At 75.3% G+C, this 115343-nt stretch carries 104 protein-coding genes (1 of these 104 running past the window's edge); 27 read left to right on the top strand and 77 right to left on the bottom strand.

The features are described from left to right. Nucleotides 1-372 precede the first annotated feature (372 nt). From tyrS to infC, 17 genes are all read right to left on the bottom strand, one after another. Nucleotides 373-1641, bottom strand: a complete 1269-nt coding sequence (gene tyrS / locus AB2L28_RS00005) for a tyrosine--tRNA ligase (RefSeq protein WP_370716677.1) — start codon at nucleotides 1639-1641, stop codon at nucleotides 373-375. 14 nt (nucleotides 1642-1655) lie between these two features. Beyond that, nucleotides 1656-2288, bottom strand: coding sequence for a DNA-3-methyladenine glycosylase (locus tag AB2L28_RS00010; protein ID WP_370716678.1), 633 nt, complete (start codon nucleotides 2286-2288; stop codon nucleotides 1656-1658). Continuing rightward, the gene (gene argH / locus AB2L28_RS00015; RefSeq protein ID WP_370716679.1) at nucleotides 2273-3718 is read right to left on the bottom strand and encodes an argininosuccinate lyase; all 1446 of its coding nucleotides are present in this window, start codon (nucleotides 3716-3718) and stop codon (nucleotides 2273-2275) included. Before argH ends, AB2L28_RS00010 begins: the two co-directional genes overlap by 16 nt. Next, a complete protein-coding gene (locus tag AB2L28_RS00020; protein WP_370716680.1) occupies nucleotides 3715-4290 on the bottom strand; it encodes an arginine repressor in 576 nt (191 codons plus the stop codon). The genes argH and AB2L28_RS00020 overlap by 4 nt, the downstream gene beginning before the upstream one ends. Continuing rightward, nucleotides 4287-5207: an ornithine carbamoyltransferase gene (gene argF / locus AB2L28_RS00025; RefSeq protein ID WP_370716681.1), complete on the bottom strand. Its 921-nt coding sequence runs from the start codon at nucleotides 5205-5207 to the stop codon at nucleotides 4287-4289. Before argF ends, AB2L28_RS00020 begins: the two co-directional genes overlap by 4 nt. Further along, nucleotides 5204-6463: an acetylornithine transaminase gene (locus AB2L28_RS00030; RefSeq protein ID WP_370716682.1), complete on the bottom strand. Its 1260-nt coding sequence runs from the start codon at nucleotides 6461-6463 to the stop codon at nucleotides 5204-5206. The genes argF and AB2L28_RS00030 overlap by 4 nt, the downstream gene beginning before the upstream one ends. Nucleotides 6464-6480: 17 nt before the next feature. Next, nucleotides 6481-7386 carry an acetylglutamate kinase gene (gene argB / locus AB2L28_RS00035; RefSeq protein ID WP_370716683.1) on the bottom strand — a complete coding sequence of 302 codons (906 nt, stop codon included), beginning with the start codon at nucleotides 7384-7386 and terminating at the stop codon, nucleotides 6481-6483. Beyond that, nucleotides 7383-8534 carry a bifunctional glutamate N-acetyltransferase/amino-acid acetyltransferase ArgJ gene (gene argJ / locus AB2L28_RS00040; RefSeq protein WP_370716684.1) on the bottom strand — a complete coding sequence of 384 codons (1152 nt, stop codon included), beginning with the start codon at nucleotides 8532-8534 and terminating at the stop codon, nucleotides 7383-7385. The genes argB and argJ overlap by 4 nt, the downstream gene beginning before the upstream one ends. Further along, the gene (gene argC, locus AB2L28_RS00045; protein ID WP_370716685.1) at nucleotides 8531-9589 is read right to left on the bottom strand and encodes an N-acetyl-gamma-glutamyl-phosphate reductase; all 1059 of its coding nucleotides are present in this window, start codon (nucleotides 9587-9589) and stop codon (nucleotides 8531-8533) included. Before argC ends, argJ begins: the two co-directional genes overlap by 4 nt. 56 nt (nucleotides 9590-9645) lie before the next feature. Further along, nucleotides 9646-10464 (bottom strand): SDR family NAD(P)-dependent oxidoreductase, encoded by an 819-nt coding sequence (locus AB2L28_RS00050; protein WP_370716686.1) that lies wholly within the window; start codon nucleotides 10462-10464, stop codon nucleotides 9646-9648. Beyond that, nucleotides 10457-13021 carry a phenylalanine--tRNA ligase subunit beta gene (pheT, locus tag AB2L28_RS00055; protein ID WP_370716687.1) on the bottom strand — a complete coding sequence of 855 codons (2565 nt, stop codon included), beginning with the start codon at nucleotides 13019-13021 and terminating at the stop codon, nucleotides 10457-10459. Before pheT ends, AB2L28_RS00050 begins: the two co-directional genes overlap by 8 nt. After that, nucleotides 13021-14154 (bottom strand): phenylalanine--tRNA ligase subunit alpha, encoded by a 1134-nt coding sequence (gene pheS / locus AB2L28_RS00060; RefSeq protein WP_370716688.1) that lies wholly within the window; start codon nucleotides 14152-14154, stop codon nucleotides 13021-13023. The genes pheT and pheS overlap by 1 nt, the downstream gene beginning before the upstream one ends. Nucleotides 14155-14225: 71 nt before the next feature. Beyond that, nucleotides 14226-15347: a PAS domain-containing sensor histidine kinase gene (locus tag AB2L28_RS00065; protein ID WP_370716689.1), complete on the bottom strand. Its 1122-nt coding sequence runs from the start codon at nucleotides 15345-15347 to the stop codon at nucleotides 14226-14228. Between the two features lie 60 nt (nucleotides 15348-15407). Continuing rightward, nucleotides 15408-16268: a TrmH family RNA methyltransferase gene (locus AB2L28_RS00070; protein ID WP_370716690.1), complete on the bottom strand. Its 861-nt coding sequence runs from the start codon at nucleotides 16266-16268 to the stop codon at nucleotides 15408-15410. Between the two features lie 36 nt (nucleotides 16269-16304). Next, nucleotides 16305-16691, bottom strand: a complete 387-nt coding sequence (gene rplT, locus AB2L28_RS00075) for a 50S ribosomal protein L20 (RefSeq protein WP_370716691.1) — start codon at nucleotides 16689-16691, stop codon at nucleotides 16305-16307. Nucleotides 16692-16794: 103 nt separating this feature from the next. Continuing rightward, complete coding sequence (gene rpmI / locus AB2L28_RS00080; protein WP_370716692.1) at nucleotides 16795-16989, bottom strand: 50S ribosomal protein L35; 195 nt, start codon at nucleotides 16987-16989, stop codon at nucleotides 16795-16797. Nucleotides 16990-17095: 106 nt separating this feature from the next. Further along, nucleotides 17096-17725, bottom strand: a complete 630-nt coding sequence (gene infC, locus AB2L28_RS00085; protein WP_370717237.1) for a translation initiation factor IF-3 — start codon at nucleotides 17723-17725, stop codon at nucleotides 17096-17098. A gap of 304 nt (nucleotides 17726-18029) precedes the next feature. On the opposite strand from infC, the gene AB2L28_RS00090 reads away from it, so the two are divergent. Both AB2L28_RS00090 and AB2L28_RS00095 read left to right on the top strand, forming a co-directional pair. After that, complete coding sequence (locus tag AB2L28_RS00090; protein ID WP_370716693.1) at nucleotides 18030-18410, top strand: DUF1844 domain-containing protein; 381 nt, start codon at nucleotides 18030-18032, stop codon at nucleotides 18408-18410. Between the two features lie 146 nt (nucleotides 18411-18556). Next, entirely contained in the window at nucleotides 18557-19114 is a 558-nt protein-coding gene (locus AB2L28_RS00095; RefSeq protein ID WP_370716694.1) for a DoxX family protein, read from the top strand. A 52-nt stretch (nucleotides 19115-19166) separates the two neighbouring features. Here the strand turns inward: AB2L28_RS00095 and AB2L28_RS00100 are convergent, their stop codons facing one another. The 7 genes from AB2L28_RS00100 to AB2L28_RS00130 all read right to left on the bottom strand — a co-directional run bounded on the left by AB2L28_RS00100 (nucleotide 19167) and on the right by AB2L28_RS00130 (nucleotide 25263). Beyond that, nucleotides 19167-19934 carry an SseB family protein gene (locus AB2L28_RS00100; RefSeq protein WP_370717238.1) on the bottom strand — a complete coding sequence of 256 codons (768 nt, stop codon included), beginning with the start codon at nucleotides 19932-19934 and terminating at the stop codon, nucleotides 19167-19169. Further along, nucleotides 19931-20686 (bottom strand): bifunctional 1-(5-phosphoribosyl)-5-((5-phosphoribosylamino)methylideneamino)imidazole-4-carboxamide isomerase/phosphoribosylanthranilate isomerase PriA, encoded by a 756-nt coding sequence (gene priA / locus AB2L28_RS00105; RefSeq protein WP_370716695.1) that lies wholly within the window; start codon nucleotides 20684-20686, stop codon nucleotides 19931-19933. Before priA ends, AB2L28_RS00100 begins: the two co-directional genes overlap by 4 nt. Nucleotides 20687-20813: 127 nt before the next feature. Further along, nucleotides 20814-21452 (bottom strand): imidazole glycerol phosphate synthase subunit HisH, encoded by a 639-nt coding sequence (gene hisH, locus AB2L28_RS00110; protein ID WP_370716696.1) that lies wholly within the window; start codon nucleotides 21450-21452, stop codon nucleotides 20814-20816. Beyond that, nucleotides 21449-22048: an imidazoleglycerol-phosphate dehydratase HisB gene (hisB, locus tag AB2L28_RS00115; protein ID WP_370716697.1), complete on the bottom strand. Its 600-nt coding sequence runs from the start codon at nucleotides 22046-22048 to the stop codon at nucleotides 21449-21451. Before hisB ends, hisH begins: the two co-directional genes overlap by 4 nt. Continuing rightward, nucleotides 22045-23157, bottom strand: a complete 1113-nt coding sequence (locus tag AB2L28_RS00120; protein WP_370716698.1) for a histidinol-phosphate transaminase — start codon at nucleotides 23155-23157, stop codon at nucleotides 22045-22047. The genes hisB and AB2L28_RS00120 overlap by 4 nt, the downstream gene beginning before the upstream one ends. Before the next feature lie 76 nt (nucleotides 23158-23233). Further along, on the bottom strand, nucleotides 23234-24259 hold the full coding sequence (locus AB2L28_RS00125; protein WP_370717239.1) for a Gfo/Idh/MocA family protein: 1026 nt from the start codon (nucleotides 24257-24259) through the stop codon (nucleotides 23234-23236). An 8-nt stretch (nucleotides 24260-24267) separates the two neighbouring features. Further along, on the bottom strand, nucleotides 24268-25263 hold the full coding sequence (locus AB2L28_RS00130; protein ID WP_370716699.1) for a Gfo/Idh/MocA family protein: 996 nt from the start codon (nucleotides 25261-25263) through the stop codon (nucleotides 24268-24270). Nucleotides 25264-25464: 201 nt separating this feature from the next. On the opposite strand from AB2L28_RS00130, the gene sthA reads away from it, so the two are divergent. After that, complete coding sequence (sthA, locus tag AB2L28_RS00135; protein ID WP_370716700.1) at nucleotides 25465-26871, top strand: Si-specific NAD(P)(+) transhydrogenase; 1407 nt, start codon at nucleotides 25465-25467, stop codon at nucleotides 26869-26871. 48 nt (nucleotides 26872-26919) lie between these two features. Here the strand turns inward: sthA and AB2L28_RS00140 are convergent, their stop codons facing one another. Both AB2L28_RS00140 and hisD read right to left on the bottom strand, forming a co-directional pair. After that, nucleotides 26920-27405 carry a hypothetical protein gene (locus tag AB2L28_RS00140; protein ID WP_370716701.1) on the bottom strand — a complete coding sequence of 162 codons (486 nt, stop codon included), beginning with the start codon at nucleotides 27403-27405 and terminating at the stop codon, nucleotides 26920-26922. Further along, on the bottom strand, nucleotides 27402-28694 hold the full coding sequence (gene hisD, locus AB2L28_RS00145) for a histidinol dehydrogenase (protein ID WP_370717240.1): 1293 nt from the start codon (nucleotides 28692-28694) through the stop codon (nucleotides 27402-27404). Before hisD ends, AB2L28_RS00140 begins: the two co-directional genes overlap by 4 nt. 101 nt (nucleotides 28695-28795) lie before the next feature. Between hisD and AB2L28_RS00150 the strand changes: the two genes are divergently transcribed. Together AB2L28_RS00150 and AB2L28_RS00155 are read left to right on the top strand one after the other, a co-directional pair. Next, entirely contained in the window at nucleotides 28796-29500 is a 705-nt protein-coding gene (locus tag AB2L28_RS00150) for an LON peptidase substrate-binding domain-containing protein (protein WP_370716702.1), read from the top strand. A 22-nt stretch (nucleotides 29501-29522) separates the two neighbouring features. Next, entirely contained in the window at nucleotides 29523-30044 is a 522-nt protein-coding gene (locus AB2L28_RS00155; RefSeq protein WP_370716703.1) for an aminoacyl-tRNA deacylase, read from the top strand. Here the strand turns inward: AB2L28_RS00155 and AB2L28_RS20755 are convergent. Together AB2L28_RS20755 and AB2L28_RS00160 are read right to left on the bottom strand one after the other, a co-directional pair. Beyond that, the gene (locus AB2L28_RS20755; RefSeq protein ID WP_432526098.1) at nucleotides 30034-30141 is read right to left on the bottom strand and encodes an MFS transporter small subunit; all 108 of its coding nucleotides are present in this window, start codon (nucleotides 30139-30141) and stop codon (nucleotides 30034-30036) included. The genes AB2L28_RS00155 and AB2L28_RS20755 overlap by 11 nt on opposite strands. After that, nucleotides 30138-31550 (bottom strand): OFA family MFS transporter, encoded by a 1413-nt coding sequence (locus AB2L28_RS00160; protein WP_370716704.1) that lies wholly within the window; start codon nucleotides 31548-31550, stop codon nucleotides 30138-30140. Before AB2L28_RS00160 ends, AB2L28_RS20755 begins: the two co-directional genes overlap by 4 nt. Before the next feature lie 208 nt (nucleotides 31551-31758). Between AB2L28_RS00160 and AB2L28_RS00165 the strand changes: the two genes are divergently transcribed. Continuing rightward, nucleotides 31759-32610: a glycoside hydrolase family 16 protein gene (locus AB2L28_RS00165; RefSeq protein WP_370716705.1), complete on the top strand. Its 852-nt coding sequence runs from the start codon at nucleotides 31759-31761 to the stop codon at nucleotides 32608-32610. 17 nt (nucleotides 32611-32627) lie between these two features. On the opposite strand, the gene AB2L28_RS00170 is transcribed toward AB2L28_RS00165, so the two are convergent. The 3 genes from AB2L28_RS00170 to AB2L28_RS00180 form a co-directional block, all read right to left on the bottom strand. After that, nucleotides 32628-33119, bottom strand: coding sequence for a hypothetical protein (locus AB2L28_RS00170; protein ID WP_370716706.1), 492 nt, complete (start codon nucleotides 33117-33119; stop codon nucleotides 32628-32630). A gap of 299 nt (nucleotides 33120-33418) precedes the next feature. Continuing rightward, complete coding sequence (locus AB2L28_RS00175) at nucleotides 33419-34027, bottom strand: hypothetical protein (RefSeq protein WP_370716707.1); 609 nt, start codon at nucleotides 34025-34027, stop codon at nucleotides 33419-33421. Nucleotides 34028-34116: 89 nt separating this feature from the next. Further along, entirely contained in the window at nucleotides 34117-35001 is an 885-nt protein-coding gene (locus AB2L28_RS00180) for a glycosyltransferase family 2 protein (protein ID WP_370716708.1), read from the bottom strand. A gap of 501 nt (nucleotides 35002-35502) precedes the next feature. On the opposite strand from AB2L28_RS00180, the gene AB2L28_RS00185 reads away from it, so the two are divergent. Genes AB2L28_RS00185 through AB2L28_RS00195 form a run of 3 tightly spaced genes read left to right on the top strand, consistent with a single transcriptional unit; the run spans nucleotide 35503 to nucleotide 39147 of the window. Continuing rightward, nucleotides 35503-36891 carry a glycosyltransferase gene (locus tag AB2L28_RS00185; RefSeq protein ID WP_370716709.1) on the top strand — a complete coding sequence of 463 codons (1389 nt, stop codon included), beginning with the start codon at nucleotides 35503-35505 and terminating at the stop codon, nucleotides 36889-36891. Then, complete coding sequence (locus tag AB2L28_RS00190; protein WP_370716710.1) at nucleotides 36888-37910, top strand: glycosyltransferase family 2 protein; 1023 nt, start codon at nucleotides 36888-36890, stop codon at nucleotides 37908-37910. The genes AB2L28_RS00185 and AB2L28_RS00190 overlap by 4 nt, the downstream gene beginning before the upstream one ends. Continuing rightward, nucleotides 37903-39147, top strand: a complete 1245-nt coding sequence (locus tag AB2L28_RS00195) for a glycosyltransferase family 2 protein (protein ID WP_370716711.1) — start codon at nucleotides 37903-37905, stop codon at nucleotides 39145-39147. Before AB2L28_RS00190 ends, AB2L28_RS00195 begins: the two co-directional genes overlap by 8 nt. 21 nt (nucleotides 39148-39168) lie before the next feature. Here AB2L28_RS00195 and AB2L28_RS00200 read toward each other — a convergent pair whose 3' ends face one another. The 7 genes from AB2L28_RS00200 to AB2L28_RS00230 form a co-directional block, all read right to left on the bottom strand. Next, nucleotides 39169-40149, bottom strand: a complete 981-nt coding sequence (locus tag AB2L28_RS00200) for a core-2/I-branching beta-1,6-N-acetylglucosaminyltransferase family protein (RefSeq protein WP_370716712.1) — start codon at nucleotides 40147-40149, stop codon at nucleotides 39169-39171. Next, nucleotides 40146-40430: a hypothetical protein gene (locus tag AB2L28_RS00205; RefSeq protein ID WP_370716713.1), complete on the bottom strand. Its 285-nt coding sequence runs from the start codon at nucleotides 40428-40430 to the stop codon at nucleotides 40146-40148. Before AB2L28_RS00205 ends, AB2L28_RS00200 begins: the two co-directional genes overlap by 4 nt. A 70-nt stretch (nucleotides 40431-40500) precedes the next feature. Beyond that, nucleotides 40501-42855 (bottom strand): serine/threonine protein kinase, encoded by a 2355-nt coding sequence (locus tag AB2L28_RS00210; protein WP_370716714.1) that lies wholly within the window; start codon nucleotides 42853-42855, stop codon nucleotides 40501-40503. Between the two features lie 217 nt (nucleotides 42856-43072). Beyond that, nucleotides 43073-44518: an oligosaccharide flippase family protein gene (locus AB2L28_RS00215; protein ID WP_370716715.1), complete on the bottom strand. Its 1446-nt coding sequence runs from the start codon at nucleotides 44516-44518 to the stop codon at nucleotides 43073-43075. Nucleotides 44519-44639: 121 nt separating this feature from the next. After that, nucleotides 44640-45422, bottom strand: coding sequence for a glycoside hydrolase family 16 protein (locus tag AB2L28_RS00220; protein WP_370716716.1), 783 nt, complete (start codon nucleotides 45420-45422; stop codon nucleotides 44640-44642). Between the two features lie 142 nt (nucleotides 45423-45564). Further along, nucleotides 45565-46914: a family 16 glycosylhydrolase gene (locus tag AB2L28_RS00225; protein WP_370716717.1), complete on the bottom strand. Its 1350-nt coding sequence runs from the start codon at nucleotides 46912-46914 to the stop codon at nucleotides 45565-45567. Next, on the bottom strand, nucleotides 46911-48359 hold the full coding sequence (locus AB2L28_RS00230) for a DUF7402 domain-containing protein (protein WP_370716718.1): 1449 nt from the start codon (nucleotides 48357-48359) through the stop codon (nucleotides 46911-46913). Before AB2L28_RS00230 ends, AB2L28_RS00225 begins: the two co-directional genes overlap by 4 nt. 263 nt (nucleotides 48360-48622) lie before the next feature. Here AB2L28_RS00230 and AB2L28_RS00235 point away from each other — a divergent pair, with 263 nt between their 5' ends. Continuing rightward, nucleotides 48623-49801 (top strand): glycosyltransferase family 4 protein, encoded by a 1179-nt coding sequence (locus AB2L28_RS00235; RefSeq protein ID WP_370716719.1) that lies wholly within the window; start codon nucleotides 48623-48625, stop codon nucleotides 49799-49801. 25 nt (nucleotides 49802-49826) lie between these two features. Here the strand turns inward: AB2L28_RS00235 and rfbB are convergent, their stop codons facing one another. After that, on the bottom strand, nucleotides 49827-50801 hold the full coding sequence (gene rfbB / locus AB2L28_RS00240) for a dTDP-glucose 4,6-dehydratase (RefSeq protein WP_370717241.1): 975 nt from the start codon (nucleotides 50799-50801) through the stop codon (nucleotides 49827-49829). Between the two features lie 43 nt (nucleotides 50802-50844). On the opposite strand from rfbB, the gene rfbA reads away from it, so the two are divergent. Next, the gene (rfbA, locus tag AB2L28_RS00245) at nucleotides 50845-51723 is read left to right on the top strand and encodes a glucose-1-phosphate thymidylyltransferase RfbA (protein WP_370716720.1); all 879 of its coding nucleotides are present in this window, start codon (nucleotides 50845-50847) and stop codon (nucleotides 51721-51723) included. Here rfbA and rfbD read toward each other — a convergent pair. Beyond that, nucleotides 51716-52618, bottom strand: coding sequence for a dTDP-4-dehydrorhamnose reductase (rfbD, locus tag AB2L28_RS00250; protein ID WP_370716721.1), 903 nt, complete (start codon nucleotides 52616-52618; stop codon nucleotides 51716-51718). The genes rfbA and rfbD overlap by 8 nt on opposite strands. Before the next feature lie 116 nt (nucleotides 52619-52734). Between rfbD and AB2L28_RS00255 the strand changes: the two genes are divergently transcribed. Next, the gene (locus AB2L28_RS00255) at nucleotides 52735-53340 is read left to right on the top strand and encodes a dTDP-4-dehydrorhamnose 3,5-epimerase family protein (protein ID WP_370716722.1); all 606 of its coding nucleotides are present in this window, start codon (nucleotides 52735-52737) and stop codon (nucleotides 53338-53340) included. Here AB2L28_RS00255 and AB2L28_RS00260 read toward each other — a convergent pair. Continuing rightward, nucleotides 53288-54319 (bottom strand): glycosyltransferase family 2 protein, encoded by a 1032-nt coding sequence (locus AB2L28_RS00260; protein WP_370716723.1) that lies wholly within the window; start codon nucleotides 54317-54319, stop codon nucleotides 53288-53290. The genes AB2L28_RS00255 and AB2L28_RS00260 overlap by 53 nt on opposite strands. A gap of 235 nt (nucleotides 54320-54554) precedes the next feature. Here AB2L28_RS00260 and AB2L28_RS00265 point away from each other — a divergent pair, with 235 nt between their 5' ends. The 4 genes from AB2L28_RS00265 to AB2L28_RS00280 are packed head-to-tail and all read left to right on the top strand — an operon-like array spanning nucleotide 54555 to nucleotide 58496. Then, a complete protein-coding gene (locus tag AB2L28_RS00265) occupies nucleotides 54555-55358 on the top strand; it encodes a CDP-alcohol phosphatidyltransferase family protein (RefSeq protein ID WP_370716724.1) in 804 nt (267 codons plus the stop codon). Nucleotides 55359-55387: 29 nt separating this feature from the next. Next, nucleotides 55388-55843: an FAD synthase family protein gene (locus AB2L28_RS00270; RefSeq protein WP_370717242.1), complete on the top strand. Its 456-nt coding sequence runs from the start codon at nucleotides 55388-55390 to the stop codon at nucleotides 55841-55843. 41 nt (nucleotides 55844-55884) lie between these two features. Further along, nucleotides 55885-56931: a glycosyltransferase family protein gene (locus AB2L28_RS00275; protein WP_370716725.1), complete on the top strand. Its 1047-nt coding sequence runs from the start codon at nucleotides 55885-55887 to the stop codon at nucleotides 56929-56931. Continuing rightward, nucleotides 56928-58496, top strand: coding sequence for a glycosyltransferase family 39 protein (locus AB2L28_RS00280; RefSeq protein ID WP_370716726.1), 1569 nt, complete (start codon nucleotides 56928-56930; stop codon nucleotides 58494-58496). The genes AB2L28_RS00275 and AB2L28_RS00280 overlap by 4 nt, the downstream gene beginning before the upstream one ends. On the opposite strand, the gene AB2L28_RS00285 is transcribed toward AB2L28_RS00280, so the two are convergent. Then, nucleotides 58483-59853 carry a lipopolysaccharide biosynthesis protein gene (locus tag AB2L28_RS00285; RefSeq protein WP_370716727.1) on the bottom strand — a complete coding sequence of 457 codons (1371 nt, stop codon included), beginning with the start codon at nucleotides 59851-59853 and terminating at the stop codon, nucleotides 58483-58485. The two genes, AB2L28_RS00280 and AB2L28_RS00285, sit on opposite strands and share 14 nt — an antisense overlap. 81 nt (nucleotides 59854-59934) lie before the next feature. Between AB2L28_RS00285 and AB2L28_RS00290 the strand changes: the two genes are divergently transcribed. Beyond that, nucleotides 59935-61389 carry a tyrosine-protein kinase domain-containing protein gene (locus AB2L28_RS00290; RefSeq protein WP_370716728.1) on the top strand — a complete coding sequence of 485 codons (1455 nt, stop codon included), beginning with the start codon at nucleotides 59935-59937 and terminating at the stop codon, nucleotides 61387-61389. Beyond that, nucleotides 61386-62864, top strand: a complete 1479-nt coding sequence (locus AB2L28_RS00295; RefSeq protein ID WP_370716729.1) for a hypothetical protein — start codon at nucleotides 61386-61388, stop codon at nucleotides 62862-62864. Before AB2L28_RS00290 ends, AB2L28_RS00295 begins: the two co-directional genes overlap by 4 nt. Here AB2L28_RS00295 and AB2L28_RS00300 read toward each other — a convergent pair. From AB2L28_RS00300 to mraZ, 29 genes are all read right to left on the bottom strand, one after another. Beyond that, on the bottom strand, nucleotides 62788-63726 hold the full coding sequence (locus AB2L28_RS00300; RefSeq protein WP_370716730.1) for a glycosyltransferase: 939 nt from the start codon (nucleotides 63724-63726) through the stop codon (nucleotides 62788-62790). The genes AB2L28_RS00295 and AB2L28_RS00300 overlap by 77 nt on opposite strands. After that, on the bottom strand, nucleotides 63723-64877 hold the full coding sequence (locus AB2L28_RS00305; RefSeq protein WP_370716731.1) for a glycosyltransferase: 1155 nt from the start codon (nucleotides 64875-64877) through the stop codon (nucleotides 63723-63725). Before AB2L28_RS00305 ends, AB2L28_RS00300 begins: the two co-directional genes overlap by 4 nt. After that, on the bottom strand, nucleotides 64874-67168 hold the full coding sequence (locus AB2L28_RS00310) for a hypothetical protein (RefSeq protein WP_370716732.1): 2295 nt from the start codon (nucleotides 67166-67168) through the stop codon (nucleotides 64874-64876). Before AB2L28_RS00310 ends, AB2L28_RS00305 begins: the two co-directional genes overlap by 4 nt. A 49-nt stretch (nucleotides 67169-67217) precedes the next feature. Further along, nucleotides 67218-67913 (bottom strand): hypothetical protein, encoded by a 696-nt coding sequence (locus AB2L28_RS00315; protein ID WP_370716733.1) that lies wholly within the window; start codon nucleotides 67911-67913, stop codon nucleotides 67218-67220. Further along, nucleotides 67910-69262 (bottom strand): DUF1972 domain-containing protein, encoded by a 1353-nt coding sequence (locus AB2L28_RS00320; protein WP_370716734.1) that lies wholly within the window; start codon nucleotides 69260-69262, stop codon nucleotides 67910-67912. The genes AB2L28_RS00315 and AB2L28_RS00320 overlap by 4 nt, the downstream gene beginning before the upstream one ends. Before the next feature lie 197 nt (nucleotides 69263-69459). Further along, the gene (locus tag AB2L28_RS00325; protein ID WP_370716735.1) at nucleotides 69460-71478 is read right to left on the bottom strand and encodes an alginate lyase family protein; all 2019 of its coding nucleotides are present in this window, start codon (nucleotides 71476-71478) and stop codon (nucleotides 69460-69462) included. A 280-nt stretch (nucleotides 71479-71758) separates the two neighbouring features. Further along, nucleotides 71759-72244, bottom strand: a complete 486-nt coding sequence (locus AB2L28_RS00330; RefSeq protein WP_370716736.1) for a hypothetical protein — start codon at nucleotides 72242-72244, stop codon at nucleotides 71759-71761. Then, nucleotides 72241-75795, bottom strand: coding sequence for a DNA polymerase III subunit alpha (gene dnaE, locus AB2L28_RS00335; RefSeq protein ID WP_370716737.1), 3555 nt, complete (start codon nucleotides 75793-75795; stop codon nucleotides 72241-72243). The genes AB2L28_RS00330 and dnaE overlap by 4 nt, the downstream gene beginning before the upstream one ends. Before the next feature lie 102 nt (nucleotides 75796-75897). Further along, on the bottom strand, nucleotides 75898-76821 hold the full coding sequence (locus AB2L28_RS00340) for an RluA family pseudouridine synthase (RefSeq protein ID WP_370716738.1): 924 nt from the start codon (nucleotides 76819-76821) through the stop codon (nucleotides 75898-75900). Then, entirely contained in the window at nucleotides 76814-77398 is a 585-nt protein-coding gene (lspA, locus tag AB2L28_RS00345) for a signal peptidase II (RefSeq protein WP_370716739.1), read from the bottom strand. The genes AB2L28_RS00340 and lspA overlap by 8 nt, the downstream gene beginning before the upstream one ends. 99 nt (nucleotides 77399-77497) lie before the next feature. Then, nucleotides 77498-77974 carry a TraR/DksA family transcriptional regulator gene (locus tag AB2L28_RS00350; RefSeq protein ID WP_370716740.1) on the bottom strand — a complete coding sequence of 159 codons (477 nt, stop codon included), beginning with the start codon at nucleotides 77972-77974 and terminating at the stop codon, nucleotides 77498-77500. A gap of 207 nt (nucleotides 77975-78181) precedes the next feature. Continuing rightward, the gene (locus AB2L28_RS00355) at nucleotides 78182-78826 is read right to left on the bottom strand and encodes a DivIVA domain-containing protein (RefSeq protein ID WP_370716741.1); all 645 of its coding nucleotides are present in this window, start codon (nucleotides 78824-78826) and stop codon (nucleotides 78182-78184) included. Between the two features lie 121 nt (nucleotides 78827-78947). Beyond that, a complete protein-coding gene (locus tag AB2L28_RS00360) occupies nucleotides 78948-79262 on the bottom strand; it encodes a YggT family protein (protein ID WP_370716742.1) in 315 nt (104 codons plus the stop codon). Between the two features lie 49 nt (nucleotides 79263-79311). Continuing rightward, on the bottom strand, nucleotides 79312-79890 hold the full coding sequence (locus AB2L28_RS00365; protein WP_370716743.1) for a cell division protein SepF: 579 nt from the start codon (nucleotides 79888-79890) through the stop codon (nucleotides 79312-79314). Nucleotides 79891-79993: 103 nt separating this feature from the next. Then, entirely contained in the window at nucleotides 79994-80710 is a 717-nt protein-coding gene (locus AB2L28_RS00370) for a YggS family pyridoxal phosphate-dependent enzyme (RefSeq protein ID WP_370716744.1), read from the bottom strand. Then, nucleotides 80707-81444: a peptidoglycan editing factor PgeF gene (gene pgeF / locus AB2L28_RS00375; RefSeq protein WP_370716745.1), complete on the bottom strand. Its 738-nt coding sequence runs from the start codon at nucleotides 81442-81444 to the stop codon at nucleotides 80707-80709. The genes AB2L28_RS00370 and pgeF overlap by 4 nt, the downstream gene beginning before the upstream one ends. An 18-nt stretch (nucleotides 81445-81462) precedes the next feature. Then, nucleotides 81463-82854: a cell division protein FtsZ gene (gene ftsZ, locus AB2L28_RS00380; protein ID WP_370716746.1), complete on the bottom strand. Its 1392-nt coding sequence runs from the start codon at nucleotides 82852-82854 to the stop codon at nucleotides 81463-81465. 301 nt (nucleotides 82855-83155) lie between these two features. Then, nucleotides 83156-84046 carry a cell division protein FtsQ/DivIB gene (locus AB2L28_RS00385; RefSeq protein WP_370716747.1) on the bottom strand — a complete coding sequence of 297 codons (891 nt, stop codon included), beginning with the start codon at nucleotides 84044-84046 and terminating at the stop codon, nucleotides 83156-83158. A 59-nt stretch (nucleotides 84047-84105) separates the two neighbouring features. Further along, the gene (murC, locus tag AB2L28_RS00390; protein ID WP_370716748.1) at nucleotides 84106-85506 is read right to left on the bottom strand and encodes a UDP-N-acetylmuramate--L-alanine ligase; all 1401 of its coding nucleotides are present in this window, start codon (nucleotides 85504-85506) and stop codon (nucleotides 84106-84108) included. Next, entirely contained in the window at nucleotides 85503-86603 is a 1101-nt protein-coding gene (gene murG / locus AB2L28_RS00395) for an undecaprenyldiphospho-muramoylpentapeptide beta-N-acetylglucosaminyltransferase (RefSeq protein ID WP_370716749.1), read from the bottom strand. The genes murC and murG overlap by 4 nt, the downstream gene beginning before the upstream one ends. Beyond that, on the bottom strand, nucleotides 86600-87928 hold the full coding sequence (ftsW, locus tag AB2L28_RS00400; protein WP_370716750.1) for a putative lipid II flippase FtsW: 1329 nt from the start codon (nucleotides 87926-87928) through the stop codon (nucleotides 86600-86602). Before ftsW ends, murG begins: the two co-directional genes overlap by 4 nt. A gap of 2 nt (nucleotides 87929-87930) precedes the next feature. Beyond that, nucleotides 87931-89514, bottom strand: a complete 1584-nt coding sequence (murD, locus tag AB2L28_RS00405; protein ID WP_370716751.1) for a UDP-N-acetylmuramoyl-L-alanine--D-glutamate ligase — start codon at nucleotides 89512-89514, stop codon at nucleotides 87931-87933. Next, nucleotides 89507-90598: a phospho-N-acetylmuramoyl-pentapeptide-transferase gene (gene mraY, locus AB2L28_RS00410; RefSeq protein ID WP_370716752.1), complete on the bottom strand. Its 1092-nt coding sequence runs from the start codon at nucleotides 90596-90598 to the stop codon at nucleotides 89507-89509. The genes murD and mraY overlap by 8 nt, the downstream gene beginning before the upstream one ends. Then, on the bottom strand, nucleotides 90595-92082 hold the full coding sequence (locus AB2L28_RS00415; RefSeq protein WP_370716753.1) for a UDP-N-acetylmuramoyl-tripeptide--D-alanyl-D-alanine ligase: 1488 nt from the start codon (nucleotides 92080-92082) through the stop codon (nucleotides 90595-90597). The genes mraY and AB2L28_RS00415 overlap by 4 nt, the downstream gene beginning before the upstream one ends. Beyond that, nucleotides 92079-93644 carry a UDP-N-acetylmuramoyl-L-alanyl-D-glutamate--2,6-diaminopimelate ligase gene (locus tag AB2L28_RS00420; RefSeq protein ID WP_370717243.1) on the bottom strand — a complete coding sequence of 522 codons (1566 nt, stop codon included), beginning with the start codon at nucleotides 93642-93644 and terminating at the stop codon, nucleotides 92079-92081. Before AB2L28_RS00420 ends, AB2L28_RS00415 begins: the two co-directional genes overlap by 4 nt. A 100-nt stretch (nucleotides 93645-93744) precedes the next feature. Further along, on the bottom strand, nucleotides 93745-95649 hold the full coding sequence (locus AB2L28_RS00425) for a peptidoglycan D,D-transpeptidase FtsI family protein (RefSeq protein ID WP_370716754.1): 1905 nt from the start codon (nucleotides 95647-95649) through the stop codon (nucleotides 93745-93747). 37 nt (nucleotides 95650-95686) lie between these two features. After that, nucleotides 95687-96133: a cell division protein FtsL gene (gene ftsL, locus AB2L28_RS00430; protein ID WP_370716755.1), complete on the bottom strand. Its 447-nt coding sequence runs from the start codon at nucleotides 96131-96133 to the stop codon at nucleotides 95687-95689. Beyond that, nucleotides 96133-97236: a 16S rRNA (cytosine(1402)-N(4))-methyltransferase RsmH gene (gene rsmH / locus AB2L28_RS00435; protein WP_370717244.1), complete on the bottom strand. Its 1104-nt coding sequence runs from the start codon at nucleotides 97234-97236 to the stop codon at nucleotides 96133-96135. The genes ftsL and rsmH overlap by 1 nt, the downstream gene beginning before the upstream one ends. Before the next feature lie 277 nt (nucleotides 97237-97513). Next, entirely contained in the window at nucleotides 97514-97945 is a 432-nt protein-coding gene (gene mraZ / locus AB2L28_RS00440; RefSeq protein ID WP_370716756.1) for a division/cell wall cluster transcriptional repressor MraZ, read from the bottom strand. A 485-nt stretch (nucleotides 97946-98430) separates the two neighbouring features. On the opposite strand from mraZ, the gene AB2L28_RS00445 reads away from it, so the two are divergent. From AB2L28_RS00445 to AB2L28_RS00455, 3 genes are read left to right on the top strand one after another with little or no spacing between them, the layout of a single operon-like run. Continuing rightward, on the top strand, nucleotides 98431-99450 hold the full coding sequence (locus AB2L28_RS00445; RefSeq protein WP_370716757.1) for an AAA family ATPase: 1020 nt from the start codon (nucleotides 98431-98433) through the stop codon (nucleotides 99448-99450). Between the two features lie 10 nt (nucleotides 99451-99460). After that, nucleotides 99461-100771 (top strand): DUF58 domain-containing protein, encoded by a 1311-nt coding sequence (locus AB2L28_RS00450; protein WP_370716758.1) that lies wholly within the window; start codon nucleotides 99461-99463, stop codon nucleotides 100769-100771. Continuing rightward, the gene (locus AB2L28_RS00455; protein ID WP_370716759.1) at nucleotides 100768-103065 is read left to right on the top strand and encodes a transglutaminase TgpA family protein; all 2298 of its coding nucleotides are present in this window, start codon (nucleotides 100768-100770) and stop codon (nucleotides 103063-103065) included. Before AB2L28_RS00450 ends, AB2L28_RS00455 begins: the two co-directional genes overlap by 4 nt. Before the next feature lie 163 nt (nucleotides 103066-103228). Here AB2L28_RS00455 and AB2L28_RS00460 read toward each other — a convergent pair whose 3' ends face one another. The 6 genes from AB2L28_RS00460 to AB2L28_RS00485 form a co-directional block, all read right to left on the bottom strand. Then, nucleotides 103229-103627, bottom strand: coding sequence for an SCO2097 family morphological protein (locus AB2L28_RS00460; protein ID WP_370716760.1), 399 nt, complete (start codon nucleotides 103625-103627; stop codon nucleotides 103229-103231). 212 nt (nucleotides 103628-103839) lie between these two features. Then, complete coding sequence (gene dinB, locus AB2L28_RS00465; RefSeq protein ID WP_370716761.1) at nucleotides 103840-105066, bottom strand: DNA polymerase IV; 1227 nt, start codon at nucleotides 105064-105066, stop codon at nucleotides 103840-103842. Between the two features lie 63 nt (nucleotides 105067-105129). After that, complete coding sequence (locus AB2L28_RS00470) at nucleotides 105130-105873, bottom strand: methyltransferase domain-containing protein (RefSeq protein ID WP_370716762.1); 744 nt, start codon at nucleotides 105871-105873, stop codon at nucleotides 105130-105132. A gap of 142 nt (nucleotides 105874-106015) precedes the next feature. After that, complete coding sequence (locus AB2L28_RS00475) at nucleotides 106016-110008, bottom strand: DNA polymerase III subunit alpha (RefSeq protein ID WP_370716763.1); 3993 nt, start codon at nucleotides 110006-110008, stop codon at nucleotides 106016-106018. A 111-nt stretch (nucleotides 110009-110119) separates the two neighbouring features. Further along, complete coding sequence (locus tag AB2L28_RS00480) at nucleotides 110120-110557, bottom strand: SAV_6107 family HEPN domain-containing protein (RefSeq protein ID WP_370716764.1); 438 nt, start codon at nucleotides 110555-110557, stop codon at nucleotides 110120-110122. 51 nt (nucleotides 110558-110608) lie between these two features. Further along, on the bottom strand, nucleotides 110609-111028 hold the full coding sequence (locus AB2L28_RS00485) for a DUF6504 family protein (protein WP_370716765.1): 420 nt from the start codon (nucleotides 111026-111028) through the stop codon (nucleotides 110609-110611). Nucleotides 111029-111375: 347 nt separating this feature from the next. Between AB2L28_RS00485 and AB2L28_RS00490 the strand changes: the two genes are divergently transcribed. The 6 genes from AB2L28_RS00490 to AB2L28_RS00515 form a co-directional block, all read left to right on the top strand. Further along, nucleotides 111376-112005 (top strand): DUF6318 family protein, encoded by a 630-nt coding sequence (locus tag AB2L28_RS00490; RefSeq protein ID WP_370716766.1) that lies wholly within the window; start codon nucleotides 111376-111378, stop codon nucleotides 112003-112005. 409 nt (nucleotides 112006-112414) lie between these two features. Next, entirely contained in the window at nucleotides 112415-112864 is a 450-nt protein-coding gene (locus tag AB2L28_RS00495; RefSeq protein WP_370716767.1) for a PKD domain-containing protein, read from the top strand. A 115-nt stretch (nucleotides 112865-112979) separates the two neighbouring features. Further along, on the top strand, nucleotides 112980-113531 hold the full coding sequence (locus tag AB2L28_RS00500) for an aminoacyl-tRNA deacylase (RefSeq protein WP_370716768.1): 552 nt from the start codon (nucleotides 112980-112982) through the stop codon (nucleotides 113529-113531). Beyond that, on the top strand, nucleotides 113528-114343 hold the full coding sequence (locus AB2L28_RS00505) for an alpha/beta fold hydrolase (RefSeq protein WP_370716769.1): 816 nt from the start codon (nucleotides 113528-113530) through the stop codon (nucleotides 114341-114343). The genes AB2L28_RS00500 and AB2L28_RS00505 overlap by 4 nt, the downstream gene beginning before the upstream one ends. A gap of 9 nt (nucleotides 114344-114352) precedes the next feature. After that, entirely contained in the window at nucleotides 114353-115045 is a 693-nt protein-coding gene (locus AB2L28_RS00510; protein ID WP_370716770.1) for a monooxygenase, read from the top strand. Between the two features lie 99 nt (nucleotides 115046-115144). Then, a protein-coding gene (locus tag AB2L28_RS00515; RefSeq protein ID WP_370716771.1) for a carotenoid biosynthesis protein crosses the window boundary here: on the top strand, nucleotides 115145-115343 show its start. 593 nt of this gene lie beyond the right edge of the window; only the first 199 of its 792 coding nucleotides appear in the window; it begins with the start codon at nucleotides 115145-115147; the stop codon falls past the right edge of the window.

Below are 115343 nucleotides of genomic sequence, written 5' to 3' on the forward strand. Positions count from 1 at the left end.
CAGACCAGGGGTAGATCCCAAAGGAACCCCAACCACCAGACACTCAGGCCCGGCGGTCATTGGGGGTTAATGCATTGGCATCAACATATTTCTAGCGCACTGTTGAGTTCTCAAGAACCGGACGCACCCACCCCGACACAACCCCTGAAACAAGGGCCAGCGGAAGAGGGGCAACTTTCCCACCCTAACCGGCAACCAGGCCAAACCTCAACCCAGCCCCAGCACAGGCAGCTTCCGGCGCCACCCACTCCAGGCGCGGATCACCCTCAGCCAGAAGCTTCCGGGTTTTCCGCCCCGCTCGGGGCGACATGAAGAACAGTACGCGGCGACCGGACCGGGAGGCAAATCCACCCGGCACCGGTCGCCGATCCACTACTGCGACAACGGAAGAGCAACGGCAGCGAGCGACTTCTTGCCGCGCCGCAGCACGGCGTACCGGCCGTGCAGGAGCGTGACGTCGGCGAGGGTCGCCTCCGGGTCCGTCACCTTGACGTTGTTGACGTACGCCCCACCCTCGCCGATGGTCCGGCGGGCGCCGCTGAGACTGGGTGCGAGACCGGTGTCGGCGAAGAGCTGGGCCAGGCGGACCGCCGGCTCCTCCGGCGTCGCGGTCGGCAGCTCCTCGAGCGCCCCGCGCAGAGTCTTCTCGTCGATCCCGTCGAGCTCCCCCCCGCCGAACAGCGCGGACGACGCCTCCTCCACGGCCCGGGCTGCCGCCTCGCCGTGCACGATCGCCGTGACCTCGTGCGCCAGCGCGCGCTGGGCCGCCCGAGCTCGCGGGTTGTCCACGACCTGCCGACCGAGCTCCTCGATCTCCTCGGGGCTGCGGAAGCTGAAGGCCTTGAGGTAGTCGACGACCTTGGCGTCCTCGGCGTTGAGCCAGAACTGGTAGAAGGCGTACGGCGACGTCAGCTCCGGGTCGAGCCACACGGCACCGGACTCCGTCTTGCCGAACTTCGTCCCGTCCGCCTTGGTCAGCAGCGGCGTCGCCAGGGCGTGGACCGTCCGCTGGTCCACGCGGCGCACCAGCTCGCAGCCGGCGGTGATGTTGCCCCACTGGTCCGACCCGCCGAGCTGGAGCGAGCAGTCGTACCGCCGGTGCAGCTGGAGGTAGTCGTTGCTCTGCAGCAGCACGTAGCTGAACTCGGTGAACGAGATGCCCGTCGTCGCGAGCCGCTTGCTGACCGCCTCCCGGTCCAGCATCCGGTTGACGCTGAAGTGCTTGCCGACGTCGCGCAGGAACTCGATCGTCGACATCGACCGCGTCCAGTCGAGGTTGTCGACCATCGTGGCGGCGGCCGGGCCCTCGAAGTCGACGAACGGCGCGATCTGCGCCTGCAGGCCCGTCACCCAGCCCGCCACCACGGACGGGTCGTTCATCGTCCGCTCGGCCGACGGTCGCGGGTCCCCCACCAGGCCCGTCGCCCCGCCCACCAGGATGAGCGGCCGGTGCCCGGCCTGCTGCAACCGCCGGGCGGTGAGCACCTGGACGAGGTGCCCGACGTGCAGGCTCGCGGCGGTGGGGTCGAAGCCGACGTAGTAGGTGAGCGGACCCGTCGCCAGAGCCTCCCGCAGCGCGGCCTCGTCGGTGGAGTGCGCCACCAGGCCCCGCCACTGCAGTTCGTCCCAGACGTCGTTCACGACTCGTCGGCTCCTCAGGTCTTCCGCGTGGGCGACCGTCGCCCGCCGACACGGTACGCGGAGACGGTGGGCTCGTTCACGAGGGAAACGCGCCAGGGCGTGGGAGCCCCCGCGCCCGAGACGCCCACGCGGGGCCCCCACGTGACGTCACCGTCCCCGACCGGGTGCCCGGGCAGCACCCCGAGGGGGCCCCCGGAACAGACGTCGGCCCCGTCCTGAGCGCGGTCCACACCCAGCGCCTGCGCCAGCCGAGCCGGTCCACGGGCCAGGTCGACGTCGCGGCGGGCCGCGGGCCGCCGCGAGCGGGCCAGGTCCACCCCCTCCACGACCTGCCCGGCACGCAGGAGGACGGCCGACGCCGTGCCCTCGGGAGCGCACACGAGGTTCACGCACCAGTGCATGCCGTAGGAGAAGTAGACGTAGGCGAACCCGGGCGGCCCGAACATCACCCGCGTCCGCGGTGTCGGCCCGCGGAACGCGTGCGAACCCGGGTCGGACTCCCCCGCGTAGGCCTCCACCTCCGTCAACCGCACGGCGACGACCCCCTCCGGCGTCTCGTGGCGCACGACCCCGCCCAGCAGGTCGCGCGCCACGGCGAGGACGTCGCGGTCGAAGAAGGAGCGGTCGAGCGTCAGGGCCGCGCCCACGCCAGGTGACCCGCCAGAGCGTCCTGGGCCGCTTCCAGCTGCTCGGCCACGCGGACGGGAGCGGTTCCGCCGACGCCGTCGCGCGAGCTCAGCGAACCCTCCGTCGACAGCACGTCCCTGACCTCGGGGGTGAGGTGCGGTGAGATGGCCGCGAGGTCCTCCACGGTCAGGTCCCACAGCTCCACGCTGCGGTCCTCCTGCGCGGACCGTTCCTCGCAGCGGCGCACGCAGGCACCGGAGATCTGGTGCGCCTCGCGGAAGGGGACGCCCTGGCGCACCAGCCACTCCGCGACGTCGGTGGCCAGGGCGAAGCCCTGCGGCGCCAGCGAGGCCATCCGGTCGGTGTGGAAGTGCAGCGTGGCCACCATGCCCGCGACGGCGGGCAGCAGGAGCTCGAGCGTGTCGACCGCGTCGAACACGGGCTCCTTGTCCTCCTGCAGGTCCCGGTTGTAGGCCAGCGGCAGCCCCTTGAGCGTCACCAGCAGGCCCGTGAGGTCGCCGATGAGACGGCCGGCCTTCCCGCGGGCGAGCTCGGCCACGTCGGGGTTCTTCTTCTGCGGCATGATGCTCGACCCCGTCGACCAGGCGTCGTCGAGGGTGACGAAGGAGAACTCCTTGGTGGCCCAGACGATGACCTCCTCGGAGATGCGGGACAGGTCCACCCCGATCATCGCCGCGACGAAGGCGAACTCGGCGGCGAGGTCGCGCGAAGCGGTGCCGTCGATGGAGTTCTCGACGCTGCGGGTGAACCCCAGCTCGTGCGCGACGGCCACCGGGTCCAGGCCGAGCGAGGACCCCGCCAACGCACCCGACCCGTACGGGGACACCGCGGCGCGGGCGTCCCAGTCGCGCAGGCGCTCGACGTCGCGCAGCAGCGGCCACGCGTGGGCCATGAGGTGGTGACCGAGCAGGACCGGCTGGGCGTGCTGCAGGTGCGTGCGCCCCGGCATCGCCGCCGTCGGGTGCGCCGCGGCCTGCGTCAGCAGCGCCTCGACGACGTCCAGGACGAGCCCGGCGACGACGCGGGCGTGGTCGCGCAGGAACATCCGCAGCAGCGTCGCGATCTGGTCGTTGCGGGAACGGCCGGCCCGCAGCCGGCCGCCAACGTCACCCCCCACGCGGTCCACGAGCGCGCGTTCCAGGGCCGAGTGGACGTCCTCGTCGTCGGGGGCCGGCACGAACGCCCCGGAGACCACGTCCGCCTCCAGCGCGTCGAGACCGTCCAGGAGCGCCTGCACGGTGGCCGCGTCGAGCAGGCCGGCGCCGTGCAGGACGCGCGCGTGCGCGCGGGAGCCGGCGAGGTCGTACCGGGCGAGGCGGAAGTCGAAGTGCGTCGACTTCGACAGCGCGGCCATCGCCTCGGCGGGGCCGGTGGCGAACCGGGCGCCCCACAGGCCCTTCTCGCCCTGCTGCGGGGGGTTCTGCGTCATGGCACGTCCACTTCGTCGGGTTGGTCGGCTGGTTGGTCAACGGCTGCGGTCCGGCGCGCCAGCGCCAGGAACCGGGCGGCGACGGCGTCGCCCCCCAGGGGGTCGCGGGTGATGACCAGCACGGTGTCGTCCCCGGCGATGGTGCCGAGCAGCGACGGGATCACCGAGTGGTCGACCGCGCTGGCCAGGAACTGCGCCGCCCCCGGCGGGGTGCGCAGGACGACGAGGTTGGCCGACGCCTCGGCGCTGACGAGGAGTTCCTCGCACCAGCGGGCGAGCCGGGCGTCGAGAACCTCCTGCCCGACGCCGCGGCGGGGGGTGCGGTCACCGCCCTCGGCGGGCAGCGCGTAGACGAGCCCGAGGTCGCCGTCGCGGACCTTGACCGCTCCCAGCTCGACGAGGTCGCGCGACAGCGTCGCCTGCGTCACCGCGACACCCTCCTCGGCCAGGTGGCTGGCCAGCTCGGTCTGCGAGCGGACCGGGTAGCGGGCCAGGACCGCGGCGATCCGGTCGTGCCGGAACGCCTTCGTGCCCGCCCCCGGGCCGGCGGGCGGGGTCGGGACCGAGGTCACCGGGACTTCTCGAGCAACCAGACCAGCAGCGCCTTCTGCGCGTGCAGCCGGTTCTCCGCCTCGTCCCACACGACCGACTGCGGCCCGTCGATCACGTCGGCGTCGATCTCCTTGCCCCGGTAGGCGGGCAGGCAGTGCAGGACGACGGCACCGGGGGCGGCCCGCGCGAGCAGCGCGCTCGTGAGGGAGAACGGGCGGAACCGCTCGTCCTCCTGCCCCTCCTGGCCCATGGAGACCCAGGTGTCGGTGGCGACCACGTCGGCCCCCGCGACGGCCTCGGCGGCGTTCGACGTCACCGTCACGGAACCGCCTGTGGTGGCCGCGACGGCCCGGGCGCGGGCCACCACACCCGGGTCGGGCAGGTCGGAGGCGGGGGTGCCGATGCGGACGTGCATCCCCGCCGTGGCCCCACCGAGGGCGTAGGAGTGGGCCATGTTGTTCGCCCCGTCCCCCACGTAGGCGAGCGTCAGCCCGGCGAGGGTCCCCTTGTGCTCGGCGACCGTCTGCAGGTCGGCGAGGATCTGGCACGGGTGGTACAGGTCCGTCAGGGAGTTCACGACGGGCACGCGGGAGTTCGCCGCCATCTCGGCGAGGGAGTCCTGCGAGAACGTCCGCCAGACGATCGCAGCGACCTGGCGCTCCAGGACGCGCGCGGTGTCGGCGACGGGTTCCCCGCGACCGAGCTGCGAGCCGGCCGCGTCGACGACGAGGGGCACCCCGCCGAGGTCGGCGACACCGACGCTGAAGGAGACGCGCGTCCGGGTCGAGGGCTTGTCGAACAGCAGCGCGACGGTCCGGGGCCCGGCGAGGGGCTTCTCGGCGAACCGGTCCTGCTTGAGGCGTGCGGCGAGCGCGAGGACCTCGGCCTGCTCGGCGGGACTGAGGTCGTCGTCGGCGAGGAAGTGCCGGACGGTCACGGGGTCGCTCCCTTCAGCGCGGTGTCGAGGATCTCGGGCAGTGCGGTCACGAACGTGTCGGCCTGGGCGGCGGTGAGGACGAGCGGCGGGGCGAGGCGGACGGTGTCCGGACGTGCCGCGTTGACGATGAACCCGCGGGACAGCGCCGCCTGGACGACCTGCGCCCCGACGGGCTGCGTGAGCGCGATCCCCAGGAGCAACCCCTCCCCGCGCACCCCCTCGACGAGCGGGTGGCCCAGGGCCTCGACCGCCGCGCGCAGGTGCCGGCCGACCGTGGTCGCGTTGTCCAGCAGACCGTCACGCGCGACGGCGTGCAGGACGGCCAGACCGGCTGCGGACGCGACCGGGTTCCCGCCGAACGTCGACCCGTGCTGACCGGCGCCCAGGAGCGTGGCGTTGCGCGGGCCGAAGGCGACGACGGCACCGACGGGGACGCCGCCGCCGAGCCCCTTGGCGACCGTGACGACGTCCGGGACGACGCCCTCGTGACGGGGGTTCTGGAAGGCGAACCACTCCCCGGTCCGCCCGATGCCGGTCTGCACCTCGTCGAGGACGAGGAGCGCGCCGTGCTCGGCGGTGATCCGCCGGGCCGCGGCGAGGTAGCCGTCGGGGGCCGGGACGACACCGTTCTCGCCCTGGACGGGTTCGAGGAACACGGCCGCCGTGGCGCCGTCGACCGCCCGGCCGAGCGCCCCGACGTCGCCGTAGGGGACGAACTCCACCCCGCCCGGGAGCGGCTCGAAGGGGGCGCGGTAGGCCTCCTTCGCCGTGAGGGCGAGGGCTCCCATCGTCCGGCCGTGGAACGCCCCGTGGGTCGAGACGACCTTCGGGCGACCGGTCCGGCGGGCCATCTTGAACGCGGCCTCGTTCGCCTCGGTGCCGGAGTTCGCGAAGAACACCGCGGACCCCTCCGGGGCGCCGGCCACCTCGAGCAACCGCTCGGCGAACGCGACCTGCGGGGCGGAGGCGAAGAAGTTCGAGACGTGCCCGAGCGTCGTCAGCTGGGTCGTCACCGCGGCCACGAGCAGCGGGTGCGCGTGCCCGAGGGAGTTCGTGGCGATGCCCCCGAGCAGGTCGAGGTAGCGGTTGCCGTCGGCGTCCCAGACGTGGCAGCCCTCACCGCGGACGAGCACGCGCTGCGGGGTGCCGAACGTCTGCATGACCGAGCGGGTGTAGCGCTCGATCCAGGCCTGCCCGGTCCCGTCGGTGACCGGGAGGGCCTCGGCGCCGCCCCCGTGTTCCGTGGTGAGTTCCATCGGTTCTCCCTGCCGCCTCACGGCACGACCATCGTGCCGTTGCCGGAGGTCGTGAAGACCTCCAGCAGCACTGAGTGCGCCTGCCGGCCGTCGATGACCGTCGCCCGCGGCACCCCGCCGCGGACGGCGCGCAGGCACGCCTCCATCTTCGGGACCATCCCCGACTCCAGCGACGGCAGGAGGTCGGCGAGGTCGTCGGCCGCGATCTCCCGCACGAGGGAGTCGGTGTTCGGCCAGTCGCGGTACAGGCCCGCGACGTCGGTCATGACGACGAACTTCTGCGCGCCCAGCGCCACGGCGATCGCCGAGGCCGCGGTGTCGGCGTTCACGTTGAGGACCTGGCCGTGCACGGGGTTCCCGTCGTCGTCGACCTCGGGCGCGACGGTCGAGATGACGGGGATGCGTCCGGCGTCGAGGAGGTCCACCACGGCGCGCGGGTCGACGCCCACGACGTCGCCGACGAGACCGACGTCGACGAGTTCACCGTCCACGACCGCACCGCGGCGGGTGGCGCGCAGCAACCCGGCGTCCTCCCCGGACAGGCCGACGGCCAGCGGGCCGTGCGCGTTGAGCAGGCCGACGAGTTCCCGGCCGACTTGCCCCGTGAGGACCATCCGGACGACGTCCATCGTCTCGGGGGTCGTGACGCGCAGACCGCCGCGGAACTCGCTGCGGATGTCGAGCCTGCGCAGCATCGTCGAGATCTGCGGACCCCCGCCGTGCACGACGACGGGCCGCAACCCCGCGGTGCGCAGGAACACGACGTCCTGCGCGAACGCGCGCTTGAGCCCGTCGTCGACCATGGCGTTGCCGCCGTACTTGAGGACGACGAGGGCACCGTGCCACTTCTGCAGCCACGGCAGGGCCTCGACGAGGACGTTCGCCTTGTCCTGGGCGGACAGGTCGGTCAGTTCAGGGCTCATGTGGAGTAGGCGCTGTTCTCGTGGACGTAGGCGTGGGTGAGGTCGTTGGTCCAGATCGTCGCCGTCGCCGGGCCGGCCTTGAGGTCGATGCGGACCCGCACCTCGCGGGGGGCCAGGTCGACCAGGGCCGGGTCGGCGTGCGGGGCGCCGTCGACGCAGACCGCGACGCCGTTGAGGCTCACGTCGAGCGTCTGCGGGTCGAACCGCGCCGAGGTCGTCCCGACCGCCGCCATGACCCGGCCCCAGTTCGGGTCCCTGCCGAACACCGCGGCCTTGAACAGGTTGTTCCGCGCCACGGAGCGGCCCACCTCGACGGCCTCGTCCTCGGAGGCGGCCCCGACGACCTCGATCGCGATGTCGTGGTCCGCGCCCTCGGCGTCCGCCACGAGCATCCGCGCGAGGTCGGCACAGACACGCCGGACGACCTCGCCGAACGCCTCCGGGCCGGGCGTGGTGCCGCTGGCGCCGGAGGCGAGCAGGACGACGGTGTCGTTGGTCGACATGCAGCCGTCGGAGTCGACGCGGTCGAACGTCGTCCGGGTGGCGGCCCGCAGCGCGCGGTCGAGGTCGGCGGCCTCCACGACGGCGTCGGTGGTCAGGACGACGAGCATCGTCGCCAGGCCCGGCGCGAGCATCCCGGCCCCCTTGGCCATGCCCCCGACGACGAACCCCTCGCCACTGGCGATGGCCTGCTTGGAGACGGTGTCCGTCGTCATGATGGCCGTGGCCGCCGCCGTCCCGCCCTCGGTCGACAGGACCGCGGCCGCGGCGCGCACCCCCTCGAGCAGCTTCTCCCGCGAGAACTCCACCCCGATGAGCCCGGTCGAGCAGACGACGACGTCGGCCGCACCGGCGCCGGTGAGTTCCCCGACCAGCTCGGCCGTGGCGTGCGTCGTCTGGAAACCCTGCGGGCCGGTGAAGCAGTTCGCGCCGCCGGAGTTCAGGACGACGGCCTTCAGGTGACCGTCGGCGCTGGCGCGTTCGCTCCACAGCACGGGGTGCGCCTTGCAGCGGTTCGACGTGTAGACCGCGGCGCCGGCCTCGAGCGGACCGTCGTTGACGACGAGGGCGAGGTCGGGGCGGCCGGAGGCCTTGAGCCCGGCGGTGACACCGGCGGCGCGGAAACCCTTCGCGGCGGTGACGCTCACGGGGCGACCCCCACGGCGGCCAGACCGGCGTCCTCGGGAAGACCCAGGGCGATGTTCACGGACTGCACGGCTCCTCCGGCGGTTCCCTTGACGAGGTTGTCGATGGCGGACACGACGAGCACGCGCCCGGCGTGCTCGTCGACGGCGAGCTGCAGCGCGCACGCGTTGCCGCCGGACACCTGCGCCGTGGAGGGCCACTGCCCCTCGGGCAGGAGGTGGACGAAGGGCTCGTCGGCGTAGGCGTCCTCCCACGCCGCCCGGACCTGCGCCGCGCTCGCCCCGTCCGCGAGGCGCGCCGTGCACGTGGCGAGGATGCCGCGGGACATCGGCGCCAGCGTCGGGGTGAAGGACACGGTCACGGGTGCACCGGCGGCGAGGCCGAGGTTCTGCTCGATCTCGGGGGTGTGGCGGTGGCCGCCACCCACGCCGTAGGGGCTCATCGAGCCCATGACCTCCGAGCCCAGCAGGTGGGGCTTGAGCGCCTTGCCCGCCCCGGACGTGCCGGAGGCCGCCACGACGACGACGTCGTCGGGGGCGAGCAGCCCGGCGGTGAGGCCGGGGGCGAGCGCGAGGCTGACGGAGGTCGGGTAGCAGCCCGGGACGGCGATGCGCCGGGTGCCGGCGAGGTGTGCGCGCTGGCGTCCCCCGCCGGCCAGCGGCAGTTCGGGCAGGCCGTAGGGCCAGGTGCCGGCGTGGGCGCTGCCGTAGAAGCGCTCCCACGCGGCGGCGTCCGCGAGGCGGTGGTCGGCGCCGAGGTCCACGACGAGGACGTCCTCACCGAGCTCGGCCGCCACGGCCGCCGACGCACCGTGCGGCAGGGCGAGGAAGACGACGTCGTGACCGGCGAGGACCTCCGTCGTCGTCGGCTGCAGGACGCGGTCGGCCAGCGGCAGCAGGTGCGGCTGGAGCTGCCCGAGGCGCGTGCCGGCGTTGGAGGCGCCGGTGAGGGCACCGATCTCGACGTGCGGGTGGTTCAGCAGCACCCGCAGGACCTCGCCACCGGCGTAGCCGCTGGCCCCTGCGACGGCGGCCGACAGCCGCTTCCCGGGTTCCATGTGCATGACCATACACCTACCTGGCTAGGCATTCATGACCGGGTGGCCGTCGGTCGTCAGGCGATCGGGTCGTCGGGTCCGTAGGGGGTGACGACGAGCTTGCGCGTGGCGGGACCCAGGCGGGGTTCGGCGGCGCGCAGCGACGCGGGGGTGTCGGCGCCGACGCGCAGGAACCGCCCGGACCACGCGTCCAGCTGCCCCGAGGCGATGGCGCGCACCATCTCCACGACGGCCTCCGGGTCCGTCCACTCGGTGCGTTCGGCGTGCTGGCTCATGCTCGTCGACATCGCCGTGCGCACGACGCCCGGCGAGAGCTCGAAGGCCAGCACCCCGTGCGGGGCGCCCGCCGCGGCGATCGCGCCGCCGAGGCGGAACAGCGCCGCCTTGCTCGCGGCGTAGGCGGCGTGGGTCCCGCTGTCCTTGGACGCCGCACCGGAGCTGAGGTCGACGACCCGGCCCGAACCGCGCGCCACCATCCCCGGCACGACGGCGCGCGCGACGTGGAACGGGCCGAGGACGTTGGCCTCCAGGACCGCCCGGACGTGCGCCGGGTCGGCCTCCCACGGCGGCACCTCCTGCGGCTCGATCCGGCCGGCGGCCTGGACGAGCAGGTCGAACCCGCCCAGCTCGAGCTCCAGGGCGTGCACACCCGCCGCGACGGCGGAGGCGTCGGTCACGTCGAAGGCCGTCGCCACCGCCCGGCCGCCGTCCCTCGAGATCTCCTCGACCAGCTCGTCGAGGGCGCGCGCGCTGCGGGCGACGACGGCGACGGTGAACCCCGCCTGCGCCAGGCCGAGCGCGACCGCCCGGCCGATGCCCTGGCTGGCGCCGGTGACGAGCGCACGCACCGGCTGGACCGCGGGGACCTCAGACACGCTGCACCGCCCCCGTCCGCTCCGCGGCCAGGGCGACGGCGGCGGCGCGGGCCGCGCTGGCCTCCTCCGCGGTCAGCGTCCGGTCCGGCGCCCGGAAGCGCAGGGCGAAGGCCAGCGACTTGCGGCCCTCCCCCACCTGCGCGCCCGTGTAGACGTCGAAGAGGTGCACCTCCTCCAGGAGCGGACCGGCACCCTCGCGCAGCGCGTCCTGCACGCTCGCCGCGGGGGTCGCCGCGTCCACGACGAGGGCGACGTCCTGCGTCGCGGCCGGCAGACCCGACAGCGGCTCGACCTGCGGGGCCGCGCCGACGAGGGCGAGCAGCACGTCCAGGTCGAGCTCGAAGGCGGCCGCGCGCGCGGGCAGCCCGAGCGCCGCGACCGCGGACGGGTGCAGCTCCCCGGCGTACCCGACCACGTGCCCCTGCGGCGTCGTGATCCGCGCGCACCGTCCCGGGTGCCACGGGGGGTGCTCGGCCGCCGCGACGACGACCTCGACCCCGACGGACGTCGCGACCGTCCGGGCGGCCTCGACCGCGTCGGCCCAGCCGGCGGGTTCGGCCGTGCGGGCGAACCCGTCCGCGAGCGCCCCGGGGCGGCGCCGGGCGCCGGTGAGCACCCCGGCCACGTGCAGCGGCTGGGCCGGCACGGCCGCCCGCAGGCGGGCCAGCTCCTCCTGCGACGGGCGGCGGTCCACCCCGGGCACCTCGGCGCGCCCGGCGCCGGCGCGGGGGTGGGTGACCGAGCCCAGCTCGACGAGGGCGAGGTCTCGCGACCCGCGGGAGACGTTGCGCCGCACCACCTCCACCAGGGAGTCGAGCAGGCTCGTGCGCATCAGCGGCTGCTGCTCGGACAACGGGTTGGCCAGTCGCAGCGCGGTGCGGCGCGGGTCGTCGGCGGGCAGTCGCTGCGCGTCGTGGACGGACGCCGCGACGAACGGGTAGCTCAGCACCTCGACGAAGCCGTCGTCGGCGAGCGCCCGGGCGACCGAGCGGCGGGCCCGCTGCCCCGGCGTCAGGCCGGTGCCGGCCGGGGCCGGCGGCAGGACGGACGGGATCGCGTCGTACCCGGCGAGGCGGGCGACCTCCTCGACGAGGTGGACGCGGCCGGTGAGGTCCGGTCGCCACGGCGGCGGCGTCACCGTGAGGGAACTCCCGTCGACGCCGACGGTGCAGCCGATCTCGGTCAGCGCGCCCACGACGACGTCGGCGGCGTAGCGGACGCCGACCACCCGTTCGGGGAACCCGGCGTCCATCGCGATCGGCTGCGGAGCCGGGGCTCCACCGACGTCGGTCGCCGTCGTCTCGGCCGTCCCGCCACCGTGCTCGACGAGGAGCCGGACGGCGAGTTCGGCCGCGGCGGCGCAGATCGTCGGGTCGGTGCCCCGCTCGAACCGCTTGGCGGCCTCCGACGGCAGCCGGTGCCTGCGCGCCGTGCGGGCCACCGTGACCTGCGCGAAGTGCGCGGCCTCGACCAGCACGTCGCGGGTCGCGGCCGAGACCTCGCTGGCGGCCCCGCCCATGACACCGGCCAGGCTCAGCACCCGGGAGGTCGAGGGGTCCCCGGGGACCTCGTCGGTGATGAGCAGGTCCTCGGGGTCCAGGGTGCGTTCGACGTCGTCGAGCGTGGTGAGGCGTTCGCCGGCGCGGGCCCGGCGGACGACGACCTCGCCCTGCAGCTGCTCGAGGTCGTAGGCGTGCAGGGGCTGCCCGGTGGCGAGCATCACGTAGTTGGTCACGTCGACGGCCAGCGAGATCGGCCGCATCCCGGCCTGCCGCAAGCGGTCGGCGATGAACGCCGGGGTCGGGCGCGCCGGGTCCACGCCCCGGACGACGCGGGCCACGAAGCGGTCGCAGCCGACGGCCCCGCGCACGGGGGCGTCGTCGGTGAGCCGGACGACGTACCCCGGGCCGGAGGGCAGGGGCACCTCGACGTCGACCGGGTCGCGCAGCACCCCGGCGACGGGACGGCGCGTGCCGTGGGCGTACTCGCGGGCGATCCCGCGGATGCTGAAGCAGTAGCCCCGGTCGGGCGTGACGTTGACCTCGACGGTCTCCTCGGCCAGGCCCAGCAGGGCCAGCGCGTCCTGCCCCGGCGCCACCTCGACGCCCGGGAGGTGCTGCGAGAGCACGATGATGCCGTCGTGGTCCTCGCCCAGGCCCAGTTCGCGGGCCGAGCAGATCATGCCGTCCGAGACGTGCCCGTACGTCGTGCGCGCGGAGATGCCGAAGCCGCCGGGCAGCTCGGCGCCGGGCAGCGCGACGACGACGAGGTCGCCCTCGACGAAGTTGTGCGCGCCGCAGACGATCCCGCGCGAGCCGGCGGGGTCGTTGTGCTCCGGCCCGACGTCGACGTGGGTCCAGTTGATCGTCTTGCCGTTCTTCTGCGGCTCCCCGGCCAGGTCCAGGACGCGGCCCACGACGACGGGCCCGGTGATCCCGGCCGTGTGGATGCCCTCCTCCTCGAGGCCGACGCGGACGAGGGACGCCGCGACGTCCACGCCGGTCGCACCGGGTTCGAGGTCGACGTGCTCGGCGAGCCAGCTCAGGGGGATGCGCATCAGAGGTCCCCCTCCCCCGCGGCCACGGCCGGGGCGACGACGTTCGCGACCCCGGAGGCGGACAGGTCCTCCACGCCGAACGCCCGGCTGAACCGCACGTCACCCTCCACCACGTCGCGCATGTCCGTCACCCCGTTGCGGAACATCAAGGTCCGCTCGATCCCCATGCCGAACGCGAAACCCTGGTAGCGGTCGGGGTCGATGCCCGCGGCCCGCAGCACGTTCGGGTTGACCATCCCGCACCCGCCCCACTCGATCCAGCCGCGCTCGGCGTCCCGCCCCAGGGAGAAGCGCAGGTCCAGCTCGGCGCTCGGCTCGGTGAACGGGAAGAACGCCGGCCGCCAGCGCGTCTCGACGGCCGAGCCGAACATGGCGCGCGCGAAGTGGTCCAGCGTGCCCTTGAGGTTCGCCATCGTCAGACCCTCGTCGATCGCGATGCCCTCGAGCTGGTGGAACACCGGGGTGTGGGTCGCGTCGAGCTCGTCGGTGCGGAACACCTTGCCGGGGCACACGACGTACAGCGGCACACCGCGCTGCAGGAGCGACCGGCTCTGCACGGGCGAGGTGTGGGTGCGCAGCACGAGACCGGACTGCGCCCCCCCGGCGTCGTCGGCGACGAAGAACGTGTCCTGCATCTGCCGCGCCGGGTGGTCGGCGTCGAAGTTCAGGGCGTCGAAGTTGAACCACTCGGCCTCGACCTCGGGGCCCTCTGCCACCTCCCAGCCCATCGCCGTGAACACGTCGCCGACGCGTTCGACCAGCAGGGGGATCGGGTGCCGGGCACCGCGGTCCGGGCGCGCCGCGGGCAGCGTGACGTCCACGACCTCCTCGCGCAGGACGCGCTCGGTGTGCTCGGCCTCCAGGACGGTGCCGCGCTGGGCGACCGCGGCGTTCACCCGGCCGCGGGCCTGGCCGACGCGCTTGCCGGCGGCCGCCTTCTCCGGTCCGGGCAGCGTGCCGATGGCACGGTTCGCCAGGGCCAGCGGGCTGCGGTCGCCCGCGTGCGCCGAGCGCGCGGCCTTGAGCTCGTCGAGGTCGGTGGCCGCGGCCACCGCGGCGAGGGCGGCGTCGAGGGCTGCCTGCACGCTCGTCTCGTCCACCGCGCCCTCGGGCACGTCGGGCTGGTCGGGCATCGGGGGTGCGCACTCCTCGGTCGGTGTCTCGGGCGGGTCGTCCCCGATCCTCCCAGACCGCGGGGCCCGGTTCAGCGGACGGTCGCGGCGGGCTCACCGGCGGGCAGGCGGACGGTGAAGCGGGCGCCGCCGGTCGCGGCCGAGTCGACGTCGACGTCACCGCCGTGGGCCTCGACCAGACCCCTGGTCAGGTACAGGCCCAGGCCCGTGCCGCTGCGGGCGCCGCCGTGCCAGAACTTGGAGAAGACGTAGGGCCGGTTCTCGACCGGGACCCCCTCGCCGTTGTCCTCGACCGTCAGGACGACCCAGCCGTCCCGCGCGCCGTCGCCGGCCCGGTCCCCGGCGACGGTCACGACCACCGTCCCGGCGCCGTGCCGCACCGCGTTGTCGACGAGGTTCGTCACCACCTGCGCCATCCGGTCCGGGTCGGCCCACAGCTCGGGCAGGTCCGGCGCCACGGTCAGCTCGAACCGCTCGTCGTCGTACCCGGCCATCCGCAACCGGTCGACGTGCTCGCGCACCAGCGCGGGGAGGTCCATGGGCCGGCGGTGCACGGTGAGCCGGCCCGCGTCGACGCGGGCGACGTCGAGCAGGTCCCCCACGAGCCGGCTGACCCGGTCGGCGTCGGCCTGCACGGTGCTCAGCATGAGGCGCTTCTGCTCGTCGCTGAAGCGGTCCCACCGGCGCAGCAGGCTGGCCGTGAACTGCTTCACCGACGTCAGGGGCGAGCGCAGCTCGTGGGCGACGGTCGCGATGAGGCTCGTGGTGTCCGTCTCGGCGCGGCGCCGTTCGTCGGGGGTCCGCAGGGCGAGTACCGTGCGCAGGAGGGCACCGGTCTCGTCGCGGTGGAAGCGGGCGGTGACGAGCAGTTCCGTGCCGCCGGGCAGCAGGAGCAGCCGTTCGGCGTGCCCGTCCCCGGTGACGCCGCTGGGCCGGCGCGAGGTGTCCTGCAGGACGTCCCACCACCGGCGGCCGGACGTGTCCTGCAGGGGGAGGGCGCGGCGCGAGGGGGCTCCGAGGAGGTCGGTGCGCGGTCGTCCCAGGAGGCGTTCGGCCACCACGTTGAGGTCGACGATGGACCCGTCCCCGGCGGTGACCACCACCCCGTCGGGCAGGTCGTCGAGGTCGAGCGCGGGCAGCACGGGAGGAAGGGCCGACGACACGGCCTCGGCGCTCCCCCTCGCCTCGGGCACGGACGCGACATTAGGGCATCGGATGAGCCCATCGCGCGACCGGCGGGCCCGCGGGCGCCGTCAGCTCGCGGACCGCGCGGGACCACCGGGACGCGCCCGGTGCGCGCGGGCGCTGGCGTACAGGCAGACGACGGCAGCCGTCGCCAGGTTCAGGCTCTCGGCGCGCCCGTGCAGCGGCACCCGGACGACCGCGTCGGCGAGGGCCCGTCCGGCCTCGTCCAGGCCCGCGGCCTCGTTGCCGAAGACCCAGGCCGTTCGGCGGCGCAGGTCGACGCGGCCGGTGTCGGCGCGGGCGGCCTCGTCGGCCAGGTCGTCGAGGTCGAGATCGCCCGTCCCGTCCGCCGCCAGGACGCTGGACCCGCTGCGCCGCAAGCCGTCGACGACGTCCTGCAGGGTGCGCCCGACGACGACGGGGAGGTGGAACAGGCTGCCGGCGGTCGAGCGGACGCACTTGGGGTTGAAGACGTCGACGCTGCTCGCGGTGAGGACGACCGCGTCGGCACCGGCCGCGTCGGCGGCGCGCAGGACGGTGCCCGCGTTGCCCGGGTCGCGCACCCGGTCCAGGACGGCGACCAGCCGCGGGTGCCGGGCCAGCACGTCGTCGAGGTCGGCCGTCGTCGCGGGGCAGACGGCCAGGAGGCCCTGCGGGGTGACCGTGTCGCTCATGGCCGCGAGGACCTCGTCGGTCACGGCCCACGCCTTGGGCGTGTCGCGCACGATCTGCGGGTACCGGTCGGCGGCCTCCGGCGTGGCGTAGACCTCGAGGGCGGCGCCGGCGGCGACGGCCTCCCGGACGGCCTGCGGGCCCTCGGCGAGGAACCGGCCGTGCCGCTGACGCGCCGAACGCCCGGCCAGCGCCCGCACGGCGCGCACCCGTTCCGCTCGAGGGTTCGAGAGGACGGGGACGTCGAGGAGGGGCACTGCCGGGCGTCCGGGGTGTTCGGGTGGGTCTGCGGCTCAGGCCGCGGAACCCTCGGCCACCGTGGTGGCCGGCAGGGAGGCCTTGGCCGTCGCCACGAGGGCCGAGAAGGCGGCCGGGTCGGAGACGGCGAGCTCGGCCAGCATGCGGCGGTCGACCTCGATCTCGGCGGCCTTCAGGCCCTGGACGAAGCGGTTGTACGTCATGCCCTCGGCGCGGGCGGCAGCGTTGATGCGCTGGATCCAGAGGCGGCGGAAGTCGCCCTTGCGCGCCTTGCGGTCGCGGTACGCGTAGACGAGGGAGTGGGTGACCTGCTCCTTCGCCTTGCGGTACAGGCGCGAGCGCTGGCCGCGGTAGCCGCTGGCCTGCTCGAGGACGGTGCGACGCTTCTTCTGGGCGTTGACTGCGCGCTTGACGCGTGCCACGGGGTACTCCTAGTGATCGTGCGGGCGGCAGCGGGACCTCTCGGTCGCGCGCCCGCGGGTCGGGGTGGGTGCGGTGTCGCGGGCTCGGCGGACGAGCCGGGGCTCAGAGGCCGAGGAGCTTCTTGACCTTCTTGGCGTCGGCCGGGGCGACGACCGCGTCCACCGACAGGCGGCGGGTGCGGGTGCTGGGCTTGACCTCGAGCAGGTGGCGCTTGTTGGCGCGCTCGCGCATGACCTTGCCGGAGCCGGTCACGCGGAAGCGCTTCTTGGCGCCGGAGTGGGTCTTGTTCTTGGGCACGTCTTCTCCTGTGTTCGGAGCCGAGGGGTGCGCCCCTCGGCGGTTTCTGGCGTGCGGCCCGCGGGAGCGTGCCTCCCGCGGGCCGTGTCCGTCGTGCGTCAGGTCCTCAGGACGCCGTGGCGGCCGTCTCGTCCGGCGTCCCGCCGGCCGGTGCGTCCGCGGTCCCCCCGGCCGGCTGGGCGGCCTCGGCGTCCTTGCGGCGACGCTCCTCGGCCTTGGCCTCGGCCTTCTTCTTGTGCGGCCCGATGACCATCACCATGTTGCGGCCGTCCTGGCGCGGCGAGCTCTCGACGCTGCCCAGGTCCGCCACGTCCTCCGCGAGGCGCTGCAGCAGCCGGAAGCCCATCTCGGGCCGGGACTGCTCACGCCCGCGGAACATGATCATGACCTTGACCTTGTCACCCGCCTTGAGGAACCGCTCGACGTGGCCCTTCTTGGTGCCGTAGTCGTGCGGGTCGATCTTCAGACGGAACCGGATCTCCTTGAGGATCGTGTTCGTCTGGTTCTTGCGGGCTTCGCGGGCCTTCATGTCGGACTCGTACTTGAACTTGCCGAAGTCCATGAGCTTGCAGACCGGCGGCCGCGCCGTCGGAGCGACCTCGACCAGGTCGAGGCCTGCTTCGTCCGCCAGCCGCAACGCGTCCTCGACGCGCACGATGCCGACCTGTTCGCCGTTGGGGCCCACGAGCCGCACCTCGGGAACACGGATGCGGTCGTTGATGCGGGGCTCGCTGATGTGCTGCTCCTTCGTCGTCGTGGGGGGCCGCCGGACACGAGGAAGGCCCCCGTGCTCGGACGCGCTGCGGGGGCCACCGGATCCGACGACGCACCGACGCGGCCCGTCCGGGGGACGAGCGCGACGAGGGACGCCGCTGCACCCCTCCGGGGAGGAGCGCGGACCAGGACCTTCGGCGCCGTGGGCACCGAGGTGGGAGGAGGCCTCCGCTTCACGTGCCGGCCCTGCGAGCGCCGGTCCCCGCGGTGGTGCTGGAGCGGGATCCGGTGACGTGTGCCGGTCGGTCGCCTGAAAGGGTACCAGCATGCAGTCACAGACCCCTCCCGACGCGGTGGACCCCGACGAGGTGGATCCCGGCGCGCTGGCCGCCCGCGACATCGCCGACGTGCCGGCGGCCGAGCTCATCACGACCACCGCCGTGCACCTCATGAGCGCCGCGGCCGTCAAGTGCGGTCTGGCGGACGGGCCCGACGCGGCCGACCACCTCGACCTCGCCGAGGCGCGCGTCCTCATCACGGCCCTCGCCGGTCTCGTCGTCACCTCCGCCCCGGACGTCGGCGGTCAGCACGCCCGGTCGCTGCGCGACGGGCTGCGCTCCCTGCAACTGGCCTTCCGCGAGGCCTCCGACGTGCCGGACGAGCCGGGCAAGGGGCCCGGCGAGCGCCTCACGGGAAGCGTGGTCTGAGGTCGGAGCGGACGGCGGCCACCGCGGACGGCGCGGACGTGGCGGCCGAGCGCGTCGGGGTCGGCCGACCCCCCGTCACCCGCGCGAGCGGGCAGTGGTCGAATGGCGGACGACATTGAACCCGCAAGCATCGGAGGAGACACCTCGTGGCGAACAACGACCTGGGCCTGCTGGCCCTGCGCCTGGGCATCGGCGGCACCCTCGTCGCCCACGGCGCGCAGAAGCTGTTCGGCGCCTTCGGCGGCGGCGGCCTCGAGGGCACCGCGGGCGCCATGCACGCCATGGGCTTCCGCCCCGGCAAGCGCAACGCCGTCCTCGCGGGCGCCTCGGAGGCCGGCGGCGGAGCCCTGCTGGCCCTCGGCCTGGCGACGCCCGTGGGCGGCGCCTCGGCGGCCGCGGCGATGGCCGCGGCGTCGTTCGTGCACAAGCCCAACGGCTTCTTCGTCACCTCGGGCGGTTTCGAGTACCCGGCCGTCCTGGGGCTGGCGTCGGCGGCGCTGGCCGTCGGCGGTCCCGGCCGCTACAGCCTGGACGCCGTGACGGGGCACCTGTTCAACAAGCGGTGGACGACCGTCCTGGCGCTGGCCGCCGCCGGCGTCGGCGCCTACACCACCATCAAGGCGCGCCAGGGGGCGGTGGCCGCGGACGCCGCCGAGGCCGGGACCGGCGACGCGGCCGAGGTCGCCGAGGGCGGTCGGGACTGACGTCCCGGTCCGGGCCGCCGCCGCGGCGGCCCGGACCGCACCGTCGGCCGGGTCAGGCCGGCAGGACCTGGAACTCCAGCGACTCGGCGCGCTCGGCGACGACGCCGGCGGCCAGCCGCTCCCCCACCCGCCGCAGCAGGTCGTCGAGCCCGTCCCGGTCCAGACCCGGGCTCACCCCGAGGACGACGCGCAGCTCCGCCCCCCGGCCCGGTTCGCAGCGGGTGCCCCGGACGGCCGGGAGGTCACGCACGGCATCGGCGACGGCCGCCGCCAGGGCCGGGTCCAGGGCCGCGGGCGTCCACGCCTCCCCGCGCGCCAGGGACCAGAACGCGCTGCGGCGCACCACGAAACGCACCGGCCCGGCGGGGTCGAGGACGAGCACGTCGCACTCCTCCTGCGCCCCCGACAACGCCGCCTGCTCGGCGGGCACCGGCACCGGCCGCGCGTCCGGCCGCCAGGCGGTCAGCGCGGCGAGGTCGGTGAACAGCGGCAGGCCGCGGCGGCCGTCGGGCTGGGTGAGCAGCGCCAGGGCCATGTCGGCGCTCTTGTCGCCGCCGTCCTCGCCCGCTTCCCCCAGCTCGGCGACCACGGGAGCGAAGACCCGGCCGCCGCAGAGCGCGAGCACGACCGCCCGTTCGGCGTGCACCCGGGCGAGCGGGTCCTGCCCGACGGCGTCCCACGCGGCCAGCGCCGCGTCGAGCTCCGGCGAGCGGGACCCGTCGTCGCCGGCGAAGGCGTTGGGCTGCAGGGTCCGTCCGGCCCACGGGACCCCCGCGGAGTCGGTCGTGCGGGGGTCGTGGGCAGGTTCGGGCGCGGTCAGGGCCGGCCGGCCACGTCGAGGGCCTGCGCGAGCGTGAAGTTCCCGGCGTAGAGGGCCTTGCCGACGATGGCACCCTCGACACCGGTGTCGACGAGGTCCCGCAGCACGCGCAGGTCCTCGAGGCTGGAGATGCCCCCGGAGGCGACGACCGGGGCCTTCGTCCGGGAGCAGACCTCGCGCAGGAGCTCGACGTTCGGGCCGCGCAGCGTGCCGTCCTTGGTGACGTCGGTGACGACGTAGCGGGAGCAGCCGTCGGCGTCCAGGCGCGCGAGCACCTCCCACAGGTCCCCGCCCTCGCGCGTCCAGCCGCGAGCGGCCAGCGTCGTGCCGCGCACGTCGAGCCCGACGGCGATGCGGTCGCCGTGCCGGGCGATGGCCGACCGCGTCCACTCCGGGTCCTCCAGCGCGGCCGTGCCGAGGTTCACGCGGCGGCAGCCGGTGGCGAGCGCGGCCTCGAGCGAGGCGTCGTCGCGGATCCCGCCGGACAGCTCGACCGCGACGTCGAGGCGGCCGACGACCTCGGCCAGCAGTGCGCGGTTCGAGCCGCGGCCGAAGGCGGCGTCGAGGTCGACGAGGTGGACCCACTCGGCGCCCGCCTCCTGCCACGCGAACGCGGCGTCCAGCGGCGCGCCGTAGAAGGTCTCGCTGCCGGCCTCGCCCTGGACGAGGCGGACGGCCTGGCCGTCGGCGACGTCGACGGCGGGCAGGAGTTCGAGCCGGTGCGCGGCGGGGGCGGTGTTCTCGCTGGTCACGGGGGGCGAGTCTACGAGGGGCGGTGGGGTGCGGGCGGGGACCGGGTGCGGCGGCGTGGGGGCGGGTGCGGGTGTCCCGGCGGGTGCGCCTATGGGTGTCCCCCGGGTGTCGTCGCCGCGCAGGCGATCAGGTGAGGGAGTCGACCCAGTTCCGCAGCAGCCGGGCGCCCGCGTCGCCGGACTTCTCGGGGTGGAACTGGGTCGCGGACAGCGCGCCGTTCTCGACGGCGGCGACGAACCTGGTCCCGTGCTCGGCCCAGGTGATCTGCGGCAGCGGCACGCGGCCGTCCGTGGTGTCGACCATCTCGAAGCGCTGCACGGCGTAGGAGTGCACGAAGTAGAACCGCTCGTCCTCCACGCCGGCGAACAGGCGGGAGCCGGTGGGCGGCTCCACGGTCGACCAGCCCATGTGCGGGACGACGTCGGCGGGGAGGCGTTCGACGGTGCCGGGCCACTGGGCCAGGCCGTCGGGGACGCCGTCACCGGGTTCGGTGGACGTCTCGAACATCACCTGCAGCCCGACGCAGATCCCGAGGACGGGCCGGCCCCCGGCCAGGCGCCGGTCCACGATCGAGTCGCCGCCGATGGCCTTCAGCCCCGCGTTGACGGCCGCGAACGCGCCCACACCGGGGACGAGCAGCCCGTCGGCCTCCAGGGCCCGCTTCCGGTCCGACGTCAGCTCCACCGACGCGCCGACCCGTTCCAGGGCGCGGACGGCGGAGCGGACGTTGCCGAAGCCGTAGTCCAGGACGACGACCGACGTCACAGCGCGCCCTTCGTCGAGGGGATGCCGACCACGCGCGGGTCGGGTTCGACCGCGTAGCGCAGCGCGCGGGCCAGCGCCTTGAACTGCGCCTCCACGACGTGGTGCGGGTCGCGGCCGGCGAGCACGCGCACGTGCAGGCAGATCTGGGCGTGGAAGGCGAAGCTCTCCAGGACGTGCCGCGTCAGCGACCCGGTGAAGTGCCCGCCGATGAGGTGGAACTCCTGACCGGCCGGCTCGCCCTCGTGCACGCAGTACGGGCGGCCGGAGACGTCGACGACGGCGTGCGCGAGGGCCTCGTCGAGCGGGACGGTGGCGTCGGCGAAGCGGCGGATCCCGGACTTGTCGCCCAGGGCCTGGCGGAACGCCTGCCCCAGGACGATCGCGGTGTCCTCGACGGTGTGGTGCACGTCGATGTGGGTGTCGCCGCTGGCGCGGACCGTCAGGTCCACGAGCGAGTGCTTGCCCAGGGCCGTCAGCATGTGGTCGTAGAACGGCACGCTCGTGTCGATCTGCGTGCGCCCCGAACCGTCGAGGTCGAGCTCGACGAGGACGGAGGACTCGCTGGTGCTGCGCTCGATGCGCGCGGTCCGGCTCACTGCTGTGCCACCACTTCCTGGAGTGCGGTTCGGAACTGCTGCATCTCGTCGGCCGTGCCGATGCTCACCCGCAGCCAGCCCGCCGGGCCGGTCTCGCGGATGAGGACACCCCGGTCGAGCAACCCCTGCCAGACGGCGTGCCGGTCGGCGAACCGGCCGAACAGGACGAAGTTCGCGTCGGACTCGGCGGCCTCGAACCCGTTCCCGCGCAACCAGGCGACGGTCTCGTCACGACGGTGGCGCAGCTCGTCCACCGTCGAGAGCAGGGCCGCGGAGTGCTGCAGCGCGGCGCGGGCGGTGGCCTGGGTGACGGCCGAGAGGTGGTAGGGCAGGCGCACGATCCGCAGGGCGTCCACGAAGGCCCGCGCGGCGGCGAGGTAGCCGACGCGCGCCCCGGCGAGGGAGAACGCCTTGCTCATGGTGCGGCTCACGGCCAGGTTGCCGTACCGCGGCAGGAGCTCCAGGGCGCTGGGGGTGCCGTCCCGGCGGAACTCCCCGTACGCCTCGTCGACGACGACGACGCCGCCCACGGCGGACACCTCCTCCAGGACGGCCTCGACCGTGGCGAGCGGCAGGGCCGTCCCCGTCGGGTTGTTCGGGCTGGTCAGCAGCACCACCGAGGGCCGGTACCGGCGGACCTGCTCGCGGGCGTGCTCGACGTCGAGCGTGAAGTCGTCCGCGCGCCGGCCGGTCACCCACGTCGTCAGGGTGTCCCGCGCGTACTCGGGGTACATCGAGTACGTCGGCGCGAAGCTCAGCGCCGTCCGCCCGGGCCCGCCGAAGGCCTGCAGCACGTGGAGCATGACCTCGTTGGACCCGTTGGCCGCCCACACCTGCTCGGGCTCGAGCTGCGCCCCGGACTCGGTGCGCAAGAAGGCGGCCAGGTCGGCGCGCAGGTCCAGGAACTCGCGGTCGGGGTAGCGGTTCAGCCCGACCGCGGCCCGCGCGACGGCGGCGGCGATGTCGGCGACGACCTCCGGCGCGACCGGGTAGGGGTTCTCGTTGACGTTGAGGACGACGGGGACGTGCAGCTGCGGGGCCCCGTACGGGTGCTCGTCCCGCAGGTCCTCGCGCAGCGGCAGGTCGGCCAGCGTGGTCGTCTCGGTCACGCCAGCAGTGTCCCAGACGCCCGGGACCGCCCGGCCCACCCTCAGGGGGGCGGGACGGGGGTCCCGCGGGCGCGGGTCAGACGCTGAGCACCCGGGCGATCGTGCCGGACCGGGCACCCTCGTAGGCCGCGAGGAGGACGCCGAGGACGGCGATGCCCTCGGTCTCGGTGTGGATCGGGCGGGTCCCCCCGCGCAGGCAGTCCGCGAAGGCGCCGATCTCGGCGACGAAGGAGTCGACGGGCTCGAACTCGAACGTCTCCTCCTCCCCCGTCCGCAACCGGTAGGTCACCGAGCTCGCGGTGCCGGTGAGCGACCCGAGCTCGCCGACGACGGAGAACTTCTCGGTGCCCGGGGCCGGGTCGTAGGCCCAGCTCGTCACCACCTGGCCGACGACGCCGTTCTCGAACCGCACGAGCACCTGGGCGGAGTCCTCGCCCTCCATGAACTTCAGGCGGTGCGTGGACAGGAACGCCGTCGCCTCGCTCGGCCGCGCGTCGGCGAGGTGCAGCAGGAGGTAGGTCGGGTGGTAGCCCGTGTCGATGAGCTCCCCGCCGCCGCTGGTCGCGGCCGAGGCGCGCCAGCCCATGTTCGAGGGGTCGAAGTCGTTGTGGAAGCTGTCGGTCGTGCGGACCTCGTAGACCGTGCCGAGGATCCCCGAGTCGAGCAGTTCCCTCGCCTTGGCGACGGAGGGGAAGAACAGCTGGTTGTGGGCGCACATGAGCGTGACGCCCGCCGAGCGCACCGCGGCGGCGACCCGGGAGGCCTCGTCCGCGGTGAGGCACAGCGGCTTCTCGCACAGCACGTGCTTGCCGGCCTCGGCCGCCGCGACGATCGCCTCGGCGTGCAGGTGGTGCGGCAGGCAGATGTCGACGGCGTCGATGTCGGCGCTCGCCAGCATCTCGCGGTAGTCGGTGAACGCCTGGGCGCCCAGTTCGTCCGCGCGGGTGTCCGCGGCCTCCTGCACGACGTCGGCGACGGCGGTGACGCCGATCTTCGCGGCGTGCTCGCGGTAGCCCTTGACGTGGGCGCGGGTGATGCCGCCCCCGCCGATGAGCCCGACCTTGACGGTTCCCTCGACGACGCTGCGGCCCTCGTCCGGCATCGTGGCCCTCACTCCTTCGTCCCTGCTGCGTGGTTGGCCCGCACGACGAGGCGGGTGAGGTCGACGGCGCGCCGGAGGTTCTCGGTGGCCCGCGTGCCCGCGGCCGCGTGCTGGACCCACTGGGCGAACGCGTCGGGGGCGTCGGGCGGGACGGTGAGGTCCTCGGTGCGGCCGTCGGGGTACCGGCGCCACAGGCGCCGGCCGGCGTCGGTGTAGTGCACCGACCCCTCGGTGCCGTGGACGTCGATCGTGAAGGCGTCGTCGCTGACGAAACCCGCCTCGACGACGCCGATGCGGCCGTCGTCGTAGCCGACGGTCACGACGGCGTGGTCCTCCACGTCGCGCGGGGTGACGTTGGCGTAGACCGCGCGGACCGTCTGCGGGTCGGCGCCGAGGAACAGCTGGGTCAGGTAGACCGGGTGGCAGCCGAGGTCGGTCAGCGCCCCGCCCACGGCGGGCGCGGGGTCGAAGAACCGGTCCGGCAGCCAGCCCCCGACACCGCCGTCGCGGCCGTGGACGGCCCCGTCGTGGGACAGCCGGACCCGGCCGTGGGTGAGCGTCCCGAGCTCGCCGGAGTCCAGCAGGTCACGGACGGCGAGGGTGTACCCCGCGTACAGCCGCGGCAGGGAGACCACGAGGGCGAGCCCGGCGTCGGCGGCCCGGGCGACGAGGCGCTCGCACTCCTGCACGGTCGGGGCGAGCAGCTTCTCGGTGAAGACGTGCTTGCCGGCGGCGAGGGCGCGGGAGATCACGTCGGTGTGGGCCGTCGTCTCGGTGGTGACGGTGACGCCGTGCACGTCCTCGCGCGCCAGCAGCGCGTCGAGGTCGTCGGTCGGCTCGACGCCGAGGTGCTGCGCCAGCGGACGGACCAGGGCCGGGTCCGGGTCGTAGGCGGCGACGAGGGTGGTGTCGGGGTGGGCGGCTGCGGAGCGGGCGTAGTCCTCGGCGTGGACGTGCCAGCACCCGAGCACGGCCACGTTGAAGGGTGGGTTCGCGACAGGCACGAGGGGTGTTCCTCCGGACGCATCGTCGGGTCGTGACGTGACCTCACGCTAGGACAAGGGAGCACGGCGCGGAAGGTCTGAGGACCACCTCTCTGGGAACGTTTTCAGGGAGGGTCGGCCCCGGCAGCGGTCACGGACCGTCGTGTGACGTTCATGTGACACGGCTGCAGATCGGCCGTTCGTGTGCCGAAGATGTCGGGTATGCGTGACCACTACGACCTCCTGGTCCTCGGTTCCGGCCCCGGCGGGCAGAAGGCGGCCATCGCGGCCGCCAAGCTCGGCAAGCACGCCGCCCTCGTGGACGGCGGCTCGATGATGGGTGGCGTCTGCGTCAACACGGGCACCATCCCGTCCAAGACGCTGCGCGAGGCCGTCGTGCACCTGACCGGGATGAGCGTGCGCGACGTGTACGGCGCGAACTTCCGCGTCAAGCAGGACATCACCATGGCCGACCTGTCGGCGCGCACGACCCACGTCACGCGCCGCGAGGCCGAGGTCGTGCGCGACCAGCTCTCGCGCAACCGCGTCGACCTGTACGACGGCATGGCCCGCTTCACCGGCCCGAACAGCGTCGTCGTCGGGGCCCCCGGCGTCCCGGCCCGCCACCTGAGCGCGGACAAGTTCGTCATCGCCGTCGGCACCCGGCCCGCGCGCCCGGCCGACGTGGACTTCGGCTCCGGCCGCGTCGTCGACTCGGACGGCGTCCTGCAGCTCACCGAGATCCCGCAGACCCTCGTCGTCGTGGGCGCCGGCGTCATCGGCATCGAGTACGCCTCGATGTTCGCCGCCCTCGGCACCAAGGTCACCGTCGTGGAGTCGCGCCCGACCTTCCTGGACTTCTGCGACTCCGAGATCGTCGAGGCGCTGAAGTTCGAGCTGCGCGACCTGCGCGTCGCCTTCCGCCTCGGTGAGTCCGTCGTCAGGGTGCAGGCGGACGAGCAGGGCACCGTGACGACGCTGGCCTCCGGCAAGCGGATCCCGGCCGACACCGTCCTGTACTCCGCGGGCCGCCAGGGCGCCACGGACACCCTGGACCTCGCCGCGGCCGGTCTGGAGGCCGACGGCCGCGGGCGTCTGGTCGTGGACAAGCAGTTCCGCACCGGGGTCGAGCACATCTACGCCGTCGGCGACGTCATCGGCTTCCCCGCGCTGGCCTCGACGTCGATGGAGCAGGGACGCCTGGCGGCCTACCACGCGTTCGGCGAGCAGGTGAACTCCCTCATCGAGCTGCAGCCCATCGGCATCTACTCGGTCCCCGAGATCAGCTACTGCGGGCACACCGAGGACGAGCTGACCCGCGCGGCCGTCCCCTACGAGGTGGGCGTCGCCCGCTACCGCGAGCTGGCGCGCGGGGCGATCGTCGGCGACTCGCACGGCAAGCTGAAGCTGCTCGTCTCGACCGAGGACCGCCGGCTGCTCGGCGTCCACGTCGTGGGGGCGTCCGCGACCGAGCTCGTGCACGTCGGGCAGGCCGTCATGACGTGCGGCGGGACCGTCGACCACCTCGTCGACACGGTCTTCAACTACCCGACGCTGTCGGAGGCGTACAAGGTCGCGGCGCTCGACGTGACGAACAAGATGCGGGCCGCGGCACGGTTCGACGCCTGACCCGCACCCCGCCCCGGCGGGGTGCGGCGGGAGCCGGAGGTGGGCGGGTCAGGCGGGGTCGTCGTCGCGACCGCGCAGGCGCTTCCAGAACGCGCCCCTGCGGGGTTCCTCGGCGCTGACGGCGTGCTCGGCGGGATCGGTCTTGCCGAGCACGAGGTCCTGGACGAGGTCGGGCCACACGGACAGGAGCAACCCCGGCCTGGGGTCGTCCCCGCGGGCGCCGCCGGCCCAGCTCTGCCCCTCGATCGACTCCTCGCCGACGGTGAACAGGACGAACTCGGCCTGCGGGACGGCGGCGGACAGGGTCTGCACGTCCTGCTCCCCCGTCGCCGGGTCGTGGGTGAGGAGCACCGTGCCGACGCCCTTGACCGGCACGACGTGGGCGTGCACGTCGTGGGCGGGCAGCAGGTCCGCGAGCGCCCTGGCCGAGGTGGTCCCGGCGACGATCACGGACCGGACGGGCTTCTTCGGGCCGAACGCCTTGGCGAACTCGGCGTCGAAGTCGAACTCGGGCAGGTCGGGGGTCTCGCTCACAGCGCGGTCCCCTCGCAGGCGAAGCGGGCGGTGACGGCCTCGCCGTGGGCGGGCAGGTCCTCGGAGCGCGCGAGGGCCACGACGTGCGGGGCGACCTCGCGCAGCGCGCGCTCGTCGTACTCGACGACGTGGATGCCGCGCAGGAACGTCTGCACGCTCAGGCCGCCGGAGAACGAGGCCGTGCCGCCGGTGGGCAGGACGTGGTTGGACCCGGCGCAGTAGTCCCCGAGGGAGACCGGGGTGTGCGGGCCGACGAAGACCGCGCCGGCGTTGCGGACGCGGGCGGCCACGGCGGGGGCGTCGGCGGTCTGGACCTCCAGGTGCTCCGCGGCGTAGGCGTCGACGACGGCGAGACCGGCCTCGACGTCGTCGACGAGCACGGTGGCGGACTGCGGGCCGCGCAGCGCCTGCTCGATGCGGCCGGCGTGCTTGGTGGCCGCCACCCGACCGCCCAGCACCGCGTCCACGGCGTCGGCCAGGCGGGGCGAGTCGGTGACGAGGACCGCGGCGGCCATCGGGTCGTGCTCGGCCTGGCTGACCAGGTCGGCGGCGACGTGGTCGGGGTCGGCGCTCGCGTCGGCCAGGACCGCGATCTCGGTCGGGCCCGCCTCGGAGTCGATGCCGACGGTGCCCTGGACGTAGCGCTTGGCGGAGGCGACGTAGATGTTGCCCGGGCCGGTGACGACGTCGACCGGCTCGACGACGACGGTGCCGTCGGCGTCGCGGGCGCCGTAGGCGAACATCGCGACGGCCTGGGCCCCGCCGACGGCGTAGACCTCCTCCACGCCCAGCAGCGCGCAGGCGGCGAGGATCGTCGGGTGGCCCGAACCGCCGAACTCCCGCTGCGCGGGGGTGCTCACCGCGATCGAGCCGACGCCGGCGACCTGGGCGGGCACGACGTTCATGACGACGCTGGAGGGGTAGACGGCCCGGCCGCCGGGCACGTACAGGCCGACGCGGCCGACCGGCACCCAGCGCTCGGAGACCCGGCCACCGGGGACGACCTCCGTGGTCGTGGTGGCGCGGAGCTGGTCGGTGGCCACGAGGCGGGCCCGCCGGACCGACTCCTCCAGGCCGGCGCGGACGTCGGGGTCGAGCGCGGCGAGGGCGTCGGTGAGCGCCTGCACCGGGACGCGGACGTCGTCGGCGCGCACGCCGTCGAAGCGCTCGGTGAGCTCCAGCAGGGCGGGCACGCCGCGGGCGCGGACGTCCTCGCAGATCGGGGCGACGGCGGCGAGCGCGGCGGCGACGTCGACGTCGGCGCGCGGGACCACCGCGCGCAGCGCCATCGCGTCGAGGACCTGCCCGCGCAGGTCGATGCGGCGCAGGAGCGGGGCGGAGGTGCTCACGGGGCAGGAGTCTACGAGCCGGAGGTCCTAGGGTGGCTCGCGTGCCGCAACGCCTCCCGCTTTTCCCGCTGGGCAGTGTCCTGTTCCCCGGACTGGTCCTGCCGCTGAACGTGTTCGAACCCCGGTACCGGCTGCTCGTGCAGGACCTCGTGGGTGACCTGAGCGGGGGCCTGGAGGAGGGCGGGGAGGACGACGGCGACGTGCGCGGCTTCGGGGTCGTCGCGATCAGGTCCGGTCACGAGGTCGGGACGGGCAACCTGCAGGCCCTGCACACCGTCGGGTGCGTGGCGCTGGTGCGCGAGGTCACCGAGACCGAGGACGGCCGTTACGAGATCGTCACGGTCGGCGCGAGCAGGTTCCGGCTCGTCGGCATCGACGAGTCGGCCGGCACCCCGTACCTCACCGGTCTCGTGGAGCCGTTCGGGGACGACGACGTGGAGGACGACGACAGCGACGGCCGCCTGACGGTGCTGGCCGATGCGGTGAGCCGCTCGTTCGACGAGTACCGCGAGGTGCTGGACATCGGCGGGGCCGAGGCCCCGGACGACCCGCGGGTGCTGTCCTACCTCGTCGCCGCGGCCGCGGTGCTGGACCTGGACCAGCGCCAGCACCTGCTGGAGGCGCCGGACACCGTCGCGCGGTTGCAGGCCGAGCTGGAGCTGCTGCGCCGCGAGACCGCGCTCATCAGCACGTTCGGGGCCGTGCCCGCCACGGAGCTGCCCGTCTGGCCCGTAAACTCCAACTGAGGACCGGACGGGGAGCGGGACGGTGGCGAAGCGTGCGGACGCCGGGACCCCGGCGTTGAAGGTGCTGGCCGAGCGGGGCGTCGCCCACACGCCCCGCCCCTACGCGACATCCCGCACCGGGGACGACGGGCCCGGGTTCGGCGACGACGCCGTGCGGGCCCTGCGGGCGGGCGGTCTGGACGTCGACGGGCACCGCGTGCTCAAGACGCTGCTGGCCGACGTGGACGGGCACCTCGTCTGCGCCGTCGTGCCGGTCGCCGGCACGCTCGACCTCAAGGCCCTCGCGAGCGCGGCGGGCGGGAAGCGGGCGGTCATGGCCGACCCGGCGCGGGCCCAGCGCAGCAGCGGCTACGTCGTGGGCGGCATCAGCCCGCTCGGCCAGCGCACCGCGCTGCCCACCTACGTGGACGCCTCGGCGGCGGGTTTCGCGACCGTCCTGGTCAGCGCGGGCCGGCGGGGGCTGCAGGTGGAGCTGGCCCCCGCCGACCTGCTGGCGGTGACGGGAGCCAGGACGGCCCCCATCGGCCGCCCGGTCAGCCGCTGAACAACCGCGAGGCGCGCACGAGCGTCTCGACGACGCCGTAGACCAGCGGGATCCCGACCAGCGTCCAGCCGGCGACGACCCGGCCCCGGGCGTTCACCGGGTCCCCCTCTCGGCCGGGCGGGCGTCGGCGGGGGGTTCGTGGAAGCGGTCGGCGACGGGCCGGACGAGGAGGTTGGCCACCAGACCCACCGCGAGGACACCGACCATCGTCAGCAGCGCGGGACGGTAGGCCGCCGCGGTCAGGCTGCCCGGGTCGCCCTGGGCGTCGAGGAACCCGTTGACGATGAGCGGGCCGGCGATGCCGGCCGCCGACCAGGCGGTGAGCAGGCGGCCGTGGATCGCGCCGACCTGGAAGGTGCCGAACAGGTCCCGCAGGTAGGCCGGGACCGTGGCGAAACCCCCGCCGTAGAAGGACAAGATGACCGCGGCGAACAGGACGAACAGGACCGTGCTGCGCTGGCCGGTGGTGGCGAGCAGGAAGTACGCCACGAGCCCGACGCCGAGGTAGCCCGCGTACATCGGCTTGCGCCCGATGACGTCGGAGGTGGACGACCACACGAACCGGCCGGCCATGTTCGCCATCGACAGCAGCCCGACGAAACCGCCCGCGGCGGCGACCGAGACGGTGGAGGCGTCGCCGGCGGAGCGGAAGAAGTCCTGGATCATTGGCGAGGCCTGCTCCAGGATGCCGATGCCCGCGGTGACGTTGCAGAACAGGACGACCCACAGCAGCCAGAACTGCGGGGTGCGCACGGCGTTGCGCGCCGAGACGCTGGCGGTGGTCACCAGGGCCCTGCTGCGGACGGCGGCGGGGTCGAACCCGTCGGGGACCCAGCCCTGGGCGGGGACGCGGATCGTCGCGGCCCCGTAGCTCATGAGGAGCGCGTACACGACGGCGAACGTGACGAACAGCAGCGCCACGGCCGAGCCCGCGGGGACGCTGCCGGTGACGGTGGAGTCGTAGCCGGGGTCGTACAGGGACAGCAACCGCGTGGACAGCGGGCTGGCCACCAGGGCGCCGCCGCCGAACCCCATGATGGCCATGCCGGTGGCGAGCCCGGGGCGGTCGGGGAACCACTTGATGAGGGTCGAGACGGGCGAGATGTACCCGATGCCCAGGCCGATGCCGCCGATGACCCCGTACCCGAGGTAGAGCAGCCACAGCTGGCCGGTCGCGATGCCGAGGGCCCCGACCAGGAAGCCCGTCACCCAGCAGGTCGCCGAGGCCACCATGGCCTTGCGGGGGCCGCTGCGGTCGACCCACGTGCCGCAGAGCGCGGCCGACAGGCCGAGCATGACGATGGCGATGGAGAACACGAGCCCGATCCGGGTCTGGCTGACGTCGAAGTGGGCGACGAGCGCGTTCTTGTAGACGCTCGTGGCGTAGACCTGACCGATGCAGAGGTGGACCGCCAGGGCGGCGGGCGGGACCAGCCAGCGGTTGAACCCGGGCGGGGCGATCGTGCGCTCCCGGTCCAGGACGGCGGGTGGAGCGAGAGGCGACACCAGGAGCTCCTTCGCTGTGGGTCTGCTGTCCCCGGGCCGTGCGCCCAGGTCGGTGACACCGTAGGTGAGCGCCCCGGCCGGCGGCGGCAGGACCGTCGCGACCCGCCGGGGGACTTCCAGCGCACCGATGCCACGATGAGCAACTACTCATGCACGTAGAGTGGTGGCCACGGCGTTCCTCCCGAGCGTCCGAGCCCGGGAGGCCCCGATGCACCCCCGCGTCCTGCTCAGCGCGGCCCTCACCGCCGCCACGCTCGCCCTCACGGGCGCGGCCCCCGCCTCCGCCGTCGAGGTGCCCCGGGGGCTGCGCGTCGGACGCGTCCCCGCCCCACCGGTCCCGCCGCGGGGTGGGGCCGCGCCCGCGGCCCCCCTGGCGACGGTGCCCGTCGGGGACCTGCCCGGCTGGCGGCAGGTGTTCGTCGACGACTTCACGACCGACGTCGCGCTCGGGGGGTTCCCGGGCCCGGCGTACGGGCACCGGTGGACCGGGTACGACGGGTCGCGCGACACCAGCGGGGCGGGCACCTACGACCCGTCGAGGGTCGTGTCCGTGCACGACGGCCTGCTGGACCTGCACCTGCGCACCGAGGCCGGGACGCCGCTCGTGGCCGCACCGGTCCCCCTGCGCGACGGCACGTGGGGCGGGTGGACGTACGGGCGCTACAGCGTGCGGTACCGCGCCGACGCCGTTCCCGGGTACAAGACGGCCTGGTTGTTGTGGCCGGACTCCGACGACTGGGCCGAGGGGGAGGTCGACTTCCCCGAGGGCGACCTCGCGGGCACGATCCACGGGTTCGTCCACCGCCCGGGGGCACCGCAGGAGAACGCGCTCGCCGTCGACACCGGGGTGAGCGCCGCGGACTGGCACACCGCGACCGTGGAGTGGCTCCCCTCGGGGGTGCGCTTCCTGCTCGACGGGACGGTCGTCGGGTCCACCGCCGTCTCCCCGGACCGGCCGATGCACCTCGTGCTGCAGACGGAGACGTCCGACGGGGCTCCCCCCGCACGTGCCGCCGGGCACGTCCAGGTCGACTGGGTCGCCCTCTACCGACGCGCCTGAGCGGACGCGCGCCCCGGTCAGCCGGCGTGCGGGAGCTGCACCGCGGACCCGGGCGGGGGCGCCGGTGCGGACGGGACGGCGTCCGGGCACCGGGCCGGGGGCACCCGCTCGACGGTGGGCGCGGGACGGGCCGGGGTGCCCGGGACCGGCCGGAGCGGTGCCACGGGCACGGACCGGGGCCGGCGGGCGGTCGCCGGGCGCCGCAGCAGGACGGCGGTCCACAGCGCGAGGACGACGGCGACGAGGGCCGGGCCCCCCTCGGCGCCGAGCCTCGCGCCGGCGACCTCGACCAGGAGCACCGTGGCCGCCGCCGCCGCGGCGGCCAGGACGGCACCGAGACGGGCGCGGTGCCCGGCTGCACGCAGGTGGCCGGCCACCGCCACGGCCGGCAGCAGCGCCAGGACAGCCCCGACGGCGACCCGCGCGGGCCGGGCGTCGCTGGCGAAGGACAACCAGACGGCACCGGCGGCGACGCCGGCCAGGGCGGTGCGGGTCCGCATCGGGTTCACCCCACCAGTGAAGGGCGCGCCCCGGCACCGCGAGGGGGTTTCCGCCACCGGGTCCACCGTTCGGAGCACCACCCCCGCACCCGTTCGGGGAACTCGGAACGGTTGCGCCCCAACTCCTCCCGGGACCCTCCGTCCGGACCCGGACCCGGACCCGGGGACGACAGCAGGCGCCGGCCCGTCCTGCATGCCCAGGACGGGCCGGCGCCCGGTTCGCGCAGCGCAGCCCGGCGCACGGGCGCCCACTCCCGGGGCGCCGGTCGCTGCACCGCGGCCCGCACCACGGGGGTGGTGCGGGACGTCTAGAGGGAACCCCTCTCGAGGGTCCCGGCGAGGTCGGCCAGCAGGCCCAGCCGCGCGGGGACGACCCGGTCGGCCCCCGGGCGCGCCTCGTCCGGCCAGGGCCCGACGAGGCTGACGGAGGTGTCCCCGACCGCCAGGAAGTCCTGCGCCCGCAGCGCCACCGCCGGGCCGGCCGAGCGCAGGGCGGCCCCGAGCACGCTCAGCTGCTCCGGGCTCGCCCGGAACGGGACGGGTTCGCCGCTGCGGGAGAAACCCACGACCAGTTCCGTGGGCGCCCCGAGGGCCTCCACGGTCGTCAGCAGCAGCACCTCGTCGCGGGCCCGGCGAAGCCCCCGGCGCCCGGCGTCGGCGGGCCGGGCCAGCACGGAGGCCACGTAGGCCGTGCGGCCCGCGAAGGGGCCGGTGAGGGCGAGCTCGGCGTGGGCGTGCCCGGCGAGCAGGACGTTGGGGGCCGGGAACCGCGTGGAGACCTCGACGAGGTGACCCTCCACGTGCCAGCCGCGGGTCGCCGGCAGGCCGCGCAGACCCAGCAGCCGACGGTCCCGGGCGCGGCGGACCCCGGCGGCGGTGGACCAGGGCAGCCGGGGACCGGAGGGACCGAGACGCACGGACGGCTCCTCGCGACGGGGCGGACGGGTCACCGATCCTCCCACGCGCGCTCCGGCGGGCCCGGCGCCGCGGGGCCGGGCGCTGCGGTTCAGCCCGCGACCGCGGTGGCCTCGGCCGGGGCGTCCGGCAGGACCAGGACGCGCGGGGCCGGGGCTGCGGCGGGAACGGTCGCCCCCACCGGCGCGGGGGCCGGCGCGGGAGCCGCCGCGAGCGGGCGGCGCGGGGCGATGCGCACCCGCGCGGCCGGGCGCAGCCGCTCGGTCAGCAGGGCGCGCAGCACCCGGAAACCGTCGCGGAAGGTGTTGAGGTTGCTCTCGCCGTGGATGCGCTCGAACTCGAAGCTCGGCACCTCGGTGATCGTCAGGCCGGCCTTGGCGATGCGGGTGTTGATGATCGTCTCGATCTCGAAACCGTCGCCCCAGTGCTTGGCGTCGACCGCCGCGCCGCTCGCGTCGAGGTCCAGCGCCGGCAGGCAGTCGCGCCAGAAGGCGTTGTACCCGTAGCACAGGTCGGTGTAGCGGGTGCCGAACAGGACGTTCGCGGCCAGGTTCAGCCCTGCGTTGCCCGCGCGGCGCAACCGGGTGATGTCGCTGCTGCCGCCACCGGCCGCGAAACGGGTGCCCTTGGCGAAGTGGGCGCCCTCGACGAGGGCCTGCACGAAGGCGGGGATCTCGCGCGGATCGGCCGAACCGTCCGCGTCGAGCATGACGACGACGTCACCCGTCGCGGCGGCGAAACCGCACGCCATGGCGTTGCCCTTGCCGCGCCGGTTCTGCAGGACGACCTTCACGTCCGGGCGCAGGGCGCGGGCCGTCTCGACGGTGCCGTCCACGCTGCGGCCGTCGACGAGCACGACCTCGTGGACGTCCGGCAGCAGGGCGAACACGTGGGGCAGGTTCGCGGCCTCGTTGTAGGTGGGGATGACCACGCTGACCGTCGGTGCGGCCGCGGGGGTGGGGAATGCGTTCGACATGATGCTCCCTGAGAATCAGGGGCCCGGTTTCGCCTCTCGCTCCCCGCCGGGCCACGGCGACCAAAGACGCCCGGCGGATCTTCACGTGCCCTCGTGTGCGGTCCCGTGGGCAGGACCGCTGTTCGACACCCCGATCGTAGGAGTCCGCGCACCGTCCGGACACGGACGTGACACGACTGGCGCACCGGGGCACCCGTCCGGCCCACCCCGAACGCCTCATCGAAACGCAGAGTGACGACGAAGAACGTCGCCGCAACGGGAACGGCGACCCGAGAAACCCCCGGAAACCCCGCACGAGTTCCCGAGCCGGCGCAGCACGGCGCGGAACCCGTTGCGGCGCGGTTCACCAGGTCGACCTCCCGGCCGCCACGAACGGCTCAACCCGTTCACCCGTTCCGGTTTCCGCGCCCCCCGGGAGAACTCACGGGGTTCTACCGTGAGTGATCAGACGTCCCTCGCGAGCGCGACCGGGACGCGCGGGCAGCAGGAGAGGAACTCACCGTGACCGACGCCGGGACCGCCGTCCTCGTCACCTCCGCGCACCTGTGCGCGGAACCGCCCCCGACCGGTGCCGGCGCCGCCGAGGTCGTCGCCGCCGCCGTGGGGCGCGCGCTGGCCGAGCGTCCGGACCCGCAGCGGTGCACCGCGGCCTGGGTCCTGGTCTGGTCCGGTGACCGGCCGCTGGCGACCCTGGAGATCCCCCTCCCCCTCGACCTCGCCGACGTCGCTCGGCGGTTGCCGCCCACCCCGCCGGCACCTCCCGCGACGACCCTCCCCCGTCCCGCCGCCCTCCCGTCGGTCACCGTCGTGGTCCCCACGGTCGTGCAGCGGGTGGAGGACCTGGAGCGGTGCCTGACCGGCCTGGAGGCGGCGCGCTACCCCGGTGGGTCCGGACGCGTGGAACTCCTCCTCGTGGACAACCGTCCGGTGGTGCCGGCCGACGACCCGCTGCCGGGTCTGCTGGCGCGCCACCCGCGGGTCCGTCGCGTCCGCGCACCCCGGCCCGGGATCTCGCAGGCGCGCAACGCCGGGCTCGCCGCGGCCCGGGGCGAGGTCGTCGCGTTCACCGACGACGACGTCCGCGTCGACCCCGGGTGGTTGCTGGCGCTGGGGAGGAGGTTCGCCGAACACCCCGAGGAGGACGTCGTCACGGGTCTGGTCGTCCCCGCCGAGCTCGAGACGCCCGCCCAGCGCGAGTACGAGTCCCACTACGGCGGTTTCGGTGGGCAGCGCCGGCTGGCGCCCGCGCAGGTGGCCCCGGTCCCGGGCCGGCCCGGCCGCGTGCGGGAACTGCCCTGCCCGCCGGGTGGGGACGGTGAGTTCCCCGTCTACGGGGTCGGCGCCTTCGGCGCCGGCGCGAACATGGCGTTCCGGCGCACGGCGTTGCCGCGGGGTTTCGACGTCCACCTGGGCACCGGCACCGCCTCGCGCGGCGGTGAGGACCTCGCCGCCCTCGTGGAGGTGCTGTGGCGCGGGGGGCGCCTCGGCTACGAACCGGCCGCCGTCGTCCACCACACCCACCGCCGCGACCTGCCCGGCCTCGAACGGCAGCTGCGCGGCAACGGTGTCGGGTTCACCGCGATGCTCACCTCCCTCGTCTGGCGGGACCGGGCCCACGCGCGCGCCCTCGCCGCCCTCGTGCCCGCCGCCGCCGTCGCCAAGGCGCGCTGGGCCCTCACCCGCGCCCGGTCCACCGCCACCGCCACCGCCACCGGCCGACCGGTGCCGGACCGGGCCCCCGCCCCCGCGCGCACCGCGGACGCAGCCGGCGACCCCCGGCGCCTGGTCCTCCTGGAACTGCGCGGCATGCCCTGGGGTCCGCTCGCCTACTTGCGCGCCCGCGCCACCACCCGCACCACCACCCACCCCGTCCCGCAGGAGATCTCGTGAGCGACGTCCTCGTCACCCCCGCCCCCCGGACCGGGGGACGCGCCGCCCCGGTCACCGTGACGGTCGTCGTCTGCGCCTACACCCTCGACCGGTGGGACGACCTCGTCGCCGGTCTCGGCGCCCTGCAGCGGCAGACCCGCCCGGTCGAGGAGGTGCTGCTCGTCGTGGACCACGCCCCGGACCTGCTCGCCCGCGCGCGCACCGCCCTCGGCCCGGCCGCCACCGTGCTCGAGAACGTCCACGAACGCGGTCTGTCCGGCGCGCGGAACACCGGTTCAGCCGCCGCGACCGGCGACGTCGTGCTGTTCCTCGACGACGACGCCCGCCCCGACGCCGACTGGGTCGCCGCGGGCGTGGCCGCGTTCGCCGACGACGACGTCGTGGGGACCGGCGGGACCGCCGTACCCGCCTGGGACGCACCGGGCCGGCCCGCCTGGTTCCCCGAGCCCTTCCTGTGGGTCGTGGGCTGCAGCTACGAGGGGTTGCCCGGTGACGGCGGGGCGCTGCGCAACCCGATCGGGGCGAGCATGGGGTTCCGCCGCGCGGACCTGCTCGCCGCCGGGGGTTTCACCACCGGCATCGGCCGGGTGGGCCGGCACCCTGTGGGGTGCGAGGAGACCGAGTTGTCCATCCGCGTGCGCCAGCGCCGCGGCGGGACGGCCCGGATCGTCCACACCAGGGGCGCCGTCGTGCACCACCGGGTGCGACGGGACCGCGCCACGGTCGGGTACTTCCTGCGCCGCTGCTTCTGGGAGGGTTTCTCCAAGGCCGTCGTCGCCGCCGCCGTCGGCGCCCAGGACGCGCTGTCCTCGGAGCGTTCCTACGCCTCCCGCGTCCTGCCCGGAGCCGTCCTGCGGGGTCTGCGTTCCACCGCGACGGGTCGCGGCAGCGCCGGGTTGCAGCAGGCCGCGGCCGTGGTGGCGGGGTTCTGCACGACCGCGGCGGGTTACGGCTACGGGCTGTGCACCCGCCGTTCCCGCTCCCCCCGCCGCACGGCGACGGGAGCCGGTCGTGGCTGAGGCGCCCGCCCTGCCCGTGTGGTGCACCGAGGTGGACCTCGCCCCCGGTCGTCCTGCCCTGCCCCCCGCCCCCGCCGGCGCGCGGTCGGTGCGCGTGCTGGTCCGCCTCGACGGCAACCCCCTGGGGTACGTGACGACCCCCGCGCAGCCGGGCCCGGACGACGCCGCCGTGCTGGCCGGTCTGCCGGCGGGCGCGCGCGACCGCGTCCGCGCGCGCCGGGCCGGCGCTCCCGCGAGCGACGCGCTCGCCGACGTCGGGACCGGGACGCGCGTGAGCGTCGTCGTGTGCACCCGCAACCGGCCGGAGGTGCTGGCCCGCTGCCTGCAGCACCTGGGCCGGCTCACCTACCCCGACCTGGAGGTCCTCGTCGTCGACAACGCCCCGGCCGACGACGCCACCCGCGACGTCGTCGCCGCGGCCGCCGCCGGCGACCCGCGGGTCCGGTACGCGCGCCAGGAGGTCCCGGGGTTGTCGCACGCGCGCAACCGGGGGCTGGAACTGGCCACCGGGGAGGTCGTGGCCTACACCGACGACGACGTCCGCGTCGACCCGTGGTGGGTCCACGGCCTGGTCCGGGGTTTCACCCGTCGTCCCGACGTCGCGTGCGTGGCCGGCCTGACCGTCGCGGCCGCGCTGGACACCGAGGTCGAGGCCTACTTCGACGCCCGGGTCTCGTGGTCCACGCTGCGCGAACCGCGCGTCTACGACCTGGCGACCGGGTCGGCGGGCGGGGCGATGTACCCGTACGCGGCCGGGGTGTTCGGCACGGGTGCGAACGTGGCCTTCCGGCGCGCCGACCTGGTGCGCCGCGGCGGGTTCGACGTGTTCCTCGGGGCCGGTACGGCGACCCGCGGGGGTGAGGACCTCGACGCGTTCGTCCAGACGATCGTGCACGGGGGCGCCGTGGCGGTCGAACCGTCCGCGGTGGTGTGGCACCACCACCGCAGCACGCCCGGTGAGCTCGCGGAGCAGATGTACGGCTACGGGACGGGACTGACGGCGTTCTACACCAAGCTCCTGCTCGAGCGCCGCACCCGCGCGGGTGTGCTGCGCGCGGTCCCGGCCGGGCTGGCCCGGCTGGCCGGGACCGTCGCCGGGGTCCGTCGCCGCGACCGGGCCGGCGCCGGGACCGGCACGGGAACCCCCGGACCGGGCGCCGGGCTGGTCCGGCGGGAACTCACCGGGATGCTCGCCGGGCCGGGCCTGTACCTGCGCGCCCGCACCGCCCGCGGCTGAGGGCCCTGACCGCGCCCGCGCTCAGCGGGCGGGCGCGGTCACGGCGTCGAGCGCGTCGAGCGCGGGATCGCCGGGGGCGAACTTGCGGGCCATGAACCGCCCGGAGGCGAGCAGGTGCTCGAGGTCGGCCGCGCCGAACTCGTCGGGTCTGCCCGACCCCGGGTCGCTGAACCGGATCTCGTGCAGCGCGTCGCGCTCGACGACGAGCCCGGGTTCGCCCGCCAGGAGCGTCGGGGTGAAGGCCTCGGTCGGGATGACCGTCCGGGCGAAGAACTCCACCAGGGCCTCCCCCTCGGCCGTCCCCAGCCGGTCCACGAACGCCGTGAGCGCCCGGCGGGAGAGGGCGAACCACGCCGAACCCCACCAGAGCTCGTACCCCGCCACCGGCAGCGACGCGCGCCGGCCCACCTTGGGCGGCAGACCGGTGCCGGTCGGCATGAGGTACAGCCGGACGAACGGCTGGGACCGCTCGAGCACGAGCGCCAGGACCTCGGCCGCACGGCGCAGGACCCGCGGGGACCGCCGGCCGCCGGGCCAGGACGGCAGGGTGGCGTAACGGAACCCGTAGCGGCGGCGCACGTCCTGGGCCACCGCGGGCTCGCTCGTCCGGGCGACGGGCTGCACGTCCAGGACCGCGTCGGCGCTCGTGCCGCCCAGCCTGTCCCGCAGCGCGGCCGCGGGGGCGAGCGGGTAGTCCTGCTCGGACAGGGTCAGGACCCAGTCGACGTCGAGCTCGCCCAGCACCCACCGCAGCACGCGGTGGCGTTCGAGTTCCAGGCTCATGTCCCCCCACACGACGGGGACCGACGTCAGGTGCAGGTGACCGCCCACCGCCTCGACGACGGCCGGGTCGATCGGGTTCTCGAAGCCGTTGTGCAGCAGCACGATCTCGGCCGCCGGGTCGTTGCGGCGCAGCGTGGTGAGCAACCGGGTCAACTGCCCGCCGGAGCGGTAGGAGGAGACGAGGTAGGCCAGCCGGAGGTCCCGGGGGGTGGTCGTCACGACAGGACCAGCGCGAACCGCACGAGGGTCGCCAGCCCCGCCCCGAGGGCGCAGCCGACGGTGAGCACCAGCAGCGCCCGCCGCGGGCGGCCGGGGGCGGTGACGGGGGTGCCGTGCGTTCCCGCGCACGCCGTGCGCCGCGTCAGGTCCAGGGCCAGCGCCCCGGCCCCGGCGGCCGCGAGGAGCACCAGCCCCAGCCACGAGCCCAGCGCGCGGGCGACGTCGCGCGGGAACAGCGCCGCGAGCGATCCGTCGAGGATCGGTTCGACGAGGTGGTGCACCGGGTCCTCCAGCAGGTGTCCAGAACGGGTCGCGGACGGGTGTCCGCCGGTGAGGTGGTGGGGGTGCGGGTCAGGCGCTGCGCCGCAGCAGCAGCGCGTCGTCCCAGCGGCCGACGACGTGGTACCGGCCGGAGGTCACGAGGCGGTCGCCGAACTGCCACAACCACCCCGGGGCCCGGCCCTGCTGCAGCTCCCCCAGGGCCTCCTGCTCGGAGCTGAGCAGCACGAACTCCGGCGGGTCCTCGCCGAGGCAGGACGCGGACCCCCCCGACAGGCAGGCGTCGACGTCGAGCAGGCGTTCGTTCGGCGAGGCGACCGGGTACCGCGGCGCCAGGCCCGACCCCTCGAGCGTCGTGGCGACCGCGTCGTCCGGTCCGGCGAGGGCGAAGTACCGCTCGGAGGCCGCGACCAGACCCGGGGCGGTCCGTTCGAAGGCCGTGTTCAGACCGCGGGTCCCGACCAGGAGCAACCCGGCCGCCACGGCCAGCGCGACGAGCCCGGCGACCCCCGCGACCGCGGCACCGGTGGACAAGGCCGGGGGCAGCGGGCGGTGCCGGTGCCGGCCCCGGCGTCGCGACCGCGCCGGCTCGCCGGCCGCCACGAGGTCGCGCAGGGCCACGACGGCCAGCGGCGCGAGCACCGGGGAGGCGAAGAGGAAGCAGCGGATGACGACCTCCCCGCCGTAGCTCTGCACCGCCAGCAACCCGAACGGGGCCAGGGCGAGGCCGGCGAGCAGCAGCCCACCGGGCCGGCGGCGCCGGCGGGCCAGGCCCGCGACGGCGAGCAGGAGCAGCAGCCCGGACCACGCCATCCGCACGTACTGCGCGCGCTGGTAGGTGGGGTCGCCCGTCAGCCGGTCGGCAACCCCGGCCCCCAGGGAGGACCCGACCTGCCCGACGTCGCGCAGGACCATCCCCAGGTGCCCGAACCAGAAGTCGGTCGCGCCGTAGCTGAACCAGCCCGCGAACAGGACCGCGGCGACGAGCCACAGGGACCGGAACCGGGCCCGGCCCGTCACCGTCAGGACCCCCAGCGTCAGCAGCAGGGTCAGCGGCGTCAGCTGGTGGACGGCGACGATCCCCGCGGTCACGACGACCAGGGCGAGCAGGAGCGCCCGCAGCGACGCCGGGCTCGTGCCGGCGGGGTCGGCGGGGGTGCGCCGCAGCGCGACGAGGACGCGCCGGCGCCACGAGGGACCGGGGCCCGCGGCGGGCTGCGCCGCGGGAGCGGGGAGGCGGGCCAGCCACAGGCAGGTCGCGAGCACGGCGAGGTAGCAGGTGAGGGCCGTGGCCTGCGGGGAGAAGTAGTCCTGCTGGTACCAGTTCGTGACCATCCCGACGAGGACGGCGGCCCAGGCCCAGCGCAGCGACCCGGTGACGACGCGCCCGACGACGAGCAGCGCGGGCAGGTTCACCAGCGCCGAGAACAGCGGGGCCAGGACGAGGAGGCCGCGGGCGTCCGGGACGCCGGCGAGCGCGACGAGCTGGGCGCCGGCGCCCCAGAACGCGGGCCAGCTGAACCGGGCGTCGACCCCGGCCGGGACGGCGCCGCGGGTCGAGACGTGGTCGATGAACCCGACGTGCACCCACGCGGTCGGGACGCTGCCGTAGCCGTCGGCGGCCGCCACCGTCGTGTACCCGACGAGGGCGAGCACGACGCTCACCCCCACGAGCACGAGGTGGTCGGGCCGCGGCGCGCGCAGCGCGAGGACCGCGACGACGGCGACGAGGACGAGCGCGGCGAGGACCTGCCAGCCCAGGACGGGCAGGAGGCCGAGGGCCGAGACCCGGTCCAGCGGCAGGACCCGGGTGCCCCACCACCACAGCGCCGCGGCGGCGAGCAGCAAGAGCGCCGGGACCGCGCGCCGGCGCGACACCCCCCGGCCCACCCGCCGCCGCCAGGTCCGGGCCGGCGGGGACGGCCGGTCGAGCGCCCTCAGCCGGGCGCGGGCGGACCGGCTGCGGTGCAGCACGAGGACGGTCGCCGCCGCGGCCAGCAGGCTGCCCGACCAGGCGGACCCGACGGGGTGCCAGAACCCCGTCACCAGGGCCGCCGTGCCCTGCAGCAGGGCCCACGAGAAGCTCAGGGCGCTCGCCAGGGCCGCCGTCACGAGCAGGTTCGGCAGCCGCAGCGCGAGCGCCAGCGGCAGGCCCGGGACCAGGGTCACGAACAGGACCGCGGCCAGCGTCCGGCCGGGCAGCGCCCAGCCGAGCGCGGCGGCCGCCGGGACGAGCAGGGCCAGGACCAGGGAGAGCGCCAGCGGCACGCGCAGCGCGTGCAGGACCCGCAGCGCCCGGACGTCGGGCCGCTCGGACCGGCCCGCGGGGACCGCCTGCGCGCCCGGTCCCGGGCGCGGCACGAGCGCGGCGGTGACCGGGCCGGTCCCGACCGTCGCCGCAGCCCCCGCACGCAGACGTCCGTCCACGCCTCCCCCTCTCCTCGTCACCCGGGTCACCCGGGTCGTGCTGGTCGTCGTCCCCGGCGGCGCCGGGACCCACCACCGATCGTCACGTTCCGCAGCCGCCGAGGTCGCACGCGTCCGGGCGGGAGTGGGCCGTCCGTGGGACCGGGCCCGCTCTTCGACCCACCGGGGTGCACCCGTCCGTGGCGCCGTCCCCGCCCCGTGCCGGCCGGCCGGTCCCCTAGACCGCGCGGCGCGCGCGCCGCAGCAGGACCAGGCACCACGGCAGGCAGGCCAGGGCCAGCGCGAACCGGACGGCGTTCGTCACCGGGTCCTGCGGCAGGAGCACCGTCGCGCCGGCGACGGCGCTCACGAGGAGGATCTCGGCGTGCAACCGGCGGGTCGCGCGCGGGAACGTGCCGAGCCCGCGGGCGCACCAGCGCTGGGCGGCGCTCTGCGCGCAGAACGCGACGAGCGTCGCCACGGCCGCCCCGGAGGCGCCCCAGGACGGCACGAGGACGAGGTTCAGGCCGATGTTCGAGGCGGCGACCGCCAGGGAGACGACGGCCAGGAGGCGGGTGCGGCGCTCGATGACGAGCATGCGGCCCGTCGCGCTGCCCGCCGCCCCGGCGTACGCGCTGAGGACGACGACGTAGACGACGACGAGCAGACCGGCCGGTTCGAAGGTCGCGGGGGCGATGACGCGCAGGACGACGGGGGCGCCGAGGGTGATCCCGAGGACGACCGGGGACAGCAGCCGGTAGATCGTGTCGCGGGTCGCGCCGATGAGTTCCCAGCGCAGCGCGCGGTCGGCGACGGCGGCGAAGCGCGGGGTCCAGGTGGCGCTCGTGAGCCCGATGACCTGGGTGGCCACGTACCCCACGGTGTACGCGATCTGGTAGCGCCCCACCTCGGCCGGTCCCGCCAGCCGTTGCAGGACGATGCGGTCGCCCGCGTTCAGCACGAACCCCGACAGCGAGTTCAGGACGAGCGGCACGCCGAACGCGACGGCCGGGGCCAGGACCGGCCAGGACAACGCCCCCCGCAGCCGGGGGCGGGCCAGGCACAGGCCGACGACGGCGCCGAGCGCGTCGGCGACGAGCAGGCCGGTGACGTAGCGGGACACCCCCGTCGGACCGGCGGTCTGCACGTGCGCCAGGACGAGGACCACGCCGAGGACCTGGCCGCCCACCGCGGACACCAGGGTGACGAGGGCGTAGGGGCGCAGGCGGTCCGCCGCCAGCAGCAGGCCCAGGGCGACGAAGACCCCCGCCGTCGGCACGGTCCACAGCACGGTGAGCAGCAGGACGGGCCGGTCGGTGAACCCGAACGCCGGGGCCCACCAGCCCGCGGTCACCCAGACCAGCGCGGTGCAGGTCGTCGCCGCCAGGAGCGCGGCCGTCGCCAGGGCCCGGGCCGCGCGGTCGTCGCCGTCCTGGGCGAAGCGCAGGACGACGGCGTGGTCCAGCCCCAGCAGGACGACGGCCATCAGCAGCTGGTGCACCGAGATCGCCAGGGCCAGGGTGCCCAGCGAGGCGGGGTCGCCGAGCACGTGGGCCAGGACCGGGGAGGCGACGGCGCTGGAGACGAGCTGCGCGCCGGCCACGACGACGTAGAGCAGGCCGCGACCGAAGAGCGTCGAGGAGCTCGCCCGCTCCTGGGCCTCGTCCTGCCGGGGATCGGCCACCGGGCCCCGTGCCCCGGGTCCGCTCCCGGGTCCGCTCTCGGATTCGGCCCCGGGGACGGGGCGAGCGGGCGTGGCGGCGCTCACGGGGCGACCTCCGGTCGGCGGTGGGGACGTGGGGGCATCAGGCCCACGGGTGGCTCTCGATCGTCACGAGCTCGACCTCGACGAGGGCCTCCTGCGTGGGCAGGCCACCCGGTTCCTCGGCCGTGCTCCCGGTCTCGGTCTGCAGGACGAAGTGCATCGAGGTGTCCGGGACACCCGTCGTCGAGGACCCGACGAGGGTCCCGTCGAGGAGGAACCGCACCAGCCCCGGGCTCCACTCCACGACGGCGGTGTGCCAGTCGTCGAGGAAGGCGTCGGTGCCGAACTCCTCGACCGTCCCGGCCGGGTCGGCGTGGTGCAGGAAGGCCCCGATGGTGTGCTGCAGGTCGGCGTCGGGGAAGTCGATCTCGCCGTCGTCCGGCCAGCGTTCGCTGTCGGGCCACAGCAGGAACGCGAGTTTCCACCCCGGGACGGGATCGGCGCGCAACCGGACGGTGTAGCGGCCGTAGCGCTGGCCGTAGTGCGGCAGGCGGGGCACGACCGCGGCCGAGGCGGGTTCGGAGTCGACCTGCTGCAACCGGAACCGCAACCGGCCGTCCCGCACGGACAGGACCTGGTCGGGGCGGTAGACGCCGCGATTGGAGGTGTCCCGCCACCCCGTGGGGTAGACGTCGAAGCGGTCGCCGTAGACCTGCCGGAACCGCCCCTCGGCGGCGTCGTCGGAGAACTCCTCGTGGAACAGCACGGGACCCCCCGCGGTGTCCTGGTCCGAGCAGGCGGCGGTCGCGAGGAGGGGCAGGGCCACCGTGGTGGCCCCCACGGTCACCAGGAACGACCGGCGGGTCCTGCTCGTCCCGCTCACCACCGGATCTCCCCTCGTCGGCGCGGAACCCGGTCCTGGCCCCGCCGACCTCCATCGTGCGCGTCCCGGCGCGGGCACGGGAACCCGGTGACCGGCGCTGCGCCCGATCGGGCGATCCGCACGACCCGTGTGGCGCAACGGGTCAGGCGTGTTCCCAGGCGGCGACCCAGTCGACGAGCACGTGGGCCCGGGAACCGGCCGGCGGGACCGTCTTGCCCGTGATGGTCTGCAGCACCAGGTGCAGGGGTCTCGTGGGGACGGTCGCCGACGTCCCGGTGCGCCGGCCGTCGAGGAAGAACGTCACGGCCTGCGGCGTCCACTCGACCGTCGCCGTGTGCCACTGGTCCCACGTCGCGGGGGTGAACACGGACAGGGCGTTGGCCGCGGGGGTCAAGAGGTCGTGGTTGTGCGCGTCGATCGTCGTCGCGGTCGTCATGCCCTCGGCGAAGTCGATCTCGCCGTCGTGCCAGTCGTCCGTGTCGGACCACAGCAGGAACGCCGCCCCCCAGCCGGCGCCGGGTTCGGCGCGGAACCGCACGGAGTACCGGCCGTACGTGCGCCCGCCCCAGGTGCCGTCCCCGTTGAGCAGGGCCACGACGCCGGCGCCGAGGGCCGTGCCGTCCTCGGTGCGGGTGTGCAGGTCGAGGACCCCGTCGTGGACGGAGGCCACGTCGCGCGTGGCGTACCGGAAACTGCCGGAGGAGTCGGGGAAACCGTCGTAGCCGGCCCAGTGCTGGGAGTAGGCCCTGCCCGGGAACCGGCCGGCCGGGACGTCGGTGTCGAACCCCTCGGCGAGGACCTGCCGCCACCCCGGGAGGTCACCGACCGGCAGCGTGCCGGCGGGGGCGTCGGCCGCGGTCGTCGCGGGGGACGTCACCGGGGTCTGCGGGGGTGGGGCCGTCGCCGCACCCGTCGCCGGGGGGTTCCCGGCGTCCCCGGGACCCGCGGGCCCGGGTGCGGCCTCGGGCGGGTTCCCCGGTCCCGTGGTCGCGGTGACGGGCGCGGACCCGGCCGCGACGACGAGGGCGCCGGAGCGGCCGGCGTCGGACCAGACCCCGTCCGCGCGCACGCAGGCCACGAAGGAGTACGTGCCGGCGGGCAGCGTCCCGGTGGCGGTGAACGCGACCGGTGCCGGTCCCAGCTCGGCGCCGCGGGTCAGGGGGAAGTCGACCCTGGCCCCCGCGGCGTCGGTGAAGCAGACACCGGCGTACTCGGCGGTGGTCGCGGCGCTGCTGGTGAGCGTGGCCTGGGCCGAGACGTCGAACCCGCTGGCGACGACGAGACCGGAACCGGCGTAGGCGGAGGGCCCGGGCCGGACCGACTGGAACCAGACGACGACGAGCACCGCGGCGGTCAGGAGGGCTGCGAGCACGACCCTCAGGCGGGGAGCCAGCCAGGACACGAGGTCACCTCCGGGGGTCGCGGGCCACGAGTGGTCATCGGCGTGCCGGGGGCGGTGCTTGAGGGTGGACGGGCGGGTCGAGGAGGTCACGGGGTCCAGACCTGCAGCTCGGCCAGACCCACGTTGCGCGTCGAAGGACTCACCCCCGTCACCTCGAAGCGCACCGACCGCGTGGAGACCGCCGGGAACGACACCGTCGTCCCCGCCGCCGAGACCACCCCCACCGGGACCGAGGAACCGTCGTCGAACACCAACCGGCCCGAGACCACCTCGTCATCACCGTTGGGCCGGTCGAACAGCACCACCCGGTCCACCCGCACCGCAGAACCCCACGACAACGCCAACCACGACCCCGCACCACCACCGGCCGTGGCCCACTCCCGCCCGTACTCCCCCGGGTACCCGTCCACCACCCCGTCGACCGCCTTGACCGCCGTCTGCCCCGTCGAGACGTTCTCGCTGGAGGCGGTCACCGCCGCCTGCGAGGCCACGTCCACCGAACCCACCGGAACCGGCGCAGTCGGGGTCGGTTCGGGGGTGGGTTCCGCCGTCGGGTCGGGGGTGGGTTCCCCCGTCGGGTCGACGGTGTGCCGGCGCTGCATCCAGGCCGCCTCGGGACGACCGGGGGCGGAGCAGGCGGCCCGGGTGGGGCACTCCTTCCAGTCCCAGCGGGCGTACTGGAGGTAGGCCGACCACTTCTCGTCCAACGCGGTGCCCTCGACGTTGGCCGGCAGGTCGGCACCGGGGTAGCCGTAGTACCCCACGAGACGCGTTCCCGGCGCCGACCGCTGCTGGGCGAGGCGGGTGAGGTAGCCGACGGTGTAGTGGTCGCTGTGGTCACCTTCCCCGTAGTCCCCGGTGTAGTCGAGCGTCCGCACGACGGTGGCGCCCTGGGAGGTGACGACGGCGCCGATCGTGGCGACGAGGTCGTCCAGGCTGTAGCTCTGCGTGCCGTCGATCGTCTGCAGGGCAGGCAGATCGCCCTGCCAGAGCTTCTGCAGGCTCTGGTACCCGTAGGTCGCGAACCCCTGACCCTGCAGGTTCCCGTCGGGCAGCTGGAGGAACACCAGGGAGACCCGGGGCGCGGCGTCGAGGGTGGCGACCTCGGCGGTGCGCCCGGCGAACGCCCTCGTCGTGGTCGTCCAGCGGTCCGCGACGCCGGCCATCTGCGCGTAGGCGGCCTGCAACCCGGCCCGGCGGGACTGCCAGTACCAGGTGCTCCCGGCCTCACCACCGTCACCGGCCGTGACGTAGGTCGTGCGGACGCACTCCCCGGCGCGGACCGAGGTCAGCACGTCGGGGTTCTGGAAGAACAGGTCGTCGTCCGGGTGGGCGACGACGGCCGCGACGGCACCGGCCGGGCACGTCACCGCGTCGGTCGCGACGGTGGCCGGGTTCCCCGCGGCCGCCGCCGGGGTGGTCGTCGCGCCGAGCAGCGCGAACCCCGCGACCAGGCCCAGGACGGCCCGCAGGCCCGCCGTGCGCCACCGTGCGGTGGCCCGTCGGGCGGTGACGGGCGAGCGGTTCTGGGGCACGGCGTTCTCCTCCTGCGGTCCGCGGGGAGAGGCACCCCGTCGTCGGCACCGTAGGTCGCGCGACGCGCGCCGCCGGACGCTCGGTGACCGGGTTCATCCGAACGCGCGCGCCGCGCTGCCCGGACGGAGCAGAGCCCGGCCCCGCGGGACGTCCACGAACACCGTCGGTGACCGCGGTCCCGGTCCGCCGGTCGGGTTCCGGCGCTCCCCCGATCGGGTGCCCGGCCGGGCCCTAGCGGGGACGGCGGCCGCACGATGGTGGTGTGCGCATCCTCACCCAGAGCACCTCCCTGGACCCGCTCGGCGGGGTCGAGCTCTGCACGTTGCAGTGGACGCAGGCCCTCGGTGCGCGAGGGCACTCCCTCTCGGTGGCGTACACCGCGGACGGCGCGCAGCGGGTGGACTTCACCGCGGCCGGGGCGCGGCTGCACGGCCCGGCGCGCTTCGGGTTCGACCCGCGGACCGCCCCGCGCGACCTGTGGCGGATGGGGCCCTCGGTCCGGTGGGCCGCCGGGCAGGACCCCGACGTCGTGTGGGTGCAGCGGTTCGAGCACAGCGTCTGGGGCCACGCCGTCGCGGCGGCCTCCCGTCGCCCGCTCGTCGTCCACCTGCACCAGGAACCGGAGTCGCGGCACGTGCGGCTGCTGGGCCGGGGGGTGTCCACGTTCCTGGCCACGTCGGAGCACACGCGCCGCCGCTGGACCGCGGCGGGGTTGCCGCCGGAGCGGGTCCGCACGGTGCGCAACGCCGTGCCCGAGCGGGAGTACCCGGTCGGCACCGACGCCGACCGCCGCGCGGCCCGGGCCGCCCTGGGCCTGCCGCCGCACGCGTTCACGGCCCTGCACTACGGGCGCCTGTGGCGGCCCAAGGGCACGGGGGTGGTGCTGGAGGCGTGGCGCCGCCTGGGGCTGGGCGCGGAGGGGCACCTGCTGCTCGTCGGGCAGGTCGACGACCCGCAGGTCGCGGCCGAGATCGCGCAGGGGCAGCAGGAGGGCTGGTGCACCTGGCTGCCGAACCGGCCGGACGTCGTGACGCTGCTGCACGCCTGCGACGTCGTGCTGTTCCCGACGCTGCTGCCCGAGGCGTTCGGCCGGGTGGCCCTCGAGGCGCTCCTCACCGCGCGCCCGGTGCTGGCCTCGGCCGTGGGGGCGGTCCCGGAGGTGCTCGCCGGGACCCCGGCCGGCCGGCTCCTGCCGCCCGGGGACGTCGACGCGCTGGTGGACGCCCTGCGCGCGACCGCCACGTCGCCCGAGCCGGCGCGGCGGGCGGTGGAGGCGGCCGGCTGGGCGCGGCGGGAGTTCTCCTACGAGCGGCACCTCGACGAGCTCGAGGACGCGCTGCAGCACGCGGCCTCGGCCGGGCGCGGCGGGGTGCGGGCGTCGCGGGGGGTCCCGGGCCGGCCGGCGCGCAGCGCCCGGGGTCCGGCGCCGGTCGCCGGCTGACCCGCGGACGGGCCCGCGGCGCCGGTCAGGCCGCGATCAGCGGTCGCCACCAGTCCTCGTGGGTGCGGTACCACTCGACGGTCTCGGCCAGGCCGGTGGCGAAGTCGTGGACCGGGGCGTAGCCGAGCTCGTCGCGGGCCTTGCGGCAGTCCACCGAGTACCGCAGGTCGTGGCCCGGGCGGTCGGGCACGTGCCGCACCCGGCTCCAGTCGGCACCGAGCGCGTGCAGGACCCGCTCCGTGAGTTCCCGGTTCGTCAGCTCGGTGCCCCCGCCGATGTTGTAGACCTCCCCGGGCCGCCCGGCGCGGACGACGAGGTCGATGCCGCGGCAGTGGTCGTCGACGTGCAGCCAGTCCCGCACGTTCGCACCGTCGCCGTACAGCGGCACCGAACCCCCGCGGAGCAGCGTCGTGACGAACAGCGGCACCACCTTCTCCGGGAACTGGTGGGGGCCGTAGTTGTTCGAGCAGCGGGTCGTGCAGACCGGGACCCCGTGGGTGCGGCCGTAGGCGCGCACGAGCAGGTCCGCGGACGCCTTCGACGCCGAGTACGGCGAGTTCGGCTCCAGCGGGCTGTCCTCGGTCCAGGAACCCCGCGGGATCGAGCCGTAGACCTCGTCGGTGGAGACGTGCACGAACTTCTCCACGCCGTGACGGGCGGCGGCCTCGAGCAGGACCTGCGTCCCGATCACGTTGGTGCGCGCGAAGTCGGCACCACGGGCGATGGACCGGTCGACGTGCGTCTCGGCGGCGAAGTGCACGACGACGTCGGCCGCGGCGACGAGGGGGCCCGCGACGGCGGCGTCGGCGACGTCCCCGCGCACCACCCGCAGCCGGGGGTCGTGCACCACGGGGTCGAGGTTGGCGGGGTTGCCCGCGTAGGTGAACCTGTCGAGCACGACGAGTTCGGTGACGTCGGGGACACCGGGGGCGGCGGACAGCGCCCTGCGGACCCAGTGGCTCCCGATGAACCCCGCCCCACCCGTCACGAGCACCTTCACGCCACCCCTCACCCGACACAGCGTAGTGGCACAATCACGCCGCATGAGGGGGATCATCCTGGCCGGGGGCTCGGGAACGCGCCTGCACCCCATCACGCAGGCGACGAGCAAGCAGCTGCTCGCCGTCTACGACAAGCCGATGGTCTACTACCCGCTGACGACGCTCATGCTCGCCGGGATCCGCGAGGTCCTCGTCATCACCACCCCGCAGGACGCCGCGCAGTTCCGGCGCCTGCTCGGCGACGGGTCGCGGTTCGGCATCCGGTTGTCCTACGCCGAGCAGCCCGAACCCGCCGGCCTGGCCCAGGCGTTCCTCATCGGCGAGGAGTTCATCGACGGCGGGGACGTCGCCCTCGTGCTGGGGGACAACGTCTTCTACGGCCCGGGCCTGGGGCAGCAGCTCGCCCGGTTCACCACCGTCGAGGGTGCCACGATCTTCGCCTACCAGGTCCGGGACCCGCGCGCGTACGGCACGGTCGAGTTCGACGCCGCGGGCCGGGTGGTGGGTCTGGAGGAGAAACCCGCCCGGCCCCGCAGCAGCTACGCCGTGCCGGGGTTGTACTTCTACGACGGCGACGTCGTCGACATCGCCCGCGGACTGCGCCCCTCGGCGCGCGGGGAGCTCGAGGTCACCGACGTGCACCTGGAGTACCTGCGCCGCGGCCGGTTGCACGTCGAGGTGCTCCCCCGCGGGACCGCGTGGCTGGACACCGGCACGGTCGACCAGATGCTCGCCGCGAGCAACTTCGTCGGGACGCTGGAGTCGCGCCAGGGCCTGAAGATCGGCTGTCCGGAGGAGGTGGCGTGGGGGCAGGGCTGGATCTCCGACGCCGACCTGCGCGAGCGGGCCGCGGAACTGGCCAGGAGCGGGTACGGCGACTACCTGCTGGGGCTGCTGGACCGCCCGCGCCGGCTCAGCTGAGGGCGCCGGCCGCGTCCGCCCCGGCCGCCTCCAGGACCTCGGGCGCGGCGACGGCCCAGCGGGCCCGCCAGTCGGCCGGGGGTTCCACGCCGACGCGGCGCAACCCGTCGGTGTCGAGCACCGAGAACCCCGGCCGGCGCGCCGGCGTGGGGAACTGCCCGGTCGTGACCGCCCGCACCGGGACGTCCGCACCGCCGGCCGTCGCCAGCACCTCGCGGGCGAAACCGCACCACGTCGTCCGGCCGGCCGCGGTCGCGTGGTAGGTCCCGGCCGGGGCGGCGGCGGCGACGAGGTCCACGACGACGCGGGCGACGTCCGCGGTCCACGTCGGGGAGCCCCACTGGTCGTCGACGACGGACAGCGACCCGCGCTCGCGGGCCAGCCGCAGGACGGTCCGCGGGAAGCAGCCGCCGGCGGCGCCGTACAGCCACGCGGTGCGCACGACGAGCGCGTCACCGCCCGCGGCGCGCACGGCCTCCTCCCCCGCCAGCTTGCTGCGCCCGTAGGCCGACACCGGCCCCGTGGGGTCCTCGACGCGGTACGGGCGCCGGGTCCGGGGCCCTGCCCCGGGGGCGCCGTCGAAGACGTAGTCGGTCGACAGGTGCACGAGCCTGGCCCCGGCCGCGGCGGCGGCCCGGGCGAGCGTCCCGGCCCCGGTGGCGTTGACGGCCACGGCGGCGGCCTCGTCGGACTCGGCGAGGTCGACGGCCGTCCAGGCCGCGCAGTTGACGACGACGTCGGCGCCGGCGAGGACCTCGCGGGCGCGGCGGGCGGCCGGCAGGTCCAGGTCGGCCCGGCGCAGGGGGACGACCTCGCCGCCGGGGTCGGCGCGGCGCACGGCCCGCACGACGTCGGGCGCCAGCAGACCCCCGGCTCCCGTCACCACCCAGCGCACGACTACCCCCCGTGACGAACTTCGCGACCACTCTCCGCCGCACACGATACTGAGCGTCATCTGCCGTCGTGCAGGTCATCACCCTCCGACACTCCCCGATTCCCTGGAGTCGCCCCGTGCACGTGGAAGAACTACCCGTCCCGGGGGCCCTCGTCCTCACCCCGACGCAGCACGACGACGACCGCGGCACGTTCCTGGAGTGGTTCCGCGCCGAGGACCTGCGCACCGCCACGGGGCGCGACCTGCCCCTGGCGCAGGCCAACTGCTCGGTCTCGGCGGCCGGCGTGCTGCGGGGGATCCACTACGCCGACGTGCCGCCCGGTCAGGCCAAGCACGTGTTCTGCCCGGCCGGCGCGGTCCTCGACGTCGTCGTCGACCTGCGCGTGGGGTCGCCGGCGTTCGGCCGCTGGACGTCCGTCGTGCTCGACGACGTGGACCGGCGGGCCGTCTTCCTGCCCGAGGGCGTCGGGCACGCCTTCCTCGCCCTGGCCGACGCCTCGACGGTCGTCTACCTGTGCTCGAGCGGGTACGCCCCCGGCCGCGAGCACGGCGTCGACCCCTTCGACCCCGACCTCGCCGTCGCCTGGCCGGAGGTCGGGCGCGACGGTGCGCCGCTGACGCCGCGGCTGTCGGCCAAGGACCGCGGCGCCCCCTCGCTGGCGCAGGCGCTCAGCGCGGGGGCCCTGCCGACGTGGGCGCCGTCCCGACCCTGGGGGGCGTGAGACCGGCGGGCGGACCGGGCCGGCGCGCGTACTCGGCGTAGGTCCAGCCCCACGCCCCGCCGACCATCCCCACCCCCCGGGCCGCGGCCCGGGCCCCGCGGGCGTGCCAGCCCGGGCGCCGCAACAGGGCGCCGCCGCCGACGCCCAGCCCGCCGGCCCCGGCGCGCAGGGCTCCCGCGGCCGTCAGGCGCACCCGCTGCCGCCACCGCCCACCCGAGCCGCCCGCGAGCGCCAGGGACGTGCGCGACCAGCTGTTCCCGCTGCGCAACGCCCTGCGCAGCACCCACTCCCGCCTCGCGCGGTCGGGCGGGACGACGTCGGTGACGAGCGCCTCGTCGCACCACACCAGGCGCAGCCCGGCCGCGGTGAGCGAGCGCGTGAAGAGGGTGTCGGACCCGCCGCTGAGGCCGAAGCGCTCGTCGAAGGCGCGGGGCAGGTCGACCCCGGCCGTCCGCAGGGCCCGCAGGTCGAGCAGCAGGTTGTTCGTGGCGGCCACCTCGACGCCGGTGCCGGTCGGCAGCCGTCGCCGCTCGAAGAAGCGCCCGGCGGCGATCCAGGGGTCCAGCGGCCCCTCGAAGCGGGAGACGACGGGGCCGACGACCCCGGCCGCGCCGGAGCGGTCGTGCTCGGCCAGGAGCGCGGCGAGCCAGCCGTCGGCGGGGCGCTCGTCGTCGTCGAGGAAGACGAGCACGTCCGCCGACCGGCCGTGCGGGCCGGCGGGGGCGTCCGCCTCGGCGAGGGCGCGGTTGCGGGCGGCGGCGATCCCGGGGCGCGGTTCGTGGACGTGGCGCAGGGGGGCGCCGGGCGCGGCGGCGGCGTGCTCGACGAGCCCGCGGGCGCCGGCGGCCGGGTCGTTGTCGACGACGAGGACCTCGGCCGGCGGTCGCGCGGCCGAGGCCTGGGCGCGCAGCCGGGGCAGCAGGGCGGTGAGGTCCCCGGGGCGCCGGTAGGTCAGGACGGCGACCACCGTGCGCAACACGCCCGGCGCAGAGGACTCACCCTGCGCTGCACCGGGATCGCTGCTGGTGACCGCCACGGGCTCCCCTGTCGACTGCACACCGTGTACCGTCCGTCTCTCTCCGCGATTCGCTGGTCGGCGCCCATCCTCCACCCACGAGGACGCTCCGTGACCAGGACATGGCGGGGCCTGCACACTCACCGTGACCAGGATGGCAAGCTGGACCGCACGACCACGAGGCCCGGGGGGACCGAACGTGAGCGCTGAGGGGCTGACCCGGGAGGAGTCCCGGACCGGGACCGCGACGGTGCACCCGCCGCGCTACGGCGAGGCCGTGCGGCGGCTCGCCGGTGCGCAGAAGAGCGCCCGCGGCGCCCCGGCCTACTCCCGCTTCGTCAACCGCCCCCTCGGCCGGCGCCTGGCGGCCCTCGCGCACGTCGCCGGCGCCACCCCGAACCAGGTGACCGTCGTCTCGGGGCTGACGACCGGGGCCGGGATCGCCGCCCTGGCGCTGCTGGCGCCGGCGTGGTGGACGGGCCTGGTCGTCGCGGCGCTGCTCGTCCTCGGGTACGCCCTGGACGCCGCGGACGGCCAGCTCGCGCGGCTGCGCGGGGGCGGCTCCAGCGCCGGGGAGTGGCTGGACCACGTCGTGGACGCCGCCAAGACCGCCACCATCCACCTCGCGGTCCTCGTCGCCGCCTACCGCGGCTGGGACCCGCGGCCACAGGCGTGGCTGCTGCTGCCCCTGCTGTTCAGCGCCGTGTCCTGCACGTGGTTCTTCACCATCGTCCTCAACGACCACCTCCGGCGCCGGGCGGGGACGCGGGACGGGCAGGCCACCGTCGCCGCCGGTGAGGCGCGCCAGCACTCGGCGCTGCGCTCGCTGGCCTCGGTCCCCGTCGACTACGGCGTCCTGTGCCTGGTGACGGCGCTGTCGGGGTTCCCCGTCCTCTTCGGCTGGGTCTACGGCGCCCTGGCGATCGGGTTCACCCTCGTGACCGCGGCCTCGATGGTCGCCTGGTTCCGCCAGGTGTCCGCCCTCGACGGGGGTCCGTCGTGACCGGTGCACCCGCGGACCGCACCCTCGACCTGCGCGCCGGCGGGTCCTCCGGGGGTACCGCCGAGGGGGTCACGACCGGGTACGTCCCGGGGGCGTGGGACCTGTTCCACGTCGGCCACCTCACCATCCTGCGGCGGGCCCGGGAGGCGTGCGACGTCCTCGTCGTGGGCGCCGTCACCGACGAGGTGCTGGCCGCCACCAAGGGCCGCCGGCCGGTGATCCCCCTGGCCGAACGGCTGGAGATCCTGCGCAGCCTGTCCGTCGTGGACCGGGTCGTCGTCGACGACTGCGGCAGCGACAAGATGCCGATGTGGCAACGGCTGCGCTTCGACGTCCTGTTCAAGGGCGACGACTGGCGCGGGACCCCCAAGGGCGCCGTGCTGGAGGCGAGCATGGCCGCCGTGGGGGCCCGGGTCGCCTACTTCCCGTACACGCACGGGACGACGTCGACGCTGCTGCGGCAGTTCATCGAGACCAACGGGTGAACCCCGTGGGACCCCGTGCCTCCAGCGGATCCCGCGGACCCGTGGTCCTGCAGTCGTTCCGCACGCCCCGGCCCACCTCGAACCCCTACCTCGGCGCGCTCCTGGCCTCCCTGCCCACCCGGGGGGAGGCGGCGGTGCGGGTGCGGACGTTCTCGTGGCCGACCGCGCTCCTGGGCCGGTACGACGTCCTGCACCTGCACTGGCCCGAACTGCTGCTGCGCAGCGCCCGGCGGCCCGGCCGGGCCGCCCGCGCGGTGGCCGCGGCGCTGCTCCTGGCCCGGGTGCGGCGGCGGCGGACGCCGGTGGTCCGCACGGTCCACAACCCGAGCCCGCACGAGGACGGCGGGCGCCTCGAACGGGCCCTGCTGCGCCGGTTCGACGCGGCGACGACGGTGACCGTGCACCTCACGCCCCGCACGGTCGGGGCGGTGTGCCCGCACGCGAGCGCCGTGGTCGTCCCGCACGGGCACTACCGCGACCGCCACCGGAGCGCGGACGGGGTGGCGCCCGTGCCCGGCCGGTTCGTCCACCCGGGGCTGCTGCGGCCCTACAAGCAGGTCGACGCCCTCCTGGACGCGTTCTGCGCCCTGCCCGGTGAGCGCAGCCTGCACGTCCTGGGCGCCGCGCCGGACGCCGACCTCGCGCGGCGGGTGCGGGCGGCCGCGGCGCGGGACCGGCGGATCCGCGCCGACCTGCACCACGTCGCGGACGGGGACCTCGTGCGCGCGGTCACCGCGGCCGAGCTGGTCGTCCTGCCGTACGCGCCGCGGGGCGGGTCGGGCGCGCAGCTGCTGGCCCTGTCCCTGGACCGGCCCGTCCTCCTGCCGGCCGGTCCCGCGGCCGCCGAGCTCGCCGCCGAGGTGGGCCCGGGCTGGGTGCACGTCTTCGAGGGCGTCCTGTCCGCCGGCGCCCTGGACGCCGCGCTGAGCGCCGTGCGCACGGGGGTCAGGACCGACCGGCCGGACCTGTCGGCCCGGGACTGGGACGTGCTCGGCCGGGCCCACGCCGACCTCTACCACCGCGCGGCGGCCCAGGGTCCCGGCACCGCCCGCAGCGCCCCCGTCACCGCCGGTGCGGGCCGCACGTGAGCGCCCCGGCGGTGGCGACGGCGGTGGGGACCGCCCCGCGCGGCCGACCGCGCGAGGCGGTGCTGCTGCCCCTCGTCGGGCTCGCCTCGACCCTGGTGGTCCTCCTCGGCGCCTGGCGGCCGTCGCTGTGGACCGACGAGGCCGCCACGCTGAGCGCCGCGCAGCGCTCGCCGGCGCAGCTGTGGCGGATGCTGCAGCACCTCGACGCCGTGCACGGCCTGTACTACGCCGCGATGCACGTCTGGACCGGCCTGGCCGGCACCTCCCCCCTCGCCCTGCGCCTGCCGAGCGCCGTCGCGGTCGGCCTCGGCGCCGTGGGTGTGCTCGTCCTGGCCCGCCGCCTGACCGGGAACCCCTCGACGGCGCTGCTGGCCGCGGCGGCGTTCACGCTGCTGCCGCGCACCGCCTGGTCCGGCACGGAGGCGCGCTCGACCGCGGCCGCGACCGCGCTGGCCGTCTGGTGCACCGTCCTGCTCGCGCGGGCCCTGGCCGCCCCGTCCGGCCCCCCGGCGCGCCGGTGGTGGGCCGGGTACGCGCTGGTCGCGGCGACCGGGGTCGTGCTGGACGTCTACCTGCTGCTCCTGCTGGCCGCCCACGCCGTCACCGTCTGCCTGCTGCGCGAGGTCCCGACCCGGCGCCGGCGCCCGTGGCCGGTGGCGGCCGGGGCCGCGCTGGCGCTGGCCTCCCCCGTCGTGGTCCTGGCGGGCGGGCAGGGGGGTCAGCTCGGGGGGTCCTCCCCCGGCCCGGTGACGCTCCTGCGCCGGGTCGCGGTGGACCAGTTCTTCCTCGGCGAGACCCCGACCGCCGGTTCCGGCGCCACCGCGGGCTGGTCGTGGTGGCAGCCCGCGGCGCTCGCGCTCGCCGCGCTCGGCTGGGCGCTGGTGGTGCTCGCGCTGGCCCGGCCGGGTGCCCCGGGCGGGGCGCTGGCGCGGTGGTGCCTGCCGTGGCTGCTGCTGCCGTCCGGTCTCGTCGCGCTCGCCGCGCTCGCCGCGCCCGCCGCGGCCGGCCCGCTGCACAACCCCCGGTACTTCGCCTTCTGCGCCCCGGCGCTCGCGGTGCTGCTGGCCCGCGCCCTGTCGGTCCTGCCCCGGCGCCGGCGGGTGCTCGTCGGCGGGCTGGCCGTGCTGCTCGCGCTGCCCGTGCTCGTCTCGCAGCGCACCGCGCACGCCAAGAGCGCCTCGGACTGGGCCCAGGTCGCCGAGCACCTGTGCCGCGACGCCTCCCCCGGTGACGCCGTCTACTTCGGGGCGCGCCGGCCCCCCGTGGGCGGGCAGGTGGGGCTCACGACGCGCGGTGTCTCGGTGGCCTACCCGCGGTGCTTCGAGCGGCTGGACGACCTGACGCTGACGCGGACCCCCGCGGCGGCCGGTGACCTCACCGGCCGGTCGCGCCCCCTGGCCGCGGCCGGGGCCGCCCTGGCCGCCCACGACACCGTCTGGGTCGTGCGCCGGCCCACGGACGCGACCGTCGCCGCCGACGACGAGACCCTCGCGGACGCCGGGTTCACGGTGCGCGGGCGCTGGTCGGGGCCGCTCGACGAGGTCGTGGAGTTCACGCGGCGCTGACGCCGGCGGCGGCGCGGCGCCGCAGGTCGCGGCGGACGAAGAACACCCCCGGCGCGAACTGGCACAGGGCGACCGCGACGGCCGACCCCGCGACGGGCCCGCCGGCACCGACGTGCAGCGTCAGCCACCACGACAAGCCCAGGTTGAGCGGGACCATGACCAGGACGGGCAGGATCTGGAACCGCAGCCCCGCGGCGTCGGTCATGTACATGCCGAGGGGGTAGTTGGCGGCCTGCACGACCACCAGCGCCGCGAACGCCCCGGTGAGCCAGCCGTCGAGCCGCACGGCCCCGCCGCTGACGACCGGCACGACCCACGGCAGCAGCAGCACCAGGACGAGGGCCGCGAGCGCCGCCCCCGCCCCGAAGGCCACGGCCATCCGGGCCGGGGACCGCACCCGCCCCGCGCTGCGGGCCCGCGCGAACACCGGCCAGAGCGCGACCCCGGCCGCGGTGACCGTCTGGGACAGCAGGGAGAACAGGGAGAAGCCCAGGCCGTACTCGGCGAGCTCGGTCGGCGTGGACAGGTGGCTCAGCAGCAGGCGGTCGGTCTGCATCGCCACCGGCAGCGCCAGGGTCAGCACGAGCCAGGGTCCGGCCACCCCCAGGACGGGGGCGCCGCGGACGGACCGGACGCGCCAGACGTCGTGCAGCACGCGCCCGGCCAGGCCCGGCAGGGAGCGGAAGGCGAGGACGGACCCGAGCGCGGCGGTGAGCGCGCCGCCGGCGTAGGAGAACGCGGCGAGGTAGCCGCCCGCGCGGGCGCCGGTGAGGACGAGGACCCCGACCGTCGTGGCGAAGAGCGGGGAGGCCAGGCCCTGGACGAGGACGCGGACGTGGTTGCGGCCCAGGGCGGTGAGGATCCGCTGCCCCACCGCGAGCGGCAGCGTCAGGCAGAACAGGACGAGGCAGGTCAGGGCCGCGGCGGGTCCGGACCCCGGTCGCAGCCCGTCGCCCAGCAGGGCGGGCCAGCCGCCCGCGACCGTGACGACGACGCCGACCGCCACGAGCAGCGAGCCGGACAGGGCGATGACGCGGAAGACGCCGACGAGGGTGCGCCGGACGTGCTCGTCGCGGGCGGGGTCGGCCGAGCCGGCGACGCTGTTGAGGACGGCGGCGCCCATGCCGAGGTCGGCGAACGGCAGCAGCGCGGCGATCGAGACGAGCAGGCCGTACTGGGCGTACGCCTCGACGCCGTAGTGCCCCAGCACGAGCCGGATGGAGACGATCGAGACCAGGCCCGAGACCCCCAGGACGAGGAGCTTGGCGCCGGCGCTGCGGGCGACGGACCGCCAGGGCGCGTCGTCGGACCCGCCCGGCGCCACCCGCGCACCGGCAGCACGGAGAACACTCCTCACCGAATGTGCTCCTCCCCCGGGCGAGAGACCTATATTTGCACTCGCCCGACTGCGGAGGGCGACGGCCTGGGAAGGGGACCCGTGGACCTGTTCGCGTACCTCGCACTGCTGCGACGGTCCTGGCTGGCGCTGCTGCTGTGCTTCGCCCTCGGCGGCGCCGCCGGGTACGGCGCGAGCTGGCGCACCGAGCCCCAGTACCGGGCGACGGCGAGCGTCTTCCTGTCCCCCGGGCAGGGCCAGTCGATCGGTGAGCTCGCGCAGGGGTCCTCCTACACGCGCAGCCTCGTGCAGTCCTACGTGCGCCTGGCCACGACGCCGACCGTCCTGGCGCCCGTCATCGACCAGCTCGGCCTGCAGACCACGCCCGGGGACCTCGCCGACCGCGTCAGCGCCCAGTCCCAGCAGGACACCGTGCTCATCGACGTCACGGCCGTGGCCGGCAGCGGCGCGAGCGCGGCCGCCATCGCCAACGCCGTCGGCGACCAGCTCGCCGACGCCACGGAGTCGTTGTCCCCGCGCGACACCACGGCCATCGAGGTGACGACGGTGAGCCCGGCGACGGCCCCGACCGCCCCGTTCTCCCCGGACCGGCGCCTCGACGCCGGGATCGGCGCCGTCCTGGGGCTGCTGCTCGTCGTCGCCGTCGTCGTGGCGCGCGAGGTGCTCGACACCCGGGTCCGCGACGCCGACGACGTGCTCGACGTCAGCGACGTGCCCGTGCTGGCGGCCGTGCCCGCGCGGGACGCGGTCCGCCGGGGCGGACGCCCGGGCCGGGGGCCGGGGCGCGCCGCGGCCCGCGGGGACCGGACGCAGGCCGTGCGGCGGCTGCGCGCCAACCTGCGCTTCCTCGCCGCCGACGGGTCGGCGCAGCAGGTCGTCCTGGCCTCGGCGGCCGGGGACGGGGCCCCGGACCTGGCCCTGGAACTGGCCAGGGCCCTGGCCGACCACGAGACGCGGGTCCTGCTGCTGGAGGCGGACCTGCGCACCCCGGCGCTGGCCCGCACCCTCGGGCTGGGGCCGGGGCCCGGACTGGCCGACGTCCTGATCGACGGGCTGCCCGTCGCGGCCGCGCTGCGGCGCAGCGAGCTGGACGGCCCTGCCATCCTGCCGGCCGGGACCCTGCGCGGGGAGCTGGCCGGCGTGATGGCCGAGACCACCGACGAGCTCGTCGGGTCGGCCGCGCTGCAGCGCGTCCTGGCCGACCTGCGGACGCGGTTCGACGTCGTCCTCGTCACCGCGCCGCCCGTCCTGGCGGCCACCGACGCCGCGGTGCTCGCCGCCCGCGCCGACGGGGTCGTCCTGCTCGCCGAGAGCCCGGCCACCCGCCGCCGCCAGCTCGCCGAGGCGCTGCGCGACCTGGAGATGGTGCGGGCCACCGTCCTCGGCGTGGTGCTGGACCACTCCCGGCGGCGCGGGAGCCGGGCGGGCCGCGGCCGCCGGACGGCCGACCTCGCGACCGCGACCGTGCGCCTGGACCCGCCCGGTGCCCAGGACGCCCCCGCCGAGCGGCCCCGGGTCCGGTCCGGCCGCCGGTGAGCCGGGGGCGGGCCGCGGGCGCGCGCGAGCACCTGCTGCGCCAGGTGCGCGCCGAGCTCGACGGCGGGGCGAGCACCCGGCAGGCCTGCCGGCACGTCGGCGCCCTCGCCGGGGTCCACCCCACGACGCTGCTCACCTGGTGGCGGGCCTCGGACCGCACGGGCGAGCCGCCGCGCACCGGCCCGAGCGAGCGCGAGCTGCTGGCCCTGCGCCTGGTCGCCCTCGCCGGCCTGGCCGTGCTGGGCGCCGACGTCGCGCTCGGCGACGTCCTGCCGACCGCGGGGGTCGTCGCGGCCGGGCTGGCGCCCGTGTGGGCGGGATCGCTCGCCCGCTTCCCCGGCGCCCGGGCCGTCCTGCTGCTGGCACCGGTGGCGATCGCCTCCGGCCTGCTCCTGACCGCGCTGCCCGGCGCGCACGACGTCGAGCTGCGGTACACCGTCGCCACCTGCACGCGCACCCTCTCCCTCGTCCTCGGTGTCGGTTTCGTGCTGTGGTGCCGAGGTCTCCTGCGGGTCGAGACCGTCGCCCTGGCCTACGGGGCGGGAGCGCTGCTGGCGGCCGCACCGCACGTGCCCGGCTCGCCGAACGCCTGGAAGTACCAGCTGGCGCTGCCGGTGACGCTCGTCGTCCTGGGCCTGGCCCAGCGGGTCCCCGGCCCGGCGGGGTCCGCCGTCGTGCTGGTCGCGCTGGCCGGGCTGGGGGCGGTGAGCGTGGTCCGCGACTACCGCAGCCTCCTCGGCTTCACGGCCCTGACCGCCGTCGTCGTCGGCTGGCAGCTCGTGCGAGCGGGCCGCCGCGTCCGGCGGCGACCGGGCCGGGCTCCCCTGGCCCCCTGGCTGGCCACGGGCGTGCTGCTCGCCCTGGCCGGGGTCGTGCTCTACCGGGCCGCCGAGCAGCTGCTGCTGTCCGGCCTCCTGGGCCGGGAGCTGCAGCTGCGCTCCCAGGCCCAGGTCCAGGCCGCCGGGTCCCTGCTGGCCGGGGGCCGCCCGGAGTGGGCGGGCACCTGGCGGTTGGTGCAGGACACGCCCGCCGGGTTCGGGCCCGGGGCCGTGCCGCGCCCGCACGACGTCACCGTCGCCCGGGAGGGGCTGGCCACGGTCGGGATCGGCCCCGACAACGGCTACGTCGACCACTACATGTTCGGCGGGCAGTTCCGGCTGCACTCCACGGTGGCCGACGCCTGGTCGAACTTCGGCTGGGCCGGCGTCGCCCTCACGCTGCTCGTGGGCGGGCTGATCGTCCACGCGCTCCTGACGCGGGTGGCCGCGGGCACCGCCTCGGCGCTCGTGGTGCTGCTGGGGCTGCGGGCGCTGTGGGACCTGGCCGTCGGCCCGATGTACTCCGACCTGCCGGAGGTCCTCCTCGCCCTCGCCCTGGTGCTGCGGGCGCGTCCGGACCTCAGGCGGTGGGCACGGCCCCGGCCGCCGACGCGGGTCGACCTGCGGCGGCGGGTCCCCGCCGCCGTCGCGGGCTGAGCGCGAGCGCCCAGCCGGCCAGCGTCCCGCGCACCGCGGCACGCACCGGTGCGCGGTCGGTGAGCAGGCGGCGCCACCCGTCGCGGCGCAGCACCTCCGCGGCGTAGCGCGGCGCCCCCAGGCCCTGCCGGAGCGCGACCCGCGCGCCCAGGTTGCGGCGGGCGAACAGCAACCGGTTGCGGCAGTGGAACTCCACGTACACCGGCGACTTGTGCGCACCCGCCTGGGTGCCACCCACCGCGTGCACCGCGAGCAGGTCGCGGCGCACCGCGACCTCGCCCCCGGCGCGCTGGACGCGCAGGCTGAGGTCCACGTCCTCCCAGTACAGGAAGTACTCCGGGCAGAACCCGCCGACCGCCTCCCACAGGTCCCGGTGCACCGCCAGGCACGCCCCGGTGAGCCAGGGCACCAGGCCGGGCCCGGTGAGGCGGCCCGTGCGCCGGGTGCGCCCGGTCCGCAGCGAGACCTCCGCGCCGTCGAACCACACCCGGCCGTCCTCGCGGACGACGCGCGGGGCCACGAGCCGCGCGGGGTGCGCGCGCACCTCGGCGTGCAGGGCCGCCGCGACGGCCGGGTCCAGCCGCAGGTCCGGGTTGACGACGAGCAGGGCGTCGCACCCGGCGGCGAGGGCGCGCGCGGCACCGGCGTTCACCCCGGCGCCGAACCCGTCGTTGCCCGGCATCAGGACGACCTCCAGCCCGCGGCGCCGGCACAGCGCGACGACCGCCTCGCGGTGGGCCGCGGTGGAGAGGTTGTCCACGACCACGACGTGCCCCAGCGGGCGCAGGTCGTGGTGCAGCAGGTGCCGCTCGAGCACGACGGGGTCGCCGTAGTTGACGACCACGACCCCCAGCCCGGTCACCGGGTACCCCCCGCGGCGGCGGTCCGCAGCCCCTCGACCAGACCGGCCCGGTACCGCTGCGGGGCGAAGCGTTCCGCCGCCACCGGGGCGTGCCGGGCCGCGCACGCCTGCAGGTCGGGCAGGGCGGCCGCCACCTCGGACACCGCGCGCGCCAGCGCCGCCGCGTCCCCCGGCGGCACCAGCCGGGCGCTGGGCACGCCGGCCACGGCCTCCGGCAGACCGCCGACGTCGCTGACCAGGACGGGCCGCCCCGCCAGCACCCCCTCCACGGCGGTGTTGCCGAACGGTTCGGGCAGCACCGACGGCACGAGCAGGACGTCGGCGCGGGCGAGGTGGGCGAAGACGTCGGGGTCGAAGCCGTGGACGCTGACCCGCCCCTGGAAGACCTCCCGGCCCAACCGGTCGGCCAGTTCCCGGCCGAAGTCGGCGTGCTCGCCGAAGACGTCGCCGACGAGGTCCAGGTGGGCGTCCAGGCCGTCGGCCAGCACCTGCGCGAACGCGTCGAGGGCGACGAGGACGCCCTTGCGGCGCGAGAGCCGGCCCACGTACAGCAGCCGCAGCCTCCCGCCGGCGGGCCCGGCCGCCACCGGCGCGGAAGGGCCCTGGACGCCGTTGGGCAGCACGCTGGACCGCGAGGCCAGCACCGGCCACGACCGCGCCAGCACCGCGCGGGAGAACTCGCTGTTGACGAGCAGGTGGCTCGCGGCCAGCAGCGGCGCCGCCAGCGCCCGCTGGAGGGGCACCGCGGCCCGGGACTCGGCCTCGTGGACGTGGCAGACGACGGGGACCCCCTGCGCGCGGGCCAGCAGGACCCACGTCGGCAGCGTCAGCGTGCTCACGTAGACCACGTCCGGACGCAGCCGGCGCAGCAGCGCCCCGTCGCGGGCGGCGGCCACCGCGCACCGCCCGGCCAGCCCCAGCAGCCCCCGCGCCGTCAGCGCGGACTTGCGCAGCACCGGGACCGGCCGCACGAGGACGCGGGCGCCCGCCGAGCGCGCGAGGTCGACGAGGGGACCGTCCTCGGGGACCACGAGCAGGGCCCGGTCCCCGGCCGCGACGAGCGCACGGACGGACTCCAGGAGCATCCGGTCGGAGCCGTACAGCCCCGCACCGGGGTGGACGAGCAGGACGCGCAGGGGGGTCCTGCTCACCCCTGCCCGCCGTCGGTGACGACCAGGTCGTCGTAGGAGGCGCGGACCGAGGTGGTCTCGGCCCCGCTGGACAGGTAGGTGGACAGCGCCGGCGACCCCGGCACCTGCAGGGCGGCCGTCGCGTCCGTCGCGCTGACCTGCCAGCCGGCCGGTTCGGCCGTCCCGGCGGGCCACGCCTTGGCCTTCAGGACGGTGGGGTTCGTCCCGCTCACCTGCGTGCGCAGGCGCAGCCTGGTCCCCGCGGAGGCGGTGAGGCCCGCCAGCGTGACCGACGCCAGGTCCGTCTGCGTGCCGGCGACCTTGCGGGTCAGCGTCAGCGACACGGGTCGACCGGCCACCTGCCGGATCGACGCCCGGTAGTCGTCGCTGGCGCCGAGACGTCGCCCGTGGGCGGTGGAGACGACCCCGCCGGCCGCGGGCAGCCGGTCGGCCCAGGTCGTCACCGTCACGTCGGCCCCGGTCCCCACGACCCCACCGAGCTTCGCCGTGGTCAGCCGGTTGCGCGGCGACGTCATCTGCCCCGCGCCGGAGGCGACCCGGAAGTTCGAGGTCCCGCCGACCACGCTCCAGGCCCCGCCCGGGCTCGCGCTGCCCCAGCCCCCGGTGACGCTGCGGGAGAAGGAGTCCGCGGCGAGGGACACGGGGTCGGCGCGCCCGCCGACGGTGATCGAGGCCGGCACCGAGTTCGTCGAGTTCCCGTCGGCGTCGTCGGCGTAGACGCGGTAGGTGTGCGTGGACCCCGGCTCCAGCCCGGTGTCGGTGAACTCCGCCGTCGGCCGGTCCCACCACGTCGAGGCGGCCGTGACGACCCCCACGGGGGTGGCGAGGTCACCGTCGCGCACCACGCGGTAGCGCAGGTCGCGCGTCTCGGGGTCCCAGGTCGTGCGCCAGCTCACGCGGACCGCGCCGCTCGCGGTCGACGTCAGCGCCGGGGCGAAGTCGGCCTGGTACGTCGGCCCCTCCCGGTTCGGGGCGATGGTCCGCACGGCCATCCGCACGATCCCCTGCTGGGCCACGTTGTTGACCTTCGGGAACTCCCCGCCGAGGGAGACGTAGCTGCCGTTGCCGGTCACCGACCAGGCGGCCTGCACCTGGCCGGTGAACGTCCCGACGTCCAGCGTGGGCCACCAGTTCAGCAACCCGGGGGCCGGTTTCCCGGCGAAGGTCCCCTTGGAGTTGGTGCCGCGGGCGTCCGCGGTGGTCGCCAGGGCCCGCTGGTAGCCGTAGGGGTCGGTCTGGGGCCAGCCGCCGATGGGCGAGCAGTCGTGGGGGTGCCCGACGGTGTAGACGACCCCGCCGATGGGCTGGACGGAGTACGTGTCCCCGCTGCACCCGGCGACCCAGCGGATCGCGCCGGTGCTCCCGTCGGCCGCGAAGCTCCCCTCGAAGTTCCCCTCCCCGGAGGACTTGTACTGGTAGCCCGTGCCGTAGACGGTGGCCCCGTCGGTGGCGAGGGAGTAGATCGCGGCGTCCGCCCCGGCGTTGCGGACCACGCTCGACGCCGCCCACGGCCGGGTCGCGCCCGTCACCGGGTCCAGGGCTCCCGTGCCGTAGTGGTTCTCCCCGTTGAGCGTCGTGAACCGGCCCGCGGCCACGACGGACCCGCTGGTGGGCACGACGAGGCCGAACACCTCGTTGTCGGCGGCCGGCGCCCAGGGCAGCAGGGCGCCCGTGGCGGCGGAGAACGCGGCCAGGCGGCTGCGGGCCGTCTTGTTCGCGACCGAGAACTGCCCGCCGACGTAGACGGTGCCGCCCGTGGCGACCACGGCGCGGGCGCGGTAGTCGACCTGCGGGTTGAACCCGGGGACCAGCGCGCCGGTCCGGGCGTCGAGCGCGGCGATGCGGTACCTGTTCTGGCCGTTGGCCTTCGTGAAGTTCCCCACGACGTACACGCGGGACCCGTCGGGTGAGGAGGTGATGCCCAGCCCGTCGGCGTTCAGCGAGGCGTCGAACGTCGTGAGGAGCTTCCCCGTCACGAGGTCGTAGGCCAGGATGTTGGCGCGCGGGACCTCCCCGGTGCCCGCCGGGGCGCCGGCGGGACGGGCGCTGGTGAACCTGCCCGTGACGTAGACGGTGTTCCCCACCGTCGTCTGCGCCCACACGACCCCGTCGATCTGCACGGTCGGCAGCACGTCGGCGGTGACCGTGGGCGGCGTCGAACGGTCCCCGGTGGCCGCGGACGCGCGCTCGCGGCCGGTCGCGGGTCCGCCGGCGAACGCCAGCGCGACCACGAGCGCGGCCAGCGCGGCGAGCAGGACGCGGCGGGGCGCCCGGGCGCCGAGGCTGTTCATCTGTTCTCCCCTGCTGCCGCCTCGCCGGCGACGTTCGTGACGGTCGGGATCAGACGTCGACGGTGACGGTGTCGGTCGAGCTCACCGAGGTGATCTCGAGCGTCGTGGAACGGGCGGTGCCCTGCGGGATCGAGTAGACGAAGGTGGCCTGCGCCGAGGCCCCGGTCTCCAGGACACCCGTGGGAGCGGAGTACGGGGGACCCTCCATCGCCGTCGCGGGCGACCCGTCCGGCCGGGTCGCGGTCACCCGCACGCCGTCGAGGTCGACCGGGTCGGGCGAGAGGTTCGTGAACGTGAGCTGGACGACCATGCCCGGGCCGCTGACCTCCCCGGGGTAGACGGCGGTGACCTGCGCCTCGCTCACCGACGTCACCGTCACCGTCAGGCCCTCGCTGAAGCGGGCAGGGGTCCGCACCGGCACCGGGGGCAGCGTGCGGGTGCCGACGACGTCGGCGGTCGCGGCCTCCTCGGGGCCCGGTGGCGCGTCCGTGGGTGCCGCCGGCCCCGCGGACGTCGTCGGCGGGATCTCCGGCGGGCTGCTCGGCGGGCCGCTCGGTGGGGTCGTCACCGGGTCGCTCGAGGCGCCGGTGGCCGGGCCGGCGGTGGTCGTCGGGGCACCGGCCGTGCTCGTCGACGTGCTGCCGGGCGCCGAGCACGCGACCAGGGGCGCCAGGCACAGGACCGCGCCCGTCAGCCCGGCCGCGAACCGGCGTGCGGGACGGTGGGGGGATCGGGTGGGGTTCACCGGCTGCTCCGACGCGCTCGGGGTTCGAGGTGGGGCTCGTGGTCGTGGGTCTCCAGCGCGCTCAGGTCCAGGCGCCCGAGGTCGGGCTGACCGGCGTGCGGGTGCTCGTGCCCCGGCGCGGCCGCGCCGAGGTCGACGACGGAGGCGTCCTGGCCGCCCCGGACGGGCAGCGCCCGCCCGGCCAGCCGCAGGCACAGGTCCTCGTAGCCGTCGGCGACGTCGTCCCAGTCGTAGTTGGCGGCGCGGAAGCGGCTGGCCCGGCCCCGGTCGCGGACCCCGGCCTCGTCGTCCTCGGCGGCCTCGACCGCGGCGGTGACGTCGGCCGCGGTCCGCCAGTAGGTGCCCGCCGCGCCGAGGACCTCGCGGTTGAAGTCCACGTCGAAGGCGTCCACGGCGGTCCCCGCGCCGATCGCCCGCAGCAGCGAGGGGTTCGTCCCGCCGACGCTGTGGCCGTGCAGGTACGTGCAGGCCCCCGCGTAGAGCTGGTCGAGCAGGTCCTGGTCCCAGACCCCGCCGACGAGGCGCACGCGCTGGTCGGCGAGGGCGCGGACCCGGGCGGTGTAGGCGTCGGAGTAGGGGGCGGACCCCACGACCACGAGCGGTTTGCGCGCCCGGGACGCCACGTAGCCCTCGACGACGACGTCGACGTGGTTCTCCGGTTCGAAGCGGGCGACGACGAGGTGGTAGCCGCCCGGGACCAGGCCCATCGTGGCGAGCCGGCGCCGGTCCCCGCCGCCCTCGACGACGGGCGCGCCGTAGCGGATGAGCGTCGTGCCGGCGTCGAACCGGGCCCGGTAGTGGTCCGCGATGCCCTGGGCGTCGGCGATGAGGGCGTCGGAGTGCCGGACGGCGAACGCCTCGGCCCAGCGGTAGTAGCGCCGGCCGGCGGGCCCCCACTTGGCGCGCTTCCACTCCAGGCCGTCGACGTGGGTGGCGACGGGCACACCGGCCGCCCGCAGGACCGGGAGGAAGGGCGCGTTGGCGCAGTTGAAGACGACGGCGGCGTCGACGGCGGGCGCCGCGCCGCGGTCGCCGCGGGGCAGTCGGCCGCGCACCTGCGCGGCGCTCAGGTGGCAGGTGGCGAGCGCCGAGCGGCTGAGGGTCTCCAGGGAGCGGCGCCGCACGGCGGGCAGCGGAACGAGCTCCATGCCGCGGTGCTCGTGGACGGGCCCGGCGCCGTCCTCGGGACGGGCGCCGTAGACGAGGACGCGGTGACCGCGGTCGACGAGCCGGGAGCCGACCTCCTCGACGCAGGTCTCGAAGCCCCCGTAGCGGGCGGGGACCCCTCGGGTCCCCAGCAGAGCGATGCGCAGTCCGTCGGTCGACGGCCCACGGGCGTGGCTGATCATCGAGTTGTTCCCCCCATCCGCGACCACCCCTGTACGCGGAGTGATGACCATAGCCCGGACGGGCGGGTAGCGGGAGGGCCCCCCGAAGTTCCGGCGTGTCGCGGTGCGTCGCCGGCCGGGAACGCACGACGCCCCGGGACCTGACGGTCCCGGGGCGTCGACGGTGTCCCCTCGTGCGCGGCGCGCGGTGCCCGGCCTCAGCCGGCCGAGTGCGTGAGCGTCTCCCAGTTCATGAAGATCCCCGAACCCGTCGGGCTGACCTTGCTCAGGAACTTCTTCGTCTCGGGCAGCGACAGCCCGCCGCGGACGGCGTAGTTGTTGTACCCCAGGGCGTACGTCAGCTTGTAGCCCGTCCCGCCGAGGTTCAGCGGCTTGGGGCAGACCCAGCCGGAGGCCGACGGGTCGTTGACGAAGCGCAGGTTGTACTCCATGGCCGCGACGAGACGGGTGCGCTGCTCGCCGTAGAGGTCCACCCCCTGGAGGCGGGCGGTCTCGGCGGCGTCGAGGGCGGACGCCAGGCCCATCGCGGTGTGGGACGCGTCACGGCACGTCTCGGCGGCGAGGCCGGAGACGTACTGCTTCGGGTTGGACCAGTACTCGAGGTAGTTGCTGTCCTTCATGATCGTGTTGGCCGGGAAGTTCGGCTTGGCGCCGTCGGAGGCCAGGTAGAACGAGCCCTTGACGTGGTTGCGCCAGTCACCGACGCCGTTGTCCCAGGTGGCGCGGTCGTTCGTGAAGACGCCGATGTTCATGGTGGCCTCGGCCATCGTCAGCTGCCAGTTCGCCGAGGTCCAGGTCCAGCCGTCGATGACGCGCGGCAGGAAGGCCGTCTTGAGCATCGTCTCGAAGCGGGCGACGTCCGAGGCGCTCCAGCCGGCACCGCTGTAGCGGATGAGCTCGGCGGCCTTGGTGAACGTCTGCCCGGCCCAGCCGGCCTGCAGCAGACCGTTCTTGTAGACCTTGGTGTCGAACTTGTGGTCCTTCAGCGTGGCGGAGTAGGCGTTGAGGATCTGCTTGGCCTTCTCGGCGTACCGCTGGTCACCGGTGTAGTACCACAGGAGCGCCTGGGTGTAGGCGGCCTGCGCGTCGTCGGTCTCCGCGGTGCAGCCCTCGTCGACGGTGTTGTACGAGCCGCAGCCGACGTAGGCGACCGGACGCGGGGTCCAGCCCAGGTTGGCGAAGCGGCTGCTCTTCATCTTGTCGAAGGCGGGCTTCTGCGGCGCCTGGCCGGCCAGGACGGCCGCGCGGGACGCCTCGAGGTTGGTCGTGCCGTTGAGGACGCCCGGGTGGACGAAGCCGTTCGTCACGACGCTCTGCAGGGTCGGCAGACCCGGCGCGGCCGGCGAGCCGGGCTGCGGGGTGCTCGGCGGGGTGGAGGGCTTGGGCGGGGTGGACGGCTTGGGCGGGTTCGTCGTCGCGGTCGGCGTCGGCGTCGGCGCCGCCGGGCGCGGTTTGGACGTCGTCGCGGGCACCGGGGCGGGAGCCGCGGGGACCGTCGTCGTGGTCGTCGCCACGGCCTGGAAGCTGTTGAGGGACACGGTCGTCGGGGTGCCGCTGCTCGAGAGGTACCCGTTGACGCCCACCGCGCCGGCCTTCTTCACGGCCGAACCGCTGGAGTCCTTCGCCACGACCTGCCAGTCCGGGGTGGGCTGGCCGGCGCCCCAGACGCGGGCCTGGACGGTGACCGGCGAGGTGCCGGAGACCTTGGTCTCGACGGTGAGCCACGCGTCCGAACCGGCCTTGACCTTCAGGGCCGTCTTCTTCAGCTGGGTGGAGCGGCCGTCGACGACGCGGTCGGCGCTCAGCGTGAGGGCACCGCCGGCGCCGACCGTCAGGGTCGTGCCGTAGCGGTCGCCGTCGGACTGCCGGCGCAGCTCGGTCGTCTCGTAGAGGCCGATCTTGGCCGAACCCACCTTCGGCAGCTTGACGCCGTGCGTGACGGTGACGTCGGTCGCGGCCACGGCGGGCAGCAGCGCGGCGAAGCTGCCGCCCGTGGGGACCGAGGGGAAGGTGAGCTGGTCGCCACCGGTGGAGACCGTGCGGCCCCGGGGCGACTGGATCGCCCAGCGGCCACCGATCTCGGCGTTGCCGACGGCGCGGCTCGCACCGGCGAAGGAGTCCTTGGCGACGACCTTCGTGCTGGTCCGGGTGGTGGAACCGGTTGCGGCGTCGGCGGTGCCGCCGGCGGTCACGAGGAAGGTGCAGGTGGCGGCCACGACGCCGAGGGCAGCGACGAGGCGACGAGAGGGCTTCGTAACGATCGTGGAGGGGGTCACGATGTAGGGATCGGGCCCGTGTCAGACCGCCTTGAGCCGCCCGCCGGTGATCACTCGTCCGCTCTCCCCCGCCTCCGGGCACCACCTGCACCGACCGTGACGGCGTCCGGCGCCCTGCGGAGCAGTCCCCGCGCAGAACGGCTACACAGCGTGTGACCTGGGGCGCAGCTCCCCCGTCACCCCCGCGTCGTTGCGCCGAACGGGTGGACTCGGGCCGAGGTCACGGTGTCCGGGTCCAGCGGACCAGGACGTCGCACAGTGTGACCAGAGCCACAACCGCCGCCACGACGAACGGCTGCACGAGGACCGCGACCCAGGCCGTCAAGGTCACCTCGCCCGCCCCGGCGGCCGCCGGGGGCAGGGCGCTGCCCGTCCCGGCCGCCAGCAGGCTGGAGGCCAGCGCGCCGGCGAGGGCGGCGACGAAGACCGTCACCGGCGCCCGCCGGGCCCGCCGCAGGACCACGACCGCCGCCACCAGACCCACCAGGCCCGTGAGGACGCTGAACACGCCGTCCCGGGCCATCGGGTACACCGTCGAGGACGTGACGACGGGTTCGCCGACGAGCAGGGCCGCCGGGCGGCGCGTGAGCGACCACCAGACGAGACCGACGAGGAGACCGGCCACGGCCTGGCCGAACAGCAGGACGACACCGGTCCGGCGGGCCCCCGGCACCTCCCGCACCCCCGGGGCCGCCGGCCGCCTCACCCCAGGCACGAGGCGCCGAGCAGCTGCTTCAGGTCACCGAACAGCGCCGGGCTGGGGTTGACGCGCAGGGAGTCGTCCAGCCGCATCAGGGTCCCGGTCCCGCCACCGTTCTTCGTCAGCCGCAGCCGCACCTCGGTGGCCCCCCGGTGCGTCTCCAGCACCGTCTTGAGCTGCTCGACGACCCCGGCGGTGCAGCGCGCCGTCGGCAGCGTCACCGTGACCGGGACGCCGTCGGTGCTGGAGATGTCCGGCACCGTCAGCCCCGAGGCGTAGATCGTCGGGACCTCGTCACGCCGGTTGAGCCGGCCCTTGACGACGACGACGAGGTCCTCGGCCAGCAGCTGGGCCACGTCCGTGTACGCCTGCGGGAAGAACAGGCACTCGATGGCCCCGGCGAGGTCCTCGACCGTGACGATCGCCCAGTAGTTGCCCTGCTTGGTCGTCTTGCGCTGCAGGCCGGTGATCATGCCCGCGACGGTGATGTTCGAGCCGTCGGGTCGGGACTCGTCCTCCAGCAGCGCCGAGATCGAGACGTCGGAGGCGTTCTGCAGCAGCCGTTCCAGCCCGAACAGCGGGTGGTCGGAGACGTACAGGCCCAGCATCTGCCGCTCGTGGGCGAGCAGCTCGGTCTTCTCCCACTCGGGCAGGTCGGGGATGACGACCTCGAAACCGCCGCCCCCGGCCTCGTCCCCGCCCCCGAGACCGGCGAAGAGGTCGAACTGGCCGATGGCCTCGTTGCGCTTGACGTCCACGACGGCGTCGACGGCGTCCTCGTGCTTGGCGACCAGGGCGCGGCGCCGGTGCCCGAGGGAGTCGAAGGCACCGGCCTTGATGAGCGACTCGATCGTCCGCTTGTTGCACACGACGGCCGGCACCTTGGTGAGGAAGTCCTGGAAGGACTCGTAGCGGCCCTTGCCGGTGCGGGCCTCCACGACCGCCTCGACGACGTTGGCGCCGACGTTGCGGATGGCGGTCAGGCCGAAGCGGATGTCGGTGCCGACCGCGGTGAAGTTCGCGCTCGACTCGTTGACGTCCGGCGGCAGCACCTTGATGCCCATGCGGCGGCACTCGTTGAGGTACAGCGCCGACTTGTCCTTGTCGTCGCGCACCGAGGTGAGCACCGCGGCCATGTACTCGGCCGGGTAGTTGGCCTTGAGGTAGGCCGTCCAGTAGGAGACCAGGCCGTAGGCGGCCGAGTGGGCCTTGTTGAAGGCGTAGTCGGAGAAGGGGACGAGGATGTCCCACAGCGCCTTGACGCACTCCTTGCTGAACCCGTTGTCCAGCATGCCCCTCTCGAAGCCGACGAACTCGGCGTCGAGGACCTCGCGCTTCTTCTTGCCCATCGCGCGGCGCAGCAGGTCGGCCGAGCCGAGGGTGTACCCCGCGACCTTCTGCGCGATCGACATGACCTGCTCCTGGTACACGATCAGGCCGTAGGTCGTGCCGAGGATGTCCGCCAGGGGTTCTTCGAGCTCGGGGTGGATCGGGGTGATGGGCTCCTGGCCGTTCTTGCGCCGCGCGTACGCGGTGTGCGACCCGGCGCCCATCGGGCCGGGCCGGTACAGCGCGCCGACCGCGGAGATGTCCTCGAAGTTGTCCGGGCGCATGAGGCGCAGCAGGGACCGCATGGGGCCGCCGTCGAACTGGAAGACGCCGAGCGTGTCGCCGCGGCCGAGCAGGTCGAACGTCGCCGCGTCGTCGAGGTCGAGCTTCTCGAGGTCGACCTCCTCCTTGCCGTTGGCCACGACGTTCTTCAGGGCGTCGTCGAGGATCGTCAGGTTCCGCAGGCCGAGGAAGTCCATCTTGACCAGCCCGAGCGTCTCGCACGTCGGGTAGTCGAACTGCGTGATGATCGCGCCGTCGGCCTCGCGCTTCATGATCGGGATGAGGTCGATGAGCGGGTCGCTCGACATGATGACGCCGGCCGCGTGCACGCCCCACTGCCGCTTCAGGCCCTCCAGCCCGCGCGCGGTGTCGACGACCTTCACGACCTCGGGGTCGGCCTTGTACAGCTCGCGGAACTCCCCCGCCTCGGAGTACCGCTTGTGGTTCGGGTCGAAGATGCCCGACAGCGGGATGTCCTTGCCCATCACGGCCGGCGGCATCGTCTTGGTGATCCGGTCCCCCATGGAGAAGGGGAAGCCCAGGACGCGCGAGGAGTCCTTGACGGCCTGCTTGGCCTTGATCGTCCCGTACGTGACGATCTGGGCGACGCGGTCGGTGCCGTACTTGTCCACGACGTACTGGATGACCTCACCGCGGCGGCGCTCGTCGAAGTCGACGTCGAAGTCGGGCATCGACATGCGCTCGGGGTTGAGGAACCGCTCGAAGAACAGGCCGTGGCGCAGCGGGTCCAGGTCGGTGATCTTCATGGCGTACGCCGCCATCGACCCGGCACCGGACCCGCGGCCCGGACCGACCCGGATGCCGTTGGCCTTGGACCAGTTGATGAAGTCGGCGACGACGAGGAAGTACCCGGCGTACCCCTTGGAGGTGATGACCTCGATCTCGTAGTCGGCCTGCTTGCGGACGTCGTCGGGGATGGCGCCGTCGTAGCGGTAGCTCAGCCCCGACCAGACCTCCTTGACGAACCAGCTCTCCTCGTCCTCCCCCGGCGGGCAGGGGAAGCGGGGCATGTAGGCGCCGGTGGACTCGGTGAACTCGACCTCGCACCGCTCGGCGATGAGCAGCGTGTTGTCGCAGGCCTCGGGGTGGTCGCGCCACAGGTGGCGCATCTCGGCCGGGCTCTTGAGGTAGAAGTCGGTGGAGTCGAACTTGAAGCGCTTGGGGTCGGCCAGCGTCGAGCCGGACTGCACGCACAGCAGCGCCTCGTGGGCGCGGGCGTCCTGCGCGTGGGTGTAGTGCAGGTCGTTCGTCGCGACCAGCGGCAGCTCGAGGTCCTTGGCCAGCTTGAGCAGGTCGTCCTGGATGCGGCGCTCGATGTCGAGGCCGTGGTCCATGAGCTCGACGAAGAAGTTCTCGCGGCCGAAGATGTCGCGGTAGTCGGCGGCGGCCTGGCGCGCCTCGTCGTACTGGCCCAGGCGCAGGCGGGTCTGCACCTCCCCCGACGGGCAGCCGGTGGTGGCGATGAGCCCCTCGGAGTACTGCGAGAGCAGCTCGCGGTCCATGCGGGGCTTGTAGAGGAAGCCCTCCAGGCTGGCCAGGCTGCTCATCTTGAACAGGTTGTGCATGCCCCGGGTGTTGCTGGCCAGCATCGTCATGTGCGTGTACGACCCGGCCCCGGAGACGTCGTCACCGGAGCGGGCGCCCGGGTCGCCCCACTTCACGCGCGTCTTGTCCTGGCGCGCCGTCCCCGGCGTCAGGTACGCCTCGACGCCGACGATCGGCTTCACCCCGTGCTTCTTCGCCGTCTTCCAGAAGTCGTAGGCGCCGAAGACGAAGCCGTGGTCGGTCGTCGCGACCGCGGGCATGCCCATCTCGGCGGCGGTGGCGAAGAGGTCGTCCACCTTGGCCGCACCGTCCAGCATCGAGTACTCGGTGTGGACGTGCAGGTGGACGAACGAGTCCGCTGACGAGGACGGGGACGCCATGGGAGCGGGCCTCCAGGGGGACGAGGCGGGTGGGGCGAGGTGCGTGACGATGGTAGGCGCCGGGCCGGACACGAGCGGGTCCCGACACCCGCGCGGGAACGGTCAGTCGGCGAGGCGCTCCAGGGCCGTGGCCAGGTCGGCCGGGTAGGTGCTCGTGAACTCCACGGGCTGCCCGGTGCCGGGGTGGGCGAAGCCGAGGCGGACGGCGTGCAGCCACTGCCGGGTGAGTCCGAGACGGGCCGCCAGCGTCGGGTCCGCCCCGTAGGTGAGGTCCCCCACGCACGGGTGGCGCAGCGCGGCGAAGTGCACCCGGATCTGGTGCGTGCGCCCCGTCTCGAGGTGCACCTCGGCCAGGGCCGCGGCGCGGAAGGCCTCGAGGACCTCGTAGTGGGTGACGCTCGGCTTGCCGTCCGCGGTGACCGCGAACTTCCAGGCGCTGCCGGGGTGCCGGCCGACGGGGGCCTCGATGGTGCCGCGCAACGGGTCCGGGTGGCCCTGGACGAGCGTGTGGTAGACCTTCTCGACCGTCCGCTCCTTGAACGCGAGCTTCAGCGCGGTGTACGCGTGCTCGCTCTTGGCCACGACCATGAGGCCCGAGGTGCCGACGTCGAGGCGGTGCACCACGCCCTGCCGCTCGGCGGCCCCCGACGTCGCGATGCGGTACCCCGCGCCGGCGAGCCCGCCGACGACCGTCGGCCCCGTCCAGCCCGGGCTCGGGTGCGCCGCGACGCCCACGGGCTTGTCCACGACCACGAGGTCGTCGTCGTCGTGCACGACCGTCAGACCCTCGACGGTCTCGGCCACGACGGTCGGCGCCGCCGGCGGGTCGGGGACCTCGACCTCCAGCCACGACCCGGCGCGCAGCCGGTCGGACTTGCCGACGGCGGCCCCGTCGACGACCACGAGGCCGTCGGCGGTCAGCTCGGCGACGCGCGTGCGGGACAGACCCAGCAGGCGGGACAGGGCGGCGTCGACGCGCTCGCCCTCGAGGCCGTCGGGCACGGGCAGGCTGCGGACCTCAGGCACCGTCGGCCTCCGTCCGGGCGGGCGCGTCCGCCCCGGGGCGCTCGCGCGCCTCGCGGGTGCCGTCGAGGCCGACGCCCCGCACGGCGAGGACGGCGATGCAGACGGCGGCCACGCAGATGCTGGCGTCGGCGACGTTGAAGATCGGCCAGTGCGGAAGCTGCAGGAAGTCCACGACGTGACCGCGCGCGAAGCCCGGGGCGCGCAGCAGGCGGTCGGTGAGGTTGCCCGTCGCACCGGCCAGGAGGAAGCCGAGGGCCAGGGCCCACGGCAGGCTGCGCAGCTTGCGGGACACGCGGACCACCACGACCACGACCACGGCCGCGAGGACCGTGAAGATCCACGTCGCCCCGGTGGCGAAGCTGAAGGCCGCCCCGGGGTTGCGGATGAGGTGGAACTGCAGCACCTCGCCGACGAAGGGCCGTGCGACCCCCGGTTCGAGGGTGGCCACGGCCACGACCTTGGTCACCTGGTCCAGCGCGTAGACGACGGCCCAGACGAGGAACGTCCACAGGGTTCGTCGTGGCCGCGGGTGCGCGGACGGGGCGGGGTGGTCGGGGGGCGTCTCGGCTGGGCTCATGGCGGGGCTAGTCTCCCACGAGCGCCTCCCCCTGCCGGGACCGCGAGGCCCGGCAGGGGTGGCGGCGCCGACCTCGGGCCGGCTGGGGTCGGCGTGGGGTCAGCGACGCTCGGCGCGCGACTTGCAGGGCATGCAGAGCGTGACCCGGGGGAAGGCCTGCAGCCGGGCCTTGCCGACGGCCCCGCTGCAGGACTCGCAGACGCCGTAGGCGCCGGAGGACATCCGCACGAGCGCGCGCTGGGTCTGCTCCAGCAGGTCGCGGGCGTTGTTGACGATCGTCATCTCGTGCTCGCGACCGGCCGTCGTGGCACCGTGATCGACCTGGTCGTCGCCGGACCCCTCGCCGCTGGAGCGCACCAGGGCGGAGAAGGAGGAGGTGGCGTCGTCGAGCTGGCGGGTGAGCCGGTCCACCTCCGACATGAGCTCGGAGCGGACCTGCGCGAGCTCCTCGGGGGTCCAGGCCTCCTCGGAGTCCCGCACCGGCAGCTCGCGGACCGCGGCGGCCCGGGCCGCCCGGCCCGTCGCCGCCCCCGCCGTCGCGGTCGGCTCCGTCGTCCCCGCAGACACTCCGTGCACCGTGGTCCCCCCTCTCGTCGTGCGGCCGTGCTGCCGCGTGCGGGAGACACTAGGGACTATCACCCTGTGTGAGCAAGTGGAAACAGAAAGTTGTCGAGACTGACCTCTTCGGGTGGCCGGTGCTCCGTCCGCGGCCCCGCCGGTGCTGGGGTGGAACGACGACAGCCGCCACCCCGAGGGGCGGCGGCTGTGGCGGAGCGGGGCGGGTCAGCGCGAGACGGCGTCGTCCGGGACGACGCGGGCGACGCGGCGCAGGTCGTCCAGCTGGGAGGAGATGAACTGCTCGAGCTGCTCGCGGTACGTGCTCTCCCGGCCGTGCAGCTGGGTGATGCTCTCCTCCAGGGCGACGCGACGCCCCTCCAGCTCACCCAGGGTGCGGTCGCGGCGCGCCTCGGCCTCGGCCACCACGCGCTCGGCCTGCTCCTGCGCACCCAGCACGAGGGCGTCGCGCTGGGACTCGCCCTCGCGGACGTACTCGTCGTGCAGGCGCTGGGCGAGGGCGATGACGCCGGCGGCACGGGTGGTGGCGTCGCCCCCGTCGGGCTGGGCGGCGGCCGCGGCGACGAGGGCCGGTTGCGGCTCCGGCTCGGGCTCGGGCTCGGGTGCCTTCTCCAGCACCGGGGCCTCGGTGGCCTCGGCCGGGGCGGTCTGGGTGCCGGGACGGCTGAGCTCGGTGACCCGGGACTGGCACTGCGTGAGCTGCCCGCGCAGCTCGGAGTTCTCGGCGTTCAGGCGGCGCAGCTCGGCGACGACCTCGTCGAGGAAGTCGTCGACCTCGTCCTGGGCGTACCCCTCACGCACGCGCGTGGGGTTGAAACGCTTCTCGACGACGTCTTCCGGGGTGAGCGGCATCTTCAACACCTCTGCTGGCGGGCGGGTTGCGAGCGGGACCGCCGGGCGGGCGGCGGACCAGGGCTCACCGTAGCGGACGTGATCGGCCTCGACCGGATGGACCGGTGCCCGCCCGCGGACGTCAGGGCAGGGCGGACAGGGCAGCGCGCTGGGACAGCCCGTCGAACGTCGGCATGAGGATCGAGCAGAGGATCGCCAGGACGAGGAAGGCGAGGTCGAGCTGGACGGCGCCGAGGCGCAGCGGCGGCAGGACCCGGCGCAGCGCCTTCAACGGCGGGTCGGTCACCGTGTAGACGACCTCGGCGAGCACGAGCACGACCCCCCGGGGCCGCCACTCGCGCGAGAGCGCCTGCACCCAGTCCAGGACCAGGCGCCCGATGAGGCAGATGAAGAACAGCAGGACGACGATTTCGAGGAGCTTGAAGACCACGGCCACGTCATCATCCTGCCTGATCGGAGCGGCGGGCGGCGCCCTGCGCCACCCGTCAGGACTGGTTGAAGAAGGTGCGCTCCACCGGGCGCTCCTCCTCCTGGGTGGCGACCTCGACGTTCTGCGGCGACAGCAGGAAGACCTTGTTCGTGACGCGCTCGATCGCCCCGTGCAGGCCGAAGACGAGACCGGCGGAGAAGTCGACGAGGCGCTTGGCGTCGGAGTCGTCCATGTCCGTCAGGTTCATGATGACCGGCACGCCCTCGCGGAACGACTCACCGATGATCTTGGCCTCGTTGTACGTGCGCGGGTGGATCGTCGTGATGCGGTGCAGCTCCGCGGACGCCGAGGTGGTCGGGGAGCTGGAGGTCTGGGAGACCACGTGGGCCACCTGCTTCCTGATCGGGGTCACCTGGGCCGTGGTCGCGACGCGGCGCTCGGGCGCCGGCTCCGGACGGGGGTCGTGCCGCACCTCCAGGCGCGGTTCGGGACGCGGCTGCTCCCGCGGTTCGGGACGGGCCGCGGTGGTCGTCTCGGCCCGCGGACGGGTCTGGTCGACCTCGGCGTCCTCGGCGTAGCGGTCGTCCTCGGCCAGGCCGAGGTAGACCATCGCATTGCGCAGCGCGCCGGCCATCGCAGGCTCCTCGGGATCGTGCTCGTGGGGCGTCGGGTGGTGCTCGGGTGGTGCTGGGGTGCTTCGCGAGGTCCCCTCCGGGGAGGGGACCTGGACCCGGACGCTACCGCGCGCCGGGACGAGATCCGAGGATGGCGCTGCCGACACGCAGGTGTGTCGCCCCGGCCGCGACGGCCTGCTCGAGGTCGCCGCTCATGCCCGCCGAGACCTCGACGGCACCGGGGTGCTCCGCGCGCACGCGCCGCGCGGCGCGGGACAGCTCGGCGAAGGCCCGCGCGGGGTCCACGCCCCGGGGGGCCACCGCCATGACGCCGCGCAGCTCCAGGTCCTCGCCCGCCGCGACGGCGTCGGCCACGCGCAGCACGTCGTCACCGGCCGCTCCCCCGCGGTCGGCGCCCGCGTCGAGACCGAGCCCCGCGGCGAGGTCGACCTGCACGAAGCACCCGACCCGGCGCCCGGCGTCGGCGGCCCCGGCCTGCAGCGCGGCGGCCAGCCGGGGGCGGTCGACGGAGTGCACGACGTCGGCGTAGCGGGCCACGGACCGCGCCTTGTTCGTCTGCAGCTGGCCCACGAAGTGCCAGCGCAGGTCGGGCAGGTCCGGCGCGAGCTCGGCCGCCTTGGCGGAGGCCTCCTGGTCCCGGCTCTCCCCGACGTCGCGCACGCCGAGGTCCGCGAGCCGGCGCACGTCGTCGGCGGGGAAGAACTTCGTCACGACGACGAGCCTGAGCCGGTCCGGGTCGCGGCCGGCGGCACCGGCGGCGGCCCGCACGCGGTCGGTGGTGCGCGCCAGGGCGGCGGCGAGCTCCTCGGTGCGGGTCACGCCAGCACCACGACCCCGGCCGACCGGCCGGTCGTGCCGTCGCGGCGGTAGGAGAAGAGGTCGTCGTGCTCGAGCGTGCAGCGGGCCACGTCCCGGGACGGGACGCCCAGCTCGGCCAGCTGGGCCCGCACCCCGGCGGCGACGTCGACGGAGGCGGTCCCCCAGCGGGTGCGGGAGCGGGCCGCCGGCACGACCGCGGCGACGTCGTCGGCCATGGCTGCGGGGACCTCGTAGCACCCACCGCAGACCGAGGGCCCGAGCGCGGCGACCAGGTCGCGGGCACCGGCGCTGCGCAGCGCGGCCACCAGGGAGGGGACGACCCCGGCGACGAGCCCGGGTCGGCCGGCGTGCGCGACGCCGACGACCCCGGCCGCGGCGTCGACGAGCAGGACGGGCACGCAGTCGGCCACGACGATGGCGAGGGCGATGCCCGGGACGCGGGTGAGGAGGGCGTCGGCCTCCGGGGCCGACGCCGGCGGGCTGACGACCTCCACGACGTCCGCGCCGTGCACCTGGTGCGGGACGACGAGGGCGTCCGCCCCGAGGCTGCGGCGCAACGCCTCCCGGTGGGCGGAGACCACGGCGGGATCGTCCCCCACGTGGTCGCCGAGGTTCAGCCCGGCGTAGGGGGCCTGCCCGCCACCACCGGCGCGGGTGGTGAACCCGCCGCGGACGCCGGCCGGCAGACCGGCGTCCAGCAGCGGGACGGTGCTCAGGGAGCGGTCGGTACCCACCTCAGGAAACCGCGGGGCTCACTTGAGGAAGTCGGGCACGTCCAGGTCGTCCTCCTCCGGCCGGGGCCGGCTCGGACGACGCGAGGCCGCGGTGTCCTGCGGCAGCTCGATGATGCGCGGCACCTGGACCGGGTCCGGGGACGGCGCGGCCTGGGGGGCCTGGGCGTGCTGCGGCTGCTGCGGTTCCGCGGGCTGCTGGGTGTGGTGCTGAGCCGGTGCCGCGTAGGACGGGGACTGCTGCTGGGTGTACTGCTGCTGGGTGTACTGCGGCTGCCCGTACTGCGGCTGGGCGTACTGCGGCTGGGTGTGCTGCGGCTGCTGCTGGGTGTGCTGGGGCTGCTGCGCCGGGGCGTGCGCGGGCTCGGGGGTGCCCGGGCGGGTCGTGCGCGGCGGGACGGCGCTGGCCGGCACCGGGCGGCCGGAGACCTGGCCCAGAGCCCGCTCGTCGCGACGGCTCTTCGGCGTCCCGGCGTCGAAACCGGCGGCGATGACGGTGACGCGCACCTCGTCGCCGAGCGCGTCGTCGATGACCGTCCCGAAGATGATGTTGGCCTCGGGGTGCGCGGCCTCCTGGACCAGGCGGGCGGCCTCGTTGATCTCGTACAGACCGAGGTCGGAACCACCCTGGATGGACAGCAGGACGCCGTGGGCGCCGTCGATGCTGGCCTCCAGCAGCGGGGAGTTCACGGCGGCCTCGGCCGCGTGGATGGCCCGGTCGTCACCGCGCGCGGACCCGATGCCCATGAGGGCGGACCCGGCCCCCTGCATGACCGACTTCACGTCGGCGAAGTCGAGGTTGATCAGACCCGGGGTGGTGATGAGGTCGGTGATGCCCTGGACACCGGACAGCAGGACCTGGTCGGCGGACTTGAAGGCGTCCAGGATGCTGACCTGGCGGTCGGAGATCGACAGCAGCCGGTCGTTCGGGATGACGATGAGGGTGTCGACCTCGTCGCGCAGCTCGGCGATGCCGCTCTCGGCGGAGTTCGCGCGGCGGCGGCCCTCGAAGACGAAGGGGCGGGTCACGACGCCGATCGTCAGGGCGCCGAGGGAGCGCGCGATGCGGGCCACGACCGGCGCACCGCCGGTACCGGTGCCACCGCCCTCGCCGGCGGTGACGAAGACCATGTCGGCACCCTTGAGCACCTCCTCGATCTCCTCGGCGTGGTCCTCGGCGGCCTTGCGGCCCACCTCGGGGTCGGCGCCGGCGCCGAGCCCCCGGGTGAGCTCGCGGCCGACGTCGAGCTTGACGTCGGCGTCCGACATCAGGAGCGCCTGGGCGTCGGTGTTCACGGCGATGAACTCGACGCCCTTGAGGCCGACCTCGATCATCCGGTTGACCGCGTTCACACCACCGCCGCCGACGCCGACGACCTTGATGACCGCTAGGTAGTTCTGCGGAGCTGCCACGGTGGTTGCCTCTCGCCTCTTTCGCCTGGTCCGTCTGTGCTGCGAAACCCTGACCCTCAAGTAGAGGGTCAACGTTATGTCACGTGCTGCTGGGTGGTGACCGTAGGGATCGGGACGGGGCAAAGGCAACCGCAGCCCCGGCGTGTCGCGACAACACGTCGTTCGAACGCACGTCAGACCGCGACCGCGACGCCGAGTGACGACAGATTGACGTGCAGTCGTCACCCTCGGGTGGGTCGCGGCCCGTCGTCACCGCGGTCGGCGCCGCCACCGGTGCGGGCCGGCGGCGGGTCCGGGCGGGTCAGGGGGTGACGGCGGGCGCGTCCGGCGCGGAGACGTCGACGCGCTGCGCCGAGTCGACGGTCGGGTCGGCGAGCATCCGCAGCAGCACCTCGGCCTTGCGCTCGGGACGGCCGGCGTCGCCCCAGACCACCGCGGGCCCGTCCGCGACGTGCAGCACGACACCGTCCGGGCCCGTCGCGGAGATGGAGGCGACCTCGCGGCGCAGCGCGTCCGAGATCGAGGCATTGACGGCGATCGCGGCCCGCAGGGCGCCGTCCCCGGCCCGCGCGACGTCGACGTCCAGGGTCGGGACGCCCGCGGGGGCCGCGGCGGCGTGGACGAGGACGTTGCCCTCCCCGTCGACGAGGTCCACTCCCCCTGTCGTCGAGGGCACCGCCGCGACGGCCTGCCGCTCGTGGACGCGCACGACGAGCGTGGAGGGCCAGGACCGGGAGACGTCGACGCTCTGGACGAGGGGCAGCGCCGTCAGGGAGCGCGAGAGGGACCGCACGTCGACACGGGCGAGCGGGGTGCCCTCCAGACCCCGCAGGACGCGCTGCACGGCGGCGGGGTCGGTCCGCGCCACCCCGGTGGTGCGGACCTGCTCCACGCGCAGCCACGGCGAGGACAGCAGGACCCAGCCGGCCGCGACGAGGACGACGAGGAGCCCCGCCAGCACGAGGAGGGACCGGCGCCCGGGACGCCAGCGGCGGGCGCGGCGGGCCCCGGCGAGGTCGGCGACGCGGGCGCGGGCCCCACCGGCCGGCCGACCCCGGGACGGCGCGGGGCGGGGGGCCGGTGCCGGGCGGGCCGGGCGGACGGGCCGGGACGGGCCGGCGGGTCGGGCCGGGCGGACGGGGGTGGTGTCCGCGGCGCGGGCGGCCCGGCGCCGCTGGGGGGCTCCGGTCACCTTCGGCGGCTGCTCGACCGGTGCCGCGGGCGGCTGCCGGGGGCGGGTGGGGCGCGCCATCAGCGCCGCCCCAGGGCCTGCAGGACCCGCGGACCGAGGGTCGTGACGTCCCCCGCCCCCACGGTCAGCAGCAGGTCGCCCGGGCGCACGAGGTCCGCGAGGACCCCGGTCGCGTCCTCCAGGCGCGGCACGTACCGGACGTGGCCGGCCCCCAGGGGGACGGCGTCGGCGACCAGGGCGCCGGTCACGGCCGGGTCGGGGTCCTCGCGCGCGACGTAGACGTCGAGCACGACGACCTCGTCGGACAGCGCGAGCGCCTGCCCGAACTCGCGCGCGAAGGTGCGCGTGCGGCTCACCAGGTGCGGCTGGAAGACGGTGAGGACCCGCCCGTCCCCCGCGACCGGGCGGGCGGCGCGCAGCAGCGCCTCGACCTCCGTGGGGTGGTGGCTGTAGTCGTCGACGACGCGGACCCCGGCGGCCTCGCCCTTGAGCTCGAACCGGCGCCGGGCGCCCCCGAAGGAGGCGAGGCCGGCCAGGACGGCGTCCGGGTCGGCGCCGAGCTCGACGGCGGCGCAGTAGGCCGCGGCGGCGTTGCGCAGGTTGTGCTCACCGGGCACGGCGAGCCGCAGCTCCCGCTCCCCCGTCCCGTCGTCCAGCCGCGCGGTCGGGGCCGCCCCCGCTCGCACGTCGGTCAGGGCGACGTCGGCGGTGGGGCTCGTGCCGTACGTGCGGACCCGGACGCCCCGGGCGCGGGCGCGGTCGGCGAGGGCGGCGGACCCGGCGTCGTCGGCGCAGGCGACGAGCAGGCCACCCGGCTGCAACCGGGCCAGGAACTCCTCGAAGGCCGCGGTGTACGCCTCGGCGGTGCCGTAGTGGTCCAGGTGGTCGGGTTCGACGTTGGTGACGACGTCGACGACGGGGGCGTACTCGCGGAACGAGCCGTCCGACTCGTCGGCCTCGGCGACGAACGGGCCGGACCCGTCGCGGGCCCCGCCGTCCGTGCCGCCGGTCAGCTCCCCGCCGATCGCGTAGGACGGGTCCAACCCGGCGGTCACGAGCGCGACGGCCAGCATCGAGGTCGTCGTCGTCTTGCCGTGCGTCCCGGCCACCGCCACGCCCCGCCGGCCGGTCATCAGCGAGGCCAGGGCCTGGGAGCGGTGCAGCACGCGCAGCCCGCGCTCGCGCGCGGCGACGAGCTCGGGGTTGGTCTCCCGGACCGCCGAGCTCACGACCAGCGTGTCCCCGGTGCCGAGGTCGGCGAGGTTGGCGGCGTCGTGCCCCACGTGGGTGCGGACGCCGAGCTCGGCCAGCCGGTGCAGCGTCGGGGAGTCGACGGCGTCGGTGCCGGAGACCTGCACGCCGCGGGCGGCCAGGAGCCGCGCGACACCGGACACGCCGACCCCCCCGAGCCCCAGGAGGTGGACGCGCCCGAGGTCGGCCGGTGCCGGCGGGGCGCTCACCGGGCCCCTGCCCCGGCCGCCGCCTCGACGAGGTCGACGAGCCGCTCGTCGCCGTCGAGGACGCCGAAACCGGCGGCGGCCCCAGCGGCGGCGGCCAGGGCGGCGCGGTCGGACAGCAGCGGCAGCACGCGAGCGTGGACGAAGGCGGGGTCGAGGTCGGCGTCGGCGACGAGCACGCCGCCGCCGGCCGCCACGACGGACTCGGCGTTGCGCCGCTGCTCACCGTTGCCGATGGGCAGCGGGACGTAGACCCCGGGCAGCCCGAGGGCGGTCAGCTCGCTGACGGTCCCCGCGCCGCTGCGCCCCACGACGAGGTCGGCCGCGGCGTAGGCGGTGTCCATGCCGTCGAGGTACTCGCGGACGACGTAGCGGGACGTGTCGGTCCCCTCCGGCAGCGGCACCGCCTTGCCCCGGCCGCAGGCGTGCAGCACCTGCGAGCCCGCGGCGAGCAGGTCGGGGGCGCACGCACCCAGGACGTCGTTGATGCGCTGCGCGCCGAGGGAACCGCCCGTCACCAGCAGCGTCGGGGTGTCGGGGTCCAGACCCAGCTCGCGGCGGGCGGTGCGGCGCAGCGCCTCGCGGTCGGCGGCGCGGGCGAGGCCGGCGACCTCGGTGCGCAGCGGCATCCCGGTGTGCACGGCCCCGCGCAGGGGCGTGCCGGGGAACGTCACGGCCGTGCTGCGCGCCCACCGGGCACCCAGGCGGTTGGCGACCCCCGGCAGGGCGTTCTGCTCGTGCACGACGACGGGCACCCCGGCCCGGCGGGCGGCGAGGTAGGCGGGGACGGCGACGTACCCGCCGAACCCCACGACGACGTCGGCCCGCACGTCGCGGATCGCCCGCGCCGCGCCGGCGACGGCCGAGCGCAGCCGGCCGGGCAGGCGCAGCAGGTCACCCGAGGGCTTGCGGGGCAGCGGGACGCGGGGCACGACGGCGAGCTCGTAGCCGCGCTCGGGCACGAGGCGCGCCTCCAGGCCCTGGGCCGTCCCGAGGACGAGGACGCCGGCCCCGGGGTCGCGACGGCGCAGGGCGTCGGCGGTGGCGAGCAGGGGCGCGACGTGACCCGTCGAGCCGCCGCCGGCGAGCAGGACGTTCACCGCGCCGCCTTCCCCGCGCGGGCCCGTCCGGCACGCGGGCGGCCCGGTCCGCGGTGCGGCAGCACGGCCAGCGAGCGCGCCACGACCGACTCCCGCGCGCGGATCGCCTCGGGCGCCCCCGGTTCGGCGCGCGCGAACGAGAGCAGGACGCCGATGCCGAGCAGCGTGAGCACCAGGGCGGACCCGCCGGCGGAGATGAGCGGCAGCGGGACGCCGATGACGGGCAGCAGGCTCAGGACGACCCCCATGTTGATGAGCGCCTGGCCCAGGATCCAGGCACCGATCCCGGCGACGGCGAGCTTGGTGTAGAGGTCCTGCGAGCGCCGGACGAGCCGCATCACCACGAGGGCGATGACGCCGAACAGGACGAGGATCGTCAGCGTGCCGGGCAGGCCCAGCTCCTCACCGATGATCGCGAAGATGAAGTCGTTGTGGGCTTCGGGCAGCCAGGACCACTTCTCCCGCGAGGCCCCCAGGCCCAGGCCCCAGAACCCGCCCGAGGCCAGGGCGTACTGGCCCTGCACCGGTTGCCACCCCAGCCCCCGGATGTCCTGCGTCGAGGCGGCGCCGGAGAGCCAGTGGGAGACGCGGTTCATGCGGTTCTCGCTGGTGACGACCGCGAGGACGGCGACGCCCGCGGTCACGGCACCGGCGAGGAGGAACCAGCGGCCGGGGATGCCCGCCACCCACAGCATGACGACGACGACGGCCATCATGATGAGCGCGGTCCCGAGGTCGCGGGTGAGCAGGACGAGCCCCACGGTGAGCCCGACGGGCAGCGCCATCGCGCCGAGCAGCTTGGCCGGCTCGCCCAGGCAGTCGCGGCGACGGGACAGGGCGAGGGCGAGGGCGAGGATGAGGGCGATCTTCGCCGCTTCGGACGGCTGCGCCTGGAAACCGCCCAGGACGATCCAGTTCCGGTTGCCGTTGACGACCTTGCCGACCCCGGGCACGAAGACGAGCAGCTGCAGGAGCGCCGCGCCGACGAGGGCGGGCAACGCCAGGCGTCGCCACGTCCGGGCCGGGACGCGGCTCGCGACCGTGAGCACGATCGCGCCCAGGACCGCGTACATCGCCTGGTTCTTGAAGTAGAAGTACGGGGTCCCGTACTCCGTCAACGACTCGACGCTGGAGCTGGACAGCACCATGACCAGCCCGATGACGACGAGCACGGACGTGGTGGCCAGCAGCACGTGGTGCGTCGCGAGCGGGGAGTCGAGCAACCGGGTCCGCTCCCGGACCCACTCCCCGACCGCGTCGAGCGCGGCGGGCCGGCGCCAGCGGTCCCAGCCCGAGACGCGCGGGCGCGCTCCCTCGACGGCCACGGTCAGGCCCCCGGGAACCGGCGCGTCACGGCGTCGGTGAACTCGTCGCCGCGGTGCCCGTAGGACCGGAACTGGTCCCAGGACGCGCAGGCGGGGGCGAGCAGGACGGTGTCACCGGGCGCGGCGAGGTCCGCGGCGCGCGCCACCACGAGGTCCATGAGGTGGGCGGTGTCGGTGGTCACGTCCCCATCCTGCGCGAGGTCGACCTCGACGACGGGGACCTGGGGTGCGTGTCGGCGCAGCGCGTCCGCGACGAGACCGCGGTCGCGGCCGATGAGCACCGCGGCCCGCAACCGGCCGGCGTGCGCCTGCACGAGGTCGTCGAAGGAGGCGCCCTTGGCGTCGCCGCCGGCGATCCACACGACGTGCTCGAACGTCGCCAGGGAGGCGTTCGCGGCGTGGCCGTTGGTGGCCTTGGAGTCGTCCACCCAGCGGACCCCGCCGGTGCGCGCGGGGTCGAGGACGGTCGCGACCCGGTGCGGGGCGGGCCGGAAGGCGAGGACGCCGTTGCGGACGGCGACCTGCGGGACGCCGTGGGCACGGGCGAGGGCGGCCGCGGCGAGGACGTTCTCCACGGTGTGCGGCGGGACCGGGTCGTCGGTCCCCTCGGGGCGCAGGTCGCCCAGGGAGCACAGTTCCGCCGCGTGCGACTGCCGCTGCTCGACGAACGCCCGGTCGCACAGCACGTCCTCGACGAGACCGAGCATCGACAGCCCCGGCGCGGCGCGGGTGAACCCCACGGCGCGGGCGCCCTCGACGACGTCGGCCTCGCGCACGAGGTCCTCGGTGCGCGGGTCGGCGGCGTTGTAGACGCAGGCGACCTCGGTGTTCTGGTAGATGCGCCCCTTGGCCAGCGCGTACGCCTCCAGCGAGCCGTGCCAGTCGAGGTGGTCGGGGGCGACGTTGAGGACGGCCGAGGCCAGCGGGCGCACCGAGTTCTCCACATCGGTGGACAGCCAGTGCAGCTGGTAGCTGGACAGCTCCACCGCGAGCACCTCGAAGGCGTGGGGGTGCCGCAGCGCCTCTACCAGGGGGGTGCCGACGTTGCCCGCGCTCGTGGCCCGCAGCCCGGCGGCCCGCAGCATCGAGGCGAGCACCTCCACGACGGTCGTCTTGCCGTTCGTGCCCGTCAGGGTCAGCCAGGGCGCCGCCCCGGTCTCCGGGCGCATCCGCCAGGCCAGCTCCACGTCCCCCCACACGGGCACGCCCGCGAGGGCGGCGGAGACCAGCAGCGGGGCGTCGGGGTGCCAGCCGGGTGAGGTCACGACGAGGTCGAACCCGTCCCAGGGACGCGGCGGGGCGCCGACGTGCTCGGGCCCGAGCAGGACCGTGGCCCCGAGCACCTCCAGCAGCTGGGCCTTCTCCCGCTGGGACTGCCCGGTCGCGGAGTCGACGACGACGACCTCGGCACCGACCTCGAGCAGGGCGTCGGCGGCGGCGAAGCCCGACAGGCCGATCCCGGTGACGAGCGTGCGCAGACCCGACCACCGGGAGGTGAGGTGGCGCAGTTCCCGGACGCGGTCGGTGTCGTCGGCGCGGGGGTGGGGGTTGCCCAGCCAGGACTCGAACACGCGCGGCTCAGGCACCGGTCACCCACTCCGCGTAGAAGATGCCCAGGCCGAGGGAGACGAACAACCCGGCGATGATCCAGAACCGGATGACGATGGTGACCTCGCCCCAGCCGGCGAGCTCGAAGTGGTGCTGCAGCGGGGCCATCCGGAAGATGCGTTTCCTCGTGAGCTTGAAGCCGCCGACCTGCAGGATGACCGACAGCGTGATGATGACGAACAACCCGCCGAGGACGACGAGCAGGATCTGCGTGCGCGACAGGATGGCGAGCCCGGCCAGCGCCCCGCCGAGGGCCAGGGAGCCGGTGTCCCCCATGAAGATCTTCGCCGGGCTCGCGTTCCACCACAGGAACCCGAAGCAGGCGCCCATGACGGCCGCCGCCACGACGGCCAGGTCGCGCGGGTCGCGGACCTCGTAGCAGCGGGACTCGACCTCGGTGAGGGAGTAGCAGCTCTGGTTGGACTGGAACGTGCAGATGAGGACGTAGGCCGCCAGCACCATCGTCGTCGCGCCCGTCGCGAGGCCGTCGAGGCCGTCGGTGAGGTTCACCCCGTTGCTGACGGCCGAGGTGATGAGCAGCACCCAGACGACGAAGGCGATGGTGCCGCCGACCGCGCCGAACCACGCCAGGTCCAGCGGAGTGTCCCGCAGCACCGAGATGTGCGTCGAGGCGGGCGTCGCCCCGTCCTTGGCCGCCGAGGGGAACTGCAGGGCCAGGACGGCGAAGACGACGCCCACCAGACCCTGGCCGATGAGCTTGGCGCGCGCGGTGAGCCCGAGGCTGCGCTGCTTGGAGATCTTCAGGAAGTCGTCGAGGAAACCGACGATGCCGAGCCCGGTCATGAGCAGCAGCACGAGCAACCCGGACACGGTGGGCGCGCGCCCCGTGAACACGTGGGCCGCGGCGTACGCGAGCAGGGCCGCCAGGATGATGACGACCCCGCCCATGGTGGGGGTCCCGCGCTTGGTGTGGTGGGTGGTCGGCCCGTCGTCGCGGACGAACTGGCCGTACCCGCGCCGGACCAGCCAGCGGATGTACAGCGGTGTCCCGAAGAGGGCGACGACGAGCGAGAACGCTCCCGCGATGAGGACGGTCCTCACGTGTCCGACGCCTCCGCCTTCTCCTGGGTCTGGTCCTGGGTCCTGTCCTGCACGAGTTCCTCCGCGAGCCGCGCCAAGCCGGCTCCGTTCGACGACTTCACCAGCACCACGTCGCCCGGTCGCAGGCGCGGTCGCAGGAACTCCAGGGCGCTCTCGACGTCCGGGGCGAACGCCGCCTCCTCACCCCAGGAACCCTCCATGACGGCCCCGGTGTAGATCGGTCGGGCACCCGCGCCGACGACGAGGAGCTGGTCCACGTCGAGGCGGACGACGGTGCGCCCGACCAGGTCGTGCTCGTCGCGGGAGGCCGGGCCGAGCTCGAGCATCTCCCCCAGCACGGCCCAGGTCCGCCGCGGCGCGCCGTCCGCCCCGGCGTCGGCGGCCATGCCGACGAGCGCCTTGAGCGCGGCGCGGACCGAGTCCGGGTTGGCGTTGTAGGCGTCGTGGACGACGGTGACGCCGTCGGGGCGTTCGAGGACCTGCATGCGGCCGGGGCTGGCCGGTTCCGCGCGCGACAGGGCGAGCGCGACGTCGGCGACGCTCGCGCCGGTGCTCAGCGCGACGGCCGCCGCCGCGAGCGCGTTGGTCACCTGGTGCTCCCCGTGCAGGCGCAGCGCCACGTCCGCGACCGCGCCGCCGTGCTCGAGGCGGAACCGGGCGCGGGCCCGGCCGTCGAGGGTCACCTCGGCCGCCCGCACGTCCGCGTGGGCGCCGCGACCGAAGGTCAGCACGCGGGCCCGGGTGCGCGAGGCCATCGCCGCGACGCGGTCGTCGTCGGCGTTGAGCACGGCGAGGCCGCCGGTCGGCAGCGCCTCGACGAGCTCGCCCTTGGCCCGGGCCGTCGCCTCCAGGGAGCCGAACTCCCCCGCGTGGGCGGCACCGACGACGAGCTCGACACCGACGTCGGGGCGGGCGATCGCGCACAGGTGGGCGATGTGGCCGAGGCCGCGGGCGCCCATCTCCACGACGAGGGCACGGGTGCCGGCCTCGGCGCGCAGCACCGTCAGCGGGGCGCCGACCTCGTTGTTGAAGCTGCCGCGGGGGGCGACGACCGGCCCGTCGAGCACGTCCCCGAGGACCGAGGCGAGCAGGTCCTTCGTCGTCGTCTTGCCCTGCGAGCCGGTGACGGCGACGACCAGGGGGCCGGTCCCGCCCCCGTCGGTCCCGGCGCGCAGGCGCTCCAGGACGCCCGCGGCCAGGCGGCCCAGCGCGGCGACCCCGTCCTCGACGAGCACGAGGGCCGCACCGGCGGGCAGCTCGACCGCCCGCTCGGCCAGGACGACGCTCGCACCCGCCGCGACGGCGGTGCCCGCGTAGTCGGCGCCGTCGACCCGCTCCCCGGGCAGGGCGACGAACAGCGCCCCCGGGACGGCGGCCCGGGAGTCCACGACCACCGGCCCGTGCGTGCGCACGTCCCCCGCGGCGTCGGCTCCGAGGCGGCCCCCCGTCAGCTCCGCGACCTCGGTCGCGGTCAGCGCGATCACCGGGCACCTCCCCGGGCGCCGGGCGCCCCGTCCGTCGTGCCCGCGTCCCCGCCCGTCCCGGCGAGCCAGGCCACCAGCTCCTCCTCGGCCACGGCCCGGTCGTCGAAGGGGGTCACCGCACCGGCGACCTCCTGACCCCTCTCGTGGCCCTTGCCGGCGAGGAGCACGGTGTCCTGCGGGCCGGTGCAGCGCGCCAGGGCCGCGGCCACGGCAGCCCGGCGGTCGCCGACCTCCAGCACCTCGGCGGGACCGGACGCGGCGCGGGCCCCGTCGAGCACCTGCGCCCGGATCGTCGCGGGGTCCTCCGAGCGCGGGTTGTCGTCGGTGACGACGGCCACGTCGGCCAGGCGCGCGACGGCCGCGCCCATGAGGGGGCGCTTGCCGCGGTCGCGGTCCCCGCCGGCGCCGACCACGGCGACGAGCCGTCCGGGCGTGCCGACGCGCAACGTGGTGAGCACGCGCTCCAGGGCGTCGGGGGTGTGCGCGTAGTCGACGACGACGAGCGGGGCGCCGGTGCGCACGACCGCCTGCATGCGGCCGGGCACGCCCTCGGCCCGCGCCAGCCCGCGCTCGACGTCGGCGGGCCCCAGCCCCAGGCGCAGCGCGGCCACGGCCGCGACGGCGGCGTTGGCGACGTTGAACGCCCCGGGCAGGGGGCACGTCAGGTGCAGGTCGGCGTCCGGGCCGGTGAGGCGGAAGCGGCTCTCGGCCCGGCCGGGGCGGACGTCGCGGACGGACCAGTCGGCGCCGGCACCGTCCGGGCCGACGGTCTCGACCGGCACGGTGGCCAGCTCGCCGACGCGGCGGCCCCAGCCGTCGGCGTCGGCGGGGTCGACCCAGACGACCCCGCGGCGGGAGTGCGGCGGGGTGAACAGGCGGGCCTTGGCCGCGAGGTACTCCTGCATCGACCCGTGGAAGTCCAGGTGGTCCTGGGACAGGTTGGTGAAGGCGGCGACGTCCACCACGAGACCGTCGACGCGGTGCAGGGCCAGCGCGTGCGAGGAGACCTCGAGCGCGCAGCCGCGCACCCCGGCCGCGACCATCCGCGCCAGCAGGGCGTGCAGGTCCGGCGCCTCCGGCGTGGTCCGCACGCTGCTGACGCGCTCGCCCGCGACGCGGGTCTCCACGGTGCCGAGCAGACCCGTCGTCCAGCCGGCGGCGCGCCACAGCGACTCGAGGAGGTAGGCGGTCGTCGTCTTGCCGTTGGTGCCCGTGACGCCGAACGTCGTCAGCGCCGACCCGGGGTCCCCGTGGACCCGGCGGGCGAGGTCGCCGAGGACGGCGCGGGGCGTGTCCACGACGAGGACGGGCAGACCGGTGGCCTCGGCGTCGGCGCGACCGGCCGGGTCGGTGAGGACGGCGACGGCGCCGGCCGCGGCGGCCTGGGGGGCGAAGCGCGCCCCGTGCACGTTGGCCCCGGGCAGCGCGGCGTAGAGGTCACCGGGGGCGACCCGCCGGGAGTCGAGGGTGACCCCGGTGACTCTCGCGCGGGGGTGCGGAGGGGCGACGGCGCCGAGGACCCGGGCCAGGTCCGCGAGGGTGGGTCGTCCGCCGTCGATCATCGGCACGGTGGGAGGTTACCCGCCCGGCGGGTGCGGTCCGAACCGCCCGGACGGTGTGTCGCCGGCACCGCGCCGCGACCGGACGCGCAGGCTCGAGCGGTCACCGACCCGCCGTGTCGGCGACCGCACCGGTGCTGATGTCCTGCTCGGCGTCGGTGTCCCCGCCCCACGTCAACGACAGGTCCGCCGGGGGTTCGGCCGACGGCGCGATGCCGCGCTGGGCGAGGGCGTAGGTCATGACGTCCTTGAACACCGGCCCCGCCGCCGAACCCCCGTAGTAGTTCGTCTTGGGGTCCTGCAGGATCACCGCGACCACGAGTTCGGGGTCGTCGGCCGGGGCGAGCCCGATGAAGGAGGCGGTGTACCCGGAGTACCGCCCGAGGTCGACGTCGTAGCGGTTCGCCGTCCCCGTCTTGCCCGCCACGAGGTACCCGGGGATCTCGGCGGCCGCCGCCGTCCCGGCCTCGCTGACGACGGCCTGCATCATGTCCCGCAGCGTGGTGGCGGTGGCGGCGCTGATGACGCGGGAACTGGCCCCGGCCGGTTCGGTGCGGTAGTCGCCGTTCGGGGCCGAGGTGCCGGCGATGAGCGTGGGTTCCACGCGGACGCCGTCGTTGGCGATGGTGGCGAAGACCGAGGCGGCCTGCACCGCCGTGACCGACAGCCCCTGCCCGAACATCACCGTGTACCGCTGCGTCCCGGAGTACTTCGCGGGGTCGCCGAGGATCCCGCCGCTCTCGCCGGGGAACTTCAGGGACGTCTTGGCGCCGAAGCCGAAGGCGAGGTGGTAGTCGTGCAGGATCTGGGAGGTCGTGCGCAGGTCGGCGTTCAGCTTCTCCCCCGCCAGGATCGTCCCGATGTTGCTGGACTGGGCGAGGACGCCTGCGAGCGTGAGCTTCTCGTCGCCGTGCGGGTGGGAGTCGTGGAACGTCTTGTCGAAGCGCGGCAGTTCCCCGGGGACGACGAAGCGGGTGTCGGCCGTGGCGACGCCCTCCTCCAGCGCCGCGGCCAGCGTCACCACCTTCGCCGTGGACCCGGGCTCGAAGACCTTGGTGAGCGCGGTGTTCTGCAACTGGTCGTTCGTGAGGTTCACGAGGTTCGTCGGGTCCAGGCTCGGCGCGCTCGCCAGGGCGAGCAGGCGCTGCTCCTTGTCCATGATGACGACCGTGCCGGACTCGGCCCCCGTCTCGGCCACCTTGGCGGCGATGGCCGACTGGGCCTTCCACTGCAGGTCCGAGTCGATGGTCAGGTGCAGGGAGGTGCCGTCGACGGGGTCCACCGTCTCCCGGTCCCCCAGCGGGATCTCCTGGCCGCCCGCGCTGCGCTCGTAGCGCATCCAGCCGTTCGTGCCGAGGAGCAGGGAGTTGCGCGCCTCCTCCAGACCGGACAGGGGGCGGTCGGTGAACGCCTTCGTCTTCTCGTCCTGCTCGGGCGTGCCCAGGACGCCGACGAGCGTGGAGGACGCGCTGCCGGTGGGGTAGATGCGCTGGGTCTGGCGCACGGAGGTGATGCCGGCGATCCCCAGGTCGTCGACCTGCTGCCACAGCTCCGGGGTGATGCCGAGGGCCACGACGGCGTACCGGTTGTCCCCGGTGAGCTTCGTCGTGAGGGTGGCCTCGTCGATGCCGAGGACGGGCGCCAGCCGCTGCGCCGCCCCTTCCGGGCCGGTGCCGTACTTCGAGCTGTACGGCTTGCCGTTGCGCAGGTTGTAACCGCTGAGCGCCTTCGGGTCGGCGATGACGTCGCGCCGTTCGACGGACGTGGCGAGCACGACGCCCTTGGCGTCGAGGATGTCCCCGCGCTTGGCGTACAGCGTCGCCGTCGACGTCCGCTGCTGGAGGGCGTCGTCGGCGAGCTTGCTGGCGTCGGCCCCCTGCAGCTGCACCAGCCGGCCGCCGAGCACCGTCAGCCCACCCAGCACCCCGAGGGTGTAGACGCGCATGCGCATGTCGGGGCGGGGACGGGGGTCCTGCTCGTCGGGACGGGGGCGGCGCGGGCGGGACACGCGGGTACCTCTTCGACCTCGGGGGTGGGGTGCGGTCTCAGCGGGCCGGCGCCGGAGCGGGAGACGGGGAACCGGCAGCGGTCGAGGGCCGCGGGGCCGGGGTCGCCTCCCCCACGGCGCCGGTGCCCGTGAGGTGGACGGGGTCGGGGGCCGGCACCATGCCGAGCTCGCCGGCGCGGGTGGCGAGGTGCTCGGGCGAGGACTGCTGGGCGAGGTCCTCGGCCACGGCCTGCTGCTGGTCGGCCAGGCGGCCGCTCGTCACCTGCAGGTCGGTGATCTCGTACGCATCGCCGGCGATGGCGATGTTCGTCATGAGCAGCCCGAGCAGACCCAGGGTCAGCAGGAGGACGCAGGCCACGGGCAGCGGCAGACGCACCCGCCGCGTGGCGGGCGGGGTGACGACCTGCAGTTCGGGGCGGGTGTCCGCGGACGACCCGGGCTGGCGGACCGGAGCCTTCCGGGCCGCGATCAGGGGCTGGCTCATCACGGCGTCCTTCCGTCGGTCGTGCCGTGGTCCGGCCCGAGTTCCGTGGTCTGTCGGTTGGTGCTGGTGCTGTTGCGGGTGTCGCGCTGCCGGGGGTTCCGGGAGGTGACGCGACCGCTGGACCGTGACCGATCCTGCTCGGGTAGTCGGCGCACCGCGCGGAGGCGCGCCGACGCCGCGCGGGGATTCTCCGCGAGTTCGGCCTCCCCGGCCTGTTCACCGCCCCGGGTGAGCAGTTCCGCCCGGGGTCCGGAACCCTCGGGGACGAACGGCAGGTCCGGCGGCGCGGAACTCGAGGACAGTTGCCGCAGAACGTTCTTCGTGATCCGGTCCTCGAGGGAGTGGAACGTGAGGACGGCCAGCCGGCCGTCGGGGGCGAGGCGCTCGAAAGCCGCCGGCAACGTCCGTTCGACGACCCCCAGTTCGTCATTCACGGTGATGCGCAACGCCTGGAACGTGCGCTTGGCCGGGTTCCCCCCGGTGCGCCGTGCAGCGGCGGGGACGTTGGCGCGCACCAGGTCCACGAGCCTGGCCGAGTTCCTGAACGGTTCGCGCTCGCGTTCGCGCACGACGGCCGAGGCGATGCGGGGAGCGAACTTCTCCTCCCCCCACGTGCGCAGCAGGCGCGTCAAGTCGCTGTGCGAGAAGGTGTTCAGGACGTCAGCGGCCGTCCGGCCCGTCGTCGGGTCCATCCGCATGTCGAGCGGGGTGTCGCGGGCGTAGGAGAAACCCCGGTCGTCCTCGTCGAGCTGCAACGAGGACACGCCGAGGTCGAGGAACACCGCGTCGACGGTGTCCAGGCCGAGGTCGTCGAGGGCGTCGTCGAAGCGGTCGGAGACCGCGTGCACCAGCGTCACGCGGTCGGCGAACTCGTGGAGCCGGTGGGCGGCGAGCTCGAGGGCGTGGGGATCGCGGTCCACGCCGACCAACCGCAGCCCGGGGTGACGGCGCAGGAGCTCGGCCGCGTGTCCCCCCATGCCCAGGGTGAGGTCGACGCTCACCGCCCGCGGGTGCTGCAGGGCGGGCGAGAGGACGGCGGTGCAGCGGTCCAGGAGGACGGGGGCGTGCCGCTCGGCGGCCTCGGCGGCGCGGGCCCCCGGCAGGGGCGCGAGGTCGCAGGACGGGTCGACGACGGGCTCGACGGACGGGTGCTGTCCGCCCACCGTCCCACCCCCTGCCCCGCTGCTCGCTCCGTCACCACCTGCCTGCCCATCGGTCTCCGGCGGACCTCCCGCCGGACCCGTCGTCGGGCGTGGTCCCCATCCGCTCGTGCCCGTCAGCCCTGGCGCCGGGGAAGTGGCGTCAGGACCGTCGGGTCCGGGCGGCTGGAGGCCGCGTCCGACGGCTGCCCCGAATCTCGACCGCGACTCGGGGCGGGGGTCACAGGACCCCCGGGAGGACCTCCTCGCTGCGCTCGGCGAAGGCGGACTCCGCGCCCTCCAGGTAGGTCTCCCAGGTCGGCAGGTCCCACAGCTCGACCCGGCTGCCGGCACCGATGACGGCGACGTCCCGGTCGAGACCGGCGTACTGGCGCAGCAGCGGCGGCACGGTGACCCGGCCCTGCTTGTCCGGCACCTCGCTCGAGGCACCCGACAGGAAGACGCGCTGGTAGTCGCGCGCCTCCTTGTTGGTGAGCGGCGCCTGTCGCAGCTCCTCGTGCATCCGCTGGAACTCCTGCATCGGGAAGAGGTAGAGGCAGCGGTCCTGCCCCCGGGTGATGACGAGACCGTCGAGCAGCTGGTCCCGGAAGCGAGCCGGGAGGATCAGCCGGCCCTTGTCGTCCAGTCGGGGTGTGTGGGTGCCCAGGAACACCGCGCACCCCCACCGAACGGGTCTGTCGTCCGTCGTCGAGTCCTCGCGCCGGGTCCCCTGTGGACCAGGCTCCTCCACGGTACTCCACTTTCCTCCACCGTCAACGTCAGTCAACTCTGAGTGACCGCGCGGATGCGGTATCGATGCAGGTCAGCGCGGTGGGTGGTGGTGGAGGGGGTGCGGAGCGGCTCAGACCCCCCACCGGGCCGTCACCCCGTGCACACGGCCTCCCCCGGCCCGGGGGGAGGCCTCCCGCGCCCCGCCGGGCCGCCGCCGGCGCCCGAGTGGGGGGAAGTGGGGACCGATCGCGGTCCCGGGAGCCGGCGACCACGCGGTGGACGGGCGCGGGGGGCGCACCGTGGGGCAGAGTGGGGGCGTCCGGCACCGGTGCCCGGTCGCAGGTCCGTTCGCGGCCCGCGCCCGGGCACCGCCCGCCGGGACCGGACGTTCGAACTCGCGACGTCCACCGAACGAGACGAGGGCACGTGACCACGACGAGCGCACTCCCCGGCAGCCACCCCGCCGAGTCCCCGACGCTGGACCCCCACGACCTGCCCGCCGCGCTCGAGAGGTTGCGCAGCGTCGCCGACGACCTCGCCGTCGCCGTCGACCGCGTCATCCAGGGCAAGGACGAGACGGTGCGGCTGGCGCTGACGGTCCTGTTCTCCGAGGGCCACCTGCTGGTGGAGGACGTCCCCGGTGTCGGCAAGACGATGCTGGCCAAGTCGCTGGCGCGCGCGATCGACGGGAGCGTGCGGCGCATCCAGTTCACCCCGGACCTGCTGCCCAGCGACGTCACCGGGTCGAGCATCTGGAACCAGGAGCGGGCCACGTTCGAGTTCCGCCCCGGGGCGGTCTTCGCCAACGTCGTCATCGGCGACGAGATCAACCGGGCCTCGCCCAAGACCCAGTCGGCGCTGCTGGAGTGCATGGAGGAGGGGCAGGTCACGGTCGACGGGACGACGTGGCAGCTGGACCGGCCCTTCATCGTCTTCGCCACGCAGAACCCCGTCGAGATGGACGGCACCTACCCCCTGCCCGAGGCCCAGCGCGACCGCTTCGCCGCCCGCATCTCCATGGGGTACCCCTCCGTCGACGCGGAGCTGACGATGCTCAGCGAGCACGGGGTCACCGACCCCCTGGACGCGGTCACCCCCGTCGTGGACGTCGCCGAGGTGCGGGCGCTGTCGCGGGCCGTGCGCAGCGTGCACGCCGCCGAGGCGCTCAAGCAGTACGTCGTGGACCTCGTGCGCCGCACTCGCTCCCACCCCGACCTGCGCCTCGGCGCGTCCCCGCGCGCCGCCCTGCACCTGCTGCGCACCGCGCGGTCGCGCGCGGCGCTGGAGGGCCGGGACCACGTGCTGCCCGACGACGTCCAGGCCCTCGCGGTCCCCGTCGTCGCCCACCGCCTGCTGCTGACCGCCGACGCGCTGCTCGCCGGACGGGACGGCGCCGACGTCGTCACGGACGTGCTCCGCACGACGGCGCTCCCCTCGCCCCGGTGAGCGGGCCCCGGTGAGGGCCGGCGCCACCCGCCCCACGGCCCGCGGCTGGGCCTTCTGCGTGGTGGGTCTGCTCGCGCTCGTGGGTGCTCCCGCCCTCGGCCAGCGCGACATCCTGCGCATCGGGGTGCTCCTGCTCGTGCTGGTCCTCGTCGCGGCGTGGTCCACCCACCGCGCGGTGCGGACCCTCGAGCTGGTGTCGAGGTCGAAGGACGAGCTCGTCGAAGCGGGGGTGACGAGCACGGTGCGCCTCGAGGTGCTCGGCCGGGCCGGAGCGGGGGTCCGGCTCGTCCTCGAGGACGCCGTCCCGCTGGCGCTCGGCGGCACGGCGCGACTGCCCGTGCCCCGGCTGCGGGAGGGAGAGACCCTCGACCTGGAGTACAGGGTCAGGTCGGAGGTCCGGGGGTCCTACCCGCTCGGCCCGGCGAGCGTCGTGGCGGGTGATCTCTTCGGTCTCGTCCGTGCCCGCCGGGTGCTGGGCACCCCGGTGGTGCTCGACGTGCTGCCGCGCGTGCACCCCCTCACGGAGCTGTCGCTGGGCGAGCTGGGCGGGACCCGCGGGTCGTCCGGCGGTGCGTCCGCCGCGGCCGCCCCCGACGACGCGTCCATCCGCGAGTACCGCGTCGGCGACGACCTGCGGCGCGTGCACTGGCGCTCCACGGCCCGCCGGGGCACCGTCATGGTCCGCTTGGACGAGCACCCTGGCCGCCCCGACGTCGTCGTCCTGCTCGACACCCGCGAGGGTGCGCACCGTGGTCGGGGCGCGGGGTCCTCCCTGGAGTGGGCCGTCAGCGCGGCGGCCTCCGCCACCGCCCACCTGCAGCGGCGCCGGCACCGCGTCCGGCTGCTGCACGACGGCGCCTACGACCCCCCGAGCGAGCTGGACGAGACGTCGGCCGCCCGGGGGATCATGCGTTCCCTCGCCCGGCTGGGTACCGGCGCCCGGGACGGCCTGGCCCGCTCCGTGACCGAGCTCGGCCGGACCGAGGCGACGCTGCTCGTCGCCGTCCTGGGCGACGTCGACGAGGACGACGTGGCCCCCCTGCTCGCAGCCCGCCCCCTGGGGGTGCCGGCCCTCGCGGTGCTCCTGCGGACCGGGGACTGGGCCTCGGCACCGGCTGCGCGCGCCCGCGGCGAGCGGGACGACCGGACCGGCCCGGACCGCCTCGACCGGGCGCGGCTGGTGCTGTCCCGGGCGGGGTGGCGGACCGCCGTCGCCGGACCCGAGGACACCGTCCCGCAGGTGTGGGCGCGGTTGACGCGCCTGGACGCGCGGAGCGACCATCCGTCGTCGCCCCCACCCGCCAGGGAGGTCCCCTCGTGACCCGCAGTGCCCGGACCGCCCTGTGGGCCGCCGCCGCCAGCGCCGCGGCCGTGCTCACGCTGAACCCGCTCGTCGTGTCCTCGGGGTGGCTCGTCGGGGCGTTCGGGATCGTCTTCGCCGTCGTCGGGGCCGGTCTCCTCGTCCGGGGCCTGTTCCACCGGCCGGGACTGGCCGTCGCGGTCCAGGGACTCGTCGTCCTGCTCGTCGTCGTGCTGCTCTTCAACGGCGGGACCGCCCCGCTCGGGGTGGTCCCCACCCCCGCGACCGTCGACCGGCTCGTGCAGCTGGCCACCGACGGCGTCCAGGTCGTCCAGCGCTACAGCGTCCCGGCCGTCGACCTGCGCGGGCTGCGCCTGCTGCTGGTCGCCGGGGCCGGGCTGGTCGCCTTCGCCGTCGACCTGTTCGCGGTGACGCTGCGGCAGCCGGCCCTGGCCGGGTTGCCCCTGCTGGGGGTGCTGGCCGTGCCGCTGGCCCTCGCGCCCGGCGGGTCCGGCGCCGTCGCCTTCGTGCTCGCCGGCGTCCCCTACCTCGTGCTGCTCGCCGGCGACCGCGGGACCCCCGCCCGCCACCCGCGGTCCGGGCGGTCCGGGCGGTCGGTGACCGGGGTGACCGCGAGCGCCACGGCCGCCGTCGCCCTCGTGGCCGCCGTCGCCGTGCCGGCCGCCGTCCCGGGGCTGGACGAGCGGCCGCTGACGATCGACACCGGGCCGGGCGACACCATCGCCGTCATCAACCCGATCCTCAACCTCAAGGCGTCGCTGGGTGCCCGTTCGGACGCGACGATCGTCACGTACGCGACGGACGAGCCGGACCCCGCACCGCTGCGGATCGTGACGGCCGACGTGTTCGACGGGCAGACCTGGGCACCGAGCACCGGCGCCGACATCCCGCGCCGGCAGCGGGTGCAGGACGGGCTGAGCCCGGCACCGGGGCTGTCCGACGCCGTCCGGGACCAGTCCGTGGTCCGGAGCACGCAGATCTCGATCCGCGGCCTGGACCAGACGTACCTGCCGCTGCCGTACCCCGCGCTGCGCGTCGACATCGCCGGGAACTGGCTGTACGAGACCGACAGCCTGAACGTCGTCGGGGACGGGGAGACGACCCGCGGCCGGCAGTACACCGTGACGCACCTGGAGGTGCAGCCGACGGAGGAGGAGCTGCGGGCCGCCCCGCCGGCACCCGGTGACGTCCAGGAGCGGTACACGGAGCTGCCGCAGCTGCCGGCGGTCGTCGCCGACACGGCGCAGCAGGTCACGGCGGGTGCGACGAACGCCTACGAGCGGGCCGCGCTGCTGCAGCGGTACTTCCGCTCCAGCGGCGGTTTCACGTACTCCACGACGGCCCCCAACGACGGCGGGAGCGACGCGGTCGCGACGTTCCTGTCGGAGAAGTCGGGGTTCTGCGTGCAGTTCGCCTCGGCCATGGCGGTGATGGCGCGCTCGTTGCAGATCCCGGCCCGCGTGGCCATCGGCTTCCTGCCGGGCCGGGAGACGCAGACCGGGCAGGACGGCGCGCTGAGCCGGTGGCGCATCAGCGCCCAGGACGCGCACGCGTGGCCGGAGCTGTTCTTCGAGGGTGTGGGCTGGGTGCGGTTCGAGCCCACCCCGGCGACCCGCACGGGTCAGTCCCCGGGGTACTCCGTGCCGCAGGTCGCCACGGAGCCCCCGGTCCAGGGGCAGACGGGGGCGACGCCCCCGCCCGCGGCGAGCAGCGCGCCCAGCGCGTCGGCGAGCACGAGCACGGCGACCGCGACCGGCCCCGCCGCCGCGGCGGCACCCACGGGGTGGGACCGCTTCCTGGGCCTGCCGTGGGGATGGATCCTCGGCGCGCTGCTCCTGCTCGTCGCCGTCCTGACCCCCTGGGTCTCGACCGCGCTGCTGACCCGGCGGCGGTGGGCCGGGGTCACGGGCGCGGCGTCGTCCGCGGAGGCGGCCTGGGCGGAGCTGGACGACCGCGTCCACGACCTCGGTGTCAGCTGGCCCCCCTCGACGACCCCGCGGCAGCGGGCGGTGGGCCTGTCGGAGTTCGCGGGAGCCGGTTCACCGGCCGCGGACCAGCTGGCCCGGTTGCGCGCGGCCGTGGAGAGCGCCCGCTTCGGGCCGGGCTCGGGCGCCGGGGGCGGGGTGCTGGTGGCCCAGCGCACCGACCGGCAGGTGGGCCGGCTCGTGCGGGCCGACGTCGACGCCGTCGTCGAGGCCGTCGGCGCGCAGCGGTCGCGGTGGGTGCGGTGGCGGGCACGGCTGTTCCCCACGGCCGGGGTGCGGCGGGCGCTGGACTGGTGGGACCGGGACTGACGCCCGTTCCCGGGCGGGCCGCTGCGGCCGTTCACCGGGCCGTGGCGCCGGGGTGCTGTGGCCCAGCCCGGGCCCGCCGAGACGGAGAGGCAGAACGGGCGTCGTGGGAGGTTCCCACGACGCCCGCTGCGAGCTCACCGCCGCGCGGGCGGTGAGGACGACTTCACCACTGACCGCGTCTGCGGTCCCAGCGCTGCTCGAACCGTTCCATGAACGATCCGCTGCGCCGCGACTTCCCCGTCCGCGGCGGACGCGGAGCGCCCGTGGTGGGAGGCTGCCCACCGGCCGCGCCCGTCGTTCCCCGAGCCGGTGAGAAGGCCCAGATCGTGCCGGCGAGCATGACGATGAAACCGCCCGCCCCCAACCAGATCTGACTCGTGCTGGCCCCGATGATGAGGAGCACGAGGCCCACCACGACGGCAGCGATGCCGATGAGGAGACGACGCCTGGCGGCGCGTCCGTGGCGGGAACCTTTCATGGCGTTGGCGAACTTGGGATCGTCCGCGGACAGCGCACGTTCCATCTGCTCGAGCAGACGCTGCTCATGCTCCGAGAGCGGCACCTGTACCTCCTGGCGTGCGCACGTTGTCGTCCAAGGATATGTCCCTGCAGCGATGGGCGAAACTCGACTTACCACATCGTCCCCCACCCGAGGTCGTGCTGTGGCGCAGACGGCGCGTCTCGTCCCCCGGACGGGAGAACGACGCAGGGTCGTCACCGGTTCCACCGCAGGTCACGGACGTGCACCGTCCGGGTGGGGGCACCGCTGCGCCGTCACCGGGGCCCCAGCAGGGTGGCCGGTCTCACACTCCCGGCACCGAAGCGGGCGCTCGCGCGGTCCACCGCCCCGTCGGCGTCGCGCCAGCCGTGGGCGCGCTCCCCCAGGACCAGCTGCCGCGGTGCCGTGGCCGAGTCCGCCAACCCCTCGAGCCGGACGCCGACGAGCCGCAACCGGGCCCGCTCCAGGGCGAGACCGTCGAACAGGTCGCGCGCGGTGGCGTGGATCTCGCGGGTCACGTCGGTGCGTTCGCGCAGGGTGCGGGAGCGGGTGATCGTCGTGAAGTCGGCGAACCGGACCTTCAGGACGACCGTCCGCCCGGCCACCCCCTGGGCCCGGGCCCGGGAGGCGGTCCGCTCGGCCAGGCGCAGCAGCTCGCGGTGCACGAACCGGGGGTCGTCGACGTCCCGGGGGAACGTCTCCTCCGAGCCGATGCTGCGTTCGGGGACCGAGGCGACGACACGGCGTTCGTCCCGCCCCCAGGCCAGGGCGTGCAGGTGCCGGCCGGTCGACTCGCCCAGCCCGCGGACCAGCGTGGCGAGGGGGGTGTGCGCGATGTCGGCGACCGTGCCCAGCCCGAGCCGCCCCAGCGCCTCGGCGGTGCGCTCCCCGACTCCCCACAACGCCGCGACGGGCAGGGCGTGCAGGAAGGGCACCGTCTGGGCGTGCGGGACGACCAGCAGCCCGTCGGGCTTGGCCCCGCCGGAGGCCAGCTTGGCGACGAACTTCGTCGAGGCCACCCCCACCGAGCAGGTGATGCCCTGCTCGTCGGCGACCCGGTCGCGCAGCAGCTCACCGATCCGGGTGGGGCTGCCGAGCCGGCGGACCGCGCCGGACACGTCGAGGAACGCCTCGTCGAGGCTGAGCGGTTCGACGACGGGGGTGACCGCGCGGAACACCTCCATGACCCCCGCCGAGATCCGGGAGTAGTCCTCGTGGTGGGGCGCGAGGACGGTCGCGGCCGGGCACAGCCGCCGGGCGCGGGCCATCGGCATCGCCGCGTGGACGCCGTACCGGCGCGCCTCGTAGGTGGCCGACAGCACCACGCCCCGGTCGCCCCCGCCGACGATGACGGGGGTGCCGAGCAGGTCGGGCCGGCGGAGCAGTTCGACGGAGGCGTAGAACGCGTCCATGTCGACGTGCAGCACCGTGCACCCGGTGTCGTCGTCGCCCAGGCCCCCACCGCTCGAGGGGTCCGGGCGCACGAGCTGACGGCGGCTCACCGGGCGCTCCCCCGGACCGCTGCGGGGGCGGGGTCCTCGGGGGCGGGGTCCTCAGGGGCGGGGTCAGCGGGTGGCGTGCAGGTGCAGGTGCGCGGCCAGGCCGAGCAGTTCCTCGGTGCCCGCGGCGCGCGACTCCAGCTCGCGCAGCAGGGTGAGGGCGTCGTCGGACTCGGTGACGGCGGAGGGCACGACGTCGCTGAACGTGCGGGTGCCTTCGACCGCGGTGACGGTGAAACCGCCCTGCTCGGCGAGCGCCGTGGCGCCGGCCCGGTCGAAGCGCCGGCACAGCGGGTCGCTCGGACCCCAGCGGTGCTCCTCGCCGGACAGGACGTGCAGGGCCTGCCCGAGCTGACCGGCCAGGACGCGGGCCAGGACGCTGGCCGGCCACTGGGCGACGAGGAGGCTGAGCCGCCCGCCGGGGCGGAGCGTCTCGTGGGCGGCGCGCAGGGCGGCGGCGGGGTCGTCGACGACCTCCAGGACGCCGTGGCAGAGCAGCACGTCGACGCTGCCGGGGGCCAGGAGGGCGGACAGCTCGGTCGCGTCCCCCTGCAGCGCGCGGACCCGGTCGGACAGGCCGGCCTCGGCGGTGCGGCGTTCCAGCGCGGCGAGCGCGTCGGGTGAGGGGTCGACGACCACGACGCGGTGCCCGAGGGCCGCCACGCGCACCGCGAGGCCACCGGTGCCGCCACCGAGGTCGACGACGGTGAGCTCGGTGGCCCCCAGGTCCGCGCTCGCTGCGGCGAGCAGGCGCTGGACCCCTTCCCAGAGGACCGTCGACGTGCGGGGGCGGCCCCGTTCCTTCGCCACTCGTTCCTCCAGCCTCGTGCGGGTCCTCGTGCGGACCCCCGTGCGGATCCCCGTGCCGGTCGTGGTGCGCCCGGCACTGCGCGCCCCCACCCTAGACACCCCGGCCCGACACGGCCGTGCCCCTGCGGCCCCACGTCCCCGGTCACCTCCCCGAGCTGCCGGAGCTGGAGTGCCAGAGCTTGCGCTCGGGCACGGCGCCGGACGGCGGCGCGGCGGCGCGGGCGAGGGAGCGGGAGTTGCGGGTGTCCTCCCCCGCCGGTGCGAGGTCGGCGTACGGCGACTGGCGGAAACCGCTGGCGTGCACCAGGATGCGCCGCCGGACCGTCCCCCCGGCGGCCGGGCCGTGCTCGCGCGGGTGCGTGGGGGGTGCGGCCACGACCGGCCGGCTGGACCGGCTCGCGGCCGCGCCCCGCGTCGCGGCGCGGGAGTACCCGGGGTCCGGGGCGGCGGCGACGACCGCGTGGACGGCCCCGATCCCTCCGGCCGTCCAGGCGTCCCACAAGGCCGGCAGTTCCCAGGCGCCGGTGGCCCGCAGCGACACCCCGCGCGGGCCGGTCCGCCGCAGGACGCCCCGCACCACGAGCAGCCAGGAGTGGAACACCGTCGCCGCGTAGGGCCCCTGGGCGTCCTCGAAGAAGGTGGCGTCCAGGGGGCCGGTGGTGTCGTCGAGGGTGAGGAAGACGACCCGGCGCCCGGATCGGACGGGCGGGGTCTGGGTGGCGACCTTCACCCCGGCGACGAGGAGTTCCGCGCGGCTGCGCCGGGACCGCAGGTCGCGGGCGGGGGTGACCCGCAGCGCACGCAGCAGCGGGGTGTAGGGGTCGACGACGTGGGCGCTGGCGTCCAGGCCCAGGACGTCGAGCTCGGCGCGGACCCGTTCCGGTCCGGTCATCTCGGGCAGCCCGCCGGGCGTGACCTCCTCGGGGGCGTCGCCGAGGTCCAGGGCCAGCTGCACCGTGCGGGCGGACTCGCCGACGGGCCGTGGCGCCCGGGACTGGGCGGCTGCGGCCGCGCGCACGTCGAGGGTCCGCGCCTCGAGCGGTCCGCGGACCTGCCGGGCGCCCACCCGGGCCGGGGCGGTCCCGGCGGAGCGGCTCCAGCGGTCCAGTTCGGCGACCTGCAGCAGCAGGTCCCGCCGGGTGGCCCGGCCACGGCGCGGCACGGCCTCCCGCGCCCGGCCGACGGGGCGCATCCCGTGCAGGGCGTCCAGCGCGCCGGCGAGGACGAGGCGTTCGGCGGTGGGGCGGGACGGGCGGGCGCGTTGCCACAGGTCGGCCAGCGACCGGTAGGGCTGCCCGGCGACGATCCGCGCCACCTCGGCCCCGGAGATCCCCTTGACGTCGGTGAGGGACAGGCGGATGCCGAACCCCGTCCCGTCGGCGACCCCGTCGCCGAGCCCGTCGGGGTTGCGCACCCCCCGGCCACCGAGCCAGGGGTCGAGGTCCGCGACGTCCTCCACGGCGTCGTCGACGGCGTGCGGTGCGGGCGGGTCGACCCGTTCCACCCGGTAGGTGTCGCCGGAGGCGTTGACGTCCAGGCCGAGCACGGCGATCCCGAGGTTGCGGGCGTCGTCGAGGATCAACCGCTTGGGGTACATGCCGGGGTCGTGGGTGAGGACCCCGGCGAGGAACGCCGCCGGGTGGTGGGTCTTGAGCCAGGCCGACTGGTAGGTCGGCAGGGCGAAGGCCGCGGCGTGCGCCTTGCAGAAGCCGAAGGAGGCGAACGCCGTGAGGACGGCCCAGACCCGGTCCACCGTCTCGGCGGGGTAGCCGTGCTCGAGGGCCCGGCGGCGGAACTGCGGCTCCATCTCCTCCTGGCCGCGCCGGGTGCCGAGGTGGCGCCGGTACTCGTCGGACAGGGCGAGGTCGTGGCCGGTCAAGGCCGCGATGAGCTCGATGACCTGCTCGTGGAACACGACGACACCGCAGGTGGGTTCGAGGACGTGCCGGAGCCGCTCGTCGAGGTGCTGGGGTGCGGTCCAGCCCTGCCGGGCCTCCAGGAAGGGGGTCACCATGTCCGACTTGACCGGTCCGGGCCGGAACAGGGAGATGTCGACGACGATGTCGTCGAAGGTGCGCGGCCCGAACTTGCCGACGAGTTCGCGCTGGCCCGGGGACTCGATCTGGAAGCAGCCGAGGGTCCGGGTGGACCGGATCAGCGTGTAGGTCGCCGGGTCGTCGAGCGGCACCTGGGCCCGGTCGTCGAGGTCGACCTCCGTCTGCTCGACCCGGGCGACCTCCCGCACCGCGTACGCCATGGCGGACTGCATCCGGATGCCGAGGACGTCCAGCTTGAGCAGCCCCATGTCCTCGACGTCGTCCTTGTCGAACTGGCTCACGGGGAAGCCCTTCCAGCTGGCTTCCACCGGGGTGCGGTCCATGAGCGCGGGGTTGGACAGCACGACGCCGCAGGGGTGCAGGGCGACGTGGCGCGGGAGGCCGTCGAGGCGTTCGACGAGGTCGAAGAACGCGTCGAGGCGCTCCTCGCCCAGCCCGCTGCGCTGCAGCTCGGGCAGTTCGGCGATGGCGGTGCGTGCGTCGCGGGCCCGCAGGTGCGGGAACGCGGTGGCGATGGCGTCCACCTCCACCGGCGGCAGCCCCAGCGCCGCCCCGACGTCCCGCACGGCGTGCCGGACCCGGTAGGTGTCCATCATCGACACGCACGTCACGCGGTCGCCGCCGAACCGGTCCAGGACCGCCGCGTAGACGTCCTCGCGCCGGGCCGACTCGACGTCGAGGTCGATGTCGGGCAGCTGCCCGCGCCGCGGGTTGAGGAACCGTTCCATGAGCAGCCGGTGCCCGAGGGGTTCGACGTCGGAGATGCCCAGCAGGTGGTTGACGAGGCTGCCCGCCCCCGAGCCGCGCGCGGCGACCCGGACGCGCATCTCGCGGGTGAGGTCGCAGACGTCGGCGACGGTGAGGAAGTAGCCGGCGAACCCGACCCGGTCGATGGTCTCGAGCTCGTCCTCCAGGCGGCGCAGGACCCTCGCCTCGAGCGCGGGGTCCGCCCCCGGGTACCGGCGGCCGATCCCGCCCTCGCAGCGGGCGCGCAGGACCGCGCCCTGGTCCGCGCCCGGTCCCAGCCCGAGCGCCGCGGCGTCGGGCAGGTGGTGCCGGCCGATGCCGAGGTCGGCGGCCGGGTCCTGCACGGCCCGCGCGGCGAGGGCCGCGGTCGTGGCCAGCAGGTCCGCGGCCGCGGACGGGTCACCGGCGGCGCGGGCGACGTCGGCCGCGGTGCGGGCCATGTCGACCGTGGGCAGGAGGTGACCCTGTCCGCTGACCCGGTCGGTGTACCGGGTGTCGAGCGGGACCAGGCGACGGACCGCGTCGAGCAGGTCGGCCGTGGGTCCGCCGTCCGCACCGGCCGACCGGGCGGCGGCCGTCAGGACGGCCGGAACCCCTGCGGCACGGGCGAAGGAGAGCATCCGGGCGGCGTGCTCGACGCTGCCGGCCGTTCCCGGCGGGGCGTGGTGGCAGACCACCTCGACGTGCAGGGAACCGGCCGGCAGCACGTCGCGCCAGCGCCGCAGGACCGCGTGGGCGAGGTCGTCCCGGCGGGCCAGCAGCGCCCGGCCCAGTTCGGAGCCCGGCCCCAGCAGGACCGCCAGCGCCGCCCGGGCCCCGGTGCCGCCGGCCCGGGCGGTGGCGTGGCCGGCGACGAGTTCGAGGCTGCTGACGGGAACGCCGCGCACCCCGTCGAGGTGGGTGGCGCTCACCAGCCGGCACAACGCCGCCCACCCCCGTCCCGCACCGGCGTCCTCGGCCCCGAGGGCCAGGACGGTGACGCGGGGGAACCGGAGGTCCACCACGGCCCCGCCCCGGGCCGGGGTGCGGGACGAGCTGCGCCGCAGCGCGACCGAGGGGTCGGCCCAGGCGGGCAGACCGTCGGCCAGGCCGGTCGGGGAGGTCGCCAGGTCGACCCCGAGCACAGGGGCCAGACCGGCTTCGCCGCAGGCCCGGACGAACTTCACCGCGCCGTACAGGCCGTCGCGGTCGGTCAGGGCCAGGACCGGCATCCCGAGGTCGGCGGCGCGGGCGACGAGGGCGGAGGGGGTGGAGGTGCCGTACCGCAGGGAGTAGCCGGAGGCGACGTGCAGGTGCGGGAACGGGTCCACGGGTGGTGCGGCGGTGGTCATGGGACGTCCTTCGGAACGCGCCCGTGGGGAAGACCGGGTGGTGCGGGGGGCTCTGGGGCGTGCGGGTGGAGCGGTGGGGCGCGCCGTGGCCGGCGGTGGACGGCGGCGCCGTCAGCCGGCGAGCGGCTGGAGGGCGCTGAGCCCGAGCTGGACCTCCACGACGCGGTGGAACCGCTCGGCGTGGGCGAGGAGGTCGTCGGCGGCCGCGGCGTCCACGAGCCCCGTGCGGCCGGCCTCGACCGCCGACCGGGTGGCGGCGGTCGCGGCGAACCGGTCGGACCACTCCTGCAGGCTCGGGTCCAGGGCGGGCAGCATCTCCCAGACGCTGCGGGGGCCGCCGCTGCGCCGACCGCGAGCGGGACGGCCGTGCACCGCGACGATCGCGGCCCCGGCCCGCAGGGCCGCCAGGTGGGCGTGGACGTAGCGCTCGGCCACGTCGTCCGTGCGCAACGCCGTGAGCAGGTCGTCCTCGCACCGGGCGAGGAGGTCCAGGGCGGCCGTCGTCAGCGGGCGCGGGACGCCCGCAGGGACGTCGAAGGTGGTGCGCATCACGTTCTCCTCCGGTCGTGCGGTCAGGTCGGCAGGTCCGTCGGCGGCAGTTCAGTCGCTGACGCGCAGCAACTGCCAGTCCCCCGACGCTCCGGACGTAGAGGTACCAGCGACCTCCGACACGGCCGCCGTTCCCGGGCCGACGGCGCGGGCGAGGTCGTAGACCCCGGCCCCGCCGGCCCGGCCGGCGCTGGCTTCGACGCGCAGGACCTCCCGCTCGAGATCGCCGATCTCGAGCACGCGGCGGCGGACGGGACGGCCGCCGGCCCCGGTCTCGTCGGCGGCGTCGCCGTGGACGGCGGCCACTGCTCCGTGCTCCCACCAGGCGCTGCGCTCGCGCCACCGGGAGAGCACCTCGCGGACGACGTAGAGCCGCCCGCGCCAGATGAACTGCGCGGGGGTCTCCCGACCCTCGTCCGCGTCGTCGTAGCGGACGTGCACCTCGTCGGAGAACCGTCGCACCGTCCTCACCCCGTCCCCTCTCGAGCCGGCACCGCGGCGGATCGCGCGGTGCGGCGAGCCGGGGGAAGCGGCCCGCGAGCACGCACTCGGGGCGCGGCCCGCGGGGCTTCCCCTCCCCCCGGACCGCGCCTCGAGCGGTCTCATCGTGTTCGAACACCGGTTCGAACACACCTCGAAGCTACACCACCGACCTCAGGACGCGTCAACGCTGGACCACGTTGTCCACAAGACGCAGCGTCGAGCGCCGGCGACTGACGGTGATCGGCCGGGAAGGGTCACCCGGACGGCCCAGCACTTGTCCACAGCGCTCCCTCCGACGCCCCGGCACGTCCCCGGGACGTGCGACCGTGCCACGCGTGACCCCCGCTCGCCCCCTCGTCGCGACCGCCGCCGGAACCGTCCTCCTGGGCCTGCTCGCGGCGTGCTCGCACGGGCAGCCGCCGGTTCCGGCACCGGCCGCACCGGCACCCACCGCGACGGTCGCCGTGACGCCTCAGCCCGAGCACGCCGCAGAGGCACCCGAGGTGTCGGACAGCCAGACCCTCCCAGTAACGGCATCGCAAATTTCAACACCCGCGCAAGATGACCGCGCCAAGGTTCAGGACGAAACTGGCGCCAGTCTCTTCGCCGCCTATTTCCTGCAAACTCTCAACTACGCCCGAGCGACAGGAGATTCGTCGCCACTGCGCTCAATCTCGGTCGAGTCGTGCACCGGATGCGAGTTCTACGCGGATGTCATCGACGAGTACCACGAGAGGGGATACACAACACCGCAGTTCGTACTGCAGTTCACTGGCACGGACATCGACGCGTGGGATGCAACCGCCGGCTACGCCAGACTCACAGTCCTCGTCGATCGACCGGCCTACAACACACTTGACCGTAACGGCTCAATTATCAGCTCTGACGGAGCTGCTCCTGACTCCAAGTTCTGGATAGAAGTTACCTGGCGGCAAGAACAATGGATGGCACTGGAGGTTGAGTAAATTGCGCCTCAACCGTTCTGCGCTCCGCGTCTCGGCGCCAGTCCTGTCCACTCTTCTCCTTGTCACGTTCGACGCGAACACTGCGACTGCAGCACATCCCTCGCACTCCTCTGCGATCGCTACTGACGACAAGGTTTCGATCAACGCAAGAAGAACTAACAGACCCGCCCCGATAACTCCACGACAGGGGTCGCGCCATACAGAATCCCCACCCACTGCCGTCGTCCGAACCCCCGCCTGCGGCCGCAACGGCCCGGAGGGGAGTTTCGGCGACGACTACTGCGGGGCGGCGCGGAACACCTGCCCGCCGGGTCAGACGTTCGCGACGACGTGGACGCGGACGGGTGACGACCCGCGGTGGGTCAACCAGGGGTCGCGCTGCACGACCGACGTCACGGACGCCGCACCCGTGGTCCTGCCGGCGGTGACCGTCGCGGACCTGCGGCGGGTGGGGTTGCCGGCGAGCCCGGTGCACCTGCAGCCGGACGACGGCCGGGCCCTCGTGAACGTCCCCCTCGTCCTGCGCACGACGGGCGGGGCGGTGGTCCGGGACACGACCGTCCTGGGGTTCCCGGTCCGCATCCGCGCGACACCGACGAGCTGGACGTGGGACCTGGGTGACGGCACGCGCCTCGGGCCGACGACCGACCCGGGGCAGCCCTACCCGCGCCAGACCCTCACGCACACGTACACCAGCCCGGGCGACCGGACGGTGACGCTGACGACCACGTGGTCCGGGGAGTACACGATCGCGGGTCTCCCCTACCGGCCCGTCGAGGGGACGGCGACCACCGTCTCCCCGGGCGTCGGCGTCCGGGTGCTCGCGGGGCGCAACGTCCTGACCGCCCCGGACCGCTGACGGGCCCCGCACCCCCGTGCGCGGCGTCCCGGTGCTCCGACGCCGGAGGGGGTGGAACGTCGCACCCGGCGGCTCGGCGCGACGGGAGGCGAGAACGGTTCTACGCTGACCGTGCATGAGGTGGACGATGCGCCAGGAACCCGTCGGGGGTGGTGGTTCCCTGACGGCTCCGCCCCCGGCCCCCTCCCCCGCCGTGCTCGACGTCCCGGCCGTCGAGAGCACCAGCGAGGCGCTCCTCGACCTCGACGCCGACGGGGAGGTCCTCGAGGTCCCCGCTTCCCTGCGGGACCCGGCCGACCTGGCGCGGCACCTGGGGGTGCCACCGGCGGCGGTGGCGGCCACCGCCGTCCTGCGCACCCGGGACGGCAGGCACCTCTTCGTCGTCTCCTCCACGGCGCACCCGCTCTTCACCCCGGCGCTGGCGGCGGTCCTCTGCGAGCCCGAGCTGTTCCGCGACGACGACACGGACGTGCTGCGCCGCACCGGCTCCGTCCTCGGGTCGGCCTCCCCGCTGGGTCTGGCCGTCCCGCTGCCGACGTTCGTTGACGTCGCGCTCGCCCCGTACCCGCAGATCTGGGTCCCGGCGGGTCACCCGCACGCCGTCTTCCGCACCCGCTACGACGAGCTCCTCCGCCTGACCGGTGGGCACCCCGTCGAGCTGGGATGACCGGACTGCTCGAGGGGTTCGCCGTCCGGTGCGCCGGCTCGACCGACCCTGCGCACCCGCTGGTGGTGCTGGTGCACGGACTGGGTGGAGCGTCGAGCGCGTGGTCGCTCGTCGTGCCCCGCCTGGCCGCCGACCACCGCCTCCTCCTGCTCGACCTGCCCGGCCACGGGCAGGCCCCACCCCTGCCCGCGACCTCGATGACGCCGCGGTCGCTGGGCGACCGGTTGTCCCGCCTGGCCCGGACCCGGGACGAGCCCGTGCACCTCGTGGGCCACTCCCTCGGGGGGTGGGTGGCCCTGGAGGCCGCGGCCGCGTCCGCCGACGGCGCCGTCGCCGACGTCACGGCCTTCACCCCCGCGGGCCTGTGGACCACCCCGCGCCGCCGGCCACCGCTGCTGCCCACCGGCCAGCAGTTCGCGCGCTGGGCGGGCCGGCTCCCGCCCCGGGTGGTGACGACCCCGCTGGGCGCCACCCTCGCCCTGGCGGCGACCAGCACCGCCCCCCGCGCGCTGCCCGCGCAGGTCGTCCGCGACGCGGTGGCCGCCGTCGCCGCCGCGTCGGGCTACGTCGCCGCCGACACCGGTATCGCGGCGGGTGCGTTCACCCGTGGCCCGGAGGTTCGCGTCCCCGTGACCGTGGTGGTCGGGGGCCGCGACCGCGTCCTGCCGCCGCGGTTCTGCCGGCGCGAGACCGCCCCCGCGCACGCGCGGTGGATCGAGTGGCCGGACTGCGGGCACGTCCCGATGTGGGACCACCCTGCCGAGTGCGCGCGGGTGGTGCGCGAGCAGGTGGACGGTGCCGACCGCGGATAGCCTCACCGCGTGAGACCCCCCGAACTCGTGACGCTGGACGTCTGGACCGTTGCGGCGCACGACGTTCCCCGCGCCGTGTGGCGGATGGCGGTCGACCGCCGCGCGACCCGCCGGCTCCCCGGGGCGGGGTTCGCCAAGCTCCTGGGCACCGGGGACGGCCGCACCTTCACCGTCCGCGACGCCGACCCGCTGCGCTGGGCGGCTCTCGTCGCGTGGGACTCGGCCGGGGACGCCGACCGCTTCGACACCTCCGGACCGGCACGGGCCTGGGGCCGGATCGCCCGCGAGCACGTGCAGTTCCGCCTGACCCCGGCGGGCAGCCGCGGGCGGTGGTCCGGCCGCGCACCCTTCGGCCCGCCGGAGCACCCGCCCCAGGACGGGCCCGTCGCCTCCATCACCCGCGCCCGGCTCCGGCCGGCCAGGGCGGCGTCGTTCTGGCGGGCGGTGCCACCGGTGGCGCAGGAGCTGCACGCGGTCCCCGGCCTGCGGTGCGCGTTCGGGATCGGGGAGGCGCCGCTGGGCTACCAGGGGACGTTCTCGCTGTGGGACTCCACGGACGCGCTGCGCGAGTTCGCCCACCGCCGCGCCGCCCACCGCGACGTCATGCGCCGCACCCCCACCGAGGGCTGGTACGCCGAGGAGCTGTTCGCCCGGTTCGGGGTGGTCGAGGTGCGCGGCACCCTGGACGGCCGCACCCCGTGAGCCACCCCGTGAGCCACCCCGTGAGCCACCCCGTGAGCACGGCGTTCCCCGCCCGGCCCCGGAGGGCCCCCGTCGGACCCCGCTCCTAGAGTGCTGGCCGTGCCCTCCTCCCTGTCCCGGACGCTCAGCGGTGCCCTCACGGCCGGGGCCGTGCTGACCCAGGTCGCCCACCCCCTGCTGCGCGGGGAGGGGTTGCGCCGGACCACGATCGGGTCGGTGGTCGCCTTCGCCGCGGCGTCGGTGACCGACGCCGCCCGTCGGGGCGGACCGCGCGCGGCCGCGACGACGCTCGCGGCCG

The sequence above is a fragment of the Kineococcus mangrovi genome (assembly GCF_041320705.1).
In the GTDB taxonomy this organism is placed as follows: Bacteria; Actinomycetota; Actinomycetes; order Actinomycetales; family Kineococcaceae; genus Kineococcus; species Kineococcus mangrovi.

Coding starts and splice junctions, on each gene's coding strand:
- argH (WP_370716679.1), bottom strand. CDS start 3,718: ATGACGCAGAACCCCCCGCAGCAGGGCGAGAAGGGCCTGTGGGGCGCC.
- AB2L28_RS00030 (WP_370716682.1), bottom strand. CDS start 6,463: ATGGAACTCACCACGGAACACGGGGGCGGCGCCGAGGCCCTCCCGGTC.
- argB (WP_370716683.1), bottom strand. CDS start 7,386: ATGAGCCCTGAACTGACCGACCTGTCCGCCCAGGACAAGGCGAACGTC.
- argC (WP_370716685.1), bottom strand. CDS start 9,589: ATGGAACCCGGGAAGCGGCTGTCGGCCGCCGTCGCAGGGGCCAGCGGC.
- pheT (WP_370716687.1), bottom strand. CDS start 13,021: ATGCGCATCCCCCTGAGCTGGCTCGCCGAGCACGTCGACCTCGAACCC.
- pheS (WP_370716688.1), bottom strand. CDS start 14,154: ATGCCCGACCAGCCCGACGTGCCCGAGGGCGCGGTGGACGAGACGAGC.
- AB2L28_RS00090 (WP_370716693.1), top strand. CDS start 18,030: ATGCAGTCACAGACCCCTCCCGACGCGGTGGACCCCGACGAGGTGGAT.
- AB2L28_RS00125 (WP_370717239.1), bottom strand. CDS start 24,259: ATGCCGGACGAGGGCCGCAGCGTCGTCGAGGGAACCGTCAAGGTCGGG.
- sthA (WP_370716700.1), top strand. CDS start 25,465: ATGCGTGACCACTACGACCTCCTGGTCCTCGGTTCCGGCCCCGGCGGG.
- hisD (WP_370717240.1), bottom strand. CDS start 28,694: ATGGCGCTGCGCGCGGTGGTCCCGCGCGCCGACGTCGACGTCGCCGCC.
- AB2L28_RS00165 (WP_370716705.1), top strand. CDS start 31,759: ATGCACCCCCGCGTCCTGCTCAGCGCGGCCCTCACCGCCGCCACGCTC.
- AB2L28_RS00180 (WP_370716708.1), bottom strand. CDS start 35,001: ATGTCGAACGCATTCCCCACCCCCGCGGCCGCACCGACGGTCAGCGTG.
- rfbA (WP_370716720.1), top strand. CDS start 50,845: ATGAGGGGGATCATCCTGGCCGGGGGCTCGGGAACGCGCCTGCACCCC.
- AB2L28_RS00310 (WP_370716732.1), bottom strand. CDS start 67,168: ATGAACAGCCTCGGCGCCCGGGCGCCCCGCCGCGTCCTGCTCGCCGCG.
- AB2L28_RS00320 (WP_370716734.1), bottom strand. CDS start 69,262: ATGATCAGCCACGCCCGTGGGCCGTCGACCGACGGACTGCGCATCGCT.
- dnaE (WP_370716737.1), bottom strand. CDS start 75,795: ATGGCGTCCCCGTCCTCGTCAGCGGACTCGTTCGTCCACCTGCACGTC.
- lspA (WP_370716739.1), bottom strand. CDS start 77,398: ATGAGCCCAGCCGAGACGCCCCCCGACCACCCCGCCCCGTCCGCGCAC.
- AB2L28_RS00355 (WP_370716741.1), bottom strand. CDS start 78,826: ATGCCGCTCACCCCGGAAGACGTCGTCGAGAAGCGTTTCAACCCCACG.
- AB2L28_RS00365 (WP_370716743.1), bottom strand. CDS start 79,890: ATGGCCGGCGCGCTGCGCAATGCGATGGTCTACCTCGGCCTGGCCGAG.
- AB2L28_RS00420 (WP_370717243.1), bottom strand. CDS start 93,644: ATGATCGACGGCGGACGACCCACCCTCGCGGACCTGGCCCGGGTCCTC.
- ftsL (WP_370716755.1), bottom strand. CDS start 96,133: ATGAGCCAGCCCCTGATCGCGGCCCGGAAGGCTCCGGTCCGCCAGCCC.
- AB2L28_RS00475 (WP_370716763.1), bottom strand. CDS start 110,008: ATGACCACCGCCGCACCACCCGTGGACCCGTTCCCGCACCTGCACGTC.
- AB2L28_RS00480 (WP_370716764.1), bottom strand. CDS start 110,557: ATGCGCACCACCTTCGACGTCCCTGCGGGCGTCCCGCGCCCGCTGACG.
- AB2L28_RS00500 (WP_370716768.1), top strand. CDS start 112,980: ATGAGGTGGACGATGCGCCAGGAACCCGTCGGGGGTGGTGGTTCCCTG.
- AB2L28_RS00505 (WP_370716769.1), top strand. CDS start 113,528: ATGACCGGACTGCTCGAGGGGTTCGCCGTCCGGTGCGCCGGCTCGACC.